This window comes from Spirillospora sp. NPDC048819 (assembly GCF_040650055.1).
Lineage (GTDB): Bacteria > Actinomycetota > Actinomycetes > Streptosporangiales > Streptosporangiaceae > Spirillospora.
This window is the reverse complement of sequence record NZ_JBEZGN010000027.1, coordinates 1-108229: the sequence shown is the minus strand read 5'-3', so window position 1 is coordinate 108229 and position 108229 is coordinate 1. Positions and strand designations below refer to the sequence as shown.

At 74.5% G+C, this 108229-nt stretch carries 114 protein-coding genes and 4 pseudogenes (1 of these 118 cut by a window edge); 57 read left to right on the top strand and 61 right to left on the bottom strand.

Annotated features, from left to right (window positions below):
* The 4 genes in view from AB0C35_RS30485 to cydC are tightly spaced (at most 28 nt apart) and all read left to right on the top strand, a layout consistent with a single transcriptional unit that may run on beyond the window.
* Positions 1 to 488 carry the end of a cytochrome ubiquinol oxidase subunit I gene (locus AB0C35_RS30485; RefSeq protein ID WP_358463325.1) on the top strand. The gene continues 766 nt to the left of window position 1, outside the view, so the window shows 488 of its 1254 coding nt (coding positions 767-1254); the start codon falls outside the window, past its left edge; the stop codon is at positions 486 to 488.
* 13 nt (positions 489 to 501) lie between these two features.
* Positions 502 to 1248, top strand: a complete 747-nt coding sequence (locus AB0C35_RS30480; protein ID WP_358463218.1) for a cytochrome d ubiquinol oxidase subunit II — start codon at positions 502 to 504, stop codon at positions 1246 to 1248.
* 28 nt (positions 1249 to 1276) lie between these two features.
* Complete coding sequence (gene cydD, locus AB0C35_RS30475) at positions 1277 to 2893, top strand: thiol reductant ABC exporter subunit CydD (RefSeq protein ID WP_358463215.1); 1617 nt, start codon at positions 1277 to 1279, stop codon at positions 2891 to 2893.
* On the top strand, positions 2890 to 4638 hold the full coding sequence (gene cydC, locus AB0C35_RS30470; protein WP_358463212.1) for a thiol reductant ABC exporter subunit CydC: 1749 nt from the start codon (positions 2890 to 2892) through the stop codon (positions 4636 to 4638). Before cydD ends, cydC begins: the two co-directional genes overlap by 4 nt.
* A 149-nt stretch (positions 4639 to 4787) precedes the next feature.
* On the opposite strand, the gene AB0C35_RS30465 is transcribed toward cydC, so the two are convergent.
* From AB0C35_RS30465 to AB0C35_RS30420, 10 genes are all read right to left on the bottom strand, one after another.
* A complete protein-coding gene (locus tag AB0C35_RS30465; protein WP_358463209.1) occupies positions 4788 to 5285 on the bottom strand; it encodes a gas vesicle protein K in 498 nt (165 codons plus the stop codon).
* Positions 5282 to 5488: a gas vesicle protein gene (locus tag AB0C35_RS30460; protein ID WP_358463206.1), complete on the bottom strand. Its 207-nt coding sequence runs from the start codon at positions 5486 to 5488 to the stop codon at positions 5282 to 5284. The genes AB0C35_RS30465 and AB0C35_RS30460 overlap by 4 nt, the downstream gene beginning before the upstream one ends.
* Complete coding sequence (locus AB0C35_RS30455; RefSeq protein ID WP_358463203.1) at positions 5485 to 6372, bottom strand: GvpL/GvpF family gas vesicle protein; 888 nt, start codon at positions 6370 to 6372, stop codon at positions 5485 to 5487. The genes AB0C35_RS30460 and AB0C35_RS30455 overlap by 4 nt, the downstream gene beginning before the upstream one ends.
* Positions 6369 to 6767 (bottom strand): gas vesicle protein, encoded by a 399-nt coding sequence (locus AB0C35_RS30450; protein ID WP_358463322.1) that lies wholly within the window; start codon positions 6765 to 6767, stop codon positions 6369 to 6371. Before AB0C35_RS30450 ends, AB0C35_RS30455 begins: the two co-directional genes overlap by 4 nt.
* A gap of 49 nt (positions 6768 to 6816) precedes the next feature.
* Positions 6817 to 7077, bottom strand: a complete 261-nt coding sequence (gvpO, locus tag AB0C35_RS30445; RefSeq protein ID WP_358463200.1) for a gas vesicle protein GvpO — start codon at positions 7075 to 7077, stop codon at positions 6817 to 6819.
* Positions 7077 to 7352, bottom strand: coding sequence for a gas vesicle protein GvpG (locus AB0C35_RS30440; RefSeq protein WP_358463197.1), 276 nt, complete (start codon positions 7350 to 7352; stop codon positions 7077 to 7079). The genes gvpO and AB0C35_RS30440 overlap by 1 nt, the downstream gene beginning before the upstream one ends.
* A gap of 4 nt (positions 7353 to 7356) precedes the next feature.
* On the bottom strand, positions 7357 to 8142 hold the full coding sequence (locus AB0C35_RS30435; protein WP_358463195.1) for a GvpL/GvpF family gas vesicle protein: 786 nt from the start codon (positions 8140 to 8142) through the stop codon (positions 7357 to 7359).
* Positions 8139 to 8579 carry a gas vesicle protein GvpJ gene (gvpJ, locus tag AB0C35_RS30430; protein WP_358463192.1) on the bottom strand — a complete coding sequence of 147 codons (441 nt, stop codon included), beginning with the start codon at positions 8577 to 8579 and terminating at the stop codon, positions 8139 to 8141. The genes AB0C35_RS30435 and gvpJ overlap by 4 nt, the downstream gene beginning before the upstream one ends.
* A 201-nt stretch (positions 8580 to 8780) precedes the next feature.
* Positions 8781 to 9140 carry a hypothetical protein gene (locus AB0C35_RS30425; protein ID WP_358463189.1) on the bottom strand — a complete coding sequence of 120 codons (360 nt, stop codon included), beginning with the start codon at positions 9138 to 9140 and terminating at the stop codon, positions 8781 to 8783.
* A 58-nt stretch (positions 9141 to 9198) separates the two neighbouring features.
* Complete coding sequence (locus AB0C35_RS30420; protein ID WP_358463186.1) at positions 9199 to 10158, bottom strand: TIGR03557 family F420-dependent LLM class oxidoreductase; 960 nt, start codon at positions 10156 to 10158, stop codon at positions 9199 to 9201.
* A 135-nt stretch (positions 10159 to 10293) separates the two neighbouring features.
* Here AB0C35_RS30420 and AB0C35_RS30415 point away from each other — a divergent pair, with 135 nt between their 5' ends.
* The 8 genes from AB0C35_RS30415 (at position 10294) to AB0C35_RS30380 (ending at position 16059) form a co-directional block, all read left to right on the top strand.
* The gene (locus tag AB0C35_RS30415) at positions 10294 to 10887 is read left to right on the top strand and encodes a hypothetical protein (RefSeq protein WP_358463183.1); all 594 of its coding nucleotides are present in this window, start codon (positions 10294 to 10296) and stop codon (positions 10885 to 10887) included.
* A complete protein-coding gene (locus tag AB0C35_RS30410; RefSeq protein ID WP_358463180.1) occupies positions 10884 to 11150 on the top strand; it encodes a monovalent cation/H+ antiporter complex subunit F in 267 nt (88 codons plus the stop codon). The genes AB0C35_RS30415 and AB0C35_RS30410 overlap by 4 nt, the downstream gene beginning before the upstream one ends.
* 47 nt (positions 11151 to 11197) lie before the next feature.
* Positions 11198 to 11491, top strand: coding sequence for a monovalent cation/H(+) antiporter subunit G (locus AB0C35_RS30405; protein WP_358463176.1), 294 nt, complete (start codon positions 11198 to 11200; stop codon positions 11489 to 11491).
* A 7-nt stretch (positions 11492 to 11498) separates the two neighbouring features.
* Complete coding sequence (locus AB0C35_RS30400) at positions 11499 to 11870, top strand: DUF4040 domain-containing protein (protein WP_358463173.1); 372 nt, start codon at positions 11499 to 11501, stop codon at positions 11868 to 11870.
* Complete coding sequence (locus tag AB0C35_RS30395; RefSeq protein WP_358463170.1) at positions 11867 to 12613, top strand: MnhB domain-containing protein; 747 nt, start codon at positions 11867 to 11869, stop codon at positions 12611 to 12613. Before AB0C35_RS30400 ends, AB0C35_RS30395 begins: the two co-directional genes overlap by 4 nt.
* Entirely contained in the window at positions 12610 to 12963 is a 354-nt protein-coding gene (locus AB0C35_RS30390) for a cation:proton antiporter subunit C (RefSeq protein ID WP_358463167.1), read from the top strand. The genes AB0C35_RS30395 and AB0C35_RS30390 overlap by 4 nt, the downstream gene beginning before the upstream one ends.
* Positions 12960 to 14735 (top strand): complex I subunit 5 family protein, encoded by a 1776-nt coding sequence (locus tag AB0C35_RS30385; RefSeq protein ID WP_358463164.1) that lies wholly within the window; start codon positions 12960 to 12962, stop codon positions 14733 to 14735. The genes AB0C35_RS30390 and AB0C35_RS30385 overlap by 4 nt, the downstream gene beginning before the upstream one ends.
* Positions 14736 to 14853: 118 nt before the next feature.
* Positions 14854 to 16059: a hypothetical protein gene (locus AB0C35_RS30380; RefSeq protein WP_358463161.1), complete on the top strand. Its 1206-nt coding sequence runs from the start codon at positions 14854 to 14856 to the stop codon at positions 16057 to 16059.
* A 41-nt stretch (positions 16060 to 16100) separates the two neighbouring features.
* On the opposite strand, the gene AB0C35_RS30375 is transcribed toward AB0C35_RS30380, so the two are convergent.
* Both AB0C35_RS30375 and AB0C35_RS30370 read right to left on the bottom strand, forming a co-directional pair.
* Positions 16101 to 16730 (bottom strand): hemerythrin domain-containing protein, encoded by a 630-nt coding sequence (locus AB0C35_RS30375; RefSeq protein WP_358463158.1) that lies wholly within the window; start codon positions 16728 to 16730, stop codon positions 16101 to 16103.
* Positions 16731 to 16815: 85 nt separating this feature from the next.
* On the bottom strand, positions 16816 to 17658 hold the full coding sequence (locus AB0C35_RS30370; protein WP_358463155.1) for a LysR family transcriptional regulator: 843 nt from the start codon (positions 17656 to 17658) through the stop codon (positions 16816 to 16818).
* Positions 17659 to 17784: 126 nt separating this feature from the next.
* Between AB0C35_RS30370 and AB0C35_RS30365 the strand changes: the two genes are divergently transcribed.
* On the top strand, positions 17785 to 18282 hold the full coding sequence (locus tag AB0C35_RS30365) for a nuclear transport factor 2 family protein (RefSeq protein ID WP_358463152.1): 498 nt from the start codon (positions 17785 to 17787) through the stop codon (positions 18280 to 18282).
* A gap of 258 nt (positions 18283 to 18540) precedes the next feature.
* Here AB0C35_RS30365 and AB0C35_RS30360 read toward each other — a convergent pair whose 3' ends face one another.
* Positions 18541 to 18996, bottom strand: coding sequence for a MarR family transcriptional regulator (locus AB0C35_RS30360; RefSeq protein WP_358463149.1), 456 nt, complete (start codon positions 18994 to 18996; stop codon positions 18541 to 18543).
* Between the two features lie 209 nt (positions 18997 to 19205).
* On the opposite strand from AB0C35_RS30360, the gene AB0C35_RS30355 reads away from it, so the two are divergent.
* Positions 19206 to 20651, top strand: a complete 1446-nt coding sequence (locus tag AB0C35_RS30355; RefSeq protein ID WP_358463146.1) for an MFS transporter — start codon at positions 19206 to 19208, stop codon at positions 20649 to 20651.
* A 54-nt stretch (positions 20652 to 20705) separates the two neighbouring features.
* Here the strand turns inward: AB0C35_RS30355 and AB0C35_RS30350 are convergent, their stop codons facing one another.
* Positions 20706 to 21134, bottom strand: coding sequence for a VOC family protein (locus AB0C35_RS30350; protein WP_358463143.1), 429 nt, complete (start codon positions 21132 to 21134; stop codon positions 20706 to 20708).
* 109 nt (positions 21135 to 21243) lie between these two features.
* On the opposite strand from AB0C35_RS30350, the gene AB0C35_RS30345 reads away from it, so the two are divergent.
* A complete protein-coding gene (locus AB0C35_RS30345) occupies positions 21244 to 22221 on the top strand; it encodes a YafY family protein (RefSeq protein WP_358463140.1) in 978 nt (325 codons plus the stop codon).
* A gap of 19 nt (positions 22222 to 22240) precedes the next feature.
* Here the strand turns inward: AB0C35_RS30345 and AB0C35_RS30340 are convergent, their stop codons facing one another.
* The 3 genes from AB0C35_RS30340 to AB0C35_RS30330 all read right to left on the bottom strand — a co-directional run bounded on the left by AB0C35_RS30340 (position 22241) and on the right by AB0C35_RS30330 (position 26017).
* Positions 22241 to 22741 (bottom strand): MarR family transcriptional regulator, encoded by a 501-nt coding sequence (locus AB0C35_RS30340; protein WP_358463137.1) that lies wholly within the window; start codon positions 22739 to 22741, stop codon positions 22241 to 22243.
* 72 nt (positions 22742 to 22813) lie between these two features.
* A complete protein-coding gene (rox, locus tag AB0C35_RS30335) occupies positions 22814 to 24241 on the bottom strand; it encodes a rifampin monooxygenase (protein WP_358463134.1) in 1428 nt (475 codons plus the stop codon).
* Positions 24242 to 24520: 279 nt separating this feature from the next.
* Entirely contained in the window at positions 24521 to 26017 is a 1497-nt protein-coding gene (locus tag AB0C35_RS30330) for an MFS transporter (protein ID WP_358463131.1), read from the bottom strand.
* A 200-nt stretch (positions 26018 to 26217) separates the two neighbouring features.
* Between AB0C35_RS30330 and AB0C35_RS30325 the strand changes: the two genes are divergently transcribed.
* From AB0C35_RS30325 to AB0C35_RS30310, 4 genes and pseudogenes are all read left to right on the top strand, one after another.
* Positions 26218 to 27147, top strand: coding sequence for an RNA polymerase sigma-70 factor (locus AB0C35_RS30325; RefSeq protein ID WP_358463128.1), 930 nt, complete (start codon positions 26218 to 26220; stop codon positions 27145 to 27147).
* A 242-nt stretch (positions 27148 to 27389) separates the two neighbouring features.
* Complete coding sequence (locus tag AB0C35_RS30320; protein WP_358463125.1) at positions 27390 to 27887, top strand: pyridoxamine 5'-phosphate oxidase family protein; 498 nt, start codon at positions 27390 to 27392, stop codon at positions 27885 to 27887.
* 7 nt (positions 27888 to 27894) lie between these two features.
* A pseudogene (locus AB0C35_RS30315) lies at positions 27895 to 28262 on the top strand (YciI family protein); the annotation flags it as partial.
* Between the two features lie 6 nt (positions 28263 to 28268).
* Positions 28269 to 28704, top strand: a pseudogene (locus AB0C35_RS30310) (sigma factor); the annotation flags it as partial.
* A 460-nt stretch (positions 28705 to 29164) separates the two neighbouring features.
* On the opposite strand, the gene AB0C35_RS30305 reads toward AB0C35_RS30310, so the two are convergent.
* Both AB0C35_RS30305 and AB0C35_RS30300 read right to left on the bottom strand, forming a co-directional pair.
* The gene (locus AB0C35_RS30305) at positions 29165 to 30037 is read right to left on the bottom strand and encodes a class I SAM-dependent methyltransferase (RefSeq protein ID WP_358463122.1); all 873 of its coding nucleotides are present in this window, start codon (positions 30035 to 30037) and stop codon (positions 29165 to 29167) included.
* A 127-nt stretch (positions 30038 to 30164) separates the two neighbouring features.
* Positions 30165 to 30755 carry a helix-turn-helix domain-containing protein gene (locus tag AB0C35_RS30300; RefSeq protein ID WP_358463119.1) on the bottom strand — a complete coding sequence of 197 codons (591 nt, stop codon included), beginning with the start codon at positions 30753 to 30755 and terminating at the stop codon, positions 30165 to 30167.
* A gap of 268 nt (positions 30756 to 31023) precedes the next feature.
* Here AB0C35_RS30300 and AB0C35_RS30295 point away from each other — a divergent pair, with 268 nt between their 5' ends.
* A complete protein-coding gene (locus AB0C35_RS30295) occupies positions 31024 to 32496 on the top strand; it encodes a serine/threonine-protein kinase (RefSeq protein WP_358463116.1) in 1473 nt (490 codons plus the stop codon).
* Between the two features lie 202 nt (positions 32497 to 32698).
* On the opposite strand, the gene AB0C35_RS30290 is transcribed toward AB0C35_RS30295, so the two are convergent.
* The 4 genes and pseudogenes from AB0C35_RS30290 to AB0C35_RS30275 all read right to left on the bottom strand — a co-directional run bounded on the left by AB0C35_RS30290 (position 32699) and on the right by AB0C35_RS30275 (position 35146).
* Positions 32699 to 32926, bottom strand: coding sequence for a PhzF family phenazine biosynthesis protein (locus AB0C35_RS30290; RefSeq protein ID WP_358463113.1), 228 nt, complete (start codon positions 32924 to 32926; stop codon positions 32699 to 32701).
* A gap of 64 nt (positions 32927 to 32990) precedes the next feature.
* Positions 32991 to 33569, bottom strand: a pseudogene (locus tag AB0C35_RS30285) (PhzF family phenazine biosynthesis protein); the annotation flags it as partial.
* 133 nt (positions 33570 to 33702) lie between these two features.
* Positions 33703 to 33951, bottom strand: a complete 249-nt coding sequence (locus AB0C35_RS30280) for an EthD family reductase (protein ID WP_358463110.1) — start codon at positions 33949 to 33951, stop codon at positions 33703 to 33705.
* A gap of 175 nt (positions 33952 to 34126) precedes the next feature.
* Positions 34127 to 35146 (bottom strand): site-specific integrase, encoded by a 1020-nt coding sequence (locus tag AB0C35_RS30275; protein WP_358463107.1) that lies wholly within the window; start codon positions 35144 to 35146, stop codon positions 34127 to 34129.
* A gap of 119 nt (positions 35147 to 35265) precedes the next feature.
* Here AB0C35_RS30275 and AB0C35_RS30270 point away from each other — a divergent pair, with 119 nt between their 5' ends.
* Positions 35266 to 36411, top strand: a complete 1146-nt coding sequence (locus AB0C35_RS30270) for a hypothetical protein (RefSeq protein WP_358463104.1) — start codon at positions 35266 to 35268, stop codon at positions 36409 to 36411.
* Between the two features lie 450 nt (positions 36412 to 36861).
* Here AB0C35_RS30270 and AB0C35_RS30265 read toward each other — a convergent pair whose 3' ends face one another.
* From AB0C35_RS30265 to AB0C35_RS30250, 4 genes are all read right to left on the bottom strand, one after another.
* A complete protein-coding gene (locus tag AB0C35_RS30265) occupies positions 36862 to 37050 on the bottom strand; it encodes a hypothetical protein (RefSeq protein ID WP_358463101.1) in 189 nt (62 codons plus the stop codon).
* The gene (locus tag AB0C35_RS30260) at positions 37047 to 37346 is read right to left on the bottom strand and encodes a hypothetical protein (RefSeq protein WP_358463099.1); all 300 of its coding nucleotides are present in this window, start codon (positions 37344 to 37346) and stop codon (positions 37047 to 37049) included. Before AB0C35_RS30260 ends, AB0C35_RS30265 begins: the two co-directional genes overlap by 4 nt.
* An 18-nt stretch (positions 37347 to 37364) precedes the next feature.
* The gene (locus tag AB0C35_RS30255; RefSeq protein ID WP_358463320.1) at positions 37365 to 38045 is read right to left on the bottom strand and encodes a DUF4158 domain-containing protein; all 681 of its coding nucleotides are present in this window, start codon (positions 38043 to 38045) and stop codon (positions 37365 to 37367) included.
* 127 nt (positions 38046 to 38172) lie between these two features.
* Entirely contained in the window at positions 38173 to 38565 is a 393-nt protein-coding gene (locus AB0C35_RS30250; protein ID WP_358463096.1) for a DUF6069 family protein, read from the bottom strand.
* A gap of 161 nt (positions 38566 to 38726) precedes the next feature.
* Between AB0C35_RS30250 and AB0C35_RS30245 the strand changes: the two genes are divergently transcribed.
* From AB0C35_RS30245 to AB0C35_RS30230, 4 genes are all read left to right on the top strand, one after another.
* A complete protein-coding gene (locus tag AB0C35_RS30245; RefSeq protein ID WP_358463093.1) occupies positions 38727 to 39908 on the top strand; it encodes a histidine kinase in 1182 nt (393 codons plus the stop codon).
* Positions 39896 to 40558, top strand: a complete 663-nt coding sequence (locus AB0C35_RS30240; RefSeq protein ID WP_358463090.1) for a response regulator transcription factor — start codon at positions 39896 to 39898, stop codon at positions 40556 to 40558. The genes AB0C35_RS30245 and AB0C35_RS30240 overlap by 13 nt, the downstream gene beginning before the upstream one ends.
* A gap of 163 nt (positions 40559 to 40721) precedes the next feature.
* A complete protein-coding gene (locus AB0C35_RS30235; protein ID WP_358463087.1) occupies positions 40722 to 41141 on the top strand; it encodes a YciI family protein in 420 nt (139 codons plus the stop codon).
* 7 nt (positions 41142 to 41148) lie between these two features.
* Positions 41149 to 42393, top strand: coding sequence for a DUF6596 domain-containing protein (locus tag AB0C35_RS30230; RefSeq protein WP_358463084.1), 1245 nt, complete (start codon positions 41149 to 41151; stop codon positions 42391 to 42393).
* A gap of 11 nt (positions 42394 to 42404) precedes the next feature.
* On the opposite strand, the gene AB0C35_RS30225 is transcribed toward AB0C35_RS30230, so the two are convergent.
* On the bottom strand, positions 42405 to 43013 hold the full coding sequence (locus AB0C35_RS30225; protein WP_358463081.1) for a TetR/AcrR family transcriptional regulator: 609 nt from the start codon (positions 43011 to 43013) through the stop codon (positions 42405 to 42407).
* 125 nt (positions 43014 to 43138) lie between these two features.
* Here AB0C35_RS30225 and AB0C35_RS30220 point away from each other — a divergent pair, with 125 nt between their 5' ends.
* The 7 genes from AB0C35_RS30220 to AB0C35_RS30190 all read left to right on the top strand — a co-directional run bounded on the left by AB0C35_RS30220 (position 43139) and on the right by AB0C35_RS30190 (position 48911).
* Positions 43139 to 44035 carry a virginiamycin B lyase gene (locus AB0C35_RS30220; protein WP_358463078.1) on the top strand — a complete coding sequence of 299 codons (897 nt, stop codon included), beginning with the start codon at positions 43139 to 43141 and terminating at the stop codon, positions 44033 to 44035.
* 107 nt (positions 44036 to 44142) lie between these two features.
* A complete protein-coding gene (locus tag AB0C35_RS30215; RefSeq protein WP_358463075.1) occupies positions 44143 to 44931 on the top strand; it encodes an RNA ligase family protein in 789 nt (262 codons plus the stop codon).
* Complete coding sequence (locus tag AB0C35_RS30210; RefSeq protein ID WP_358463072.1) at positions 44915 to 46039, top strand: AAA family ATPase; 1125 nt, start codon at positions 44915 to 44917, stop codon at positions 46037 to 46039. The genes AB0C35_RS30215 and AB0C35_RS30210 overlap by 17 nt, the downstream gene beginning before the upstream one ends.
* A gap of 139 nt (positions 46040 to 46178) precedes the next feature.
* Positions 46179 to 46691, top strand: a complete 513-nt coding sequence (locus tag AB0C35_RS30205; RefSeq protein WP_358463069.1) for a phage holin family protein — start codon at positions 46179 to 46181, stop codon at positions 46689 to 46691.
* Positions 46688 to 47116: a DUF3618 domain-containing protein gene (locus tag AB0C35_RS30200; protein ID WP_358463066.1), complete on the top strand. Its 429-nt coding sequence runs from the start codon at positions 46688 to 46690 to the stop codon at positions 47114 to 47116. The genes AB0C35_RS30205 and AB0C35_RS30200 overlap by 4 nt, the downstream gene beginning before the upstream one ends.
* A 13-nt stretch (positions 47117 to 47129) precedes the next feature.
* The gene (locus AB0C35_RS30195) at positions 47130 to 48206 is read left to right on the top strand and encodes a YihY/virulence factor BrkB family protein (RefSeq protein WP_358463063.1); all 1077 of its coding nucleotides are present in this window, start codon (positions 47130 to 47132) and stop codon (positions 48204 to 48206) included.
* 138 nt (positions 48207 to 48344) lie between these two features.
* A complete protein-coding gene (locus tag AB0C35_RS30190; RefSeq protein WP_358463060.1) occupies positions 48345 to 48911 on the top strand; it encodes a GNAT family N-acetyltransferase in 567 nt (188 codons plus the stop codon).
* Positions 48912 to 48933: 22 nt separating this feature from the next.
* Here AB0C35_RS30190 and AB0C35_RS30185 read toward each other — a convergent pair whose 3' ends face one another.
* Positions 48934 to 49896, bottom strand: coding sequence for a YafY family protein (locus tag AB0C35_RS30185; protein WP_358463057.1), 963 nt, complete (start codon positions 49894 to 49896; stop codon positions 48934 to 48936).
* An 82-nt stretch (positions 49897 to 49978) separates the two neighbouring features.
* Between AB0C35_RS30185 and AB0C35_RS30180 the strand changes: the two genes are divergently transcribed.
* Together AB0C35_RS30180 and AB0C35_RS30175 are read left to right on the top strand one after the other, a co-directional pair.
* Positions 49979 to 50740 carry an alpha/beta fold hydrolase gene (locus AB0C35_RS30180; protein WP_358463055.1) on the top strand — a complete coding sequence of 254 codons (762 nt, stop codon included), beginning with the start codon at positions 49979 to 49981 and terminating at the stop codon, positions 50738 to 50740.
* A gap of 166 nt (positions 50741 to 50906) precedes the next feature.
* A complete protein-coding gene (locus AB0C35_RS30175; protein ID WP_358463053.1) occupies positions 50907 to 51959 on the top strand; it encodes an alpha/beta hydrolase-fold protein in 1053 nt (350 codons plus the stop codon).
* A gap of 136 nt (positions 51960 to 52095) precedes the next feature.
* On the opposite strand, the gene AB0C35_RS30170 is transcribed toward AB0C35_RS30175, so the two are convergent.
* From AB0C35_RS30170 to AB0C35_RS30155, 4 genes are all read right to left on the bottom strand, one after another.
* Positions 52096 to 53949 carry a glycoside hydrolase family 3 protein gene (locus AB0C35_RS30170; protein ID WP_358463050.1) on the bottom strand — a complete coding sequence of 618 codons (1854 nt, stop codon included), beginning with the start codon at positions 53947 to 53949 and terminating at the stop codon, positions 52096 to 52098.
* A 114-nt stretch (positions 53950 to 54063) separates the two neighbouring features.
* Positions 54064 to 55269 (bottom strand): AI-2E family transporter, encoded by a 1206-nt coding sequence (locus AB0C35_RS30165; protein WP_358463047.1) that lies wholly within the window; start codon positions 55267 to 55269, stop codon positions 54064 to 54066.
* Between the two features lie 135 nt (positions 55270 to 55404).
* Positions 55405 to 56196 (bottom strand): nucleoside phosphorylase, encoded by a 792-nt coding sequence (locus AB0C35_RS30160; protein ID WP_358463044.1) that lies wholly within the window; start codon positions 56194 to 56196, stop codon positions 55405 to 55407.
* A gap of 24 nt (positions 56197 to 56220) precedes the next feature.
* On the bottom strand, positions 56221 to 56763 hold the full coding sequence (locus AB0C35_RS30155) for a YdeI/OmpD-associated family protein (protein WP_358463041.1): 543 nt from the start codon (positions 56761 to 56763) through the stop codon (positions 56221 to 56223).
* Between the two features lie 189 nt (positions 56764 to 56952).
* On the opposite strand from AB0C35_RS30155, the gene AB0C35_RS30150 reads away from it, so the two are divergent.
* Complete coding sequence (locus AB0C35_RS30150) at positions 56953 to 57732, top strand: NYN domain-containing protein (protein ID WP_358463038.1); 780 nt, start codon at positions 56953 to 56955, stop codon at positions 57730 to 57732.
* 197 nt (positions 57733 to 57929) lie between these two features.
* Positions 57930 to 58292 (top strand): nuclear transport factor 2 family protein, encoded by a 363-nt coding sequence (locus AB0C35_RS30145; protein WP_358463035.1) that lies wholly within the window; start codon positions 57930 to 57932, stop codon positions 58290 to 58292.
* 96 nt (positions 58293 to 58388) lie between these two features.
* Here the strand turns inward: AB0C35_RS30145 and AB0C35_RS30140 are convergent, their stop codons facing one another.
* The gene (locus AB0C35_RS30140; RefSeq protein WP_358463033.1) at positions 58389 to 58928 is read right to left on the bottom strand and encodes a DUF1062 domain-containing protein; all 540 of its coding nucleotides are present in this window, start codon (positions 58926 to 58928) and stop codon (positions 58389 to 58391) included.
* A gap of 360 nt (positions 58929 to 59288) precedes the next feature.
* Here AB0C35_RS30140 and AB0C35_RS30135 point away from each other — a divergent pair, with 360 nt between their 5' ends.
* On the top strand, positions 59289 to 60020 hold the full coding sequence (locus AB0C35_RS30135; RefSeq protein WP_358463030.1) for an HAD family hydrolase: 732 nt from the start codon (positions 59289 to 59291) through the stop codon (positions 60018 to 60020).
* On the opposite strand, the gene AB0C35_RS30130 is transcribed toward AB0C35_RS30135, so the two are convergent.
* Complete coding sequence (locus AB0C35_RS30130; protein ID WP_358463027.1) at positions 59980 to 60684, bottom strand: dienelactone hydrolase family protein; 705 nt, start codon at positions 60682 to 60684, stop codon at positions 59980 to 59982. The genes AB0C35_RS30135 and AB0C35_RS30130 overlap by 41 nt on opposite strands.
* Before the next feature lie 458 nt (positions 60685 to 61142).
* Between AB0C35_RS30130 and AB0C35_RS30125 the strand changes: the two genes are divergently transcribed.
* The 4 genes from AB0C35_RS30125 to AB0C35_RS30110 are packed head-to-tail and all read left to right on the top strand — an operon-like array spanning position 61143 to position 63720.
* Positions 61143 to 61526, top strand: a complete 384-nt coding sequence (locus tag AB0C35_RS30125) for a VOC family protein (protein WP_358463024.1) — start codon at positions 61143 to 61145, stop codon at positions 61524 to 61526.
* Positions 61527 to 61542: 16 nt separating this feature from the next.
* On the top strand, positions 61543 to 61938 hold the full coding sequence (locus AB0C35_RS30120) for a YciI family protein (protein ID WP_358463021.1): 396 nt from the start codon (positions 61543 to 61545) through the stop codon (positions 61936 to 61938).
* Positions 61935 to 63245, top strand: coding sequence for a DUF6596 domain-containing protein (locus AB0C35_RS30115; protein ID WP_358463018.1), 1311 nt, complete (start codon positions 61935 to 61937; stop codon positions 63243 to 63245). The genes AB0C35_RS30120 and AB0C35_RS30115 overlap by 4 nt, the downstream gene beginning before the upstream one ends.
* The gene (locus AB0C35_RS30110) at positions 63238 to 63720 is read left to right on the top strand and encodes a thioesterase family protein (protein WP_358463015.1); all 483 of its coding nucleotides are present in this window, start codon (positions 63238 to 63240) and stop codon (positions 63718 to 63720) included. Before AB0C35_RS30115 ends, AB0C35_RS30110 begins: the two co-directional genes overlap by 8 nt.
* A 136-nt stretch (positions 63721 to 63856) precedes the next feature.
* Here AB0C35_RS30110 and AB0C35_RS30105 read toward each other — a convergent pair whose 3' ends face one another.
* The 3 genes from AB0C35_RS30105 to AB0C35_RS30095 form a co-directional block, all read right to left on the bottom strand.
* The gene (locus tag AB0C35_RS30105; RefSeq protein ID WP_358463013.1) at positions 63857 to 64828 is read right to left on the bottom strand and encodes a DUF6569 family protein; all 972 of its coding nucleotides are present in this window, start codon (positions 64826 to 64828) and stop codon (positions 63857 to 63859) included.
* A 97-nt stretch (positions 64829 to 64925) separates the two neighbouring features.
* On the bottom strand, positions 64926 to 66257 hold the full coding sequence (locus AB0C35_RS30100) for a hypothetical protein (protein ID WP_358463010.1): 1332 nt from the start codon (positions 66255 to 66257) through the stop codon (positions 64926 to 64928).
* Between the two features lie 154 nt (positions 66258 to 66411).
* Positions 66412 to 67455 carry a DMT family transporter gene (locus AB0C35_RS30095; RefSeq protein WP_358463007.1) on the bottom strand — a complete coding sequence of 348 codons (1044 nt, stop codon included), beginning with the start codon at positions 67453 to 67455 and terminating at the stop codon, positions 66412 to 66414.
* 187 nt (positions 67456 to 67642) lie between these two features.
* Here AB0C35_RS30095 and AB0C35_RS30090 point away from each other — a divergent pair, with 187 nt between their 5' ends.
* Both AB0C35_RS30090 and AB0C35_RS30085 read left to right on the top strand, forming a co-directional pair.
* Positions 67643 to 70600: a hypothetical protein gene (locus AB0C35_RS30090; protein ID WP_358463004.1), complete on the top strand. Its 2958-nt coding sequence runs from the start codon at positions 67643 to 67645 to the stop codon at positions 70598 to 70600.
* 190 nt (positions 70601 to 70790) lie between these two features.
* Positions 70791 to 71906 (top strand): WYL domain-containing protein, encoded by a 1116-nt coding sequence (locus tag AB0C35_RS30085; protein WP_358463001.1) that lies wholly within the window; start codon positions 70791 to 70793, stop codon positions 71904 to 71906.
* A gap of 15 nt (positions 71907 to 71921) precedes the next feature.
* Here the strand turns inward: AB0C35_RS30085 and AB0C35_RS30080 are convergent, their stop codons facing one another.
* From AB0C35_RS30080 to AB0C35_RS30070, 3 genes are all read right to left on the bottom strand, one after another.
* The gene (locus AB0C35_RS30080) at positions 71922 to 72419 is read right to left on the bottom strand and encodes an ATP-binding protein (RefSeq protein ID WP_358462999.1); all 498 of its coding nucleotides are present in this window, start codon (positions 72417 to 72419) and stop codon (positions 71922 to 71924) included.
* Positions 72420 to 72989: 570 nt separating this feature from the next.
* On the bottom strand, positions 72990 to 73196 hold the full coding sequence (locus tag AB0C35_RS30075) for a DUF3040 domain-containing protein (protein WP_358462997.1): 207 nt from the start codon (positions 73194 to 73196) through the stop codon (positions 72990 to 72992).
* A gap of 47 nt (positions 73197 to 73243) precedes the next feature.
* Positions 73244 to 74848, bottom strand: coding sequence for a family 10 glycosylhydrolase (locus tag AB0C35_RS30070; RefSeq protein WP_358462995.1), 1605 nt, complete (start codon positions 74846 to 74848; stop codon positions 73244 to 73246).
* Between the two features lie 197 nt (positions 74849 to 75045).
* Between AB0C35_RS30070 and AB0C35_RS30065 the strand changes: the two are divergent.
* A pseudogene (locus tag AB0C35_RS30065) lies at positions 75046 to 75816 on the top strand (LAGLIDADG family homing endonuclease); the annotation flags it as partial.
* Positions 75817 to 76094: 278 nt separating this feature from the next.
* Here AB0C35_RS30065 and AB0C35_RS30060 read toward each other — a convergent pair.
* Complete coding sequence (locus AB0C35_RS30060; protein WP_358462992.1) at positions 76095 to 76922, bottom strand: NAD(P)H-dependent oxidoreductase; 828 nt, start codon at positions 76920 to 76922, stop codon at positions 76095 to 76097.
* A 170-nt stretch (positions 76923 to 77092) separates the two neighbouring features.
* Between AB0C35_RS30060 and AB0C35_RS30055 the strand changes: the two genes are divergently transcribed.
* A complete protein-coding gene (locus tag AB0C35_RS30055) occupies positions 77093 to 78037 on the top strand; it encodes a helix-turn-helix domain-containing protein (protein WP_358463317.1) in 945 nt (314 codons plus the stop codon).
* 45 nt (positions 78038 to 78082) lie between these two features.
* Here AB0C35_RS30055 and AB0C35_RS30050 read toward each other — a convergent pair whose 3' ends face one another.
* The 3 genes from AB0C35_RS30050 to AB0C35_RS30040 form a co-directional block, all read right to left on the bottom strand.
* The gene (locus AB0C35_RS30050) at positions 78083 to 79048 is read right to left on the bottom strand and encodes a trypsin-like peptidase domain-containing protein (protein ID WP_358462989.1); all 966 of its coding nucleotides are present in this window, start codon (positions 79046 to 79048) and stop codon (positions 78083 to 78085) included.
* Positions 79049 to 79120: 72 nt separating this feature from the next.
* A complete protein-coding gene (locus AB0C35_RS30045; protein WP_358462986.1) occupies positions 79121 to 79669 on the bottom strand; it encodes a GNAT family protein in 549 nt (182 codons plus the stop codon).
* A gap of 81 nt (positions 79670 to 79750) precedes the next feature.
* Positions 79751 to 80551 (bottom strand): SDR family NAD(P)-dependent oxidoreductase, encoded by an 801-nt coding sequence (locus tag AB0C35_RS30040; protein WP_358462983.1) that lies wholly within the window; start codon positions 80549 to 80551, stop codon positions 79751 to 79753.
* Positions 80552 to 80635: 84 nt separating this feature from the next.
* On the opposite strand from AB0C35_RS30040, the gene AB0C35_RS30035 reads away from it, so the two are divergent.
* From AB0C35_RS30035 to AB0C35_RS30015, 5 genes are all read left to right on the top strand, one after another.
* On the top strand, positions 80636 to 81325 hold the full coding sequence (locus tag AB0C35_RS30035; RefSeq protein ID WP_358462980.1) for a spermidine synthase: 690 nt from the start codon (positions 80636 to 80638) through the stop codon (positions 81323 to 81325).
* Between the two features lie 153 nt (positions 81326 to 81478).
* Complete coding sequence (locus tag AB0C35_RS30030; RefSeq protein WP_358462978.1) at positions 81479 to 82069, top strand: biotin transporter BioY; 591 nt, start codon at positions 81479 to 81481, stop codon at positions 82067 to 82069.
* Between the two features lie 241 nt (positions 82070 to 82310).
* Entirely contained in the window at positions 82311 to 83546 is a 1236-nt protein-coding gene (locus tag AB0C35_RS30025; RefSeq protein ID WP_358462975.1) for an isochorismate synthase, read from the top strand.
* Positions 83547 to 83656: 110 nt separating this feature from the next.
* Positions 83657 to 84139 carry a cation:proton antiporter regulatory subunit gene (locus AB0C35_RS30020; RefSeq protein WP_358462972.1) on the top strand — a complete coding sequence of 161 codons (483 nt, stop codon included), beginning with the start codon at positions 83657 to 83659 and terminating at the stop codon, positions 84137 to 84139.
* A gap of 5 nt (positions 84140 to 84144) precedes the next feature.
* Complete coding sequence (locus AB0C35_RS30015; RefSeq protein ID WP_358462969.1) at positions 84145 to 85389, top strand: cation:proton antiporter; 1245 nt, start codon at positions 84145 to 84147, stop codon at positions 85387 to 85389.
* Here AB0C35_RS30015 and AB0C35_RS30010 read toward each other — a convergent pair.
* On the bottom strand, positions 85386 to 86207 hold the full coding sequence (locus AB0C35_RS30010) for a DNA-formamidopyrimidine glycosylase family protein (RefSeq protein WP_358462967.1): 822 nt from the start codon (positions 86205 to 86207) through the stop codon (positions 85386 to 85388). The genes AB0C35_RS30015 and AB0C35_RS30010 overlap by 4 nt on opposite strands.
* A 20-nt stretch (positions 86208 to 86227) precedes the next feature.
* The gene (locus tag AB0C35_RS30005; protein WP_358462964.1) at positions 86228 to 87268 is read right to left on the bottom strand and encodes an acyl-CoA desaturase; all 1041 of its coding nucleotides are present in this window, start codon (positions 87266 to 87268) and stop codon (positions 86228 to 86230) included.
* A 206-nt stretch (positions 87269 to 87474) separates the two neighbouring features.
* On the opposite strand from AB0C35_RS30005, the gene AB0C35_RS30000 reads away from it, so the two are divergent.
* Positions 87475 to 88272 carry a tyrosine-protein phosphatase gene (locus AB0C35_RS30000; RefSeq protein WP_358462961.1) on the top strand — a complete coding sequence of 266 codons (798 nt, stop codon included), beginning with the start codon at positions 87475 to 87477 and terminating at the stop codon, positions 88270 to 88272.
* 159 nt (positions 88273 to 88431) lie between these two features.
* Here the strand turns inward: AB0C35_RS30000 and menD are convergent, their stop codons facing one another.
* The 3 genes from menD to AB0C35_RS29985 all read right to left on the bottom strand — a co-directional run bounded on the left by menD (position 88432) and on the right by AB0C35_RS29985 (position 92010).
* Positions 88432 to 90099, bottom strand: a complete 1668-nt coding sequence (menD, locus tag AB0C35_RS29995; protein ID WP_358462958.1) for a 2-succinyl-5-enolpyruvyl-6-hydroxy-3-cyclohexene-1-carboxylic-acid synthase — start codon at positions 90097 to 90099, stop codon at positions 88432 to 88434.
* A complete protein-coding gene (locus tag AB0C35_RS29990; protein ID WP_358462955.1) occupies positions 90096 to 91046 on the bottom strand; it encodes an o-succinylbenzoate synthase in 951 nt (316 codons plus the stop codon). The genes menD and AB0C35_RS29990 overlap by 4 nt, the downstream gene beginning before the upstream one ends.
* Positions 91047 to 91110: 64 nt before the next feature.
* Complete coding sequence (locus AB0C35_RS29985) at positions 91111 to 92010, bottom strand: 1,4-dihydroxy-2-naphthoyl-CoA synthase (protein ID WP_358462952.1); 900 nt, start codon at positions 92008 to 92010, stop codon at positions 91111 to 91113.
* 111 nt (positions 92011 to 92121) lie between these two features.
* Between AB0C35_RS29985 and AB0C35_RS29980 the strand changes: the two genes are divergently transcribed.
* Positions 92122 to 93291: an AMP-binding protein gene (locus AB0C35_RS29980; protein ID WP_358462949.1), complete on the top strand. Its 1170-nt coding sequence runs from the start codon at positions 92122 to 92124 to the stop codon at positions 93289 to 93291.
* Positions 93292 to 93552: 261 nt separating this feature from the next.
* Positions 93553 to 94893 carry an RNA polymerase sigma factor gene (locus AB0C35_RS29975; RefSeq protein ID WP_358462946.1) on the top strand — a complete coding sequence of 447 codons (1341 nt, stop codon included), beginning with the start codon at positions 93553 to 93555 and terminating at the stop codon, positions 94891 to 94893.
* Positions 94894 to 95000: 107 nt separating this feature from the next.
* Here the strand turns inward: AB0C35_RS29975 and AB0C35_RS29970 are convergent, their stop codons facing one another.
* On the bottom strand, positions 95001 to 95888 hold the full coding sequence (locus tag AB0C35_RS29970; RefSeq protein ID WP_358462943.1) for an ABC transporter permease: 888 nt from the start codon (positions 95886 to 95888) through the stop codon (positions 95001 to 95003).
* Positions 95889 to 95890: 2 nt separating this feature from the next.
* Positions 95891 to 96874: an ATP-binding cassette domain-containing protein gene (locus AB0C35_RS29965; RefSeq protein ID WP_358462940.1), complete on the bottom strand. Its 984-nt coding sequence runs from the start codon at positions 96872 to 96874 to the stop codon at positions 95891 to 95893.
* 115 nt (positions 96875 to 96989) lie between these two features.
* On the opposite strand from AB0C35_RS29965, the gene AB0C35_RS29960 reads away from it, so the two are divergent.
* Positions 96990 to 97439, top strand: coding sequence for a MarR family transcriptional regulator (locus tag AB0C35_RS29960; RefSeq protein ID WP_358462937.1), 450 nt, complete (start codon positions 96990 to 96992; stop codon positions 97437 to 97439).
* Positions 97440 to 97451: 12 nt separating this feature from the next.
* On the opposite strand, the gene AB0C35_RS29955 is transcribed toward AB0C35_RS29960, so the two are convergent.
* From AB0C35_RS29955 to AB0C35_RS29935, 5 genes are all read right to left on the bottom strand, one after another.
* On the bottom strand, positions 97452 to 97877 hold the full coding sequence (locus AB0C35_RS29955; protein WP_358463314.1) for a VOC family protein: 426 nt from the start codon (positions 97875 to 97877) through the stop codon (positions 97452 to 97454).
* A 62-nt stretch (positions 97878 to 97939) separates the two neighbouring features.
* Positions 97940 to 98686 (bottom strand): alpha/beta hydrolase, encoded by a 747-nt coding sequence (locus tag AB0C35_RS29950; RefSeq protein WP_358462934.1) that lies wholly within the window; start codon positions 98684 to 98686, stop codon positions 97940 to 97942.
* A gap of 329 nt (positions 98687 to 99015) precedes the next feature.
* Complete coding sequence (locus tag AB0C35_RS29945) at positions 99016 to 100233, bottom strand: uroporphyrinogen-III synthase (protein WP_358462932.1); 1218 nt, start codon at positions 100231 to 100233, stop codon at positions 99016 to 99018.
* Positions 100217 to 100624 carry a nitrite reductase small subunit NirD gene (gene nirD / locus AB0C35_RS29940; RefSeq protein WP_358462929.1) on the bottom strand — a complete coding sequence of 136 codons (408 nt, stop codon included), beginning with the start codon at positions 100622 to 100624 and terminating at the stop codon, positions 100217 to 100219. Before nirD ends, AB0C35_RS29945 begins: the two co-directional genes overlap by 17 nt.
* Before the next feature lie 142 nt (positions 100625 to 100766).
* On the bottom strand, positions 100767 to 102896 hold the full coding sequence (locus AB0C35_RS29935) for a molybdopterin-dependent oxidoreductase (protein ID WP_358462926.1): 2130 nt from the start codon (positions 102894 to 102896) through the stop codon (positions 100767 to 100769).
* 298 nt (positions 102897 to 103194) lie between these two features.
* On the opposite strand from AB0C35_RS29935, the gene AB0C35_RS29930 reads away from it, so the two are divergent.
* On the top strand, positions 103195 to 103689 hold the full coding sequence (locus AB0C35_RS29930; RefSeq protein WP_358462923.1) for an NUDIX hydrolase: 495 nt from the start codon (positions 103195 to 103197) through the stop codon (positions 103687 to 103689).
* Positions 103690 to 103743: 54 nt separating this feature from the next.
* On the opposite strand, the gene AB0C35_RS29925 is transcribed toward AB0C35_RS29930, so the two are convergent.
* Positions 103744 to 103992 (bottom strand): hypothetical protein, encoded by a 249-nt coding sequence (locus tag AB0C35_RS29925; RefSeq protein ID WP_358462920.1) that lies wholly within the window; start codon positions 103990 to 103992, stop codon positions 103744 to 103746.
* 192 nt (positions 103993 to 104184) lie between these two features.
* Between AB0C35_RS29925 and AB0C35_RS29920 the strand changes: the two genes are divergently transcribed.
* Entirely contained in the window at positions 104185 to 105552 is a 1368-nt protein-coding gene (locus AB0C35_RS29920; protein WP_358462917.1) for a nitrate/nitrite transporter, read from the top strand.
* On the opposite strand, the gene AB0C35_RS29915 is transcribed toward AB0C35_RS29920, so the two are convergent.
* Together AB0C35_RS29915 and AB0C35_RS29910 are read right to left on the bottom strand one after the other, a co-directional pair.
* Positions 105500 to 106252: a maleylpyruvate isomerase N-terminal domain-containing protein gene (locus AB0C35_RS29915; RefSeq protein WP_358462914.1), complete on the bottom strand. Its 753-nt coding sequence runs from the start codon at positions 106250 to 106252 to the stop codon at positions 105500 to 105502. The genes AB0C35_RS29920 and AB0C35_RS29915 overlap by 53 nt on opposite strands.
* 181 nt (positions 106253 to 106433) lie before the next feature.
* Entirely contained in the window at positions 106434 to 106850 is a 417-nt protein-coding gene (locus tag AB0C35_RS29910; protein WP_358462911.1) for a plectin, read from the bottom strand.
* A gap of 115 nt (positions 106851 to 106965) precedes the next feature.
* Here AB0C35_RS29910 and AB0C35_RS29905 point away from each other — a divergent pair, with 115 nt between their 5' ends.
* On the top strand, positions 106966 to 107544 hold the full coding sequence (locus AB0C35_RS29905; RefSeq protein ID WP_358462908.1) for a TetR/AcrR family transcriptional regulator C-terminal domain-containing protein: 579 nt from the start codon (positions 106966 to 106968) through the stop codon (positions 107542 to 107544).
* 13 nt (positions 107545 to 107557) lie between these two features.
* Here AB0C35_RS29905 and AB0C35_RS29900 read toward each other — a convergent pair whose 3' ends face one another.
* Entirely contained in the window at positions 107558 to 108085 is a 528-nt protein-coding gene (locus AB0C35_RS29900; RefSeq protein ID WP_358462905.1) for an LUD domain-containing protein, read from the bottom strand.
* Between the last annotated feature and the right edge of the window lie 144 nt (positions 108086 to 108229).

Sequence of the window (108229 nt, the reverse complement as noted above, 5' to 3'; positions counted from 1 at the left end):
CGCAGGCGGCGGTGGCGGATTTCACGGCGCGGTTCGGGCCGGATGAGTACATGCCGCCTGGGCTGGCGGGGGTCGGCGAGGGTCTGATGATGGGCATGTGGTCGCTGATGATCTTGGTGGCCTGTGTGGCGCTGGTGAAGTTTCCGTTCGGGAAGTGGCTGGTGCGGGGGCGGGTGTTCCACGTGCTGATGATCGTGGCGGTGCCGCTGCCGTATGTGGCGATGGTGTCGGGGTGGGTGTTCCGTGAGGTGGGGCGGCAGCCGTGGATGGTGTACGGGGTGCTGAAGACGCGGGACGCGCTGTCGCCGGGTGTGGGGGCGGGGACGATGACGGTGTCGTTCGTGGCGTTCATGGTGCTGTTCGCGGTGCTGTTCGCGGTGAACGCGTGGCTGCTGGTGCGGTTCGCGCGGCGGGGTCCGGAGGGGTCGGGTCTTGGTGCTTCTGCCCCGGTGGAGCCGGCCGCGCCGGTGATGAGCCCGACGTTCTGACTGGAGTCTGGTGATGGAATCTCTTGCGGTGGTGTTGCTGGCGGTGTTCTCCGCCGGGTATCTGGTGCTGGCCGGTGCGGACATCGGGGTGGGGATGCTGCTTCCGTGGCTGGGGCGGGATCAGCGGGAGCGGCGGTTGGTGATCGCGTCGTTCGCGCCGTTCTTCCTGGGCAACGAGGTGTGGCTGGTGGCGTCGGCGGGGCTGGTCGCGGGTGCGTTCCCGGGGTTGGAGCACGATCTGCTGGAGGGGCTGTATCCGCTGGTGGCGGTGCTGCTGATCGGGTGGGTCGTGCGGGACATGGGGTTGTGGCTGCGGGGCCGGGTGGACGCGGTGGCGTGGCGCGGCGGGTGTGATGCGGCGATCGTGGCGGGGAGTTGGGCGCTGGCTCTGGCGTGGGGTTCGGTGCTGGGTTCGGTGCTGTGGGGCGGTGGGTTGAACGCCGGGAGTGTGCTGGGTCTGCCGTTGGCCGTGGTGTTCGCGTGGCATGGTGCGGGGTTCGCGCGGTGGCGTCTGCCGGTGGGTGTTCTGGCGGCGCGTGCCGGGCGGGTGCGGTCGCGGTATGCGGTGTCGGCGGTGGTGATGGCGTCGGCGCCGGTGGTGGCGGGTGTGCGGTTGCCGTGGTCGGAGGCGGTGGCCGAGGGTGCGGGGCTGACGATGACGGCGGTGACGACGGTGGTGGTGCTGCCGTTGCTGCTGGGGTCGCAGGCGCTGGTGTGGTGGACGTTCCGGGGGCGTGTCGAGTCGCCCTCGTACTTGTAGCCGGTTCGCCCGGGGTCTGGGGGCTGGGGTGAAGGGTGTGGAGCGGCGTCTGCTGGGGTGTCTGCCCCGCCGGGTGACGGTGGTGCTGGGGGTGCTGGCGGCGGGGCAGGGTGTCCTGCTGGTGGTGCAGGCGGAGCTGCTGGTGCGGGCGGTGGCGGGGCTGGACGCGGGTCCGCTGCCGTGGCTTGCGGGTGCGGTGGCGGGGCGGGCGGTGCTGGCGTGGGCGGTGTCGCTGGTGGCGGGCCGGGCGGCGGCGCGGGTGAAGCGGGATCTGCGGGGTGCGCTGCTGGGCGCGCCGGCGGGTGATGCGGGTGCGCGGGTGACGTTGCTGACGCGGGGGCTGGACGGGGTCGATCCGTTCTTCACCGGTTATGTGCCGCAGTTGCTGGCGGCGTGTGTGATTCCGGTGGTGGTGCTGGTGCGGCTTGTGGCGGCGGATTGGGCGTCGGCGGTCGTGGTGGCGGTGACGGTTCCGCTGGTGCCGGTGTTCGGGGCTTTGGTGGGGATGCGGACGGCGGCGCTGACGGGGCGGCAGTGGGGTCTGCTGCACCGGCTGGGCGGGCATTTCCGGGATGTGCTGGCGGGGCTGTCGACGTTGCGGGCGTTCGGGCGGACGGGTCATCAGTCGGTGGTGGTGCGGGAGCTGGCGGACGGGCATCGGCGGGCGAGTGTGCGGGCTTTGCGGGTGGCGTTCTTGTCGTCGCTGGTGCTGGAGCTGGTGTGCGCGTTGTCGGTGGCTTTGGTGGCGGTGCCGGTGGGTTTGCGGCTGCTGGCCGGTGAGATGGCGTTTTCGGCGGGGTTGCTGGTGCTGGTGCTGACGCCGGAGGTGTATCTGCCGTTGCGGGCGCTGGGTCAGCGGTTCCATGCGTGTGCGGAGGGTGTGGCGGCGGCCGGGGAGGTGTTCGCGGCGCTGGAGGAGGCGCCGGCGGCGGCGCCGGGGGGCCGGGTGGTCGTCGCGGGGGGTGCGCCGGAGATCGTGTTGCGGGATGTGACGGTGCGGTATCCGGGGTCGCGGGCGCCGGCGCTGGAGGGTGTTTCGTTGCGGGTGGCGCCGGGTGAGCGGGTGGCGGTGGCGGGTCCGTCGGGTGCGGGCAAGTCGACGCTGCTGCTGGTGCTGGCGGGGCTGGTGGTGCCCGATTCGGGGCGGGTGCTGGTCGACGGCGTGGATCTGGCGGAGCTGGATGTGGCGGCGTGGCGGGCGCGGCTGGGGTGGGTGCCGCAGCGTCCGCATCTGTTCGCGGCGTCGGTGGCCGACAACATCCGGCTGGGTGATCCGGGTGCGGGTGATGAGCGGGTGGTGGAGGCGGCGCGGGCGGCGGCGGCCGCGGAGTTCGTGGAGGGGTTGCCGGAGGGGTTCGCGACGGTGCTGGGCGAGGGGGGTGCGGGGTTGTCGGCGGGGCAGCGGCAGCGGCTGGCGATCGCGCGGGCGTATCTGTCGGGGGGTCCGGTGATGTTGCTGGACGAGCCGACGGCGCGGCTGGATCTGCACAGTGAGCGGGTGCTGGTGGATGCGGCGGGGCGGCTGCTGGAGGGGCGGACGGCGGTGCTGGTGGCGCATCGTCCGGCGCTGCTGGGGGTGGCGGACCGGGTGGTGCGGCTGGACGGCGGCCGGGTCTGCGGTGGTGTGTGCGGGGAGGCGGCGTGAGCGGCGTGTGGGGTGTGCGGGGTGTGTGGGGTGCGGTGCGTCCGCATGCGGTGCGGCTGGCGGGTGCGGGGCTGGCGGGTGCGGCGGCGGAGTTGTGCGGGCTGGGGTTAATCGCGGCGGCGGCGTGGCTGGTGGCGCGGGCGGCGCAGCGGCCGGAGCTGGCGGCGTTGTCGCTGGCGATCGTGGCGGTGCGGGGGTTCGCGCTGGCGAAGGGGTCGCTGCGGTATGTGGAGCGGCTGGCGGGGCATGACGCGGTGCTGCGGGCGCTGGCGGAGTTGCGGGGCCGGGTGTTCGACGCTCTGGCGGAGGCGGGTCCGGGGTCGGCGTCGCGCGGCCGGGCGGCGGGTGCGGGACGGGGGGTGCGGGACGGTGATGCGCTGACGCGGTTGGTGTCGGATGTGGAGGCCGTCCAGGACCTTCTGCTGCGGTGCGTCCTGCCGGCGGTGGCGGCGGTGGCGTGCGGTGCGGCGGGTGTGGTGGTGTGCGCGGTGGTGCTGCCGGCGTCGGCGGTGGTGCTGGCCGGGGGTCTGCTGCTGGCGGGTGTGGTGCTGCCGGTGGCGGCGTCGGCGGCGGGCGGGCGTGCGGCGGCGCGGGTGGCGGCCGGGCGTGAGGTGCTGGCGGTGCGGGCGCTGGACGTGCTGGAGGGCGCGTCGGATCTGGCGATGTTCGGTGCGTCCGGCCGGTTCGCGGCGCGGGCGGGGGACGCGGCGGCGCGGCTGGAGCGTGCGGAGCGGTCGGGGGCGCGGGTGTCGGCGATGGTGGCGGCGGCGGGTTTCGTGGTGCAGGGCGCGGTGGTCGCGGCGGTCGTATGGGTGGGGTTGCGCGGGGGGCTGGACGAGGTCGGGGTGGCGGTGTCGGCGTTGACGGCGCTGGTCGCGGTGGAGTCGGTGCTGCCGCTGGCGTCGGCGGCGCAGCGGCTGCGGGAGGTGGTGCCGGCGGTGCGGCGGGTCGGGGTGCTGCTGGCCGCTCCCCCGGTGGTGTCGCCGCGGTGTCCGGTGCGGGTGCCGCGCGGGCCGCTGGGTGTGGAGCTGCTGGGCGTCCGCGTCGCCTATGACGGCGGGGCCGCGGCATTGGACGGGGTGGATCTGCGGGTGGAGCGGGGCCGCCGGGTCGCGGTGGTGGGGGCGAGCGGCGCGGGCAAGAGCACGCTGCTGGCCGCGGTGTCGGGCGATGTCGCGGTGGCGTCGGGCGCGGTGGTGCTGGGCGGGCATGTGCTGGGCCGGTACGCGCCCGGTGATGTGCGGGCGGCGGTGCGGGGGCTGGCGCAGGACGCGCACGTGTTCGCCGCGACGGTCCGGGCGAATCTGCTGCTGGCGCGGCCGGACGCGAGCGAGGAGCAGGTGGAGGCCGCGGCGGAGCGGGCGCGGTTCGCCGAGGTGGTGCGGGCGCTGCCGGAGGGGTGGGACACCGTGGTCGGCGCGGGCGGGCGGGGCCTGTCGGGCGGGCAGCGGCAGCGGCTGCTGCTGGCGCGGGCGCTGCTGGCCGATCCGCCGGTGCTGGTGCTGGACGAGCCGGCCGAGGCGCTGGACCCGGTGATGGCGGACGCGCTGACCCGCGATCTGCTGGAGTCGCCCGGCGGGGGGACGCTGCTGCTGGTGACGCACCGGCTGGCGGCGCTGGACGCGGCCGACGAGGTGGTGGTGCTGGACCGGGGGCGGGTGGTGCAGCGGGGCCGGCACGGTGAGCTGCTGGCGGTGCCGGGCGCGTACCGGGACTTGTGGGAGGCGGAGCTGCTGGCCGCGTGACCGCCCGGGTGCGCCGGGGGCGGGTCAGGTCAGGTCGCGCAGGGCCCGCCCGACGGCGGTGCCGCCGGGCCGGACGGGACGTTCTGCTACACGTTCTTCAAGGCGGTCGCCGTCAACCCGCCCGGGTGAGCGGCCCGCCGGCCCGCCGGTCAGTCGTGCGGGAGGAGCGGGCCGAGGGGGCCGAGGTCGAGGTTGAGGTCGTGGTCGTCGAGGCCGAAGTGGTCTTTGAGGCGGGTCATCGCCTCGTCCAGCCGCATCAGCGCCAGCCCGAGCGCCTCGATCTGGTCGTCGGACAGGTCGCCGCCCTCGGCGCGGCGCAGCGCCTGGCGTTCCATCAGCTGGCGGATCAGCTCGACCAGGGTGAGGACGAGCTTGACCAGGTCGCGTTCCACGGTCTCGGGGTCGGACCGCAGGCGCTGCATCGTCCGGGACGATCGCTCCCGCGGCCCCATCGCGCGTTCCGGTTCGCGTACGGGCGCGGCGCGGACGGGGGCGTGGGGGGACGAGCCGCCGGTGCGGCCCGCCAGGATGTCGCCGGTGACGGGATCTGCGGCGGCGGGGTCGCGCACCGACACCTCCCCGGTCACCGGCTCGCCGCCGCGGCCGGTGTTTTCACGGGCGGTGCGGTCGCGGTCCGGTCGGGTCACGGCCGGTCCTCCTCGGGCAGCAGTTCGTCGCGGACGGTGGTGACCAGCGCCCGCAGCGACACCTGCACCAGGTCGACGCCCGCGATCGAGATCACCAGGTCCCCGGCGATGACGACGCCGCCGGCCAGCAGCCGGTCGAGCAGGTCGACCAGCGCGATCCGCTCCATCGGCGCGTCGCCGGCGTGGTCCAGGACGGCCGTCACCGGTGCCCGTCCCCCGGCTCGCGGGCGGGCGTGGTGTCGGCGGTGTCGATGAAGGAGTACGGCGGCCACGGCCCCGTCACCTCCACCTCGATGCCCGCCATCCGCTCGGCGGCCACGCGCGTCACCGCCAGGAACCCCTCGACCTGCTCCTCGTCCAGCAGGTAGGCGACGTTGAGGATCTGGGTGCCGCGGCGGCCCGACAGGCCCGGGTCCTGCGGCGGGTGGTGCCGGGACGCCACGGCGTGGTCGGCGAGTTCGGCGTGCACGCCGTCGGCCTGCTCGCCGGCCCGGCGTGCCGCGTCGGCGCGGCGGCGGCGCTGGTCCTGCCGGCGTTTCAGGTACGCCGTCCCGGCCCCGCCGGAGGAACCGGCGGGCTGGGGGCCGGTGAGGGGCTCGGCCCTGGGCGCGAGCCCCCCACCGGGGTCTGCGGGGGCCGGGGCGTCCGCGTCGCGGGCGCGGAGGGCTTCGGGGTCGGCGTAGGCCTTCACGCCCCATTCCGAGCGGCCCGTGATGCGGTCGAGCGCGGCGCCGAACCGCTCGCCCTGCGCGGCCAGAACCTCGGCGACCCGGGCGTCGTCGCGGTAGAGGGTGGCGATGCGCACCGGGGCGGTGGGCGCGGTGTGGGCGGCGCGGTCGACGACGTCGTGGTGGGCGCGGGCGGTGGCCTCCAGCCACGCCAGGTCCTCGAGGTTGGCGCGCAGCGCCGCCTCGCCGTACTCCTCCAGCCGGACGGTGCTGACCAGTGCGGTCAGCCCGCCGGCGACCACGCCGCGGACCGGCGCGCCGGCCACCCCGGCGGCGTCGCCTAGCGCGGCGGGGTCCAGGTCCCGCGCGACCCCGTACAGGTAGACGGCGGTGTCGCCGGTGAACCGGGTGTCGGTCATGTTCTGGTCTCCTTCCCCCGCCCGGGACGCGCCGCGGGCGCGTCACCGGCCTTCTCGGCCGCGCCGTCGTCTCCATCGGCGGCGCCGTCACCGGCCTCCAGGGCGGCCAGCCGCTCGCGCAGCCGCCGGTTCTCCTCCCGCAGGGCGAGGTCGCCGCCGGCGCCGTCCTCCGCGGCGGGCTGCCGGGCCTTGGACGACAGCGACGGGTCGTGCTCCCACCAGTCGATGCCCATCTCCTTGGCCCGGTCCACCGACGCCACCAGCAGCCGCAGTTTGATCGTCAGGAGCTCGATGTCGAGCAGGTTGACCCGGATGTCCCCGACGATGACGATGCCCTTGTCGAGGATGCGCTCCAGCAGGTCGGCCAGGTTGGCCGACGTCTTCTCCCCGGCCATCGACCGGGTGGGAGACCGGGTCCCGGTCCAGGGGGTCTCACTCAATGCTCTAGTCCCTCTCCACTCGTCCGCGGGGATAGCGGCGGGCGCGGCGGTAGCCGACCAGCTCCCCGTCCGCGTCCACCTCGGTCTCGTAGATCGCGAGGATGTCGGCGGAGTCGGGGATGCGGCGGGTCTCCACGACCTCGACCTGGACGCGCCAGCCGTCCTCGCCGGCGCGCTCCACCCCCACCACGCATTCGGCGCCGCGGCCGGTCATCGCGGTGACGTGCTCGGCCGCCCGCTTGGCGGCCTCGGACGCGGACATCATCACGGCGCCCCCAGGCCGCCGGCCTGCTCGCGGCGGGCCTGCTCGCGGGCACGGCCCTCGTTGAGCCGGCGGATCAGCTCCTCCTCACGCTCGGCGGCCTCGTCCTCGGTGATCTCGCCGGCGGCGGCCTCGTCGGCGATCTGCTGCATCTGCGCGGCGATCCGGCCCGGGTCGTACAGCTGCGCCTCGGCCTGCTCGGTGAGCGTCTCGGCCAGCCAGATCACGCCGCGCACGGGCGCCAGCGGCAGCGTGACCAGCCCGGTGAACAGTCCCATCGCCCTACTCCTCCGGGACGAAGTCGTAGGGCGGCAGCGGCCCGATCAGCCGGATCTTGACGCGGTCGGCGTGGTCGCGGGCCAGCTTGTCGACGGCGCGTTCGAACTCGGCGCGGCGGCCGGCGCGGACCAGGAAGGAGGCGTCCAGGACGTCCTCCTCACGGACGGGCGTCTTCTCGGCGACGGCCTCGGCCGCCGGGGCGGCGCCGTCCAGCAGGGCCCGCCCGTCGGCCTCGCGGAGCCGCTCCATCGACTGGGCGATCAGCTCGCCGAGGCGGATGCGGTCGTAGTAGACGGCGTCGGCGACGTCGGGCGGGACCTCGCGCAGCCGCCGCGACAGTTCGGCGATCTCGGGTTCGGCGGCCATGATCTCGCGGAGGACCGCGTCCTGGACGTAGGTGGCCTTCAGGCGCAGCTCGATCTTGCCGTCCAACTGGTCCAGGATGTGCCCGAACCGGTCGGAGTTGCCGGCGAGCAGTTCCTTCTCCACGGCGGCGCGGTCGGCCAGCGCCGCGCCGAACCGGAACGGCAGGACCACGGTCCCGGCGTCGACCAGCGCGTTCAGGACCCGCTGGTGGGCGACCAGGTCGGCGCGTTCGCCGAGGGCACGGTCGCGGGGCAGGTCGCTGACGATCGCGGCGCACACGCCGCCGTCCTCGACGAGGGTGACCGGCAGGTCGTCCAGGCCGTTCACGTCGCCGGGCAGGGCCGCGCCCGAGCGGGTCACCCCGTACACGTACTGCGGGGCGCCTCCGGGGGCCGGGCCGCCGGGGGGCTGCGGCGTGGTCATGACTCCTCGTCCTCCTTCTTGCGGGACGAGCGGCGCCGCGCGGGCTGCCTGCCGTCGTCCTCTTCGGAGTCGTCGTCGCCGCCGAAGGTCTCCTTCAGCCGTTCCTGGGCTCCTTCCAGGGCGCCGCGGGTCTTCTTCTTGGCGCCCGACTCCTGCATGCCCTCCAGGAACTGCGGCAGCCCCTGCGAGGTGCCGTCGTGGGCGATGTCGAGGCGGTTGACGGCCTCGGCGAAGCGCAGGTAGGTGTCGACGCTGGCGACGACGATCCGCACGTCCACGGTGAGGATCTCGATTCCGACCAGCGAGACGCGGGCGTAGATGTCGATGACCAGGCCCTTTTCGAGGATCAGGTCGACGACGTCGGCGAGGCTGCTGCCGGACCCGCCGCGCTGGACGTAGTTGCTGCCCGAGGTCTGCTGGGCGATCGGCCCAGTCATGTCATCCACTCCCTGTGGGTCTAGAGGGTTTGGTGTTATTTGAGGGGTTTTGGCGGTTGTTCACGTGACCCCTGTACCCGCACCGATCTCCCTAAACTGGCCGCCCCGTTTCGGTCATCCGCCGGTCAAGGGCCACGAAGGCGCCCCCGGAGGGCCGCGGACGGCCGCTCCGGGGGCGCCTTCGTGCGCGCGCCGGGCGGGTCAGCGCCGCCTGGCGATGAGCCGCCCGACGACCACGCCCGCGACACCGGCCGCCACCACCGGGACGGCGCGCAGCAGCCGCGCCAGCGTCATCAGCCTGGCCAGCCCCGCCACCCGGCCGGGCAGCGCCGCCACCTGCCCGCCGGCCTGCGCGGCGCCCTTGCGGACGCCCTGCGCCGTGCCCTCCGCCGCTCCCGCGGCGCCCTTCGCGCCGCCCTTGGCGGCTCCCGCGGCGGTCTTCTGCGCGGTGCCCGCACCGGCCTTGCCGGCCCTGCCCGCCTTGCCGGCGGTACCGCCGGCGCCGGACGCGTTCCTGCTCGCCTTTCCAGGCCCGTCACCGGGCATCGAGGGGGTGTTCATATCCATCCTTCCTTCGGGGGGTGTACCGCCCGGGGCCTCGCCCCGGGACGGGCCGGCCTCAGCCGCCGCGCAGCCGCGGCAGCACCTCACCGGCGTAGAAGTCGAAGAAGCCGTCCTGCTCCGGGCCGATCTGCGTCACGAACACGTCGTCGAACCCGGCGTCGGCATAGGCGCGCAGCGCCGCCGCGTGCACCCGCGGGTCGGGGCCGCACGGCACCCGCTCGGCCACCATGTCCTCGGTCACCAGCCGCGACAGCTGCCGGAACTGCCGCGGCAGCGGCAGCAGCCGGTTCGCCTCGCCGGGCAGGAAGTCGCTGGCCCACAGCCGCAGCGCCGTCCGACGCGCCGCGCCCTCGTCGGGGCCCCAGCACGCCTTCAGCCCGCCCTGCACCGGACGGCCCTCGCCGCCGCCGTGCCGGAACTCCGCCATCAGCTCCTCGTCGGGCATCATGCAGATGAACCCGTCGGCGATACGCCCCGCCAGCTGCGCCGCCCTGCTCCCCAAACCCGACATGAAGATCGGCGGCGGCTCGTCCGGAAGCGTGTACAGCCGCGCGGTGTCCACCCGGAAGTGCTCGCCGCGGTGGGTGACCAGCTCGCCGGTGAACAGGCGCCGCATCAGGCCCACGGCCTCCTCCAGCATGTCCAGCCGCTCGGCGGCGACCGGCCACCGCGAATCGACGATGTGCTCGTTGAGGAACTCGCCCGTCCCGACGCCGAGGGTGAACCGGCCGCCGGTCAGCACCGCGCTGGTCGCCGCCGCCTGCGCGATCACCGCCGGATGGGTGCGCACCAGCGGGCACGTCACCGCCGTCCCGACCGGCAGCGACGTCGCCTGCGACACCGCCCCGACCACCGACCACACGAACGGCGACTGCCCCTGCTCGTCCAGCCACGGATGGAAGTGATCGGAGATCCACAGCGCCTCGAACCCCGCCCGCTCGGCCATCCGCGCCTGCCGCACCAGCTCCCGCGGCCCGTGCTCCTCGGCCGACAGGAAGTACCCGAACCTGGTCACCGGCGCCTCCCCTGCCCGTCCCCGGCTCGCTGAACGGGCCTGCAACCGGCGCCCTACCCGGCCCGGACGCGGCAAACATCCCCGCCCGCCGCCGCCGGCGGCGATTGGAAGCCTCCGTCCGGGTATGCGCAAGCCATGCCCGACCGCCGGCCCGACCCCGCCCCCCACGACACGACCGCCCGCCGCGCGGCCGAACCATTGGCCTGGTGGCCGGTGCTGCTGGCCGGATACCTCGCGCTGGCGCCGGCGATCACCCTCACCGAGATCACCGTCGGCGCGGCGGCGGCCGCCGCCGGAGCCGCCGCGGCCGTCGCCGCGCGCCGCGCCCTGCTCACCACCGGCACCGCCCACGGCCCCCCGGACCGCTCCGCCCCCGTCCCGCCCGCCCGGCTCCTGCCGCCGCTGGCGCTGCTGCCCGCCCAGATCATCGCCGACACCGCCCGCATCGCCGTGCGCGGCGCGTCCGGCGGCGGCTGGACGCCCGTGGGCGTCGCGCCCGGATGGGCCCGCCGCGGCACCGCGACCCTGCTGGTGTCGGCCTCCCCCGGCGCCTACGTCGGCGGAGTCGACCCCGAACGCGGCCTGCTGCGCGTCCACCGCCTCACCCCGCACCCGTCCCCGTTCGAACGGCGCCTGCACGACACCGGGCTCGTCCACCGCACCGGCCCCGAAACCGGGGAGGACGCCGGCGCGGCGCCGGGCGCCCCGCACGACGGGGAACCGGCATGACCGCGGACGTGCTGAACACCGCCGTGCCCGCGCTGGCCGTCATGGCCGGCGCGCTGCCGCCCGCACTGGCCTCGACCCTGCACGGCCCTCCCGCCGGACGGCTCGCCGGGCTCATCGTCACCGGCCCGCTGGTCACCCTCGTCCTGGTGCTGCTGTCCGCCGCCTACGCCCGCTCCGCCTACCTCGACGTCGCCCTGGTGCTGGCGCTGCTGTCGTTCGCCGGATCGCTGGTGTTCGCCCGGTTCCTGAGCCGGACCCTGTGAAGGAGGCCCTGTGAAGGAGGCCCTGTGAGTGTCCAGGAGGAACGCCGATGAGCCTCGGCCTGCTCGCCGACGTGCTGACCTGGGCCGGCGCCGCGGTCGCGGTGGCCGCCGCGCTGCGGCTGCCCTTCACCCGCGGCGCCGCCGCCCGGCTGCACACCGTCGCGCCCGTCACCGTGCTGGCCGCGCCGCTGCTCGTCACCGGGGTCGCGCTGCGGCCCTGGTCGTCGTGGCACGACGTCGCCAAGCTCGCCGTGATCGCGGTGCTGCTGGCCGCCACCGGGCCCGCCACGGTGGTCACCGCGGGCCAGGCCGTCGAACGCGCCGCCGGCACGACGGAGTGAACCCGCCGTGAACGCCCTGTCCTTGGACGCGCTGTCGGGGCCGCTCGCCGACGCCCTCATCGCCGCCGCCCTCGCCATGGCCGCTCTCATGGCGACCGCGGTCGTGCTGACCCGCAGCACCGTCCGGCAGGCGATCGTGCTGTCGGGGTACGGGATGGCCCTCGGACTGCTGTTCCTCATCCTGCAGGCCCCGGACGTGGCCATGTCCCAGTTCGGCGTCGGCACGGTCCTGGTGCCGCTCATCGTCGTGCTGGCCCTGCACGCCACCCGCCGGCACCGCGGCGGCGGCCGGGAGGCGGGCCGCGCCGGAGGCGGCGACGAGGGCGAACGGGACGCCGGGCCCGGCGGCGGCCGGGGCGGGCGGGGTGCGCGCCGGTGAAGGCCCCCGCCCGCACTCTGCTGTTCGCCGCCGGCGCCGCCGGCACCGCAGCGGTGTTCACCGCCGGGGCCCTCGGCCTGCCCGCGTTCGGCGGCGCCGCGCACCCCTACGCCGACCGCGCCGTCGAGCAGGCCGTGCGGCAGGGAACTCCGAACGCCGTCGCCTCGGTCACCTTCGACCAGCGCGTCTTCGACACCCTCGGCGAGGAGATCATCCTGCTGGCGGCCGCGGTCGGCGCCGTGGTGCTGCTGCGCGCCGCCGGCCGCGAGGACCGCGACGACGGCGCCTCCCTCCGGCACGGGCCCGCCGAGGTCTCCGACGCGCTGCGCATCGTCGGCCACCTGCTGCTGCCCGTCACCCTGCTGGCCGGCGTCTACATCGTCGCGCACGGCCACCAGTCCCCCGGCGGCGGATTCCAGGGCGGCGTCATCCTCGGCACCGCCGTCCACCTGCTCTACCTCGCCGGCGACTACCCCGCCCTGCAGCGGCTGCGGCCCATCCCGCTGCTGGAGTCCGCCGAGGCCGTCGCCGCCGCCGCGTTCGCCGTGCTGGCCCTGGCCGCCGCCGGGCAGGCCGCCACCGGCCGCGTCCCCGCCCTCAACACCGCGGTCGGCGTCGAGGTCGGCTGCGCCCTGGTCCTGCTCGTCGGCAAGTTCTTCGAGCAGGCACTCCTCGTCCGCGACGACGGCCCGGGCGGCCAGACCCACGCCGGACCCGGCGCCGCGACCCGGGAGCCGCCGTGAGCGTCCTGCCCTACCTGACCGCCGGCTGGATCATGCTCGTCGGCGTCTACGGCATCGTCACCAGCCGCGACCTCATCCACGCCGTGGTGTGCCTGTCGGTCACCCAGTCCGGCACCTACGTGCTGCTGCTGGCCATCGGCTACCGCTACGGCGCCACCGCGCCGGTGTTCTCCGACCGGCCGCCGCCGCCCGCCGGCGGGCCCGTCACCGACCCCGTCGTGCAGGCCATGGCCCTCACCGACATCGTCGTCGGCGCCACCGTCACCGCGCTGCTGCTGGCCCTGGCCGTCCAGGTCGCCCGACGCCGCGGCACCCTGGACCCCGGCGCACTGCGGTCCCTCGAATCGTGATCCTGCAGACCACCGTCGCGCTGCCCGTCCTGGTCGCCGCCCTGCTGGCCGCCGCCGGGCGGTGGCTGCCGCGCCTGGCCGTCGACGTCGCCGCCATCGCCACCGCCGCCGCCGTCACCGCGCTGACCGCGCTCACCCTCGCCCGCGCCCCCCACCACCCCCAGGTCGTCTGGCTCGGCGGCTGGGGCCCCGGCACCGGCGTCGGCATCCCCCTGGCCGCCGACCCCCTGGCCGCCGCGCTGGCCTGCGTCACCGCCGCGCTCACCCTGGCCGCGCTGGCGTTCTCCTGGCGCTACTTCAGCGAGATCCAGGCGATCTTCCACGCGCTCATGCTGCTGTTCCTGGCGTCGATGTGCGCGTTCGTCTACACCGGCGACCTGTTCGACGCGTTCGTGTTCTTCGAGCTGATGAGCGTCGTCGCGATCGCCCTCACCGGCTACCGGTCCGAGGAGCCCGCCACCGTCCACGGCGCCCTCAACTTCGGCGTCGTCCAGTCGATCGGCGCCTACCTCACCCTCACCGGCATCGCCCTGGTCTACGGCCGCACCGGCGAACTCGGCCTGGCCGCCGCGGGACGCCACCTGGCCGCGGCCGGCGGCGCCGGCGCGCTGGTCACCGCCGCGTTCGTGCTCATCTGCACCGGCTACCTCGTCAAGGCCGCCGCCGTCCCCTTCCACTTCTGGCTCGCCGACGCCCACGCCGTCGCCCCCACCCCCGTCTGCGTCCTGTTCTCCGGCGTCATGGTCGAACTCGGCGTGTACGGGGTCGCGCGGACCTACTGGGCCGTGTTCGCCGGGCTGGTCCCCCTCACCGCCATCGCCGTCCTGGGCGCCGCCGCCGCGCTGCTGGGCGCCGTCATGTGCGTCCTGCAGCACCACATCAAGCGGATGCTGGCCTACTCCACCATCAGCCACACCGGGCTGCTGCTGGTCGGCGTCGCCGCCGGCACCCCCGAGGCGCTCGCCGGCACCGCCTACTACCTGGCCGGGCACGCCGGGGTGAAGGGCGCGCTGTTCCTGGCCGCCGGGGCCCTGCTCAACCGGCACGAGAGCGTCGACGCCCGCGACCTGCGCGGCCGCGGCCGCGGCATGCCCGTCACCGGCGCCGTCTTCCTGGTCGGCGCGCTGTGCCTGGCCGGGGTGCCGCCGTCCGGGCTGTTCGCCGGGCACTCGGTCGCCGAACACGCCGCCCTGAAGATCGGCTGGTGGTGGTTCATGCCGCTGTCGATCGCCGCGGCCGCGCTCACCGCCGGCGCCGTCCTGCGCGTGTGGCTCGTGGTGTTCCGAGGCACCCCCGCCGGCGCCGGCGGCCGGGGAGGGCGCGAGGACCCCGAGACGTCCGGGACGCTGCGGTCCATCCCGTGGATCATGCTCACCCCCGCCGTCGCGCTGCTGGCCGCCGGGCTGGCGGCCGGGCTGATGCCCGGCGGGCCAGTCGCCGACGCCGCCCACGTCTTCGCCGGCCGCGACGCCTACGCCGGTCTGGTCCTGGACGGCCACGTCGCCCGCCCGCACGGGCCGCCGGCCGACCCGTGGACCCCGTCCGGCCTCGGCGGCGCCGCCGCCGCGCTGCTGCTCGCCCTGGCCGTCCCCGCCGCCCGCCGCGCCTCCGGACGGCCCCGCGCCGCGCACGCCGCGGGGCGCCTGGCCGGACGCGCCGCCGCCGCTGCCTCCGCCCGCCTGCACTCCCTGCACTCGGGCCACATCGGCGACTACGCCGCCTGGCTCACCGCCGGCGTCGCCGTGCTGGCCCTGCTCACCACCCGCTCCTGAGCCGCCCGCGTGGGGACGCCGCGCCCGGACCGGTCCCCGGCGCCGGTTGCCCACCGGCCCGCGGCGAGCCACTCTGTGAGACCCACCGCCGAGCCGCGCCCGGGGAGGGAGGGCACCGTTGACCCGCAGCCTTCCCCGCCCCCGCACGTGCCTCGCCGCCGCCGTCACCGTCCTGCTCGCCGCGGTCATCGCCGTCGCGGCCGGCGTCTCCTCGTCCCCGCCCCGCCCTCCCGGCGCCGCGCCGCCCGCCCGCGTCCTGTCCGCCTACGAGGCCGCCGCCCCCGGCAACACCATCGACCGCGACTGCGGCTTCAGCGCCCCGCTGCCCGGCCGGCCCGGCCGCAGCATCTGGCTGTTCTGCGACACGGTCTGGAAGGGCGCCCGCCCCGGCCTGTGGCTCGGCACCACCGCCGCCGCCGGCCCCGCCGGCCCCGGCCGCGTCCCCACCGCCCTCACCGAACTGCCCACCCCCGCCGGCGGCCCCCGCACGCCCCCCGCGCAGTCCGCCGGGACGTCCGCCGGGCCGTCGCCGTCCGGGCGGGCACGGGCCCCGCAGGGCATGCTCGGCGCCCCGCCCGGCCTCGTCCTGCCCGACGGCCGTCCCTGCCACGTCCCCGGCACCGCCTACGGCGCCTCCTGGGCCTCCGGCGCCGCCCGACCGCCCGGCACCGGCACCCTCCTGATCGCCTACACCGACGTGTGCGTGCACGGCACCGCCATCAGCACCCAGGGATTCGGCCTGGTCACCTACCGGCCCGCCCGACACGCCCTCACCGGCCGCACCCGGCTGTTCACCGCCCCCGCCGGGCTCCCGTTCCAGCACAACCTCGGCTCACCGGTGTTCGCCCGCGGCCACCTGTACCTGTTCGCCTCGGTGTGCGACGCCTCCGCCTACGGCGCCTGCCACGGCGGGCGCGTCACCCTCGCCCGCGTCACCGCCGACCCCGCCGCCTGGCGCGACCCCGCCGCCTACCGGTACTGGACGCCCGGCGGCTGGACCCCCGACGCCGCCCGCGCCCGCACCGTCGTGCACGGCGCCGCGCCCTACCTCGTCCACGTCGCCGACTACAGCGCCCTCGGCAAGGGCCTGGTCATGGTCGAGCAGCGCGGCCTGGACGGGCGGTACCGCCTCTGGCGCGCCCCCGCCCCCGAAGGCCCCTGGACCCCCGCCGCGGACGGCGCCGTCCCCTGCTCGGGCGGATCGGGCCTCGACCAGTGCCGCGCCCTCATCGGCCACCCCGCCCTCAGCACCCGCGGCGCGCTGCTGCTGTCCTACTACGACCCCGCCGACCACCACATCACCGCCCGCGCCGTCCCCTGGTGACCCCGCGTCCCGCGGGCGGTGCGGACGGTTGGGTCAGTCCCTCAGGCGCTCCACAGGCGCCGCTTGCGGTAGCGGGGCTCCCACGCCACCCGGTTGCGGTCGCGCACCGGCGCCGGCAGCGCCGTCAGGAACCGGCTCCGCTCGATCGGCGCGATCCCGTCCACGACCCACGGAACGAACAGCGGCGTGCCCGCCTCGCAGCTGCTGCCGGCCTCGGCGGCGAACTCCCGCCATTCCGCCGGGCCCAGCACCGACTCCGCCAGCGGCAGCGCGGTCATCTCCTCGTGCCGCAGATGCGCCTCCAGATCCCCGCGCAGCTCCCGCACCGCCGCCGGCAGGTCCCCGCCGCCGCGCATCACCGCGTCGACCCGCCCGATCAGCGGCCCGATCCGGGCGTGCTCGGTGCCCATCTCCTCCAGCACCGCCTGCTCCGCGCGGCGGCCCGCCAACGCCCGCTGCACCCGCGGCCACAGCAGGCGGTCCTCCGGATCGTGGTGCATGCGGATCTGGTCCTTGAGGTTCTCCCAGCCCGCGCGCACGTGCGCGGCCCCGCCCTTGCCGGCCGCCGCCGCAGCCGCGAGCCGGTCCAGGTCCCGGCGGAACGCGTCGTGGGCGGCGTACAGGAGGGTGTGGCAGGTCACGTCACGCGGCTGAATCGCGAATGTTCCCATGCATATAAGAGCCCCGTGCGGCCCCCGGATGTGACGCCGCGGCGGCCGGAGAGATGCACCTCACACCCCGGCCGGGGCCCTCGGGTCACGGGCCGCGCAGCAGGTCGCGCGCCGCGTCGGCGAACGCGCGGACACGGGCGCTGTCACCGCCGGCACGCCACACCAGCCCCCACTCCACGGGCGGCGCGTCCTCCAGCGGGACGTAGGCGACATCGGGCCGCGCGTGGTAGCGGCGGACATGCGCGCCCACGCGGACCACGCCCTCGCCCGCACCGACCATCGTGAGGGTCTCCTGCAGCGTCGCGCCCGGCTCCAGCGACCGCACCCGCGCCAGATCCGCCGCCGGCACCGACGCGCGGCGCGCGAACGGGTGGCCGGACGGCACCGCCAGCATCGCCGCCTCCCGCACCAGCACCGGCCCCGCCACGACACCCGCCTCCTCCACGGCTCCCGGCCGCGCCCCAGCCGGCCCGGCCACCGGGAACACCGCCAGGCACACCTCCACCTCGCCGTCGCGCAGCCACGCCGCGACGTCACCGGCCCGCACCTCCCGGATCAGCACCCGGCAGCCCGGCTCACGCGACCGCAGCAGCTCCGCGGCGCCGGCCACCAGCTGCCCCGCCGCCGCGCCGGTGAACCCGGCGGCCAGCGTCCCGGTGACGCCCCGGCCCTCCTCCACCGCCCGCTCCACCGCCGCGCCGATCCGCGCCCACGCCGGCCCGATCTCGGCCGCCAGCCGCCGCCCCGCCGGGGTCGGCTCCACCCGCCGCGACGTCCGGTCGAACAGCCGGACCCCCACCCGCCGCTCCAGCCTGCGGATCGTCTGGCTCACCCGGGCCGTCGACACGTGCAGCCGCTCCGCCGTCCGGCCGAAGTGCAGCTCCTCCGACAGCGTCAGGAACGCCTCGATCTCATGCCGCTCCAGCACCGCCCGCACCCCCATCGTTAAGCCGCACTTCACGATCCTTGCACCGGAGCGCGTTGATCGCCACAACGTCCACCGCGACGCTGGACATGCCCGGAGAATGCCCGCCGACCTGCCTAGGAGCACCTCATGTACGTCACCCGCCCGCACGCCCTGCCCCCCGGCGCCGACGCCGCCGGCCTGCGCGACCGCACCGAGATCATCGACGCGCTGTACCGGTTCGGGCTCGGCCAGGACCTCAAGGACCCGGCCCTGCTGGCCTCCGCCTTCGCCGCCGACGCCGAACTGGACTTCCGCCCGGCCGCCGCCGCGTGGGGCGCCGAGCCGCCGCCGATGTCGGGACGCGACACCATCGTCGCCACCATCCTCGGCGGGTTCGAGGGCCGCGTGGACACCACCCACCAGGTCACCAACCCCCGCGTCGACATCGAGCCCGGCGGTGGCACCGCGCGGCTGACCGCGCTGGTGGAGGCCCAGCACCTGCTCACCGCCGACCACCGCGTCCACGCACTGCTCAAGAACCTCTACGACACCGAACTGGTCCGCGACGGCCACCGATGGGTCCTGCGCGGCGTCGTCATCGACAACGTCTGGTTCACCGGCGACCCCGCCGCGATCTTCGGCTGACCCCGGCGGCCCGGACGGTCACGCGCGCGCGGCGGCGGCCTCGATGCCGTCCAGGACCAGGGCCAGCCCGCCCTCGAACGCCTCCCGCGCCGCCCGCTCCAGATACGGGACGCACTCAAGGCCAACGGCGTGCGGGCGGCCCTGTTCAGCGCCAACTCCGAAGGCGCCTGCCCCGTCTGCAAGGGCATCGGCCTGGTCTACACCGACCTGGCGATGATGGCCGGCGCCCGCCCCTGCGGCTCGGCGCGCCGGGCGCGGTCAGGGGCGGGGCCAGGGGCGTCCCGCCAGGCGCTCGATGTCGGTGTTGAACCGCCGCAGGAAGGCGGCGAAGGCCGCGACGTCCTCGGGCGTCCAGTCGGCCAGCACCTTCTCCAGGCCCCGGACGCTCCGCTCGCGCTCCTCGTCGAGGAGGCGCTCCCCCTCGCCGGTGATGCGGAACTTGCGGGCGATGCCGGCGCCGGGGTCGGCGATCCGCTCGACCAGGCCGCCGCGCAGCATGGCGGCGGTCTGCCGGTTCAGGGTGGAGGGATCCAGCCCGAACGCCTCGCTGAGCTCCCCGATCGACATCGGGCCCTCCAGGCGGATGCGGCTGAGCAGGATGTAGGCGCTGCGGTCCATGTGCCCGCCCTCACGGCGGCCGCGCGGGCCCGTCATGTGGCTGTGCCGGCCGAGCAGCATCGTCTCGTACTCGATCAGGTGCGTGGGCTTGTCCATGCCGATCCCTCTCCCCCCGGCCCTCTCCGGTCCGTCCCCGGTCGGTCCCGGGTGCCGCGCGCCCGGAACGGCCCCATGCCCGGACGCTCCGGACAGGCGCGACGGCAGCATCCCTACCACATGCGATGTGCGTCATACACGTTTTGTGCATCGGCCACATCATATGTATGGTGCACAAGTTCGCCGTGCCGAGAACGAGGGAGATCCGCGTGGACGACTCCGCGCCCGCCGTCCGCCCGGGCGGAATCGTCGGGGTGCTGGCGGTGGCGGGCATCGTCGCCGCCCTGATGCAGACGCTGGTGGTGCCGTTCATCGGCGAGATGCCGCGGCTGCTGCACACCACCGCCTCCAACGCATCCTGGGTGGTCACCGCCACGCTGCTGGCCGGGGCGGTCTCCATCCCGGTGACCGGGCGCCTCGGCGACCTGCTCGGCAAGCGCACCATGCTGCTGGCCTGCGCGGCGCCGCTGATCGCGGGCTCGGTGGTGTGCGCGCTGGCCGGCTCCGTCATCCCGATGATCATCGGGCGGGGGCTGCAGGGCCTCGGCATGGGCATGGTGCCGCTGGGCATCAGCGCGCTGCGGGAACTGCTGCCGCCCGAGCGGCTCGGGTCGGCGATCGCGCTGATCAGCGCGTCCATGGGCATCGGCGGGGCGCTCGGCATGCCGATCGCGGCCGCGGTCGCCGAGCACGCCAGCTGGCGGGTGCTGTTCTGGGGTTCGAGCGCGCTCAGCGTGCTGATCGCCGTGCTGATCTGGCGCCTGGTGCCCCCCACGCCCCCGCAGGCCCGCGGACGCCTCGACGTCCCCGGCGCGCTCGGCCTGGGCACCGCGCTGGTGTGCCTGCTGCTGGGGGTGTCCAAGGGCGCCGACTGGGGCTGGGCGAGCGCCACCACACTCGGCCTGCTCGCCGCCGCCGCGGTCCTCCTGCCGGCGTGGGCGTGGTGGGAGCTGCGCACCGCGGAACCTCTGGTCGACCTGCGCGTCACCGTACGGCGCCAGGTGTTGTTCACCAATCTGGCCTCGGTCCTGGTCGGATGCGCGATGTACGCGCAGGCGCTGATCGTGATGCAGCTGCTGCAGCTGCCCGGGGCCACCGGGTACGGCCTCGGGCAGTCGATGCTGGCCGCCGGCCTGTGGATGGCCCCCTCCGGCCTGACGATGATGGCGGTCTCCCCGCTGGGCGCCAAACTGTCGGCCGCAGCCGGGCCCAAGGTCACCCTGGGCGCAGGAAGCCTGGTCATCGCGCTCGGCTACGGGTCCTCGACGGTCCTGATGGGATCGACGTGGGGCCTGCTGGTCATCACCGTCATCTGCAACGCCGGCGTCGGGCTCGCCTACGGGGCGATGCCCGCCCTGATCATGAGCGCGGTGCCGGCGTCGGAGACCGCCTCGGCCAACGGCTTCAACACCCTGATGCGCTCCATCGGCACGACCGTGTCCGCCGCCGTCGTCGGGGTCGTCCTGGCCGAGATGACCACGAGCATGGGCGGGCACGTCCTGCCGTCCGAGGCCGGTTTCCGCGCCAGCATGCTGTTCGGCTGCGGCGTCGCGCTGCTGGCCGCGGCGGTCACCCTCGCCATCCCGGGACGTCCCGCCCGCCCGCCGGCCAAGCACGCCGCCCCCGCCGGGCGGCCCGCCAGAAGCGCCGCCTGACCGCCCGGCCCCCCGGGGGGCCGCAAGCGGACGAGGCGCCGCCGCGCGGTGCGGTCAGCCTCGGGGGCCGGCCGCGGCCAGGACCTCCAGGTAGTGCGGGTTGGTCATCACGCCCAGGATGTTGCCGAACGGGTCCACGACCGACGCGGTGACGAACCCCGTACCCTCGCCCCGCTCGGTGATCTTCTCGTGCGCGGTGGCGCCCATCGACAGCAGCCGCTCCACCGCCGCCTCCAGATCGTCGACGTGCCAGTACATCACCGCGCCGCCCGGGCCGGCGTCCGCGCCGCCGGGACGGAACCGGGCGTCGATCAGGCCCAGCTCGTGCTGGTAGTCCCCGACCCGGAACTCGTAGTACCCGGCGCGGCCGTCCGGCCCCGGCACGCTGAAGTACGGCTGCACGCCCAGCAACTCGGCGTACCAGTCCTTGGCGGCCTCCACGTCGTCGGCCCAGAAGCTGATGGTGGCGAATCCTCGCAGCATGTAGTGCCTCCGTTCACAGGGGCCGCAGATCCTTCTCCGGCCCGGCACTCACCACGCTAGTACCCCAATAGGTCAGCGAACGTCCTATTAGGGCGGCAGGATGGAGGACATGCGCGACCCCTCCGCACGACTGCTCCGCCTGCTGTCCCTGCTCCAGACGCCCCGGACGTGGTCGGGCGCCGAACTCGCCGGCCGCCTCGGCGTCACCCCCCGCACCGTCCGCCGCGACGTCGACCGGCTCCGCGAACTCGGATACCCCGTCCACGCCGCGCACGGCAACACCGGCGGGTACCGGCTCACCGCCGGCGCCGCCATGCCGCCGCTCCTGCTGGACGACGACGAGGCGATCGCCATCGCGATCGGGCTGCGCACCGCCGCCGCCGGCGCCGTCACCGGCATCGAGGACACCTCCCTGCGCGCCCTGGCCAAGCTGGAGCAGGTCCTGCCGCACCGGCTGCGGCACCGCGTGGCCGCGCTGACCGAGGCGGCGGTGTCCCTCCCGCCGCAGGAGGGCGCCCCGCCGCCCGCCGACCCCGGCGTCCTGGCCCTGCTCGCCGCCGCCTGCGTCACCCGCGAGAAGGTCCGCTTCGCCTACACCGCCGCCGGCGGCCGGGAGACGCGGCGGCTCGCGCAGCCGCACCGGCTGGTCACCGTGGGCCGCCGCTGGTACCTGGTCGCCTACGACGAGGACCGCGCCGACTGGCGCACCTTCCGCGCCGACCGGATCACCGGGCCGCACCGCACCGGCGTGCGCGGCCCCGAACGCGCACTGCCCGGCGGCGCCGACGCCGCCGCCTGGGCCATGGACGCCCTCGCCGGCGGGTCCGGGACGATCCGGGCGCGGCTGCTGCTGCACGTCCCGATCGAGGAGGCCGCCGAGCACGTCACCGCCTGGCAGGGCGTCCTGGAACCGGTCGACGACCGCACCTGCCGCCTGCACACCCGCTCCGACTCGCTGCGGTTCCTGGCCTACCGCATCACCCTGCTGACCGTCGACTACACCCTGCTCGACCCGCCCGAACTCGCCGCCCACCTGGCCGCCATCGCCGGCCGCGCCACCCGCGCCGTCCGGGCCTTCACCCCCTGACCGGCCGCGCGCCGCACCCTCAGCCGAGGGACGTGTCGCCCAGCGACTCCAGGAGGGTGCGCAGCGCACCGGCGAGACGCTCGCGGTCGGCCGGGCCCAGCGCCGCCAGCAGCCGCTCCTCGTTGGCGGCGTGCAGGCCCACCAGCTCGTCCACGACGGCCAGGCCCCGCGTGGTCAGCCGGATCCGGACCGACCTCCGGTCCCCCGCGTCACGGACCCGCTCGACCAGGCCCTTGGCCTCCAGCCGGTCGATCCGGTTGGTGATCGCCCCGGAGGTGACCATCGCGGCCTTCAGCAGCGCCCCCGCCGTCAGCTCGTAGGGGGCGCCGTGGCGGCGCAGCGTCGCCAGGACGTCGAACTCCCAGGTCTCCAGGCCCCGCTCGGCGAAGAACTCCTTCAGCTCCCGGCCCAGCAGCAGCTGCGCCCGCGAGATCCGCCCGACGACGCCCATCGGCGAGGCGTCCATGTCGGGACGCTCGCGCGCCCACTGCGCCAGGATCGCGTCCACCGCATCCGCCATCGCCCCTCCAGGATCATCTCAACGTTGAGATTATCAATCAGGCGCACCCGCCGGGCCGCGACCCGGGGCCGGTCAGCCGGCCGCGGCGCCGAACCATCTGGACAGCCCGCCGAGCAGATCCTGCTGATCTTCACCGGCCCACGCCACGTGGCCGTCCGGACGCAGCAGAACGGCGGGCGCGTCCAGCTCCTCGCTGACGTCGGCGACGTGGTCGACCCGGTCGGCCCAGCCCGCCACCGAGAGCCCGCCGGTCTGGTCGAGGAGCAGCCCGCGGCCGGCGCGCATCAGCTCGTAGAGGCGGCCGCGCTTCAGCGCCACGTCCCGCATCCGCCGGCCGAGCAGTTCGTGGCCCTCCCCGAAGTCGTAGCGGACGCCGATCGCCGTGATCTTCTCGACCAGGTGCCGGTTCACCTCCTCGAAGTCCATCAGTTCCGCCACCAGCCGGCGCACCGCCCGCGGACCCGGCTCGGGCGTCATCAGCTGCATCTGCGCGCGGGTGTTGTCCAGGACGTCGGCGGCCACCGGGCGCCGTTCGGCGTGGTAGCTGTCCAGCAGTCCCTCCGGCGCCCAGCCGCCGACCTCGGCGGCCAGTTTCCAGCCGAGGTTGAACGCGTCCTGGATCCCGAGGTTGAGTCCCTGCCCGCCGGTCGGCGGGTGGACGTGCGCCGCGTCGCCCGCCAGCAGCGCCCGGCCGGCCCGGTACCGGTCGGCCAGCCGGGTGGCGTCGCCGAACCGCGACAGCCAGCGCGGCGAGTGCACGCCGAAGTCGGTGCCGGCGACCCGCCGCAGCTGCCGCTTGAACTCCTCCAGGGTCGGCGGGGCCGCGCGGTCCTCGGCCACCCCCTCGGCGGGCACGACGACGCGGTACACCCCGTCCTGGAAGGGCCCGACGCCGAACCGCAGCTGGGTCTTGCGGACCTCGGCGACGACCGCGGCGACCGTCGCCGGGTCCTCGGGCACCTCCATCTCGCCCAGCAGCGTCTCGACCCTGGAGGGCTCGCCGGGGAACCCGATGCCGAGCAGCTTGCGCACCGTGCTGCGGCCGCCGTCGCAGCCGACGAGATAGCGCGAGCGCAGCCGCGCGCCGCCGGCCAGCTCAACGGTCACCCCGTCCTCGTCCTGGCTCAGCCCGGCCACTTCGCTGCCGCGCCGGATCTCGGCGCCGAGCTCGGCGGCGCGCTCGGCCAGCAGGCGATCGGTCTTGGGCTGCGGGATGCCGAGGACGTAGGAATGCGCGGTGTCCAGCCGGTCGGGCGCGGGCTTGGCGATCGCGGCGAAGAAGCCGCCGACCGGGTGCCGCTCGCCGTGCGCGAGGAACCGCTCCAGCAGACCGCGCTGGTCCATCACCTCGATGCTGCGCACGTGCAGGCCGAGCGACCGGACATACCTGGCGGGCTCCGCCTCCTTCTCCAGCACGAGCACCCGCACGCCGTGCAGCCGCAACTCGCAGGCCAGCATCATGCCGGTCGGTCCACCGCCGGCCACGATCACGTCGATCATGAGATCCCCTTCGTCCGGATGGCGCTTCGCCCCGGCCGCCCCGCGCGGTCCGGCGGCGCGCCCTCTCGCGCCTGCGCGGCGGCACGTGCGCCGCCGCGTCCCGCGTTTCCGCAGGTTCTGGCCTCGGCCGACGATTCTGCGGCACGACCGGGGTCTTGCCGCAAGCCCCCCGGTGCGCTATACGTTGAGAGTGGCAAGGAGTGGGTCTTCCTCCTTGCCTCTTCCTCTCTCTGGTCCGCTGTGGACGGACGGTCACGCCGGCTTGGATCCGCCGGAGGATCAGGTGCGGACGAGAAGCGGTTCGGCGCCGTCCGCGTCCTCTGCGGCGTCCCGCCCGGGGCGCGGGGTGTTCATCAGGACGGCGATGATCAGCGTGCCGGCCAGCAGGATCCCCCCGGCCCAGGCGCCGGCCGCCCCGAAGCCCTCCACCACCGCCTGCTTGGCGAGGGCCGGGTTCGCGCCCTGTGCGGCGTGCGAGGCCAGGTAGTCCGCGGTCGCGCTGGTGGCGATGGTGTTGAGCAGCGCGGTGCCGATCGATCCGCCGATCTGCTGCGCGGTGTTGATGGTGGCCGAGGCCACGCCCGAGTCGTCCTGGTGGACGCCGTGGGTGGCGTAGTTGAGCGCCACCGGCATGATCATGCCCGCCCCGAAGCCGAGCAGGAGCTGCGCGACGAGCACGCCGCCGGCGTAGGAGGTGCCGGTCTCCAGGGTGAGCATCCACAGCATGCCGGCCGAGCTGATGAGCATGCCGGGGACGATCAGCGCCCGCGGCGGGAGCCTGGGCAGCATCCGGGTGGAGATCGCGCCGGCCGAGATCAGGACCGCGGTGACCATCGGGAGGAAGGCCACGCCCGTCTTGATCGGCGAGTATCCCTTCACGACCTGCATGTAGTAGGTCAGGAACAGGAACGCCCCGAACATTCCGATGACGGCCAGTCCCACGGTCAGGTAGGCGCCGCCGCGGGTGCGGTCGGCGATCACGCGCAGCGGCAGCAGCGGCTGCGGCACCCGGCTCTCCACGACGATGAACGCGGCGAGCAGCACCGCGCCGGCGGCCAGCAGGCCGGTGACCGTCGCCGAACTCCAGCCGTCGGACTCGGCCCGGCTGGTGGCGTACACGATCGCGACCAGCCCGCCGGTCACCAGCAGCACGCCGGGGACGTCGAACCGGGCCCGGCCCGCGTGCCGCGACTCGGTCAGCACCATGTACCCGCCGATCGCCGCGATCAGGGCGATGGGGATGTTGATGTACAGGCACCAGCGCCAGTCCAGGTAGTCGGTCAGCGCCCCGCCGGCCAGCAGCCCGATCGCGCCGCCCGTGGCGGAGATGGCGCCCCAGATCCCGAACGCCTTGGCGCGCTCCTTGGGCCGGGTGAACGTCACCGTCAGCAGCGACAGCGCCGACGGCCCCAGCAGCGCGCCGAACGCGCCCTGCAGTGCACGGGCGGTCAGCAGCATCTCGAAGTCGGCCGCCGCGCCGCCCAGCGCCGACGCGCCGGTGAAGCCGGCCAGCGCGATCAGGAAGGTCCGCTTGCGGCCGGTGTAGTCGGCGATCCGGCCGCCGAGCAGCAGCAGGCTGCCGAACGCCAGCATGTAAGCGGTGATGATCCATTGCCGGTCACCGTCGGAGATCCCCAGGTCCCGCTGGAGCGACGGCAGCGCGATGTTTACGACCGTGGCGTCCAGAACGATCATGAGCTGGGCCAACCCGATGAACAACAGCGCGGCCCAGCGGCGCGGCGTGCCCGCCGGGTCCTGCGCCTTCGTGGTCGCCATGAGACTTCGTCCTCACTCGTGCGGTTGCGTGCCGCGCGGATCGTTCGCGCGGCCCTGACGAACACGAGATGCCGGCGGCCCGCTCCCTGTGACAGCACCGTGATATGACGTGCGCCACCCGCCGTGGATGTCACACGGAGGCGGCGGCCGGCGTCTCGTGCGTGCAGCGGAATCGAGTGCGAACAGGCGGGGAGCAGGCAATGAGCGAGCGAACGACCGACACGGCCGGGCCGGCGGCTCATGACGACCGCGCGGACGCCGCGACCGAGGTGTTCGTCGCCCACCGCAACCTGCTGTTCACCGTCGCCTACGAAATGCTCGGCTCGGCCGCCGACGCCGAAGACGTCCTGCAGGAGACCTGGCTGCGATGGGCCGACGTCGACCTGGCCACCGTGCGGGAACAGCGCGCCTACCTGGTGCGGATCGTCACCCGGCAGGCCCTCACCCGGCTGCGCGCGCTCGGCCGCCGCAAGGAGTCCTACGTCGGGACCTGGCTGCCCGAGCCACTGCTGACCGCACCCGACGTGGCCGAGGACGTCGAACTGGCCGACAGCGTCTCAATGGCGATGCTGCTGGTGATGGAGACGCTTCAGCCGACCGAGCGGGCCGTCTTCGTGCTCCGCGAAGTATTCGATCTGCCCTATGACGAGATCGCCGAGGCCGTCGGCAAGAACCCCGCGGCGGTCCGCCAGATCGCCCACCGGGCGCGGGCGCACGTCGCCGCGCGGCGGCCGCGCGACGTCGTCTCCCCGGCCGAGACCCGCGCCGCGCTCGCGGCGTTCCAGCGGGCCGTCGAGACGGGCGACCTGCAGAACCTGCTCGACATCCTCGCGCCGGACGTCGTCCTGCTCAACGACGGCGGCGGCCTCAGGCGGGCGGCGCCGAAGCCCATCGTGGGGTCGGGGAAGGTGGCCCGCCTGCTGGGCGGCGGCTTCAACAGGTTCCGCGGAAGGACCTGTGTCGAGCGCGTCCAGGTCAACGGCCACCCGGGGCTCATCGTGCGGCTCGACGGCGAGATCGCCGCCGTCGTGGCGGTGCGGGTCGGGGTCGGCCGCATCACCGGGCTGTACGTCGTGCGCAGTCCCGAGAAGCTGTCGCGTGTGGAGCGGGAGACGGCGCTGAGCCGCTGACGCCGGACCTGGACGCCCCCTCGGCACCGGGTACCTACCGGTGACCGAGCCCGGCACGTCGGGCCGTGCGGCTCAAGGACGAAGCACGTCGTGGAAATCGGCATGCCTCCGGATGTCGAGAACGCGGCGGCGGCTCCGTCCCAGGGACACCAGCGGGCCCGGGCCCGAAGATGTCCGAGTCGACGACATTCCACACACCGGCCGCCGGGCGGACCGGGAAGGCGACAGCGAAGGAGACGACCGTGCAACCGAACGAGGTCACCGAGGTTCTGAACCGGCCGATCAGCCGGGAGCTGCTGGCCCGCGACCTGACCCGCCTGGCCTACGTCGCCAGGGACGCCACACCCCGCAACGTCCCGATCGCGTTCACCTGGAACGGCTCGCAGATCGTGATGTGCACCGCCAAGAACGCCCCGAAACTCCCCGCCCTGCGCGAGAACCCGGCGGTCGCCCTGACGATCGACACCGAGGTGCACCCGCCCAAGATCCTGCTCATCCGCGGCCGGGCCGAACTCGACGTCGTCGACGGCATCCCGGACGAATACCTGGAGATGAACGGCTCCTACGAGATGACGCCCGAGCAGCGGGTCGAGTGGGAGGCGGGGGTGCGCACGCTCTACGACGGAATGGTCCGGATCGTCGTGACGCCCACGTGGGCGAAGCTGATCGACTTCGAGACGACTCTGCCGAGCGCGGTCGAGGAACTGATCCGGCGGCGGGACGAGCACCAGAACGCATGAGAACCGCCCGGCGGCGGCCAACGACGCGCCGATGGAGCAGTGGACGCCGGAGGAGCTTTCGGCCCACGTGCAGTACATGGAGGACTTCATCGGCCGGCTGGAAGGCACCGGCGAGTTCGTCGACAGTCAGGCGCTCTCCCCCGAGGCACCTACGTCCGCTACGACGGCGAGGGGCGGCCACCGGCGACCGACGGCCCGTTCACGGAGACCAAGGACCTGATCGCCGGCTGGATCGTGATCGACGTCGAGACCTACGAGCGGGCGCTCGAACTGGCCGGTGAGCTGTCCGCTGCCCCGGGCGCGGGCGGCGAGCCGATCCACGACTGGCTCGAACTGCGCCCGTTCCTGGCCGCGCCCCCGACCATCACGGAGTGACGCACAGTGGACGAGGCCCGGCTGCGGACCCTCACCCCCACGGTGATCGGCGTCCTCGTGCGCCGCGGGGCCGACTTCGCGGCGGGGCCGACTTCCCGGCGGCCGAGGACGCCGTGCAGGACGCCCTGGTCGAGGCCGTGCGGGTGTGGCCGGACGACCCGCCGCGTGACCTCAAGGGCTGGCTGACCACCGTGGCCTGGCGCAAGTTCCTCGACGCCGCCCGCGCCGACACCTCCCGGCGGCACCGCGAGGAACGCGTCGAGGTCGAGCCCGCGCCCGGCCCGGGCGAGGCGGTGGACGACACGCTCCAGATGTACTTCCTGTGCGCGCATCCGCCCTGACACCGGCCTCGGCCGTCGCGCTCACGCTGCGCGCGGTCGGCGGCCTGACCACGCGCCAGATCGCGCAGGCCTACCTCGTGCCGGAGGCGACCGCGGCGCGGCTCTACGTCGAAGCCGCCCGTTCGGCCTCCAGCCTCCCCGAACAGATCCACCTCACCCGGCAGGCCGCACGGCTCAACGCGCACCTGCGCAACTGAGCGGCGGCCCGGAGGCCCGTTAGGCGGATTCGGAGTCGAGGACACACCCGGCGGCGCCGCGGTATGCGCCCACGCGGGCCAGGAAGGTCAGCACCCGAACGGGTTTCCTTTTCCGCCGGACTCGCCCGCGAAACGCGAAGGTCGGCAGTGCCTCGCTCTCGCCGAATTAAATGTGCCGCCGCCCGAACGCGGTTGCCCCAAGAAAGCGGCGGCATGGCATGCCTCCGTCTGCTCCCGGGCGGCACGCCCGACCCGGCGTCTACGCAGTCGCCCGACGCGATGCCGAGTGCGGACCCCGGCGGACGCGACACCCCTATCGTTTGCGCGTGGTGACCCGAGTTCTCAACCGGCCCACTGTTCGGGGTCAGGTGCGGCGGGCGGCCCAGACGGTGCGCTCGGTGCGTACCGTCAGGTCGTCGCGGCGCAGGATGCTGTGCGGGCTGCTGGTGTCGAGGATTCGGTCGAGCGCGGTGAGGTCCTCGGGCGAGAGCGTGTCCGTGATGACGCTGCGGATGCGCTGCAGGACGCCGGTGGCGTAGCGGCCGATCGCTTCGTCGCTCGAGCCTTCGAGGTTCACGGCGATGGTGCGTTCGCCCTCGACGGTGAATCCGGCGGCGGTCAGCATCGGGCCCCAGTCGGCGCCGCGGTGAGGCATGTGTTGGGCCTGGCGGCGGTCGGCTGCGGCGTGGACGCGCTCTTCCAGGCCGGGCCGGTCCTCGGGGGCGTTTTCGGGCAGGAAACGGGGGTGGCCGGCCAGTTCGACGACGGCGAAAAGGCCGCCGGGCGCGAGCGTGCCGTGAACGGTGCGCAGTGCGCGGTCGGGGTGGGCCATGTGGTGCATCGAGGCCGACGCCCAGACCAGGTCGGGTGAGCCGAGTTCGGGCCAGGCCGCTTCATCGAGGTCGGCCTGCACCGTGTGGACGCGTTCTCGGACGCCGCGGGCGCCCGCCTTGGTGCGCAGGCGCTGCAGGTGTTCGGCGGAGGCGTCGACGGCGGTGACGTGCGCGTCGGGGAAGCGGTCGAGGAGGGCGAAGGTGCCCGCGCCCGTGCCGCAGCCCAGGTCCACGATGTGGTGCGGGGCGGTCTGCAGCGGCAGCCATGCGGTGATGGAGGCGGTGTGCTCGGCGAGGACCTCGGCGTCCAGGTCGAGGATCTCCGCCTGGCCGTCCATCGCGTGCCCGTGGTGGTGACCGTGTGAAGCGCCGTGGCGGGGAGCGCCGGTGTGTGCGTGGCTCATGCTCTTCACACTAAGACGACATGCGCGTGCAGCACGAAACATCCCAGTTTACGCAAGATGATGGTCCAGGGCGCTGCCTGACGCGCAAGAGGTCACCACCGGGGAAGACCGTCGCGCAGCCTCACTGTCACTCGGGAGCGCCCTGGGTGTCGTCGCCGTTGTCGCCCTGGTGGCCGCGGCGGGCGTCGCGGTCGAAGATGCCCAGGATCTCGCAGGGGCCGCCGTCGGCGCCGATCGCGTGCGGCATCATCGTCGGGAACTCGGCGGCCTGATTGGTCTCGAGGCGGAAGCGGCGGTGGCCGAGCATGAGGATCGCCGTGCCGGACAGGACGACGAGCCATTCGCGCCCCGGGTGGGCGCGCATGCGCGCCGGGTTCTCGGGTGGCGGTTCGGTCATGCGCTGGCGCAACACGCTCATCCCGGGGTCGGCCTTGATGGTCCAGCGCATCCGGCCGTGGGCGCTGTCGATCGTCGGGCTGGTGACGACGTCGTCGGCGGCGGTCTCCACGAGCCGATCGAGCGTGGTGTCCAGTGCGCGGGCGAGGGTGACCAGCTGGTCCAGTGCGAGGCGGCGCTGGCCGTTCTCGATGCGGCTCAGCGAGGACTGGCTGAGGTGCGCGCGGGAGGCCAGCTCCTCCAGGGACCAGCCCTGCGCCACCCGCAAGGCGCGGATGCGTTTGCGGACGAGGCTGTCCAGATCTCCATCTTCTTGCGTCATGGGCAATAGTATATGCCTGTACGGCAAGCACGCCGGTTGCGGCAGCTGACCCGAGGACCTGACCTTCTTCGCCCAGCGCACTGACCTGGATGAGGCCGCCCGCGCGACCGGTTCGCCGCCCGCGGCATGCCGGCCTGGCGGCGGCTGCTGGAATATCCGCTGTTCGAGCTCGCCGACCTCGGCTGACCGCCCCGGGAGATCGCGGGCCGCCGCGAGTGTAAATGATCTCTGCTCGGCGAGCCGCTCCGGCATGGTCGAATAGGCGACTATGGCTGCCTCACTGGAACCCGGCGATCCCGAGCAGATGGGCGAGTACGCGCTGACCGGCCGTCTCGGGGAGGGTGGTCAGGGCGTCGTGTACGCCGGGCGCGGGCCGGACGGCGGGGAGGTCGCCGTCAAGCTGCTGCGCACTCATGCCGCACGTGATCCGAAGGCGCGTGAGCGGTTGGTGCGCGAGCTGGGGTTCGCGGAGAGGGTCGCCGAGTTCTGTACCGCCCGGGTGCTGGAGGCCGACATCCATGGCGATCAGCCCTACATCGTCAGCGAGTTCGTGTCCGGCCCGTCCTTGTACGAACTCGTCCGCGACGAGGGGCCGCGGACAGGTGCGGCTTTGCAGCGGCTGGCCATCGGCACCGCCACCGCGCTGGCGGCGATCCATCAGGCGGGAGTCGTGCACCGCGACTTCAAGCCACCGAACGTGCTCATGGGCGAGGACGGTCCGCGGGTCATCGACTTCGGCATCGCCAAGGCTCTCGACGGCGCCTCCACCATGACGAGCCAGATCGTCGGAACTCCCGCCTACATGGCGCCCGAGCAAGTGGGCGGCCAGGAGCCCGGCACATGGACCGACATGTTCGCCTGGGGAGTCACCATCTTGTTCGCCGCGACCGGCCGTTCCCCTTTCGGGGACGACACCGTACCCGCGGTGATGCATCGCATCCTGCACGCCGACCCCGACACCAGTTCGCTTCCCGAGCCCTTGGCCGGGCTGGTCACCGCTTGCCTGGCCAAGGAGCCCGCCCGCAGGCCGACCGCACCGCACGTCCTGCTCGCCCTGCTCGGTCTCGGCACGGCACCGGGAGGCGCCGATGATCTCCTGGCGGCCGGCGCCACCGCGGTCGAGCGCGTCATGCCGCCGCTGCCGGCCGCGCCGGGCTCGCCGTTGGAGCCCAGCCCCAGCCCCTACGGTCAGCCCCCGCGCGGCCCCGGTCAGTTCGCCTGGCACCCGTCCAGCCCACCCCCGCACCCTGACATGCCGCCGCCCGCGCCGAGGGCGAACGCGGCGGCGGCGGTGATCGCCGGCGTCCTGGCGCTGCTCGCCGCCGGCATGATCGTCTGGTTCGCGCTCTACAACCTCGTCTACGCGTTCGGGCCCACCGGTCGCTGGTCCAGCATCGTGTTGGTGAACGTGCTCGGCGGCCTCATCGGCGCCGTGTTGCTGGTGGTCGCAGCAGGGTTCACGTTCGCCCGCCGGATTTTCGGCGCGTGGACACTGTGCGCGCTTTGCGGGCTTTACGTCGTGGCGTCGATCTTCGTGGGGCCGCTGCTGTGGGAAACGGCCTTCATCACTCAGCTCAAGTTCCTCTTCGGCGCCGACGGGGGCGACGGCGTCGCGATGGCGCTGGCGATCATCTTCTGCGTCCTGACGGCGATCATGGGGGCGATCGCTGGCAGCGTGAAGTCGCACGGACCCGACCGGCGATCGGCCTTGGTCCTTCCCGGCGTCCACGGGCCCGGATGATCGCCTGCCCCGGTCCCGCCGTAGTTTTCAGCGAAAACCAACGACAGACCGTTGATCTTGTCCTGGCCTGGTTCTCAGCCCCCAGCCGCGCCCTCGACACCGCGTCCCGCTGACGCCCGCCACCGGGTGCCGGCGCTAGACCGCAGCGGACAGCCCCAGCCCCATGCGCGGATCGCAGAAGGGGGACGGTCTGGTCGTCGCCTCAGTGTCCGTCGCGGACCATCGCTAACCCGCCGACCCGGGTCGTGATGCCCGCCGGCCCGCGTCGGGCCGAAGCCAGCACGCTGGCCGGTCGACCGAGGGTGTCACCCTGCTCCACCTCGATCGCGACCGTCTGCGCCCCTGTCGTGTCGAGCAGGTGGGCGGCCAGGCAGCCGGTGCTGTTGGCGTTGGCGACGTCCTCGTCGACACCGATCGCCGGCGCGAACATCCGCGCCGCACCCCGGTCGGTCGCCCACCGGCGGTACGTACACGAAACAGCCGAGGAGCCCGTACCGCCGGCACGCCGCTGTCAGCCTGCCGAGGTGTGGGCGGACTCGGAGCAGCGGCGACCGGTCGTGGACCGGTACCAGCATGCGTGGTGCGCCGGGCGCGGCGATCCGTGGCGCGTCGGCCGGATGCGGATCGTCCGCGGTGAGCCCGAGCGCGGCGACGATCGCGGCGCGCTCGTCCGGTGCCGGGTGGCGCAGCGCGACGAGGCCCTGGTCGAACCACACCTCGATGCCGGCGGGCCGGCGGATCGCGACGGTGTCGAACGTGCGCCCGCCGGTGTGTTGGCGGTCGTTCAGCTCGCCCAGCGCGGTGCGGGTCAACCGGACGGCCTGCGCGGCAACGGTGCCGTGGCCGCAGCCGGACAGTTCGGCGGTGGCGGTGAAGAACCGGACCGGCCGGCCACCGTCCGGCGTCCGCGCCGGGCCGAGGAACGCCGCGTGCGAGGTGCCGGCCGCAGCGGCGACCGCACGCCGGTCCGCGTCCGTCGCCGCCGGGTCGTCGTCGGTGACGGCCGTGGGGCTACCGCCCCGGCCGTCGCGCCGCACGCACGCATCAACCACCGTGACATCCGGCCAGGACATCGGCCCACCTTTGACGCTCAACGAACCGGCAACCGCGAACGGCGTCCGCCGATGGCCGGGCCTGGCCGCGACGGCCGGCCGAACGCGTCCCGGAGCGTACCGGCCTGCCTCAGCCGGTGCCGTCCTGCACCGGCTAGTGGATGACGACCGCACCGCCGGTGGCGTAGTTGGCGACATCGGCGGCCACCCGCCGGCCTCGCGGCGACGCCCGCGCCGCGGCCATGGCGGCGGCGTCAGCGAAGTCGCCTTCGAAGACCGCGAATACGTCGAAGCTGTAGCGCCACGCAAGCAGGCCGGGCAGATTCATGACCAGCGGAAGGTGGTTGGTCACGTAGTAGTCGCGGAAGTGGTCGGGTTCGGCGGGCTTGGAATACAGGACCACCAACTACTGCATGACGACCTCCGTCCAGAGACGAGACTGCAACACTCCGGGTGACCGGGGAGCTCCTGCGAGAACCAGGGGCGACACGGAACGTTTCGGATCGGCGGCCGGCTCCCATTCCGTCCGCGGTCGGGAAGGCCCACCGCAGGGCCGGGGCGCGTTCTGCGTGCCTGGGCTACTGACGCCCGATGTCCTCGGGGGTGGGGAAGGGGAGGCGGTCGACGGCGCCGCGGCGTCGGCGTTCGGGGCGGCGGTCGTAGCGGGCGGTGGTGGCGGGGGAGGCGTGCCCGACCAGCTGCTGGACGGTGGAGAGGTCGACGCCCTGGTCGAGGAGGTCGCCGATGAACGTCCGCCGGAAGTCGTGCGGCGTCATCGGCGGCAGGGCGGCCTGCCTGCGGCGCTTGACGACCGCGTTGCGCACCGCCGCGTCGGTCATGGGGCGGTGCTGGACCGCGCCCGAGCGGTGCACCGGCTTGAACAGCGGCCCGGCGGCGCGGCCGTCGGCCGCCAGCCACGCGCCCAGCAGCGCGGCCGCGCCCTCGTGCACGTACTCCAGCCGCTGCTTGTCGCCCTTGCCGGAGATCCGCAGCGACCGCTCGCCCGGGTCGTAGTCCTCGCGGCGCAGCGCGGCGACCTCGGCGCGGCGCGCGCCGGTCGTGTAGAGGACGGCCAGGAGCGCGGCGTCGCGCACGCCCGCCGGTGACCGGTCGGCGGCGCAGGCCCGCAGCAGCGCGGTGAACTCGGCGGCGTGGACGCTGCGCCCGGCGGGCAGCCGCGTCCCGCGGAAGTTCGGCACCGCCCTGGCCCGCTGGTAGTCGTCGGTGGACATCTCGCCCAGCCGCCACGCCGTGCGCAGCACCCCGCGCAGCGCCGACAGATGCAGGTTGCGGTAGGAGGGCGACCACGGCGCAGGCTCCCCGTCCGGGCCCTGCGTGGTCTGCCGGCCGATCAGCGCCCGCAGCCCGGCGGTGTGCTCGGCGCGCAGCCGCTCCCACGGGAACGACTCCCCCGGCGCCGGGCCCGGCTCGCGTCCCGACGCCGTGTGCAGCATCGCGGCGAGGCGGTGCAGGCACGCGCCCATGGCCCGCCGGGACCGCGCGCTCTCCAGAGAGGCGACGTAGACGTGGAAGGCGCTGCGCGCGGACGGCGCGGGGTGCGCCTCGGGGTCCGCGGCGACTGGCTGGAGATCGTCCATGGCGGCAGCCTAGCGGCTCTGGCTTCTGAGAACGTGCATTGTCGTCAGTTAGCCTCCCTGATTTTCCAGGGCTTCTTGTTTTCTGGAAATAGAAAAACAGGAAAGGGTAGGCTGGGGTCGTGACGATGAGTGAACAGACGGTGCAGGCGGGCGAGCGCGCCTGCCGGTATTGCGGGAGGTCCGTCCCGCAGCGTGAGGGGCGCGGACGTCCGCGCGAGTACTGCCTCGACGGCGACTGCCAGTCCCGCGCCAAGCGGGAACGGGAGCTGCGGCGCGCCACCCCCGGCCTGGAGGGCGCTCTGGCGCGGGCCGAGGACCTGTACGAACGGATGGAACAGGGCCTCGCCGCGGCGGTGGCGCCGCTGGCCCAGGCCCTGGACGCGGAGCTGTCCCCGCGCGGGGTGGAGGCACGCGTCAGCGCCGTCCAGGCCGAGGCGCAGCGGGCCGTGGCCGCCGCGCTCGCCGACCGGGAGGACGCCGCGGGACGGGCCGCCCGGGCCGATGAGGCCGCGGAGAAGGCGCGGGAGGCCGCCCGCACCGCCCGCGCGCACGGCCGGCAGGCCGAACGGGAACGCGACGACGCCGTCCACGCGGCGGAGCAGGCCCGCTCGGAGGCCTCCGCCGCCGTCCAGGCCGCCCAGGACGAGGCCGAGCGGACGATCGAGGCGGCGCGCGCGGAAGCGGACCAGGCCGTCCGGCAGGCCCGCGCGGACGCCGACCGCGCCACCGCCGAGTCGCACGCGCAGACCGAACAGGCCCGGCTGGACGCCCAGGACGCCCGGTCACAGGCCGACGAGGCCGGCCGCGCCGCCGAGGCCGCCCGGCAGGACGCCGAACGGGCCCGGGCGGAGGCCGCCGGCGCCCACGAGGCCCGGTCCCGCGCCGAGGGGCTGCGGGCGGCTGAGGAGGCACGCGCCCAGGCGGCCGAGCAGGCCCGCGAACGCGCAGACGCCCGCGCCGACGCGGCGCAGCGCGCCCACGCGGAGGCGGTCACCGCGCTGGAGGCCGCCCGCGGCGAGATCGGGCGCCACCGGCGGAGCGCCGACGCGGCGGACGCGCGGGCCGAGGCCGCCCGCGCGGAGGCGTCGGAAGCGCGTGCGCTGGCCGAGCGGCTGCGTGAGGAACTCGCCGAGGCCCGCCTCGACCTGCGCGCCGAGCAGGCCCGATCCGCCGAGCTGGCCCGCGAGCGCGACGCCGCCCGCACCGAGGCCGGCGCCCAGCGCGAACGCGCCATCACCGCCGAACTCGCCGCCCGAGACTCCTGACCACCCCCTCAGCGGAGCCCGTGCACGGGGTGCACGCGGCTGCGGGGCGGTCTCCGCGCGCGGGTAGGACGGTCGGCCCCGGCCAGTGGCCGGGCAGATGTCGGCGGCCGCGGGGGCGCGTCGGCCGGAGGCGGGGGCGCGGCGGCCGGCCAGGAACACCGGCCCGGTCGTGCGACTCTTGAACAGGCGGGGCAGCAGCCGGGCGGTGCTGGTGGCCCAGTGCACGTACTCGATCGCGCCGCCCTTGGACACGACCCGTGCCCGGCGCAACTCGAGGTCCAGATCCTCGATGTTAAGGCTGAGGATCTCTTCGGCGCGGGCGGCGGGCGGTCTCGTACAGCATCCACCACAGCACCCGCTCGCGCAGTCCGTGCGCATTGTCGGCCAGCAGCTTGTCCAGGCGAGCGCGGGGGATGGTGCGGTCACCGCGCCGGGCGGGTTTACGGCGGGTCAGCCGGGGTGACGTCCCACTGGCGACCTCAGTCGGACAGATCGTCGTCCCCATCGGGGGGCGGAGCCGACGCATACCGCCTTCTCCCAGGTCGGGTTCAGCAGCCCCGGCAGCGTCCGCATCGCCGCCAGCACCGCCTCGGCCTCGGGCGTGGCCCCGAACGCGATGACCTCGGTCAAGATCCTCATGAACGGGCGACCGTGGCGATCCGCTCGCTCAGCCGGGCCCGCATCTCAGCGTCGGCGTCCGCGTCCGGCGGCGGCACCAAGTCCGACACCGCCTCCAGCAACTGTTGGCGCGGCACGATCGTCTCGATCGACTCCCACACCTGCTCCAGGTTCAGCCCTTCACCGAACGCGGTGACCTCGAACAGCACCTCCACCGCCACGGCCAGCCGCGCCGAGTGCTTGGCCAGCCGCGGGTGCCGGCGGGCCCGCTCCTTGTCGGTGGTGCTCTCGGCCTTGCCGATCAGTTCGGTCACCATCAGCAGGTCCAGCAGCGCCTACAGCAGGTCGGCGAGTTTCTCGTGCGGTTCCTCCACGGCCTGGTCCCGGACCCGCGCCACCGTTCGCGCCAGCGTGGACACCCCCGGCAGCAGCACCGCGTTGGTCAGCAGCCACCGCACCCCATCGGTGAAGATGGTCTTGGGCCCCTGGCCGGTGTTCCACGCCCGCGACCGCACCCACTCGGCGAACTCGGCCTCGGCCTCGGAGAACTCCCGCAACCCGTGAGCGACCTTGATGTCGTCACGGTGCTCGAACGGCGTGTTGCGCCGCTCGGTGTATCGCTTGACGCACGACGGATCGGCGATCTGTAGTTGGCCGGCGAGCCGGTCCAGCACCACCGTCGGCACCTCCAACAGGTCCTGCGGGGTGATCGGGCGGTGCGGGGGGACAATGTCGTCCACGGGCGCGTCGGGGCGGTCTAGGACCCGGCGGACGGACGGCTCGGGCAGCAGGTCGTCGACGGGGTCGTCGAGCCGAAGGCGGCACTCCTCCACCGGCGTCATCGTCGCCGCGGCCGTGATCTGCCTGGTGACCGACGCGATCCGGTAGATCGCGTCGGGGCGCATCGGCAGGCCGCCGGCCTCGGCGGTGCCGGGGACCTCGGCGTGCGCCGCGCCTCGCCGCGCCGCCAGGGCGATCAGGCCCGGGACGGCGCCGTCGTCGACGTACCCGGGCAGCGCCGCGCATCCGCCCGAGCCGCTTCACTGACGGGTTCATCGTTTCCTCCTCGTCCGTGGGTAGACGGGCGCGGCCGCGAGGGGTCATCGCCGCGCCGCGCACCGGCCCGGGGCCGCGGGGCGAGGGTCAGCGGCCTCGTGCCGACAGGCCGAGGCCGGGGATGAGGACCGCGGCGACGAGCAGGTGCATCGCCGCCAGGATCGCCGTGCTCGCGGTGTCGGCGGCGCTGCCGAGCGGCCCGGTCATCGACAGGGCGAGCACCGTGACGGCGGTGATCGTCCAGACTCGTCCGGGCCGGCTGACGGTCCGTTCCAGCAGCGCGAGCAGCGCCCAGGCCGCCAGGCCCGCGAGCAGGCCGCCGACGGCGACCGTGACCGCCCCGACGGGGTGGACGTCGCCGCCGGTCGCGGCGGACGGCCCGTGCCCGGCCACCGGGCCGGTCAGCGTCCACAGGACCAGCGCGGCGGCCGCGGCGCCGGCGACGGTCAGCGTCCTGCGGGTGAGGTTGCCGTTCGGCATGTGCTTCTCCTTCGTTCGGGGGCCGGTTCGGGGTTCAGCGTCGCCGCCGCGGCGCGGCGGCCGCATCGGGCGCGGGGCGGGACCGGGTCCGACCGCCGTGGGGGCGGGCACCGACTTTGGTCGGTGTCGGCGCCGTGACGTGCGGAGCTAGCCTTTGGCCGATGAACGAGCCGGTGCACGAGGAGACCGACGGGCGGGCGGGCGCCGACCCGTGGGGGCGGCGCCGCAGGGCCGGCGCGGCGACGGTGTTCGCCGTGGCGGGGGTTCTGATCGCGGTGACGATCTGGGCCCGCCACGACGCGGGCGCGGCGGGCGGGACGCTCGCCGTGGACATCGCGGCCGGCGCGGCGGCCTGGCTGCTGTCGCCGGTCCTGCTGTGGCGTCCGGTCCCGGTGGCGCTGGTGCTCACCGCTCTGGCGGCGGTGTCGGCGGCCGCGACGCCGGCGGCGACGATCGCCGCGCTGCAGGTGGCGCAGCGGCGGCCGTTCCCCGTCGCGGCGGGGGTCGGCGCGGCGGGGATCGCCGCGCACGTCGTCCAGGGGCTGTGGCAGCCGCCCGGCGGGATCTCCTTCGGCTGGTGGCTGCTGCTGATCGCGGCCGGCTACGGCGCGCTGGTCGGCTGGGGCGCGCTGGCCCGGGCCCGCCGCGCGCTGCTGATCTCGCTGAGCGAACGCGCCCGCCGCGCGGAGGCCGAGCAGGGCCGCCGGGTCGCCGAGGCCCGCATGGCGGAGCGGACGCGGATCGCCCGGGAGATGCACGACGTGCTGGCGCACCGGCTGTCGCTGCTGGCCACCTACGCGGGGGCGCTGGAGTACCGGCCCGACGCGCCGCCCGAGAAGCTGTCGCAGGCCGCCGGGGTGGTCCGCGCCGGGGTGCACCAGGCCCTCGACGAGCTGCGGGAGGTGATCATGCTGCTGCGCGGCGAGGATACGGCCGAGGAGGGCCGCCCGCAGCCCGTCCTGGCCGATGTGCCGCACCTGGTGCGGGAGTCGCGCGATGCCGGCGGGACGGTGGAGCTGCGCGACGAGGTGGCCGAGCCGGACGCCCTGCCCGCGGCGGCCGGGCGGACCGCGTACCGGGTCGTCCAGGAGGGCCTGACCAATGCCCGCAAGCACGCCGCGGGCCTTCCCGTCACGGTGGCGCTGGAGGGCCGGCCCGGCACCCGGCTGGTGATCGACATCCGCAACCCGCTGCCCCCCGCCGGCGCCGGGCCGGCGGCGCCCGGCAGCGGGACGGGGCTGGTCGGGCTGACCGAGCGGGTGCGGCTGGCCGGCGGGCGGCTCGACCACCAGGCCACCGCGGGCGAGTTCCGGCTGCGCGCCTGGCTACCATGGCCGGCGTGACCCGTCCCCTGCGCGTGCTGATCGTCGACGACGACGCGCTCGTCCGCGCGGGGCTGTCGATGATGCTGGACGGGACGGGCGGCATCGCCGTGGCCGGAGAGGCCGCCGACGGCGACGAGGTGCCCGCGGCCGCCGACCTGCACGCCCCCGACGTCGTGCTCATGGATCTGCGGATGCCGCGGGTGGACGGCATCACCGCGACCCGCAGGCTGCGAGCCCGGGCGAACCCGCCCGAGGTGATCGTGCTGACGACGTTCGACTCCGACGACGACATCCTGCGGGCGCTGCGCGCCGGCGCCGGCGGGTTCCTGCTCAAGGACACCCCGCCGGACCAGATCGTCCGGGCGGTCCGGCAGGTCGCGGCCGGGGACCCGATCCTGTCCCCGCGGATCACCCGGCGGCTCATGGACCGCGCGGCCGTCGAGGCCGGCGCCTACCAGCGGGCCCGCGCGGCACTGGAGGGCCTCAGCCCGCGCGAGCGCGAGGTGGTCCTGGCGGTCGCCCGGGGGTGCTCCAACGCCGAGATCGCCGCTGAGCTGTTCATGAGCGTGGCCACCGTCAAGGCGCACGTGTCCAGCGTCCTGACCAAGCTCGACATGGGCAACCGCACCCAGATCGCCCTGCTGGCCCACGACGCCGGCCTCGTCTAGGGGCCGGCCGCGGAGTGCGTCGGCCGGTTCACCGGACCCGGTCCCGGCTCGGGCGCGCTCGATGCCCGGAATGCGATCCTGGGAAGGTGTCGAACGGAGGGCGGCGGCTCCGACGTCTCCGGTGAGAGGCGCCGCGGGGGCGCCGGCACGAGAGGGAACGGCCATGAAGTACATGATCATGCTGTACGCGTCGCAGCGGGAGTACGACGAGATGGCGGGCAAGGTGCCGGAGGGCGAGGCGGTCTGGACGGCCGCCGACCTGGCCGCGATGCACGCGTTCATGGAGAAGTGGAACCGTGAGCTCGTCGAGTCCGGGGAGTTCGTGGACGCCAACGGGCTGGCCGCGCCCGTCCACACCCGCAGGTTCCACTCCGAGGGCGGGGTGCCCGTCGTCACCGACGGCCCCTACCCCGAGACCGCCGAGGTCCTCGCCGGGTACACCATCGTCGAGTGCGACAGCTTCGACCGGGCCTCGGAGATCACCGCGCGGCTGGCGGGGTGCCCGGCGCCGGCGGGCGCGGAGGGCACCGCCATCGCCGACCTGCGGCCGATCGTCGACGGCCGCGCCGACCTGGAGGCGTGACGGCCCGGTGACCGCCGGCGGATTCGAGGACCTGCTGCGCCCGCTGGCGCCGCAGGTCCTCGGCGCGCTGGTCCGCCGGTACGGGCATTTCGACGCCGCGGAGGACGCCGTCCAGGAGGCGCTGATCGCCGCGGTGGCGCAGTGGCCGGACGGCGGCGTCCCCGACGACCCGCGCGCCTGGCTGATCAGGGTCGCGTCGCGGCGGCTGACCGACCTGCTGCGCGCCGAGCAGGCGCGCCGCCGCCGCGAGGACGCCGCCGCCGCAGCGTGGGCGCCGCCGGGCGAGTGGGCGCCGCCCGCCGCCGGCGGGCCGCCGGGCGACGCCGACGACACGCTGATCCTGCTGTTCCTGTGCTGCCACCCGGTGCTGCCGCCGGACCTGCAGATCGCGCTGACCCTGCGCTCGGTCGGCGGGCTGACCACCGGGGAGATCGCCCGCGCGTTCTTCGTCCCGGAGAAGACCATGGGGCAGCGGATCAGCCGGGCCAAGCGCCGCATCAGGGACAGCCGCGTGCCGTTCCGGATGCCGGCCGCGGCCGAGCGCGCGGACCGGCTCGCCGCGGTCCTGCACGTCCTCTACCTGGTCTTCAGCGAGGGCTATGCGAGCACGGCGGGGACGAGCCTGGTCCGCGGGGAGCTGTCGGCGGAGGCGATCCGGCTCGCCCGGATCGTGCACCGGCTGCTGCCCGGCGAGGGCGAGGCGGCCGGGCTGCTGGCGCTGATGCTGCTCACCGACGCGCGCCGGCCGGCGCGGACGGCCCCGGACGGCGGGCTGGTCCCGCTCGCCGAGCAGGACCGCGCGCTGTGGAGGGCCGATCTCATCGCCGAGGGCGTGGCGCTGATCTCCGCGGTGCTCCCCCATGGTCCCGCCGGCCCCTACCAGCTGCAGGCGGCGATCGCCGCGCTGCACGACGAGGCGGCGACGCCGCAGGAGACGGACTGGCCGCAGATCGCCGCACTGTACGAGGTGCTGCTGGGCATGTCCGACAATCCGATGGCGGCGCTGAACCACGCCGTCGCCGTCGCCATGCACCGCGGCCCGGCCGTCGGGCTCGCCCTGCTGGAGAAGCTGGAAGGCGACCGGCGGATCTCGGGGCATCACCGCCTGCACGCGGTCCGCGCCCATCTGCTGGAGATGTCGGGCGACACCGCCGGTGCGCGCGAGTCGTACCTGGCGGCGGCAGGGCGCACGCACAGCGTCCCCGAGCAGCGCTACCTCCACGGCAAGGCGGCCCGGCTGGGCGGCGGGTGACCCGCCGCAGGTCAGGGGGTGACGAACGCGCCGGCGCGGGCGGCGGCCGCGGCGGCCGCGGCCGCCCGGTCGGCGGCGGCCTCGTCGACCGCCTCGCCGGTGACGAACAGCCGGTAGTACAGCGGCGCGACCGCGACCCGGACGACGTCGGCGGCGTCGGTCCCGGCGGGCGCCTCGCCGCGCCCGATCGCGCGCTCGACGACGGCGGCGGACTGCTCGTGCCGCCGCGCGAAGAAGGCGTGCAGGGCGCGGGCGGCGCCGGTGCTCTGCGCGGCGGCGAGCACGAACGCGCGGGCGACGGGCCCCTGCCCGGGGTCGGTAAAGCCGGTCAGGACGAGCCGGGCGATCGCGCGCAGGTCACCGGCGAGGGTGCCGGTGTCGGGCACCGGCCACGGTTCGCCGGCGGCGAGTTCCAGCGCGTCGGCGACGAGTCCCTCGGCGTTGCCCCAGCGCCGGTAGACGGTGGTCTTGTGGACGCCGGAGCGGGCGGCGACGCCGTCGACGGTGAGCCCCGGGTAGCCGTGCTCGGCCAGTTCGGCGAGGGTGGCCTCCCGGACGGCGTCGCGCACCCGCGCGGTGCGGCCGCCGGGGCGGACGGTCCCGGGCCCGGGGGCGGTCAAGCGCCGTCCCGGGGAGACCGGCGGGACGGGCGGCGGGTTTCCACACCCCCATCGTAACGCAACAGCCGTTGCGTTAACCTCGCCTCGTTGCGGAAACAGCACTTGAGGGACGAGGGGGGCACTTCATGACGCAAGGTTCGTACGCCACGATCAGGGAGTTCACGGTCTGCGGACCGGACTCGGGCCCGTACGGCATCACCGCCGGGCCGGACGGCGCCCTGTGGTTCACGCTGGTCCACGAGGGCCGCGTGGGCCGGATGGAACCGGACGGGCGCCTCACCCTGCATCCCCCCGATCCCCTCCCCGGCGGGCCGATGGTCATCACGGCGGGCCCGGACGGCGCGCTGTGGTTCACCGCCTTCCGCGGCGACGCGATCGGCCGGATCACCACCGGCGGCGACGTCGCGCGGTTCGCCGTCCCGCAGGGCTGCGGCCCGTGCGGGATCGCGGCCGGGCCCGACGGCGCCCTGTGGTTCACCCAGATGCACACCGGCCGCATCGGCCGGATCACCACCGGCGGGCACCTCACCGAGCACCCGCTGCCCGACCCGGACGCCATGCCCTCGATGATCACGGCGGGCCCGGACGAGGCGATGTGGTTCACCCTCAACCAGGGCAACGCCGTCGGCAGGATCGCCCCGGACGGGGACCTGGCCGTCCACCCGCTGCCCACCGAGGGGTCGGCGCCGGTCGGCATCACCGCCGGGCCCGACGGCGCCCTGTGGTTCACCGAGATCGGCACCGGGCACATCGGCCGGATCACCACCGACGGGAAGGTCGCCGAGTACCCGCTGCCCGACCCCGCCGCCCGCCCGCACGCCATCGTCACCGGCCCCGGCGGGGACCTGTGGTTCACCGAGTGGGGCACCGCGCACGTCGGCCGCATCACGCCCGGCGGCCGCGTCGACGAGCACCCGCTGCCGACGCCGGGATGCGAGCCGCACAGCATCGCGCTCGGCCCGGACGGCGCGCTGTGGGTGGCGCTGGAGACCGGCGCGCTCGCCCGCGTCACCGCCGCCTGACCCACCCCCCCGGCCACCGCCCCGACCGCCGGGCGCCTCCGTTCGCGCGGGGCCCGGGGACGGAAAACCGGTTGGCATGATCGGCGGCGTTCACTACAACGGTCGGCATGCTCCGCAAATACCCCCGGACCCGGCACATCGAGGGATCCCGGCTCCAGCCGGGCGACCACGACCTCGCCTCGGTGCCGTTCACCGCGATCGCCGGCCGGCATCTGGTGGTGGAGGAGAAACTCGACGGCGCCAACGCCGGCATCAGCTTCACCCCCGCCGGCGAGCTGCGGCTGCAGAGCCGCGGCCACTACCTGACGGGCGGGCCCCGCGAACGCCAGTTCGGGCCGCTGAAGGCGTGGGCCGCGTCCGTCCAGCACCTCCTGCGGGAACGGCTGCGGGACCGGTACGTCCTGTACGGGGAGTGGCTGTACGCCAAGCACACCGTCTTCTACGACGCGCTGCCGCACTACTTCTGCGAGTTCGACGTCCTCGACCGGTCCGACGGGACGTTCCTGTCGACCGGGCGGCGCCGCGAGCTGCTGGCCGGCACGCCGGTGGTGACGGTGCCCGTCCTGCACGAGGGCCCGCTGCGGGACCTGGCGGCGCTGACCGCGTTCGCCGGGCCGTCCACGTGCCGCACCCCGCGGTGGCGGGACGCGCTGCGCGCCGCGGCGGAGGCGGGCGGCGCCGACCCCGGCCGCGTCGCCGAGGAGACCGACGCCTCCGACGACATGGAGGGCCTCTACATCAAGGTGGAGGAGGGCGGCAAGACCGTCGACCGCTACAAGTGGGTCAGGCCGAGCTTCCTGACCGCGATCCTGGACTCGGGCACCCACTGGCAGGAGCGCCCGATCGTCGCCAACGGCCTGGCCGACCCGGAGGTGCTGTATGCGGGTGTTCGATGAGCTGTGCCCGGCGCCGCCGCACTGGAGCGTCCCGTGGGAGCGGATCCGGGACGCGTTCGGCTGGGTCCGCGACATGGCGGGCGTCCCGCAGGACGCGGTGTTCCACGGCGAGGGCGACGTCGAGGTCCACACCCGGATGGCATGCGAGGCGCTGGCGTCGCTGCCGCAGTGGCGTGCGCGGCCGCCGGCCGAGCGGGTGCGGCTGTTCACGGCCGTCCTGATGCACGACATCGCCAAGCCGCACTGCACGAGCGTCGGCGACGACGGCCGCATCACCGCGCGCGGGCATTCGCGGCGCGGTGACCTGATGGTGCGGCGGATCCTGTGGGAGATGGGCGCGCCGCCCGGCTGGCGCGAGCACGTCGCCGCGCTGATCCGCCACCACCAGGTGCCGTTCTGGGCGCTGGAACGCCCCGACCTGCAGCAGATCGCGTTCCGCGTCAGCCTGCTGGCCCGCAACGACGACCTGGTGCTGCTGGCGTCGGCCGACATCCTCGGCCGGATCTGCCCCGACACCGGCGAGCTGCTCGACAACGTCGCCCTGTACGGGGAGTACTGCGCCGAGCAGCGGTGCCTGGACGTCCCGCGCGCGTTCCCGTCCGACCACGCCCGGTTCTGGTACTTCCGCAAGCCCGGCCGCGACCCCGACTACGCCGCCTACGACGACACGCGCCTGACCGCGACCGTCCTGTCGGGCCTGCCGGGCGCCGGCAAGGACCACTGGATCGCCGCCAACCGCCCGGACGTCCCCGTCGTCAGCCTCGACCGGCTGCGCGCGGAGATGGGCGTGTCCCCCGCCGGCGACCAGCGCGCCGTGGCCGCCGCCGCGCACGAGGAGGCCCGCGGGCACCTGCGCGCCGGGCGGCCGTTCGTGTGGAACGCCACCAACGTGTCGCGGACGCAGCGCGATCTGTGCACCGGCCTCATCGCCCGCTACCGGGGCCGGGTCGAGGTCGTGGCGCTGGAGGCCCCGCCCGGCGTGCTCCGCGACCGCAACCGCGGCCGCCGCTCCCCCGTCCCGGACGCGGTCATCGACCGTCTCGTCCGCCGCTGGGAGCTCCCCGACCCGACCGAGGCCCACCGGGTCGACTGGCTGACCAGCGGCTGACGGCCGGCCGGCCCGCGGTCGCGCCGTCCCGGCGGGCGGGCCGGTCACCCGCGGTCGGGGCTCCGCCACGTTTAGCCGACGACCTGGGGGAACGGCTGTACCCAGGCTTCGTAACGAGGACGTGGAGGAGGCCGGAGCCATGAGCATCGTGCGGCCGGCACATGACGGCAGAACCGAGGCCGGGACCCGGACCGAAACGGGGACCGGGACCGCGGGCGTGCACCGGCAGGACTACGGGCGCGCCCCCGAGTTCCACGGCGGAGATCACGAAGCGGGAATGGGCGAGCTGGTCAGGCAGGCGACGCGGCAGGTGTCGGAGCTGATGCGCGCCGAGCTGCGCCTCGCGGTGGCCGAGCTGAAGGACAAGGGCCGCCACGCCGGGACCGGCGCCGGGATGTTCGGCGGCGCGGCCCTGGTGGCGCTGTACGGGCTGGCCGTGCTGCTGGCGGCGGCGGTCGCCGCGATCGCGCTGGTCCTGCCGGTGTGGGCGGCCGCCCTCATCATCGGCGGGTTCCTCATGCTGGTCGCGTGCGTGCTGGCCGTGGTCGGCCGCGCGCAGACCAGACGCGCCACGCCGGCCAAGCCCGAGATGGCCATGGACGGGGCGAAGCAGACCGTGGCGGAGCTGAAGGAGAGGGCGACGCACCGATGACCACGCAGGGCAAGCAGGGCGCCGAGGCCGGGACCGAGGAGCTGCGCCAGGAGGTCGACCGGGCGCGCCACGATCTGGGCGAGACGGTGGAGCAGCTCGCCGCCAAGGCCGATGTGAAGGCCATGGCCAGGCAGAAGGCCGCCGAGGCCAGGACCCGGATGCGGGAGTCGGCCGCGTCGGCGCGGGAGGTCACCGCGTGGGCCAAGGGCGCCGGCGCCTCGCAGCAGGCCAAGCGGGGCGGCGTCGCCGTCGCGGCGGCGGGCGGGGTCGCGCTCGCGGCGGTGTGGATGCGCTGGCGCCGCTCCCCCAGGGCGCGGCTGCGCCCGGGGCGCGGGCGGGGCCGCAACGCCCCGGTGCGTGTGGTGTTCCGCACCGGGCAGAAGCGGGCCGTCCGCGTGCGGCGCCGCCGCCGCAGGATCCTGTGAGGGGTGTCCGGTCATGCCCGAGCCAGGCGGACCGGCCGCCCTGCCGGCCGGCTCATGGATACAGGCGCTCAAACGCGCGGTCGGGGAGTTCAAGAACGATGACCTGACGACCTGGGCCGCCGCGCTGACCTACTACGCCGTCCTGTCGATCTTCCCCGCGATCCTGGTGGTGGTGTCGCTGGTCGGCCTGGCCGGCGAGTCGGCGACCGACGACCTGATCGGCAGCGTCAGCGACCTGGCCCCGGGCGCGGTCGGCGACCTGCTCGTCAGCTCGATCAGCGAGCTTCAGGGCAGCGGCGGCGCCGGCCTGATCGCCCTCCTGGGCCTGGCCGGGGCGGTCTGGTCGGCGTCGGGGTACGTCGGGGGGTTCATGAAGGCCTCCAACATCGTCTACGACGTCCCCGAGGGGCGGCCGATCTGGAAGACGATCCCGACCCGGATCGCGGTGACGGTGGCGGCCCTGGTGGGGCTGGCGGTCTCGGCGGTCGCGGTGGTGGTGTCGGGGCCGCTGGCCCGCGAGATCGGCGACGCGCTGGGGCTGGGCTCCCAGGCGGTCACCATCTGGAACATCGCCAAGTGGCCGGTGCTGCTGCTGGTGGTCAGCATGCTGTTCTCGCTGCTGTACTGGGCTTCGCCCAACGCCAGGCGCCGCTTCCGGTGGGTCACGCCGGGCGGTCTGCTGGCGGTCGCGCTGTGGCTGGTGGCCTCGGGCCTTTTCGCGCTGTACGTGGCGAACTTCGCCTCCTACAACAAGACCTACGGCAGCATCGCCGGGATCATCATCTTCCTGGTGTGGCTGTGGATCACCAACCTGGCGATCCTGCTGGGCGCCGAGCTGAACGCCGAGCTGGAACGCGGCCGCCACATCGCCGGCGGGCACGCCGCCGAGGAGGAGCCGTACGTGGAGTTCCGCGACACCCGCGCCTTCGACGAGGACGAACGCCGCGAGACCGGCGTCGGCCGGCGCCCGGACGGCGAGGGCGCACATCCGGGCGGCGAGGGCGGGCACCCGGACGGCGGCGCCAGGCGCGCCGAACCCGAGGCGGCGCCGGGCCCCGGCCGGGGGCGGCCGGGCGGCGGCCGCTCCTAGAAGCCGATCCCGGAGGAAGCCGAATCCCGGAAATCCCTCCCGAAATCCCTCCCGGAAACCGCTCCTGAGGCGGCGCGGTGCGCCTTTCCGGGTAATCACGGGTCGCATAAGGCCGAACACGGTGAATAGGATCATGGCATGCTCCGTCCGGCCTACCCGATCGACACCGAGCGGCTGACCCTGCGGCCGTTCTGCGAGGACGACCTCGAGGGGCTGTACGCGTACCAGTCCCTGCCCGAGGTGGCGCGCTTCCTGTACTGGGAACCCCGGAACATGCAGGAGTCGCGGGCGTTCCTGAAGCAGAAGATGACCGCCTCCACCGTGGAGAAGGAGGGCGACTGGCTCGTCCTCGCGGTGGTGTGGCGCCAGACCGGCGACCTGATCGGCGAGGTGAACCTGCAGTGGCGCAGCCGGGAGCACCGGCAGGGCGAGATCGGGTACATCTTCAATCCCGCCTACCACGGCAAGGGGTTCGCGACCGAGGCCGCCGAGGTCGTCCTGCGGCTGGGTTTCGAGGGCCTCGACCTGCACCGTGTGGTGGGGCGGCTGGACGGCCGCAACACCGCGTCCGCGCGGGTGCTGGAGCGGCTCGGGATGCGCCGCGAGGCGCACCTGGTGCAGAACGAGATCGTCAAGGGCGAGTGGTCCGACGAGGTCGTCTACGCGATGCTGCGGCACGAGTGGGACGCCCGCGCCCAAGCCTGACGCGTCCCGGGGTGGGGCGCGGTCAGCGGCCGGCCTGCTCGTCCAGGGACCGGGCCAGGTCGCGGACGTGGCCGCGCAGCTCGGCGGGGCGGCGGATGACGAACGGGAAGCCGAGCCCGGCCAGCATCCGCGCCATCCCGTCCAGCCGCTCCGCCCGGGTGGTCATGACCACTCCCCCGCCGGTCTCGGCGAGGGTGGCGGTGGAGGCGGGGATGCGGCGCCGCGCCTCGGCGAGATCGGTCTCCAGCAGCACCTCGACCTCGTGCGCGTACGGGACGCGCGCCAGCGACCGGGTGACGTGCTGGACGGGGTCGACGCCGGCGGGGATCTCGTACCCGGCGGCGCCGGGCTCGGCGGACACGACGCGGTCGACGCGGAAGGTGCGGATCTCGCCGCTGCGGTGGTCGTGGCCGGTGACGTACCAGCGGCCGGAGTGGAACACCAGCCCGTAGGCGTCCAGGTCCCGCTCGGTCTCCTCGCCCTGCCAGGAGCGGTAGCGCAGCCGGACGCGGCGCCGCTCGCGGGCGGCGGCGGCCAGGGTGAGGACGGCGCCGGTGTCGGGCGCAGCGGCGTCGCGGGCGGCGAGGGTGAACCCGAGGGTGTCGCGCAGCGCCTGGACGCGTTCGCGCAGCGCGGCGGGCAGGACGCGCTGCACCTTGGCCAGTGCGCTCTCGGTGGCCTGGCCGGGCAGCCCGAGGCGGCGTCCGGCCAGCAGGCCCAGGACCACGGCGGTGGCCTCGTCGTCGGTGAGCATGAGCGGCGGCAGCTTGTAGCCGGGCATGAGGCGGTAGCCGCCGTGGCGGCCGCGTTCGGCGACGACGGGGACGCCGAGGTCGCCCAGCCGCGCGGCGTAGCGGCGGACGGTGCGCTCGTCCACCCCGAGCCGCCGCGCCAGTTCCGCCCCGCCGATGCGGTGGTTGGCCTGGAGCAGCTCCAGCATCGCCAGTACGCGGGTCGTCGGATGGGACGGCGCGGGGTAGGACACAGGTCACTCAATCAATCCGGGCGGTTTCTGTCCGGTATCGACCATAGCGTGAGGTCGTACCCACTGAGGAAGGACGGCTGACATGGCTACGTTCGTACTGGTCCCCGGCTACTGGCTCGGCGCGTGGGCGTGGGACGAGGTGGCGGCCGAGCTGCGCGCCGCGGGCCACGACGTCCGCGCGGTGACTCCGGCGGGGCTGGCCGAGCGGGCGGGCGAGGCCGCCCCCGGCGTCGACGTCGACACCCACATCGCCGACATCGTGCGGGTCATCGAGGACGGCGGCCTGGACCGGGTCGTGCTCGTCGCGCACAGCGGCGCGAACATGGCCGCGACGGGGGCGTCCGACCGGATCCCCGGGCGGATCGCGCGGCTCGTGTACGTCGACACCGGGCCGATGCCGTCGGGCATGGCGGGCATCGACTTCCACGACCCGCAGGCGCGCGCGGAGCTGGAGGCTCAGGTGGCCGAGCAGGGCGAGGGGTGGAAGATCCCGGTGCCGCCGTTCGACCCGGAGGCCGACCCGGACAACCTCGCCGGCCTCACCGCCGAGCAGCTCGCCGTGATGCGCGAGCGCGGCACCCCGCAGCCGTTCGGCACGGCGACGCAGGCGCTGACGCGTCCCGACCCGCTGCCGGCGATACCGCGCACGCTGATCGCGACGACGATCCCGCTCGCGGCGGTGAAGGCGATGGGCGAGCAGGGCCACCCGGTCTTCTCGATGATGGTCGGGCCCGGCTGGACCTACCGGGAGCTGCCGACCGGCCACTGGCCGATGTTCTCCCGGCCGCGCGAGCTCGCCGCGATGCTCGGCGAGGCGTCCGCACTGGACGCCGCCGAGCGGTGACCGTGCGCGGTGACCGCATTGCCGGGAAGGTCCAGATGACTCACTTCTCCACAGCCCGCCGCGCTTTTCTTGTTACCCGTCCCCGTAGATCGATCCGGCGGAGACGAGGACACTCGGCGAAGTCGCGCGGCCACGGGGGTCGGGCCTGATTCCGCGAGGAGAGCAGATGACACCCTCCGTCCGCCGTCGGCCACTCCAGGTCCAGTGGAGGCGCTCGCTGGCGGCCGGCTCGGTCGCCGTCGTCCTCGTCGCCGGGATCGGCGCGGTGAGCGCGGGCGCCGCGCAGGCGGCTCCCGCGCGGACGCTGTCGGCCGCGCCCGTCGCGGCGGACACCGGGGCCCGCATCACCGCCGAGACGAAGGTCGGCGCCAACGCGGTCGACATCACGATCGCCTCCCCCTCGCTCGGCAAGTCGGTGAAGGCCCGGATCCTGCTGCCGAAGAACTGGACGCGCGGCGCGCAGGCGACGTGGCCGGTCCTGTACGCCTTCCACGGCGGCCAGGACGACTACACCTCCTGGGCCAGGAACACCGACATCGAGGCGTGGGCGCTCAAGTACAACGTCATCGTCGTCATGCCCGAAGGCGACGACGGCTCGTACACCGACTGGTACAACTACGGCAAGGGCGGGACGCCCAAGTGGGAGACCTTCCACACCGCCGAGGTGCGCCAGCTGCTGGAGCGCAACTACGGCGCGGGCGCGCTGCGCGCGGCCATCGGCAACTCCTCGGGCGGCGCGGGCGCGATCAGCTACGCGGCGCGGCACCCGGGGCTGTTCAAGTACGCGGCGTCGCTGAGCGGCATCCTGTCGATGCGGTCGATCGGCATGCCGGCGATGCTGATGTTCACCAACGCCAGCAACGGGCAGGACCCGTTCGCGATCTGGGGCATCCCGTGGGCCGACGACGCCAACTGGGCGGCGCACGACCCGTACTCGCTGGCGCCCAAGCTGCGCGGCACCGGCATCTTCTTCTCCTCCGGCACGACGGGCCGTCCGGGTCCCGGTGACCCCGACGTGGCGCCGTGGGACATCGGCCTGCTCAGCGAGATCGCGATCGGCGCGAACACCCGGGAGTTCAAGAAGCGGATGGACGCGCTGAACATCCCCCACACCGCGCACATCTACGGCGACGGCCGGCACAACTGGCCGGCGTGGATCCGTGAGGCGGGCTTCATCTGGCCGACGCTGATGCAGTCGATCGGCGCCCGGAAGGTGTGACGCCCGCCGCGCCGCCCGCGACCGGCCCGTGCGAACTGCTCGTTCGACCGTCCCGTGTCCCTGGCCCGTGCGATGATCTCGGCCCGGCCCGGTTCCGGGGCGGCTGCGGCTGCCGTCCCGGAACCGGGCCGCCGCGTCAGCGGCCGTAGCCGAGGCCGTGGCCGAAGGGGTACAGGGCGGTGCCGGGCTCGTCCCGGACGGGGATGGCGACCGGGAGCCGCCCGCGCGGGTTCAGCTCGCCGAACAGGGCCCTGGCGGCCGACCGCAGCGCCTCGGCGGTGTAGGAGTAGGTGGCCAGGTAGGTGGCGGCCTCGGGGAACCAGGCGATGTCGTAGGGGTCGCGGACGGCGATGACGACGACGGGTGTGCCGGTGGCGACGAGGGCCTTGACGAGGTTCATCTGGCCGGGCCCGTTGTGTCCGGGCTCGTCCTTGACATCCCATGCGCGGTTGGTGACGGCGACGACGAGGTCCTGGCCGCGCGCGGCGGCGACGGCCTCGTCGATCTGCGCCTGGGTGGGCCTGATGCCGGTCTGCCTGATGGTGGTGGTGGCGCCGCGCCGGGCGATCTCGGTGCCGAGGGTCGCGGTGGTGGACACGCCCCATCCGGTGACCAGGACGTCGCGGGCGCCGGGCCGCAGCGGCAGGACGCCGGCGTCGTTCTTGACCAGGGTGGTGGTGCGGTCGGTGACGCGCTGGGCTGCGGCCAGGTGCTCGGGCGTCCCGACCACCTCGTCGATCTTCGACAGGTCGGCGTAGGGGTCGCGGAACAGGCCGCGTTCGTGCTTGAGCTTCAGGATCCGGTAGACCGACGCGTCGATGCGCTCCTCGGTCAGCTCGCCGGACTCGACGGCGGCGACGACGGCGGCGAGCTGCCGGGGGAACACGCCGGTGCCGTCGGCGTCCGCGGGCGGCTTGAGCAGCACGTCGGCGCCGGCCTTGAGGGCGAGGACGGGGACGCGCTCGTCGCCGTACTTGTCGCGGACGCCCTGCATGTCGAGGGCGTCGGTGACGACGACGCCGCGGTACCCGAGCCGGTCGCGCAGGATGCCGGTGAGGATGGGCCGCGACAGGGTGGCGGGGTCGCCGGACGGGTCCAGCGACGGCACGACGATGTGCGCGGTCATGATCGAGTCGACGCCGGCGGCGATGGCGGCGCGGAACGGCGGCAGGTCGAGCCGCTCCCATTCCTCGCGGGTGTGGTCGATCTCGGGGACGCCGCTGTGGCTGTCGGTGGTGGTGTCGCCGTGGCCGGGGAAGTGCTTGGCGGTCGCGGTGACGCCGCCGGACCGGTATCCGCGGATCTGCGCGGTGACCATGTCCGACACCAGGCCGGGGTCGGAGCCGAAGGACCGGACGCCGATGACGGGGTTGGCGGGGTTGACGTTGACGTCGGCGTCCGGGGCGTAGTCCTGGTTGACGCCGATGGCGCGCAGTTCCCGGCCGGTGATGCGGGCCAGGGCGCGGGCGTCGCCGGTGCGGCGCCCGGCGGCCAGGGCCATCGCGCCGGGCGACTGGGTCGCGGGCGGCTGGATGCGGGCGACGATGCCGCCCTCCTGGTCGGTGGCGATCGTCGCGGGGATCCGGTGGGGCTGCGCCGTCGCGGCGCGCTGGATGCCGTTGGAGAACGCGGCGACCTGGTGCGGGTCGTCGATGTTGTCGCCGTAGTAGATGAACCCGCCGGGCTGGTAGCGGGCCATGACCTGCGCGGCGTTGTCCACCCCGTACAGCTTCCGGTTGGCGGCGACGGCCGCGGGGTCGGTGGTGTCGGCGCTCTTGCCGTAGATCTGCAGGACGAACAGCTGGGCGGCCTTCTCCTCCAGCGTCATCGACCGCAGGATGCGCATCAGCTCCGGGTTCGCGCCGTGCTCGCCGCCGGGCGGCGCGGCCTGCGCCGCGCTCGTCGTCATCGCGGTGAGGCCGGTGACGGCGAGCGCGCCGGCGGTGAGGCCGGCGAGCCACCGGCGGCGGCGCGTGCGGGGACGGTACATGACGGCTCCCTCCGGCCCCCCGAACTACGGATGATCAAGGTTTCTCCTGGCACGCTAACCCCGGACGGCGGCGCCGTCCACGGCAACGTTCGACGACGCCGCGGCCGGGTCGGGTCAGTTCCGGCGCAGCCACCGCCACCAGTGGCCGCCGGGCGGGTCCGGTTCGGTCAGCGGATGCTCCTCGACGTCGTAGCGGCGGACGAAGGCGCCGGCGAACGCCTGCAGGCTGGCGCCGAACGGCACCGCCAGCAGCACCCCGGCGGGCCCGGCGACGGCGGCGCCGGCCAGGATGAGCCCGAACGCGACGGCGGGGTGGACGTCGACGGTGCGGGCGGTGATGCGGGGCTGCAGCAGGTAGTTCTCCAGCTGCTGGTAGGCGAGGACGAACAGCAGCATCCACAGCGCGGTCGAGGGCGCCACGGTCAGCGCGATCAGGATGGGCACGGCGCCTGCCAGGTAGGTGCCGACGGCGGGGATGAACTGCGACACCACCCCCACCCACAGCGCCAGGACCGCGGCGTAGGGGATCCCGAAGGCGGCCATGAAGATGTAGTGCGCGACGCCGGAGATCAGGGCCAGCAGCCCGCGCGAGTAGATGTAGCCGCCGGTCTTGTCGACGGCGATCTCCCAGGCCCGCAGCGCCTGCCGCTGGTGGCGGGGCGTCAGCAGCGAGCAGACCGTCCGGCGGAACCGCGGGCCGTCGGCCGACAGGTAGAAGGTGAACAGCAGCACGCCGAGGGCCTTGAAGACGACGCCGAACGCGGTGGCGCCGATCCCCCACACGTTGGTCGCCAGGGACGACAGGTGCCGCGACAGGGCGCCGGTGACGGTGGGGAGCCGCTGGAACAGGGTGTCCTGCGACAGGCTGGTCCCGAAGGTGTCGTTGACCCATCCGATGACCTGCCGGACGTATCCGGGGAACCCCTCGATGAGGTTGGCGGCCTGGGTGGCCAGCAGCGATCCGATGCCGCTGAGGAACCCGCCGGTGAGCGCGCCGACGACCAGGAACATCGCGGCGGTCGCGGGCCCGCGCCGCCACCCGTGCCGGGCCAGGAAGTTGACGGCCGGTTCGATCGCGAACGCCAGGAACAGCGAGATCAGCAGGAGCAGCAGCAGGTCCCGCAGCCGCTGCAGCAGCCACAGCGCCGCCATGAACGCCAGGACGACGGCGCCGGCGAGCGCGAACGCCTTCGGCAGCCACGGCGGCATCGCGTGCGCGTCGCCGTCCGCCGGCACGGCGGCGTCGGGCGGTTCGGCGGGGGCGTCGGGCGGGACGTCGGCGGGCGCGTAGGCGGGCCTCCCGCCGGGCGTCTGCGACATGTCCGCACGCTAACCACGTCCGACCGCCCATGGCGGGCGTCCCGCCCGGCGGCTGGGCCGATCTTTGCCGGGATTTCAGCCGGGGGTCGGTGAAGTCATCGCAGATCCCCACCAAGAGCCGGTCGTGGCCCCCGCCTAAAGCCTCGTTGCTGCGGCGATGGCGAGATGGACGAGTTCGGCGCGCACCGTGGCCGTGGTCCAGCCTCGGTGGTCCCAGGCCGAGCCGGACAGGTCGTCTCCGGCGTAGAGGTATTGACAGAACTTCACGTCGCGGAACTGAGCGGCGGCGAGGAAGGCGGCGGCTTCCATCTCAACGGTGATGCAGCCTTCTTGCCTGCGGGCTCGAACCCGGTCCGGGGTTTCTCGGAAAGGGGCATCGGTGGTCCAGGTCAAACCAGTCGCCTGAGGGATGCCATGCTCGGCGAGGACCGCCACGGCCGTATCCACCAGAGCCGGGTCGACCTGGACGACTCGCGCAGGCGCGGCGTAGTGAAATGAGGTGCCCTCATCGCGTACAGCGGCGTCCGGCACGACGATGTGGCCGAAGGCCAGACCAGGCCGGATGGCTCCCGCGCCGCCACAGGCGACGAACGAGCGGCCACCGGCGGCGATGGCCTTCTCGAAATGCTGAACGGCCAACGGAGCGCCCACGCCCGGATGGAAGACGGCTACCGGGACCTCATCGTGCATTACCCGGTAGATCTTGTGGCCGCCCAGTTCGCGGGGGAACTCCCCGATCTGCCGCGCTCCGTGGCTGTCCGGCAGGTCCCTGATGACCTCATGGAAGAAACACATCACGGCCCGCTCGGGCAGCGGCTCGGTCAACGCCGGCGGAGTCGGCGTGATCATCGCGTCACGGTTGGCGTCGAACTTCATCAACGGAAGATCCACTCGGGAATCCTGCCGCCGCAGCACCGGTTCGTCCATGGCCGGGAACGGTACCGGCGGGGCTCAGCGGCTCAGCAGGTCGGCGATCGCCTTGTTGAGTCGGGCTTCGCGTCCGGCCGGGGTCCTGGCCTTCAGCAGCGGCAGGATGACCTGGTAGCGGGCGGTCTTGCCGAGCGCCTCGAACCGGTCGGCGGCAGCGGGGTGGGAGGCCAGCGCCGCGGCCAGGTCGGGCGGGACGGTGGCGTTGCGCTGGGCGGTGTAGGCGGCGTCCCACCGGCCGTCGGCCCTGGCGGCGGCGACCTCCGCGAGGCCGGGCGGGCGCATCCGCCCGGCGGCGGTCAGCGCCTCGACCTTCTCGACGTTCACCCGCGACCAGAGGCTGCCCTTGCGGCGGCGCGAGTACCGCTGAAGGTAGAAGTGCTCGTCACAGGACTTGCGCTGGCCGTCGATCCAGCCGTAGCACAGCGCGACGTCCAGCGCCTCCGCGATGGTGACCGAGGTGGCGTCCGACCCCTTCTTGGCGATCTTCAGCCAGGCGCCGCCTTCGCCGTCATGGTTGTCGGCCAGCCACGCCTCCCACTGGGCGGCGTCCGCGAAGTGCATCATGACCCCAGAATGACACCCCGCACCGACATCCCGTGCCCACCCGGCCCGGCCGCCTCGGCGAGCAGCGCGCCATGCCGCGCGGGCGGCCGCCCACCGGCGCGGGGACCCCATAGGCTACGGCCGGACGGGACTCCCGTCAGGGCATGCGATGCCGACGCGGCCCCGGGCGGCGCGCGGAGGAGGAGTGAGATGGTCAGCGAGAACGCCGACAGGCTGGCGGTGCTCATCGACGCCGACAACGCCCAGCCCTCGATCACCGAAGGGCTGCTGGCGGAGGTCGCCAAGTACGGCACCGCCCACGTCAAGCGCGCCTACGGCGACTGGACCGGGACGAGCCTGCGGGGCTGGAAGGAGCAGCTGCTCGCCCAGTCGATCCAGCCGATCCAGCAGTTCGCCTACACGACGGGCAAGAACGCCACGGACGCGGCGATGGTCATCGACGCGATGGACCTGCTGTATTCGGAGCGGTTCGACGGGTTCTGCCTGGTCTCCAGCGACAGCGACTTCACCCGCCTGGCCGCGCGGATCCGCGAGTCGGGCCTGACCGTCTACGGATTCGGGGAGCGCAAGACGCCCAAGCCGTTCGTGGCGGCGTGCGACAAGTTCATCTACATCGAGAACCTGGCCTACGACCAGGTCTCGGCCGCGCCGGCCGCCGAGACGCTCAAGCCGGCGCCGCCGTCGTCGGCCGCGGCGCTCAAGCAGGACACGGCGCTGGTGAACCTTCTCCGCAACGCCGTGGAGGCGGCGTCCGACGAGGACGGGTGGGCGGCGCTGGCGTCGGTCGGCCACATCATCACCAAGCAGCGTCCCGAGTTCGACTCCCGCAACTACGGCTACGCCAAGCTCAGCGAGCTGATCGCGGCGACGACGCTGTTCGTGCTGGACCGCCGCAGCCCGGGTGACGGCAAGCCGGGCATCATCTACGTCCGCGACAGGCGGCGCCAGGACAAGAGGCCGGGTTCCTGACGGCGCCCGCAGCGATCACCGGACCGGCGCCCCCGCGCAGCCGCCTGCGCTCGGGCCTCGTCCGGCGGCGCAGACGCCGTGCCCGTTCCGCCGACGCCCATAACGTCTTCTTCTGGTACCGAGCAGAGACATGTCTTTGACTTCTGGATGGTGGGTGCCGACGATGGGGGTGACAGTGTCCGGTACAGGGGGAACTCATGACGGAGTACGAGAAGGCCATGCGGCCGGAGGACATCACGCGGCTGTTCGTCGAGCGGTCCAACGCCGGTGACGCGGAGGGCGTCGCGGCCCTCTACGAGAAGGACGCGGTGATGGCCTACCCGCCCGGTTCGCAGACGGTGGGGCGGGACGCGATCCGCGAGCTGTGGGGGAAGGTGCTGGCCGGCCGCCCGCGTTTCGAGCCGGAGGAGCCGCTGCCGACCCTGGTCAGCGGTGACGTCGCGCTCACTTCGACGCCGCCGAAGGACGGGGCCGGCGCCCGCGCGCAGGTCGCGCGGCGCCAGCCCGACGGGAGCTGGCTGCGGGTCCTGGACCAGCCCGAGTTCGTCGCACCGCGGTAGGGCGGTCGAGGCCGCATGCGGGCTTGCCCGCATGCGGCCTCTTGGACGAGGCGTGGTCCGCGCGGAGGGGAACGCGCGCGCCGCGGCCGCATTCCGCTAGTCCCCGGCCATCACGGTGAAGGTGAAGCCGGCGCTCGTGGGGCGGTGCAGCGGGATGCCGCACTTGATCCGGCGCCGTACCTGGTTGCGGCTGAGGCCGAGCCCGTGCGCGATGAGCCGTTCGGGGCGCACCGGGACCGGATCGTCGAAGGCGACCTCGACCTGGACCGGCCACGCCTCGCCGAGCCGGGCCGGCGGGGTTTCCAGCCGCCAGGCGCCCGTCCAGTCCAGGGCGAAGCGGTTGCGGCGGGCGAGCAGCGGGTCCAGCAGCGTGGACGCCATCAGTTCCGGATCGTTGACGCGGTAGCCGTGGAGCTCGGCCGGACCGATGGATCTGACCGGCGCCCGCTCGTGCACGGTGAGCTTGCTCGTCCGATCGCAGGACACGCAGGCGACCAGCAGCCACACGTCCAGCCGCCTGCCGTTGGCGTTGACGCGGAACCGTCCCCGGCCGGTGGTGGCCGACTCGGCGCGGCAGTGCGCGCACCGCAGCGACAGCAGGGGCAGCCTGGTCCGGCGGACGACCCAGGGCAGCACGATATGAGGTTGTGAAGACATGAGCTCTCTAGACCTGACACGAGGCCGATTACGCGCGGCCTCGAACGCTGTATGACCGGGCGCGCCAGGGCAGCCCGGCAGAGCCGGCGGGAGCGCCGGCTACAGGTGAGCGGAAGAAGGTGTCAGGTCTGAGGAGCAGGCGGGGTCACGCGGTCTCGTCCTTTTGTCTTCACTGCGATCGGCCGCAGGCAACCTACGGGAACGCGGAGGGAGGCTTCAAACGGTTTTCCGGCCGAGGCTCCGTCAGTGCTCCCGGGGACCCCTCGGCGGCGCAGGCGGCGGCCTTCGGCCTCGGCGGCCACCTGGCGGTCCGCGGGGCGCGCCTGAGACGATCGCCCTGTGGCGGATGTGGTCTTCTTCGATCTGGACGGCACCCTGGTCGATCACCGGAGCGCGGTCTGGGAGGCGATCGGCCGGATCGTCCGGGCCGCGCCGAACGCGACGGCTCCGCCGGAGGAGCTGGCGGCGTTGTGGTGGACGCTGGAGGGGCGCCACATGCGCGAATACCTGGCAGGTCAGTGCTCCTTCACCGAGCACCACCGGCGCAGGCTGCGTTCCTTCCTGCCCGCGCTCGGCGAGCCGGTTCCCGAAGATCCCCGCCTGCTGGACGCCTGGATGGCCGAGCGCTACCTCACCGCGTTCGAGGAGTCGTGGCGGTGCTATCCCGATGTCCGGCCCTGCCTGGAGAACCTGAAACGGCTTCCCCGGGGGCCGCGTCTGGCCGTTCTCACCAACGGGGACCCCGGGCAGCAGCGCGCGAAGCTCGCCCGCTTCGGCCTCCTGGAGTATTTCGAAGCGGTCCTGACCCCGTCCGAGCTCGGCGCGGCCAAGCCCGGCGCCTACGCCGCGGCCTGCCGGTGGATGCGGACGGACCCCGGGCAGGCGGTGAACGTGGGCGACATGCTGGACGGCGACGTGCACGCGGCCGCCCTCGCGGGGCTCACCGGCGTCTGGCTGGACCGCGGCATCGACTTCGTCACCGGCGGGCCGTCGCCGGCGGCGGACCGGGCGGTGCGCCGCATCGAACGGCTCACCGACCTGCCCGGCCACCTGCCACGCATGATCGCCTGACCGGCGCTCGCGAACCTCGGCGCGGTCGAGGACGCCGGTTCGGGCTTCTCTCCGACGGCCTTGCGGATCGGGCCTTGCGGATCCCCGGCCGGGGGCGGGTCAGGGCAGGGCGGTGAGGAACGCGGTGAACCGCCGGAGGAGCAGCGCGCACGCCCGCCCGTCGTAGGAGGGCGAACAGGTGCTGGTCGCCGGGGTAGAGGAACAGTTCGGCGCCGTCGGTTTCGGCGACGAGGGCGCGGGCCGCGTCGATGTCGCCGTCGCCGGTGAAGACGGGGTCGGCGTCCATGCCGTGCACCTGGACCGGGACGCCGGCCGGCCACGTCCCGCCGAACTCGGAGACGGGGACGCAGGCGTGCAGCAGCTGCGCGCCGCGTGCGCCGGGGCGTGTCTGGGCGAGCATCTGCGCGGGCAGCGCGCCCAGCGACATGCCCGCGTAGACCAGGCCCGCGGGCAGGGCGCCGGCGGCGCGCCGGCCGCGTTCGGCGATCTCCGCGAAGCCGGTCCGGCCGGCGTAGGCGACGCCCTCCTCGACGGTGCCGAAGGTCCGGCCTTCGAACAGGTCGGGGGCGTGGACGGTGTGCCCGGCCCGCCGCAGCGCGCCGGCGAAGTCGCGCACACCGGGCGTCAGCCCCTGCACGTGGTGGAACAGCAGCACCTCGGCCATGCCGCGATCGTGCCACGGAGCGGGCGCGCCGATGCGGCGACGGGACAATTCACACAGACGCGCCGCGGTTCCGCCCCGGTCCCCTCCAGATGGATGATGAAACCTCCGTCGCCCGGGAGAAGCGTCGCCTCATGGACGGGGAACCCGTCCCGCAGGGGTGGACGCTGCGCCCGGATACCACGGGCCGGTGGCGCATCGCGCGTCCGCTGGCGTGAACGGCCGGTCGACACCGTGATGCATGTGCTGGACGAGTTCGCCCACCATGCCGCCGAGGTCGGGGTCCTGCGCGACCTGTACTCCCACCGCCCGGCCCGCCGAGAAGGCTGATCGGCCGCCGGCCGCGCCGCCTCTCGTCTCCGCCAGAAAAAGTTCGCGGGGGATGTCGAGGAGGCCGTTGCGGGTCCGTCCTCTGATGTGAGGCGCCCGAGGTGGGGCGCGCCAAGAGGAGGGAGGCCGCCATGGGACGGCCTGTGGTGCATTTCGAGGTCATCGGGAAGGACCCGGCGGCGCTGCGCGGCTTCTACGGCGGGCTGTTCGGCTGGGAGTTCGGCGTCGGCGACGCCGTCAGCGAGAAGGTGTCGCGGCCGGGCGGCTACGGGTTCGTGCGGCAGGGCCCGGCGGAGATCGCCGGTGGTGTCGGCGGCGGCGACGGGTTCGAGCCGCGTGTGCTGTTCTACGTGGGGGTCGACGACGTGGAGGCGGCGCTGGCCAGGGCGGAGAGCCTGGGCGGTGAGCGGCGGATGGGCCCGGAGCCGCAGTCGGGCGCGGATTTCTCCGTCGGGTGGTTCGCCGACCCCGAGGGCAACGTGGTCGGGGTCGCCGGCCCGCCGGTCGTAGGGTGAGCGGAAGGGGGACGTGATGAGGTACCTGCTGCTGATCTACACCAACGCCGAGAACTGGGAGCATCCGATCTTCCTGCGCGATCCGGCGTTCCTGGCGTTGCCGCAGGAGGAGCGGGACGCGCTGTCCGCGCAGGCCGAGGAGCTGTTCGCCGAGATCGCCGAGTCGGGTGAGCTGGTGGTCGGGACGGCGCTGGCCGATCCGGCGACCGCCCGCACGATGCGGGTCCGCGACGGTGTGCCGGCCGCGACCGACGGCCCGTACGTGGAGGCCAAGGAGCAGCTGGCGGGGTATTTCGTGGTCGACTGCGACTCCCCGGAGCGGGCGGCGGAGATCGCGGCGCGGTTCCCCGACGCCCGGTTCGCCGGGGTGGAGGTGCGCCCGATCATGGGCATGTCCGGTCAGGAGATGTGAGCGTCCCGGGCGGTGGCGCGGCCGCGGGCGGCCCCGGGCCGCCGGGCGTGCGGGTCGAGGCGGTGCTGCGGGAGGCGGCGCCGCGGGCGCTGGCGGCGCTGGTGCGGCGGTTCGGCAACTTCGAGACGGCCGAGGACGCGGTGCAGGAGGCGCTGCTGGCGGCTGCGGCGCACTGGCCGCGCGAGGGCCTGCCCGACCGGCCCGACGCGTGGCTGGTGCGCGCCGCGTCGCGGCGGATGACCGATCTGCTGCGCGGGGAGGCCGCGGCGCGGCGGCGGGAGGAGCGGGCGGCGGCGCGGACTCCGCCGGACGAGCTGGTCGCGCCGTCCGCCGACGCCGACGCGGCCGTGCCGGCGGGCGACGACACGCTGGCGGTGCTGCTGCTGTGCTGCCATCCGGCGCTGACGCCGCCGTCGCAGGTCGCGCTGACGCTGCGGGCGGCCGGGGGGCTGACCACGGCGGAGATCGCGCGGGCGTTCCTGGTGCCGGAGGCGACGATGGCGCAGCGCATCAGCCGCGCCAAGCAGCGGATCAGGGCGGCGGGCGGCCGGTTCCGGATGCCGCCCGAGGGTGAGCGGGACGCGCGGATGCGCGCCGTCCTGCACGTGCTGTACCTGATCTTCAACGAGGGTTACACGGCCAGTTCGGGCCCGGATCTGCAGCGCGCCGAGCTGACCGGGGAGGCGATCCGGCTGACGCGGGCGGTGCACGGGCTGCTGCCGGGGGACGGGGAGGTCGCGGGGCTGCTGGCGCTGATGCTGCTCACCGACGCGCGCCGCCCGGCCCGCACCGCGCCGGACGGGAGCCTGGTCCCGCTCGCCGAGCAGGACCGCGCCAGGTGGGACCGCGCGTCCATCGAGGAGGGCACCCGGCTGATCACCGGGGCGCTGGCGCGGGCCCGGCTGGGGCCGTATCAGGCGCAGGCGGCGATCGCGGCGGTCCACGCGGAGGCGGCCCGCGCGCGCGACACCGACTGGCCGCAGATCGTCGCGCTGTACGAGCTGCTGGAGCGCCTGGATCCGGGCCCGGTGGTGACGCTCAACCACGCCGTCGCGGCCGCGATGGCGCGGGGGCCGCGGGAGGGGCTGGCGCTGCTGGCGCCGCTGGCCGGCGACGAGCGGATGGCGCGGCATCACCGGCTGCACGCGGTGCGGGCGCATCTGCTGGAGATGGACGGTGACGCCGCGGGGGCGCTGGCGGAGTTCCGGGCGGCGGCGCGGCTGACCACGAGCGTGCCGGAGCAGCGGTATCTGCGTGGCCGCGCCGACCGCCTCGCCGCGATGAGGCAGGATGCCCGGTATGGGTGAGGTTTTCACGCATCGGCTGCGGGTGCGGTACAGCGAGTGCGATCAGCAGGGCGTGGTGTTCAACGGCCACTATCTGTTCTTCTACGACGTGGCGCTGACGGAGATGTGGCGGGCGCTGATCGGCGAGTACGGGCAGATGGTGCAGGACGGCTACGACCTGGTGGTGGCCGAGTCCCGGATCCGGTTCCGTGAGGGCGCCCGGTTCGACGAGCTGGTGGACGTGTCGATGCCGGTGGCGCACCTGGGCGTGACGAGCATGGTGGTGCGTCCGGTGTTCCGGGTGGGTGAGCGGCTCATCGCCGACGGGGAGGTGCGGCATGTGTTCATCGACCCGGCGTCCAAGGCCAAGCGGGAGATGCCGCCGCAGGTCCGGGCGGCCCTGGAGCCCTGCCTGGAAGCAACGGCCCCGGGCGGGGCGGGCCCGGGCGGGGCGGGACAGGCGGCCGGCGCGGCGTCAGGCTCTCAATCGCCTTGACGACGTCCCGAACATCGCGCGAATCCCGGATCTGGAATCGGGGTTCCGCCTGACGTGCCCGGCACAGTTCCCGCACATGTGATTCAACTGGGTGCCCCGCCCCCGGGGCAACCCTTTTTCGGGCGGCCCCGGGGGGTCAGCGGGCGAACAGGGACGCGTAGACGGTGCGGTCGCCGTCGGTGACGATCTGCCCGGCCAGGTGCGGGGCGGTGACGGTGGACAGCCGCAGCCCGAGGTAGCGGTCCTCCTCGTGCAGTTCGGCGGGCCCGGCGGGGACGGCGGCGAGCCGGTCGCCGATCTCGGCGAGGCGGGCGGCGCGGTCGCGTTCCAGGGCGCCGCGCAGCCCGGCGAGGCCGCCGCGCGGCCCGCAGGTCTCCAGCGGCTCGGCGGCGGGCGGTCCGGGCTCGGCGTGCCAGGCGGCGACGCCGTAGGCGAAGCACACCAGAGCGGTCCACATCTCGGCGAAGTAGCCGGGGTCGGGCGCGATCTCCAGGCCGGCGAAGCCCCCGCCGATGAGGAACAGCGCGCCGACCTGCCCGGGCTGCGGTTCCAGCCGCGACTGGAACTGGGTGAGGACGGGCCGCTTGCGCGACAGGATCTGCTCCAGGTGCCCGCGCCGCGCGAGGCCGTAGCGGGCGTTGAGGCCGGAGATGTCGTCCCACAGCTTGCTGTAGCCGTGGACGCCGCGCAGTTCCAGGGCGCGGGCGCGCAGTTCCAGCGGCAGGACGAAGAACCACTGGTCGGCTCCGGCGAGGTAGCCGCCCTGGCTTTCCTGGACGCAGCAGGCGTCCTCGAACATCAGGCTCTGCCCGGGGGCCAGGAACGCCGACCGGCACAGGGCGTGGTTCTGGGCGCGGTCCTGGATGTAGCCGATGTGCAGCGGGACGATCGCCACGCCGGCGCCGGCGGCGTTGGCGAGCTCGACCCGCCCGTACCCGGCGACCCTGGACAGCTTCAGCCCGGTGCGGGGCGGGGCGAAGCCGGGGTGGGCGGGTCCCGCGATCGGCACCATGGTCAGCGCCCCGGCCTGCTGCGGGGTGCCGAGGCGGTGCCCGGCCAGGCTGAGCGGGCCGGGGACGAGGGTGTCGAGCGCCGTCATCTGGGTCATGCGGTGCTCCTTTCCGTTCATGCGGCGCGGGCGGGCGGCCCGGCTCGGCGGGCCGCCCGCGCGCACCGGCGGTCAGGGCGGCGGGTCGCGCGGCGGGTCAGGCGGCCAGGCCGGCGGTCAGGCCGTCGGCCCGCCGGTCCAGGACGTCCAGGCGGGCGTGCAGGGCCGCGCGCAGCCAGGGCGCGCCGGCGTCGCAGTGCCCGAACATCCAGGGGAGGAGTTCGGCGAAGTCGTCCTGGTGCCAGAACCCGCGCTCGGGCAGGGACGGGGCGGGGCGCCGCAGCGCCAGGTCGTCGCTGCCGGTGAACAGGGCGTGGCAGAACACCACCGGGGTGGTGATGCCGGCGTGCGGCAGGGTCGCCACGACGCGGGCCAGGTCGCCGGGGAAGACGTTCTCGTAGCCGTCGGAGACGACGGCGATCAGGTCGGGGTCGGCGCCGAGGGCGTCCAGGACGCCGGTGGCCAGGTCGGTCGCGCCGCGCGGGGCGCGTTCGTCGCCGCCGACCTCGACGACCTCCAGCCGCGCGCACACCTGCGACAGCACCATCCGCAGCGCGGCGGCCTGCGACAGCACCGCCCATTCGCGGTCGCCGTAGCCGCGCATGGACGCCGAGGCGTCCTGGACGAGTGCGACGGTCCCCTCGAAGCGGGGGAACTCCGCCGCGGCGGCGTCGACGTAGCGGCCGAGCGCGGCGTACAGGTCCTCGGCGGGGCCGCCCCGGTACAGGTGGACGAGGGTCGCGGCGATGTCGCCGCGGTTGGTGGCGGTGATGGTGGGGGGACGCTCGCGCGCGGCGTCGACGCGCAGTACCGGCTCGTCCGGCACCGCCCGCTCGCCCGCCCGTGGCGCCTCGCGGTAGAGGGCGCGGACGCGGGCGGGCGCGGCGGCGGGGTCGGTGAGGAACCGCAGCAGGCGCCGCCGCAGGTAGTCCGAGGCGGTGTCGCCGCCGGCGATGCGGCGGGCGCAGCCGCGGGCGGCGGCCTTGCCCAGGGCGTGCTCGAAGCAGTCGACCAGGGCGGGGCGGCGCGCGGCGATGAGCGCGTCGGCGTCGGGGTGCTCCAGCACGAACCGCAGCGCGGTGCGGGTGGTGTGCTTGTGGTTGGCGCGCAGCCGCCGCAGCGCGAGCAGGACGGTGATGACGTGCGCGGGCGGCAGGGCGAGGGTCAGGACGCGCGCGACGCGGGCCTGCACGGCGCGGGTGCGCTCGTCCAGCCCGGCCTGGGTGGCGGCGAGGATCTGCAGCAGCACGCGGGCGCGCTGCCAGGGCCGCACGCCGGGCGCGAGGCCGAGCAGCGCGTAGCCCTCGGCGTCGAGGGTGTGGGCGGCGCGGTGCAGGGCGGCGTCGTCCCAGCGCAGGGTGCCGCCCCTGGGCAGGGTGAGGGGGGTGTCGTGGTCGTTCAGGTGGGCAAGGAGCGTGGGGGTGTCCATGATTGTTCGCCTCCGCAATCATGGAGTGTAGGAATGATCGGGAGCGCCCCGACACTCATTTTCCGGCGCCCCGGCCCCGCCCCGCCGCCTTCCGCCCGGCGGCACCCCGTGTCCGGCTCGATCCGTGTTCGCCCAACCTCCGTGTTCGGCGCCGCTACGCCTCGGCCCCGGTCACGGCGGTGGTGCCGGGTTCGTGTCCGCTCCGCGGCGGGAACCCCTGCCCCGCGTCCGGCCCGGCGCCGCCGCGCACACCGGCGGGCAGGTCGGCGGGGCGGGCGGCGGCGGCGCGCTGGGCGAGGTAGGCGCCGGTCAGGACGATGACGCCGCCGAGCATCTGCGCGGGGGTGAGGCGCTCGCCGAGCACGGCCCAGGCGATGAGGGCGGCGGCGACGGCCTCGGTGTAGCAGATCGCGCCGCCGACCTGCGCCGGGAGCCGCTGCAGCCCGGCGACGCCGGTGAGGTAGGCCACGACGGTGCTGACGACGCCGATCCAGGCGACGAGCGTCCAGCCGGGCGCGGCGAACCCGGCGACGGGGACCGGCGCGGGCAGCACCTCCCACGGCAGCGCCCACGGCGCGGCGAGGGCGGTGAGCGCGGCGGCGGCGACGGCGGTGCCGGACGCGGTGATGACCAGGGGGTCGACCTGCCCGGCGAGGCGGTCGACGATGAGGAAGTAGGCGGCCTGGCACGCGGCGGCGCCGAACCCGGCGGCCAGGCCGAGCGGGTCCAGCGACAGGCCCGCCCACACCTGCACGACCATCGCCAGCCCGGTCATCGCGACCGCGACGCCGGCGGCGGCGGTGCGGTGCACCGGGACGCGGCGCACCAGCCGCAGCCACGCCAGCACGATCACCGGGCCGCTGAACTCCAGCAGGATCGCCACGCCGACCGGCAGCCGCGACGCGGCCACGAAGTACAGCGCCTGGCAGCCCGCCACGCCCGTCAGCCCGTAGAGGACCAGGCGGCCCGCGTGGGGGCGCAGGCCGCGCGCGGCCGACCGTCCCCGCAGGACCACCGTGACCGGGACCAGGACCAGCGCGGCCGTCGCGATCCGCAGCCACACCGCCTGCAGGGGCCCGAGCCCGGCCTCGATGAGGGCCTTGCCGAACGGGCCGGACGCGCCGAAGCACACCGACGACACCAGCACCAGGCCCACGCCCCAGGCGCGGGTCCGCGCCGCCCCGTCCGCCGCACCCACCGCTCACCCCCGCGCGCGCACGCGCCGCACCGTCCGCCGATCCGTTCACCCGCCCGCGCAGGCTAATGAGCATGGTGCCATAACACTCCTTACACGTCGATGGCGGGGAACCCGCCCGCCGGGGGGTTGCGGGGCCGTGACTGCGGCGATGCCGGACGCGGCGCCCGGTGGGACTACTATTCGCCGAATGAGCTGGCAGGCGGCCGGGGCGGGGCCCGGCGGAACCGGAGGCGGGCCGAGCGGGGACCTGTTCGCGTCGGTCGAGGGCAACGTGCGCGAGCTGGTGGCGTCCCCCTGGTGGCAGACCGCCCAGCCCGCCGACCGCGCCGGCCAGATCGCCGCGCGGATGCTGTGGGGCGCGGGCGAATGGTGGCTGTACGGGGCGTGGGGCCGCTGGTACCGGTGCGGCCTGGACGGCGCCTGGCATCCCTGCCCTCCCCCCGCCGCGTTCGAGGACCGCCGCGTCGCGGTGCCCGCACCGCCCGGCGCCGGGACCCCGCCCGTCCCGCCGCAGCTGTTCCCCACCGGCCCGGACCTGTCCGCCGGACGCGTCGCGCCGCTGGGGTTCCTGGGCCCCGTGCCCGACACCGCGGTCGTGGCGCGCATCTCCCAGGCCCTCACCACCGCGCTCGCGGTCAACCCGCAGCAGTTCGCCCAGCGCGACCCCATGTTCCAGCCCGGGACGCCCAGCACCGTCGCCGCCGCGTGGGGCGCGCTGCTGTGGTGCGCCGGGTCCCCGGTGGTGCTGACCGAGCATCCGCTGATCGAGTCGTTCATCCCGTTCCTGACCACCTCGGCCGACCAGCTGCACTGGATGATGCCGCCCGACTTCGCCACCCTGGCCGGCTACTACATCCACCGCCTGGGCGCCGGCGACGGCGGCGGCGCCGCCCACATCGCCCGCGTCATGTACGAGGTCGCCGCCGGGCTGCAGGCCGATCCCCGGTTCCGTCCCGGCGCCGACGCCCTGGCCGCGGTGACGGCGGCGTCGCTGCGGATGGTCAACCAGGACATGGCCACCGTCCGGTACGGGCCCGAGGCGATCCTGCAGGAATGGCGGCGCCGCTGCCCCGCCGAGTTCGCCACGCCGATGGTCCGCGACACCGCGCCCGGCGAGTACCTGCGCCTGGCCCTGTACGACCTGCAGCAGATCGTCGCCGGGCTGACCGGCCCGCGCCCCGCGGCGCCGGGCCGCGGCCACGACGAGGTGCGCCGCGCCGGGATCGCGGTGCTGGCCGCCGACCTGCAGGCCGCGCCGGGCGCGCTGCCGGCGCTGCAGCGCTGGCTGGACACCGACAGCGCCCGCACCCTGCAGGCGGTGCTGGGCGACCCGGCCAACCCGCTGCGGTCGCTGTGGCCGCGCGACGGGCGGCTGCCGGACGCGCTGCGCACCGACGACGCCGACGCGCTGGCCGCGCTGCTGTCCACCACCTACACGCTGGGGCTGACGTGGTGCCGGCTGGCGCAGGTTCCGCCGCCGGCGACCGGTTTCGCGGTGCCGCAGGCGGCCGCGGCGGAGCTGACGTCCCCGGCGATGCACACCCCGCCGTCGACCGACGAGCTGTCGGCGTGGGACATCATCAAGGCCGCCCGCGCCCACATGGCCGCCGAACGCGCCGACCGCCCGGTGGCGCCGGTGCCCGAGCCGGCGCAGGACGCGCCGGGCCCGCCGCCCGCGGTGGCGCCGGCCCCGCCCCCCGCCGCTCCGGTGCCGCCCCCGGCCGCGCCGGAACCGCCCGCATCCGCACAGCCCCCGCCGGAGCGGCCCGCACCGCCGGTGCCGGCACCGGCGCCGCCGGTGTCCCCGCCGGTGTCGCCGCCCCCCTTCCCGGGGCCGCCGCAGGCGCATCACGAGCAGCCCGCACCGCCGGTGTCGCCGCCCCCCTTCCCGGGGCCGCCGCAGGCGCATCACGAGCGGCCGGCGCCGCAGGCCCCCTCTCCCCCTTCTTCCGCGCCGGATCCGTTCGAGCCGGGAGCCCCGCCTGCCGCGCCGCCCGCCGCGCCCGCTCCCGAGCCGCCGGCGGCGGGGTGGCCGCCGCCGGACGCGACGACCGCCGACGGCGCCTTCGCGTCCCCGCCGCCCATGCCGCCGCCCCCGCCTGCGCCGCCCGCGGAGTCCGGGTCATCGGCGGAGCCGGTGTGGCCGCCGGAGCCGCAGCACACGCAGCTGGACACCGACGCGTTCCGCACCCAGCTCGATCCCGGTCCCGCGTGGCCCGGCGCCGACGCCCCCGCGGCGCCGCCCGCCGCACCGCCGCCGGGTCCCGCTCCGCAGGCGGACCTGCCTCCGCCGCCGGCGCCGGTGCCCGAGCCGCCGCCGCCGATGCCTCCGGCGCCCGTCCCCGAGCACAGCCCGCAGATCGCCGAGGCGTACGGGATCCGGTTCCTGTGCGGCGCCGACGACATCGAGCGGGTGGTGACCGAGGTGCGGCGGCGCGGCAAGTGGGCGCGTCGGCTGCGCGGGCAGGAGGTGTCCAGCGCGTCGGCGCCGGCGCTGCTGCTGATCGGGGCGCCGTCCAGCGGGCAGCGGCGACTGGCGCGGATGGTCGCGGCGGCGCTGGCGGAGGTGGAGGCCTCCAGCGGCGAGGTCCGCGGCGCCCACGCCGAGGACCTGCGCGAGCACGGCCCCGACGGGCTGCGCGCGGTCCTGGACGAGCACGCGGGCCACGTCCTGCTCCTGGACGGCCTGGACGGCCTGATCCTCGACGAGGCGCAGGGCCCGGCGTACGCGTCGGTGCTGTACCGGGCGAGGCTGGAGGGCGTCAACGACACCGCGCTGCTGGCGACGTGCGAGCCGGACCGGGTCGGGGAGCTGTCGGCGGCGTCGCCGGAGCTGGTGACCGACCTGCGGGCCGTGCGGCTGCCGGACCTGGACGCCCCCGAGGCGCGTTCGGCGCTGGTGGGGCTGCTGGCCGAGGAACGCCGCCTGCGGCTGGGCTCGGACGCCTGGGCGGTGGTGAACCGCGACGTGGGGACGCTGCGCGCGCGGGGCCGCCTGACCGGCGCGCGGCTGGTGGAGGCCTACCTGGACCGGGCCGCGACGCGGCATCTGGGCAGCGCGGAGGCCACGCAGGCGATCGGGAGCGCCCTGTCGCTGACGGCCGCCGATTTCGAGGGCCTGGCCGCGGAACTGTCGGGCCGCTGACCACCCCCTCCCGGACCACGCGCGCCCGCTCAGCCGGCGCCCGGCCGTGTTTCTGCCTGGTCATGTTTCTGCTCGGCCGCGGCCCCGGGCGGGGCCGGGGTGGGCGCGGGGGGTCGATTCGCCTTGCCTGCGGGCGATCTGGGGCCCTGCGCGGCGGCGGAATGTCGGTGGGCGGGGTCACGATGGGGGTGTGGATCGCGTTGACCGGCTGCTGGCGCTCGTCGCGGAGTTGCGCGCGGCCTCCCCCGAGCCGCTGGACCCGGCCGCGCTCGCGGCGCGGCTGCGGGTCAGCGAGCGGACCGTCCGCCGCGACCTGGAGCTGCTGGCGCACGGCGGGCTGCCGGTGCGGGCGCAGAAGGGCCGCGGGTTCGTGCTGGCCGGCGAGCCGGAGCCGGCCGCGCTGAGCGAGGCGGGGTCGCTGACGGGCCCGGTGCACGACACGCTGGCCGAGGCCGTTAGGACCCGCCGCGTCGTCCGGCTCGCCTACACCGACCAGGCGGGGTCGCGCAGCTTCCGCGACGTGGAGGCGCACGGCCTGGTCCTGGCCCCCTACGGGGAGTACCTGGTGGGGTGGTGCCGGATGCGGGACGGGCCGCGGATGTTCCGGCTGGACCGGATCGGCGCGGCGTTCCTGTCGGGGCGGGGCGCGGAGGTCCGCGACCTGGACGCGCTTCTGGCGGCGCTGCGGGTGCCGATGCCGCGTCCCCCGGCCGAGCCGGGGCCGCGCGGCCCGGCGGGCGCGGCGCGGGCGCGGGCGTGGACGCTGGACCGGCTGGAGTTCGTGCGGTCCCGGCTGCGCGACGCCGCGGCGGAGGTCCGCGGCGGGACGGGCGGCGCCGCGCTGCGGGGCGTGCTGGGGCATCTGGCGGAGTGGACGCGGTGGCAGGCGGCGGCGGTCCGCGCGGCGGCGACGGGTGAAGAGCCGGTCCTGGAGGGCCGCCCGCCGCGCTTCCCGGAGGGTTTCGGCCGGGAGATGCCCTTCGACGCGCGGGAACGGATGATCCAGGACGCGATGGCGTTGCGGTCCCTGGGCGACCTGGCCCGTGATCTGCAGGAGGTGCTGGAGGCGGTGGGGCACTGGGCGGCGGGCTGCGACGACGCGCTGTGGGAGGCCGAGCTGCCCGATCCGCGCCCCTACGGCCCGCCGGGGCCGCCGCGTCCGCTGGCGGACCTGCTGGCGGGGTGGCGCGGCCCGCTCGCCCACATCGAGTGGCATCTGGACCGCCTGAGCGATGAGCCGCCGCCGGCGCCGGGGGGCGGCGACGAGGAGGTCTGGATCGTCGACCGCTGCCCCCTGCAGGCGTGACCGGGCGGGTGCGCGTCAGGGCGCGGCGGACCGTTGGCCGCCGGGCGGGTTCAGCAGGCGGGTGAACCAGACGGTCTTGCCGCCCGCGTCCGGGCGGGTGCCGTGTTCGGCGGCCAGCGCGGCGACCAGCAGGAGCCCGCGCCCGGCCTCGGACCAGTCCAGGACGGCCGGCTCGGCGGGCGCGGCGGGCGGGGCCGGGTTCGCGTCGCCGACTTCGGCGAGCAGGCGGCGGCCGTCCAGGCGCAGGGCGAGCCGGACGGGCCCGGCGCCGTGCACGACGGCGTTGGTGACCAGTTCGTCGACCATGAGGACGACGTCGCCGGGGTCGGTGACGCGCCATTCGCTCAGCGTCCGGGCGGTGAGGGCGCGGGCGCGGGACGCGGCCCGCGATTCGGCGGCCAGTTCCCATTCGGCTCCGGTCGCCGCCGCGTCCGCCGCGTCCTCCGTGTCCTCCGCGCCGGGCTCGGTCGTCGTCGCCGCCGCCTGTGCGGTGGTGGTCCCCGTGGTGGTCACTGCCCCGTCTCCTCACCTGTGCCGGGTCGCGCGGGCCGGCCGTCCCGGCTCGGCCGGGGGCGGTGGTGCGCCCGGGCCGGCTTGTCCCCGTGCCGGCGCGGCCGCGGTCCCCCGGCGTTTCCCGCGTTCGCTCATGTTCAGGGACGCGCCGCCGGCGGGGGTGGTGCACGGGTTCAGGGAACCCTCACCCGCGGGTGAGGTGATCGGCACATGGGGGTGCGGTGGAGGAGGCAGTCGCGTGGAGCCGTTACAGTGGACGGGTCGGTGTGGCATGTGTCCCCCGGGCTCTACCTGACGCCTTCGGGGAATACCGCCGGTCCCATGCGGTCCGGGCTGGAGCTTCGTTGTGCCTTTCGCCGTGAGGCGACCACCACACCGGCATGAACGCCGAGGCCCCGGCGAGGTTCTTCTCGCCGGGGCCTCGGCGTTCGCGCGTCGGCGGGGCCGTGGTGTCCGGGGCGGGGCGGGGCGTCCGGCCGCGGTCAGGGGCCGCCGCCGGGTGCGCGGGGGCGGTGTGTGCGGCGGGGTGCCGGGGCCGGTGTCACGGTGGGGTGGTCACGGGTGGGGTGGTCATAGTGCGGCCGCCGCGATCGCGGCGCCGATCGCGGCGAGGACGATGATGACGGCGGCCGCGGCGAGGACGACGACGCGGGCGCGGCGGCGGCGGGGTGTGCCGAGCCGTGCGAGGCGATGGGCCAGCCTCGGGTCGTCCTCGCTCAGGCGGACCTCGATCTGCGTGAGGATCCGCTGCTCCTCCATCGACAGCGCCATGCTCATACCTCCGGGGGGTCAGGTGTCTGGTTCTTCCCCACGGAGCATGATCATTATCCCTTCGGGGCGGTGACCGTCACGCCGCGTGCGGGGGCGCTCTGGTGGTGGAGGCGGTCCAGGGCGGTGACGTAGTAGGTGTAGGTGCGGCCGGGTTCGGCGGACGGGTCGATGATGCCGCCGCCGCGGACGGCGGCGATGAGGTGGGCGGGGTCGACGGGCGCGCAGGCGGCGCGTTCGCCGTCCACGCGGTAGACGGCGTAGGCGGCGGCGCCCTCGGAGGGCCGCCAGGTGACCTTCACGTCGCCGTCGCCGTGCGGCCGGGCGGCGGTGTCCTGGACGGGCGGCGGCGCCTTGCCGCCGGCCGCGGCGGGCCGCAGGGCGGGGCGGGCGTAGTGGTCGTCGCGGAGCCGCTGGGCGAATCCGCGGCGGTTTTCGGCGATGTCGGAGGCGCTGAAGAACACGTCGCCGTTCACCTGCGGGTATTTGGCGTTGAGGGTGAGGTGCCGCGACAGTTCGGCGGGGTCCTTCCAGGCGGAGTCGGCGCCGACGCGGTAGGCGCCCTGCCCGATGGTCAGGTGCACGTCGGTGCCCTTGACCTGCTCGGCCCACCAGGCGACGAGTTCGGCGTAGTCGGCGCGGGAGTCGCCGATGGGCCAGTACAGCTGGGGGGTGACGTAGTCGAGCCACCCCTTCTTGATCCATTTGCGGGTGTCGGCGTAGACGTCGTCGTAGCTCTGCAGGGCGCGGGTGTCGGATCCGGCGGGGTCGCTGGACTTGTTGCGCCACACCCCGAACGGGCTGATGCCGAACCGCACCCAGGGCTTGGCCTCGTGGATGCGGCGGGACAGGTCCTCGACGAGGAGGTCGACGTTGCGGCGCCGCCAGTCGTCCTTGTCCATCCCGGCACCGCGGGCCTTGTAGGTGGCCTGGTCGGGGAACTCGCCGCCCTCGGGGTAGGGGTAGAAGTAGTCGTCGAAGTGGACGGCGTCGATGTCGTACTTGCCGACGACGTCCATGACGGCCTTGGTGGCCAGTTCCCGCACCTGCGGGATGCCCGGGTCGTACCACAGGCCGTCGCCGTACTTGCGGACCCATTCGGGGTGCCGCCGGGCCGGGCTCTTGTCCGACAGTTTCTTCAGGTCGTCGTCGCGGGAGACGCGGTAGGGGTTGAACCAGGCGTGGAACTCCAGGTTGCGGGCGTGCGCCTCCTTGAGCATGAACGCCAGGACGTCGTAGCCGGGGTCCTTGCCCTGCGTGCCGGTGATCCACTGCGACCACGGCTCGAGGGGCGAGTCGTAGAACGCGTCGGAGTTGGGGCGGATCTGCACGAACACCGCGTTCATGTTCATCTGCCGGGCGGTGTCCAGGAGCCGGGTGAACTCCTTCTTCTGCTCGGCGGCGGAGCGGCCGGCGCCCTTGGGCCAGTCGATGCCGCCGACGGTGGCGATCCACATGCCGCGCAGCTGCCGCGCCTTGGCGCCGTCCGGCGCGGGCACGCCGGCGCATTCGGCGTCCGCGCCGGGCGGGACGGGCGCGCGTGCGGCGGCGCCGCGTTCGTCGGTGCCGCCGAGGGCGGGGATGCCGCAGCCGGCCAGCGCCCCCGCCGACATCGCCGCCGTGAGTGCCGCCGCCGCAAGTCTGATCTTGGATCGCCACATAGCGCGCCCATTGTCGCCCACGCGGCGGGATGCTGCGTACGAAACGACGACGCCCGCGTCATGCCCGCCCGGCCCCTTTGTCCCCCGCCGGTTGCGATCTTCGAACACATGTTCAAGACTCTCTGTGACGAAGAGACTCGCAACCGTGTTCAAAGGAGTTGCCTGTGCGCGAGAACCGCCAGCGGCGCGAGGCGGGTATGGGCGGGCAGACGCCGGTACTCATGACCGACGGCCGCACCCGCCCCGTTCACGCGTTGCGCGCCGCCGACCGCGTCTACGGTTCCCGCATGGACGGCCGCTACCGCCGGTACGTGATCACGGAGGTCGTGGAGCACCGGCGGGTCCACGGCCCCGCGCATCTGATCGTTCTGCAGGACGGCACCCGCCTCATCGCCGGCGAGGATCAGAGCCTGCTCAGCGAGCGCGGCTGGAAGTACGTCACCGGAACCGAGCAGGGCGCCGGCAGGCGGCCGCATCTCACACCGAACAACAGCTTGATGGGAGTGGGCCGGTTCGCTGCCGGCCCCCAGGACGACCTCGATTACCGCCGGGGCTACCTGTGCGGAATGATACGAGGAGATGGGCAGATCGGTCATTATCCTCAGGGCCCGTCGAACGCGCCCAGTACCGTCCTGCACCGCTTCCGGCTGGCCTTGGCCGACTTTGAGGCGCTGGAGCGAAGTCGCCGGTATCTCACCGGCTTCGGCGTCGTCACCCAGGAGTTCCTCTTCTCCGAGGCGACGGCTGCGCGAAGGGAGGTGAAGGCCATACGCGCACAGAGCGCGGCCGCCGTCGCACGGGTCGAGGACCTGATCCGGTGGCCTTCACCGGTCCCGCCCGAGTGGCGCAAGGGTTTCCTGGCCGGGGTGTTCGACGCAGAAGGATCATGCAGCAGGGGGATCTTGAGGATCACCAATTCCGATCCGCGGATCCTCCACATGATCACTGATTGCCTGTCCCATTTCGGCTTCCGGGCGGTGCGCGAAGGTCCGCGCACTCCCGCCAATCTGCCGGTGACGGTGGTCCGGCTCACGGGCGGCCTGCGGGAGCGATTGCGGCTGTTCCACATCGCCGGCCCGGCCATCACCCGGAAGACGTCCATCGAGGGGATCGCGCTGAAGAGCGACGCACCGCTGGGCATCGCGTCCCTCACCGCACTGGGGTCGAGGGTTCCGCTGCACATCGTCACCACCGGGACCGGGGACATCATCGCCGACGGGATCATCTCGAGTGCCCGCCCCGCAGGTCAGGCGGCTGCATCGGGCCGGGCGGCGCCGGAATCGGCCGCCTGGGTCCCCGACGCGGGGGTGTCGGTGCGGTGGACGGTGAGGCCGGTGCGGGCGGGGGCCAGGTGGGGGCGCAGGACCAGGTCGGCGTCGTAGTCGCCGCCGAGTTCGGCGCGGTACGGCAGGGGCGCGGCGGTGGGCAGGGCGCGCAGGCGCTCGTCGAGGGCGGCCTCGGCGGCGGCGTGGGCGGCGGGCCCGGCGCGGTCGGCGCCGGGGACGACCAGGGGCGGCAGGACGTCCATGCCGGTGTAGAACAGGGTGCCGTGCAGGAGGGGGAACAGGACGTCGTCGGCGTGGCCGTGGACGCCGCGGGGGCCCAGGCCGGTGGCGCGGGCGCCGGCGGTGGTGACGACCAGGGCGCGGCGGCCGGCCAGGCCGCCGTCGCCGTAGCGCAGGGTGCGGCCGTCGCCGTCGGTGACGCCGAACGCGAACCCCTGGACGAAGACGCGGTCGAACCAGCCCTTGAGGATGGCGGGCATCCCGAACCACCACAGCGGGAACTGCACGACGACGGCGTCCGCCCAGGTGATCTTCTCCTGTTCGGCGCGGATGTCGGGGGCCAGGCCGCCGGCGGCCCGGGCGCGTTCGGACGCGGCGCCGACGATGAGGCGGCCGCCGGGGTCGTGGCCGAAGTCGGCGGGCCCGACGACCGGGTTCCAGCCCATGGCGTACAGGTCGGAGTGGCGGACGCGGTGGCCCAGGCGCCGCAGGGTGGCGGCGCCGTGGTCGCGGAGGGCGCCGTTGAGCGAGCGCGGCTCGGGGTGCGCGAAGACCCACAGGACGTTCATGCCGGTTTTCTCCTTTCGGTGTGCCGCGGGCCTTCGATGCTGCCGGGGCGGGCGGGCCGGCCGCGAGTGGCCGGTCGGCCATGGTGTGCAAGGATCGGGCCATGACGGCGGGCCGGGTCTTCGCGGGCGGGGTGTCCGGGGGCGGGGTGTTCGCGGGCGGCGGGCACCGGGTGGCGGTGCTGGTGCGCGAGGGTGTGCTGCCGATGGAGCTGGGGATCGTCCACCAGCTGTTCGGGAACGCGCGGTCGGCGGGCGGCGCGCCGCTGTACGAGGTGGTGTCGTGCGCGGTGCGGCCCGGGGCGGTGGCCACCGACGCCGATTTCGCGGTGGCGGTGCCGCACGGGCTGGCGGCGGTGGCCGAGGCGGACACGGTGATCGTGCCGGCGTCGCACGTGCTGGACGAGGCGTGCCCGGGCGGCGGGCCGGTCCCGGCGGCGCTGGTGGCGGCGCGGGCGCGGGGCGCGCGGGTCGCCTCGATCTGCACGGGCGCGTTCGTGCTGGCGGCGGCGGGGCTGCTGGAGGGGCGGCGGGCGACGACGCACTGGCTGTCGTGCGACCGGTTCGCCGCGCGGTTCCCGGGGGTGCGGGTGGACGCGGCGGTCCTGTACGCCGACGAGGGCGACGTGCTCACCTCGGCCGGGGAGGCGGCGGGCATCGACCTGTGCCTGCACATGATCCGCCGTGATCACGGCGCGGCGGTGGCGGGGGACGTGGCGCGCCGCACGGTGGTGCCGCCGCACCGCGACGGCGGGCAGGCGCAGTTCATCGCGCGGCCGGTGCCCGCGCCGCGCGACTCCTCGACGGCGGCGGCGCGGGCGTGGGCGCTGGAGCATCTGGACCGGCCGGTGACGCTGGCGCGGCTGGCGGCGCGCGAGTCGATGAGCGTGCGGACGTTCACGCGCCGGTTCCGGCAGGAGACGGGCGTGTCGCCGCAGGTGTGGCTGGCCGCGCAGCGGGTCGAGCGGGCGCGGCGGCTGCTGGAGGAGACCGACCTGCCGGTCGACGCGGTCGCGGCGCGCGCGGGGTTCGGGACGGCGGCGTCGCTGCGGTCGCATCTGCAGGCGGCGGCCGGGGTGTCCCCCACCGCCTACCGCGCCACGTTCCGCGGCCGCTGACCCCGCCCGCCGGCCCCGCCCGCCGGCCGGCGCCCGGGCGCGCGGTTAGGCGTGCTCGGCGTCGAGTTCGAGGGGTTCGGCGATGACGTCGACCATGGCGCCGTTGCGCAGCACGGTGATGGGCAGGGGACGCCCGATCGCCTCGGCGAACATGAGCTTCTGCAGGGACTGGGCGTGCGAGACCGGGTTCCCGCCCGCGGTCAGGACCAGGTCGCCGCGGCGCAGCCCGGCCCGGTCGGCGGGGCTGGCGGGCACGACCTCGGCGACGCGCAGCGCCTCGTCCTGCCCGGTGCGGGCGCGCAGCGTCGACGGGACGGGGACGGGCGCGGCGGCCAGGCCGAGGAACGCGCGGCGGACGCGGCCGTCGCGGATGAGGGCGCCGATGATGCGGCGGGTGGTGGCGTTGATGGGGACGGCCAGGCCGAGCCCGATCCCGGCGACGGCGGTGCTGACGCCGACGACGCGGCCGTGGGCGTCGGCGAGCGCGCCGCCGGAGTTGCCGGGGTTGAGGGCGGCGTCGGTCTGGATGACGTCCTCGATGACGCGGACGGCGGTTCCGTTGCGGGTGGGCTGCGAGGCGGGCAGGGACCGGCCCAGGGCCGACACCACCCCGGCGGTGACCGATCCGGTGAGGCCGAGGGGGTTGCCGACGGCGACGACGAGCTGCCCGACGACCAGGGCGTCGCTGTCGCCGAGGGTGACCGGGTCGGGGACGGGGCCGTCGGCGCGGACGACGGCCAGGTCCGACAGGGGGTCGGTGCCGACGACGGTGAACGCGCCGGCCGCGCCGCCGGAGAACGCGGCCTGCCCGCCGGACGCGGCGCCGACGACGTGGGCGTTGGTGAGCAGGAACCCGTCGCCGGTGAACGCCACCGCCGATCCGGTGCCCTCGCCCCGCCGGTGCCGCACGCGCAGCGCGGCCACGCGCGGGGTCAGCTCGCGGGCGACGGCGGACACGACACGGGAGTAGGCGTCCAGCGGCGGGCCGCCGTCCTGGGGATCGGGGATCATCGCACCTCCCGGATGATTACATGGTTACACGGTAACCGCCGGACGGGAAGAGGTGTTCCCGGCCGCGCCCGGCTAGGCGCCGCCGCCGGACCCGCCGCCGGACACGCCGTCGAACTCCCCGCGCAGCACGCTGTACAGCACCTCGTCGTGGTACCGGCCGCCGAGGAAGCTGTAGCCGCGCATGACGCCCTCGCGGGTGAACCCGGCCTTCTCCAGGGCGCGCTGCTCGGCGACGTTGGCGACGTCGGTCTCGGCCTGGATCCGGTGGACGGGACTGTGCGCGAACAGGTACTCGGCCAGGAGCCGCTGCGCGCGGGTCCCGGCGCCGCGCCCGCGCGCCTCGGGCATCAGCGAGATCCCGATGCTCCAGCACCACACCGCCCCGGCGGTGGGAACGCGCCGGTAGGACACCATGCCCAGCCGGTCGCCGCCGGCGACGACCAGCAGGTTGCCGGTGTCCTCGCCCAGCCAGCCGTCCTGCTCCCACCGCCGCCGGAACCGCCGCGGATCGCGCCACCCCTCCCACAGGAACGGGCCGCACAGATCCGGATCGGTGCGCAGGCGCTCGAAGAACTCCAGGTCGTCCTCGGCGATCGGCCGCAGCCGCACGTGATCGTCCACGACCGTCCACGGTAGGGCCGCCGCGCCCCGCCCGTCACCCGCTCTCGGGGTCCCGGCGCCAGGCCCCCGGCGCCGGGGGCCTCAGCGCAGCGTCGACAGGCCGCCGTCGACGTGGACGACCTGACCGGTCACATACGACGCGCGGTCCGACATCAGGAACACCGCCACGTCGGCGACCTCCCACGCGGTCCCCTGCCGCCGCATCGGGATCAGCCCGGCGGCGCGGTCACGGCCCTCGTTGCCCGCCGACGCGGCACGCCCCATCACGGTGTCGATGAGGCCGGGCGCCACGACGTTCGCGCGGACGCCCCGCGGCGCGCCCTCCGCGGCGATGTGCCTCACCAGCCCCGTCAGGCCCGCCTTGGACGCGTCATAGGACGGCGACCGCGACCCCGGCTTGGTCCCCGCCAGCGACCCGATGAACACCATCGCCGCACCGGCCTCCAGCGCCGGCATCGCGGCCTTGCCGACCAGGAACGGAGCGCGCAGGTTGACGTGCAGGACATGGTCCCAGTCGGCCAGCGCCGTGCCCGCCAGCCCGTACCCGACGCCGATCCCGGCGTTGAACACCACCCCGTCCAGCCCGCCGAGCCGCTCGGCCGCCTGCGTGACCACCCGGTCGCACGACACCGGGTCGGTGACGTCGGCGACCGCGACGCACGCGTCCCCGCCCTCGGCGGCGATCATCGCGGCGGTCCGCCCGGCGGCGTCCTCGTCCACGTCGGCGCACGCCACCCGGGCGCCCTCCCGCGCCGCCGTGATCGCGATGGCGCGGCCGTTGCCGACCGGCGCCGCCGGATCGTCGCTGGGACGCGTCCCCGCGCCGACGACCAGGATGCGGCGCCCCGGCAGCAGGCCGCCGGAGGAGGGAAGATCGGGCATGACCGGCACCGTAGCCGACACCGGCCGCACCCGCCCAGACCCAAGATCGCCGCACCCGCCCGCCGCGGCGGCTAGGGTGCGGGCATGGGCAGCGCCGCGGGGACGTCCGGTGAACCGGTGGTGGTCGAACGCGCCGACGGCGCCGGCGGCGAACTGGTGCTGCGCCGCGCGGGCGACCACTACGAGATCATCAGCAACGGCGTGTTCCTGATGGACACCCGCGGCGGCGCGTCCGAACGGCTCCTGGTCCGCGCCGCGGCCGCCGGCCTGGACGGCCCGGCGCGGCTGCTGATCGGCGGCCTGGGCGTCGGGTTCTCCCTCGCCGAGGCCCTCACCCTCCCGAGCGTCGCGCACGTCACCGTCGTCGAACGCGAACCCAAGGTCATCGGCTGGCACGCCGCCGAACTGCGGCCCTGGTCGCGCGGCGCGCTGGACGACCCCCGCGTCACCGTCGAGCACGCCGACCTGCTCGACTACCTCGCCTCACCCCGCGGCGGCCGGTTCGACGCACTGTGCCTGGACATCGACAACGGCCCCCAATGGACGGTCACGCCCGGCAACGCCCGCCTGTACGCCGCCGCCGGCCTGGACCTGCTCGCCCGGCGCCTCACCCCGCGCGGCACGCTCGCGGTGTGGAGCGCGAACGCGGCACCGGCGTTCGAGACGCTGCTGCGCGGCCGGTTCAGCCGCGTCCACGCCCGGCCCGTGCCGGTCCCGCGCGGCGAACCCGACGTCGTCTACCTCGCGGCCGGCCCCCGCCCCGCCTCCCCCTGACCCGCCGCGCCCGACCCGCCGCGCCCGGCTCCGAGAGCCGCCGCCCGCCGCCGCGCCGCCGCACGTTCCGGACCGTTGCGGTGACCCGCGTGAACCGACCCGGAAACCCCATTCGCTAGGTTTCGGGCTGACAACACCTTTTTGGGAGGATCTGTGGCTACTGCCCACGCAGCCCAGCGGCGCCCCGCCGTCCTGGGCGACCTGCTGCCCGGTTCCCTGGCCCGCGACGCCGCCCTCGTCGCCGGCGCCGCCGCGTTCGTCGGCGCCGCCGCGCAGCTCGCGGTGCCGCTGCCCGGCACACCGGTCCCGGTCACCGGGCAGACCTTCGCGGTGCTGCTGGCCGGCGCCGCGCTCGGCTTCGGCCGCGCCGGCCTCGGCATGATCGTCTACCTGCTGGCCGGGATGGCGGGCGTGCCCTGGTTCACCGACGCCGGATCCGGCACCGGCGCACCGACCCTCGGATACGTCATCGGGTTCGTCGCCGCCGCGGCCGCCGTCGGCGCCCTCGCACAGCGCGGCGGCGACCGCACCCCCCTGCGCACCATCGCCACGATGCTCGCCGGAACCGCCATCATGTACGCCGCCGGCGTCCCCTACCTCATGGCGTCCCTGCACATCGACCTCGGCCGCGCCCTCGACCTGGGCGTCACCCCCTTCCTGGCCGGCGACGCGCTGAAGGTCCTCCTGGCGGCGGGCCTGCTGCCCGCGGCGTGGAAGCTCACCGGAGCCGCCCGCGGCCGCTGACCCCCGTCAGCCCCGCCCATGCCCGCCCGACCCGGACCCGCGCCCCGCGCATGCCCCCGGGACGGGCGGGCATGTGCACACCGGGCACCCGGCACAGGGGCAGGCACCCCGCAACGCCAGACGCCACCGGCCCGGACGCCACCGGCCGGGCACCACCGGGCACGGCCCGTGTGGCGCACACCTCACGCACACCCCGCCCCCACCGTTTGAACAGGTTCAAATCTGTCGTACAGTGGCATGCGTGAAGCTCGCCGTGACAGCACCGGACCGCCTCTCCGTCCGCACCGTCCCGATCCCCGACCCGGGCGACCTCATCACACGGCTCCCCCACCCCGCCGCACTGGCCTGGATCCGCCACGGCGAAGGAATCGTCGGCTGGGGCGAAGCGGCCCGCCTCACCCTCCCCGGCGGCACCGACCGCTTCACCGCCGCCGAACACCTCCTCCGCGAACTGTTCGGCGCCGCAGCCGTCGACGACCCCATCGCCGTCCCCGGCACCGGCCCCGTCGCCTTCGGCTCCTTCGGATTCGACCCCAAATCCCCCGACTCCACCCTCATCATCCCCCGCCGCGTCCTCGGCCGCCGCGACGGCACAGCATGGCTCACCACCATCGGCGGCGACACCGACCCCCACACCCACACCAACCCCCCGCACACCCCACGCCACCTCCAATGGAGCGGCGGCGCACTCCCCGAACACGCCTGGAAGGACACCGTCGCCGCCGCCGTCCACCGCATCAGGCAAGGCCACCTCGGCAAAGTCGTCCTCGCCCGCGACCTCAACGTCCGCGCCGACACCCCCATCGACGCCCGCGCCCTCCTGCGCCGCCTCGCCGACCGGTTCCCCGGCTGTTACACCTTCTCCTGCGCCGGCCTCGTCGGCGCCACCCCCGAACTCCTCATCCGCCGCACCGGCGACCACATCGAATCCCTCGTCCTGGCCGGCACCACCGCCCGAGGCACCGGCCCCGCCGACGACCACGCCCGCGCCCGGCACCTGTTCACCTCCGCCAAAGACCGCGAAGAACACCGCTACGCCGCCGACATGGTCCGCGACGCCCTCACCCCCCTCTGCGCCGACCTCACCGTCCCCGCCGAACCCGAACTGCTCACCCTGCCCAACCTCACCCACCTCGCCTCACCCGTCCACGGACGCCTCACCGCCGACCGCTCCGTCCTCGACGTCGTCGCCGCCCTGCACCCCACCCCCGCCGTCTGCGGCACCCCCACCGACATCGCCATGGACCTCATCCGCGAACTCGAAGGCATGGACCGCGGCCGCTACGCCGGCCCCGTCGGCTGGGTCGACGCCCGCGGCGACGGCGAATGGGGCATCGCCCTGCGCTGCGCCGAAATCGACGGCACCCGCGCACGCCTGTTCGCCGGCTGCGGCATCGTCGCCGACTCCGACCCCGACGCCGAACTCGCCGAAGCACGCACCAAATTCCGCGCCATGCAATACGCCCTCCACGGCTGACCCGCCCCCCAACAGCGACGATCACACACAACACCCGACGTCACAGACCCGGCACCCCCCATGTACGGTCATGGACGACCACGCCACGCACAGACGGAGGACGAAGCACCGTGGACGTCGAACGGACCGCTTTGCCCGGCATCGGCCTGCAGCACATCATGACCACCGCACGCGGCCGCCAACTCGGCGTCATCTCCCACCGCACCGGCCGCCGCGACCTGGTCGTCTACGACAAAGAAGACCCCGACAGCTCCATCGTCACCGTCGCCCTGTCCGCCGACGAGGCCAGCGCCATCGCCGAACTCCTCGGCACCGGCCGCGTCGTCGAACACCTCGCCGAACTCCACCGCCAGGTCGAAGGCCTCGTCACCCAGAAGATCCCCATCACCCCCGGCTCCCCCTACGACGGCCACGCCCTCGCCGAAACACGCTGCCGCACCCGCACCGGCGCCTCCATCGTCGCCGTCGTGCGCGAAGGGCAGGTCATCGCCAGCCCACGCCCCGACTTCGTGTTCAACGCCGGCGACGTCGTCGTCGCCGTCGGCACCGGCGAAGGCACCGTCGCCGTCACCCAGATACTGTCCAACGGCTGAACCACATGCACTCCGCCGTACAACTCATCGAACTCGGCGCGATCATCCTGGCCCTCGGACTCCTCGGCGCCGTGTCCGTCCGCTTCTCCATCTCCCCCATCCCCCTCTACCTCATCGCCGGCCTCGCCTTCGGATCCGGCGGCATCCTCCCCCTCACCGACAGCGAGGAATTCGTCTCCATCGGCGCCGAAGTCGGCGTCATCCTCCTCCTGTTCACCCTCGGCCTGGAATACACCGCCCCCGAACTCGTCGGAACACTGCGCACCTCCGCACCCGTCGGACTCGCCGACCTCGTCCTCAACGCCGCCCCCGGCGTCGCCGTCGCACTCATCCTCGGCTGGGGACCCGTCGCCGCCGTCGCGATGGGCGGCATCACCTACGTCACCTCCTCCGGCATCACCGCCAAAGTCATCGGCGACCTCGGCTGGCTCGGCAACAAAGAAACACCCGCGATCCTGTCCATCCTGGTCTTCGAAGACCTCGTCATGGCCGCCTACCTCCCCATCCTCACCGCCCTGCTCGCCGGCGCAGGACTCCTCGGCGGCGCCGCCGCACTCGGCATCGCCGCCGCCACCATCACCGTCATCCTCTTCATCGCACTCAGACACGGCACCCTCGTCGAACGATTCGTGTCCTCCCCCAGCGAAGAAGTCCTCCTCCTCAAAGTCCTCGGCCTCACACTCCTGGTCGCCGGCATCGCCCAGCAACTCCAGGTCTCCGCCGCCGTCGGAGCCTTCCTCGTCGGAATCGCCCTGTCCGGCCCCCTCGCCCACACCGCCCAGAAACTCCTCGCACCGCTCCGCGACCTCTTCGCAGCCGTGTTCTTCGTCTTCTTCGGCCTGCACACCGACCCCGCCGACCTGCCCCCCGTCCTCGGCATCGCCGCACTCCTGGCCGTCACGGGCGTCATCACCAAAATGGGCAGCGGCTGGATCGCCGCCCGCCGCGCCGGCGTCGCCACCACCGGACGCCTGCGCGCAGGCGCCGCACTCGTCCCCCGCGGCGAGTTCAACATCGTCATCGCCGGCCTGGCCGTCAGCGCAGGCATCAGCGCCAGCCTCGGCCCCCTCGCCGCCGCCTACGTCCTCATGCTCGCGGTCACCGGCCCCGTCCTCGCACGCGGGATCGTGCCGCTCGCCGAGCGCCTGCGCCTCAAGCGCGCACGCCACCGCGGACCGCAGACCGACGACGCCCCGCTCCCCGCCACCCTCACCGACAACACCGCACAGGACGCGACGACCGGACCCTAAACCCCCACCGCGGACGGCTGACAACCCGGACACCAGAACAGATTCCGCCCCGCCAGCTCCACCGTCCGCACCTCCACCCCGCACACCAGGCACGGCTGCCCCGCCCGCCGGTACACGTACACCTCACCACCATGACCGTCCACCCGCGGCGGCCGCCCCATCGCCTCCGGCGTATGCTCCGGACGCACCGTGTCGATCCGGCCGTCCCGCACCCCATCGGCCATCAACACCACCAGATCCGCCCAGATCCCCACCCACTGCTCCCACGTCACCCGGCGCCCCGGCAACCGCGGATCGATCCCCTGCCGGAACAGCACCTCGGCCCGGTAGATGTTCCCCGGCCCCGCCACCACCGACTGATCCATCAACAGCACCGCGATCGGCGTCCGCGCACGGCTCACCCGCCGCCACGCCGAACCCGGATCGGCGTCCCCGCGCAGCGGATCAGGACCCAGCCGGTCACGCAGCAGCTTCACCTCACCCGGATCCAGCAGCTCACACGTGTTCGGCCCCCGCAGATCCGCATACCCGCCCGCCCCCGCCAGCCGCAGCCGCACCGCCCCGACCGGCTCCGGCGCCGGCCCGGACCCGAACACGAACCGCCCATAGATGCCGAGATGAACATGCAGCGTCCGCTCATCATCGAACCCCAGCAGCAAATGCTTACCGTGCGCATCCGCCGCCACCAGAACACGCCCGTCCAGCCACGCCGCCCCATCGGCGAAACGACCCTGCGGACTGGACGCGGCAACACGACGGCCGCCGAACATCAGCTGATGCTCGGCGGCCAGACGATGAACGGTATGACCCTCCGGCATGGCCGGAGCATAGCCCGCCCCTACCGCAGCGGCTCCCCCACCTCACGCATGTGCCCCAGCGCCTGCCGGTACGACGCCACCAGACCCGTCTCCACGTAAGGGACGCCCACCTCCGCGCAATGCTCGCGCACCAGCGGCCGCACACGCCGCAGACTGCACCGCGGCATGCTCGGGAACAGATGATGCTCGATCTGGTAGTTCAACCCGCCCATGAACCAGTCGGTGAACAGCCCACCGCGCACATTCCGCGACGTGAGCACCTGCCTCCGCAGATGATCCCACCGCTCCCCCGGCTCCGGCATCGCCATGCCCTTGTGGTTCGGCGCGAACACCGCCCCCAGATGCACACCGAACAACGCGTGCTGCACCGCCACCAGCACCAGCGCCTGCGCCGGGGGCAGCAACGTGAACGCCAGCGCCAGATACCCCACCGCATGGGCGACCAGCAGCCCGCCCTCGACCAGCTGATCACGCCGCCGCCGGCCCCGCAGGAACAGCAGGCTGCCGACCTTCAGGTTCAGACCCTCCAGCGTCAGCAGCGGGAAGAACAGCACCGCCTGATGCCGCGCCACCCACCGCAGCACACCGCGCTGCCGCCCGGCCTGCTCACCCGTCCACGCCAGGATCCCCTCGCCCACGTCGGGGTCCTTCCCGACGTGATTGGGGTTGGCGTGATGCCGGTTGTGCTTGTCGCTCCACCAGCCGTGCCCCATGCCGAGCAGCAGATTGCCCAGCAGCAGCCCCAGCCACCGGTTCCCCCGTGCACTGCGGGCGATCTGCCGGTGCCCCGCGTCATGGCCGAGGAACCCGGTCCGCGCCGCCAGGACGGCCAGCGGGACACCGAGCAGTACCGTCCACCAGCTGTCCCCCGCCCAGGCCACCGCACCCCAGACCGCGGCAGTGGCGGCCAGGTTCAGCCCGATCGCCCGCACGTAGTAGCCGGGACGCCGGTCCAGCAGCCCGCTCTCGCGGACGCGCCGCGCCAGCGGCGCGAAGTCGCTGCCGGCCGACCGGCCCGGCGGGGCGGGCGGAACGATCGGGGCGTGCAGGGTTGAGGGCATGAAGCCTCCATTCGCTGAACAGGGGGAACGACTGATTTCAAGGCTACGGAGTGTGACACCGATCGGTCGCCCCGCTACGGAGCCATCCGCGAACTGGCTCCCAGGTCCCGGTTACGCCCCCGGCCGCATCCCGGCCTGCCCCTCCCGGCCTAGAGCAGGACCCTGAGCAGAAGACGGGACACAGCAGCCATATAGGCTCACAATCCATGGACGACGGTACGCGGTGGATCGAACTGGACGGCGCGGTCAACGCCCGTGACCTGGGCGGGCTCCCCACCGCCGACGGGCGCACGACACGCCGGGCGCGGGTGCTGCGCTCGGACAACCTCCAGGACCTCTCGGTCGCCGACGTGCGGCTCCTCCTCGACGACTACGGCCTCAAAAACGTCATCGACCTGCGCAGCGACGCCGAGGTCCACCTCGAAGGCGCGGGCCCGCTGACACGGGTGTCGGCGGTCACCGTCCACCAGCTGTCGCTGTTCCCCGAGGGCGGACGCCACACCGACGTCGCCGCCGACACCGTGGACGTCGACCGGGTACTGCCCTGGCAGGAACGCCCCGCGCGCGGCCCCGAGACCGACCGGCCGGCCGGGCACTACCTCGGCTACCTCAACGACCGCGGCGACTCCATCGTCGCCGCCCTCCGCGTCATGACGCGCACCGACGGCGCGTCCCTGGTGCACTGCGCCGCGGGCAAGGACCGCACCGGCGTCGTGTGCGCCCTCGCCCTGGACGTCGCCGGCGTCACCCGCGAGGCGATCGTCGCCGACTACGCCCAGACCGGCGAACGACTGGAGGCCGTCCTGCGCCGCCTGCGCGCCAGCGACACCTACGCCGCCGATCTCGACTCCCGGCCCGCCGACTCCCACCGCCCCCACGCGGCGATCATGGAGAAGCTGCTCGCCCGGGTCGACGAGCAGTTCGGCGGGACGATCGGCTGGTTGTCCGGCCACGGCTGGACCGCCGACGACACCGACGCACTCCGCACCCGCTTCCTCAGCTGACCACTCCCCCTCGACCACCACCCAGTCGGTGTTCTCGTTGCTGGGGTTTGTGTGTTTGGAATGAGCGGAGACCGCTTCAGCCCAGTGCCTTTACATTGTAAGTTGAAGGGTGAAGCGTTAGAGGAGCAGCCGGCGGACGGCCGGTCCCTGGGGCACCGGTCAGGTGAGGGCCTCGCGGACGGCGGCGTGGGCGGCCTTGCGCATCTCGGCGTGCAGCGCGGCGTTCGCGTTCCGGTCCGTCCGGGCCTCCACGATCCGCAGCCCCTCCCCCGCCAGCGCCTTCGGCACCTCCGCGGCGGCCTCCAGGCGCCGGTACGGGACGCCGTGCGCGGCGGCGAGCGCCTCCAGGTCCACCTGGTGGGGGGTGCCGAAGACCCGCTCGAACGGGTCGGCCAGCGCCGCCTGCGGCAGCAGCGAGAAGATCCCGCCGCCCCGGTTGTTCACCACGATGATCGTCAGGTCCGGGCGCCGGTCCTGCGGGCCGAGGATCAGCCCGTTCTGGTCGTGCAGGAACGCCAGGTCGCCGAGCAGCGCGAACGAGCGGCCGCTGTGCGCCAGCGCCGCGCCGATCGCCGTCGACACCAGCCCGTCGATGCCGCTCGCGCCCCGGTTCGCCATGATCCGGATACCGCGCCTCGGCCGCATCACCTGGTCCAGGTCCCGGATCGGCATGCTCGCCGCCGCCAGCAGCAGCGACCCGCCCGGCAGCGCCGCGACCAGGTCCCGCGCCAGCCGCGGCTCGCTCACCTCCGGCACCGAGTCCAGCACCCCGTCCACCGCCGCGGCGGCGGCCAGATCCGCGGTGCGCCACGACTTCAGCCACGCGTCGTCGCCCGACACCACCGGGATCTCGACCTCCGGCGCCACCTGCGTCGCCGACCGGACCGGGTCGGGCCAGTGCGCCAGATCCGGCGCCAGCACGATGTGCTCCTCGGCGCGGCGCAGCAGGGACAGCAGCGGACGCGACAGCCCCGGCTTGCCCAGCGTCACCACCACCTCCGGGCGGTGCCGCTCCACGAACTCCGGGACGCCCAGCAGGAAATGATGCGACGACAGCGCGTGGTCGCCGTAGCGGGCGTTGCCGTGCGGCTCGGCCAGCACGGGCCAGCCGGCCATCGACGCCGCCGCCACGTACCGCTTGACGTTGGACGCGCCGTCCCCCACCACGAGGACGCCGCGGCGCGTCGGCGGGACGTGCAGCACCGACCCGGGCGTCGCCGGACGTACCTTCGTCCACGCGCCCGTCGCGTCACCGTCGAGGGGCTCGCACCACGACTCGTCGCCGTCGGGGATCAGCGGCTCCCGGAACGCGGCGTTCAGATGCACCGGACCCGGCACCGGCGCGCGCGCCAGCCCCCACGCGCGGCTCACCAGCGACCGCCAGTACGCCACCATGCCCGGGCGGTTCTCCGGGACGCCGATCTCGGTGCACCACCGCACCGCCGTCCCGTAAAGCTTCACCTGGTCGATCGTCTGGTTCGCGCCGGTGTCGCGCAGCTCCGGCGGACGATCCGCGGTGATCACGACCAGCGGAACGCCCGACTCGTGCGCCTCGATCACCGCCGGATGGAAGTTCGCCGCCGCCGTCCCCGACGTGCACACCAGCGCCACCGGCCGCCCCGACCGCTTCGCCAGCCCGAGCCCGAGGAACGACGCCGACCGCTCGTCGATCCGCACATGCAGCCGCACCCGGTCCGCCACGGCGGCGGCGTGCAGCGCCAGCGCCAGCGGCGCCGAACGCGACCCCGGCGCGACGACCGCGTCGGTCATCCCGCAGCGCAGCAGCTCGTCGACCAGGACGGTCGCCAGCGCCGTCGCCGGGTTCACCGCCCCGCCCCGATCACCGCGGGACCGCCCAGGTGCGCCTGCGCCCCGGCCGCACGGTCCCGCCAGCCCGGACCGGGGACCTCCCAGCGGCGCAGCGCCTCCTCGTCCACCACGGGCCGCCGCACCTCGATCTCCCCCGCGACCGGCCACAGCGGATCGTCGACGACGTCGCCCTCCAGCAGCGACAGCGTCCCCAGCCCGCACGCGTACGGCAGATCCGGCAGCGCGGCGGCCAGCGCCACCCCCGCCGCCAGCCCCACCGACGTCTCCACCGCGCTCGACACCACAACCGGCAGCCCGCACGCCTCCGCGACCCGCAGCGCCGCCGCGACCCCGCCCAGCGGCTGCACCTTCAGCACCGCCACGTCGGCGGCGCCCGCCGCCCGCACCTTCAAAGGGTCCTCCGCGCGGCGGATCGACTCGTCCGCCGCGACCGGCACGTCCACGCGGCGCCGCACCAGCGCCAGATCCTCCAGCCTCGCGCAGGGCTGCTCGACGTACTCCAGCTCCCACCGGTCCAGCGACCGGATCATCCGCGCGGCGTGATCGACGTCCCAGCCGCCGTTGACGTCCACCCGCACCCGGCCGTCCGGGCCGATCGCGTCGCGGACGGCCTCCACCCGCGCCAGGTCGTCGGCGTCGGACTGGCCGCGCTCGGCGACCTTGACCTTCGCGGTGCGGCACCCGGACGCCTTCGTCATCTCGAACGCCCGCTCCGGGCCCACCGCCGGGATCGTCACGTTCACCGGGATCCGGTCGCGGACCGGCGCCGGCCAGCCCTCATGGGCCGCCTCGCGGGCGGCGGCGAGCCAGCGCGCGCACTCGGCCGGGCCGTACTCGGGGAACGGCGAGAACTCCGCCCATCCGGCGGGGCCCTGGATCAGGACGCCCTCGCGCCGCGTGACACCGCGGAACCGCGTCCGCATCGGGATGGAGTAGACCCGCACCCACCGACCCCCTGACCTGCCCGTCCAATCACGGTATTCCGGATCACACCGCGCGTTGGGACATTTAGTAGTACCACGGGTAGCGCGACCAGTCGGGGTCCCGCTTCTCCAGGAACGAGTCCCGCCCCTCGGCGGCCTCGTCGGTGCCGTAGGCCAGCCGCGTCGCCTCCCCGGCGAACACCTGCTGCCCCACGAGGCCGTCGTCGATCATGTTGAACGCGTACTTCAGCATCCGCTGCGCCGTCGGGCTCTTGCCGTTGACCTTCCGCGCCCATTCCAGCGCCGTCGCCTCCAGCTCCGCATGGGGGACGACCGCGTTGACCATGCCCATCCGGTGCGCGGCCTCGGCGTCGTAGGCGTCGCCGAGGAAGAAGATCTCACGGGCGAACTTCTGCCCGACCTGCCGCGCCAGGTACGCCGACCCGAAACCGCCGTCGAAGCTCGCCACGTCGGCGTCGGTCTGCTTGAACCTGCCGTGCTCGCGGCTCGCGATGGTCAGGTCGCACACCACGTGCAGGCTGTGCCCCCCGCCCGCCGCCCAGCCGGGCACCACGCAGATGACGACCTTGCCCATGAACCGGATCAGCCGCTGCACCTCCAGGATGTGCAGCCGCCCCGCCCGCGCCGGGTCGATCGTCTCCGAGGTCTCCCCTTCGGCGTACCGGTAGCCGTCCTTGCCGCGGATCCGCTGGTCGCCGCCCGAGCAGAACGACCATCCGCCGTCCTTCGGGGACGGCCCGTTGCCCGTCAGCAGCACGCATCCGACGTCACTGGACATCCGGGCGTGGTCCAGCGCCCGGTACAGCTCGTCCACCGTGTGGGGACGGAACGCGTTGCGCACCTCGGGACGGTTGAACGCCACCCGGACCGTGCCGTGGGCGACGGCACGGTGGTAGGTGATGTCGGTGAAGCCGAACCCCTCGACCTCTTTCCACGCGTCCGCGTCGAACAGCTCCGAGACCATGTCTTCCTCTCCGCTAGGGCGATCGCGCCGGCCGGGGTCGCGGCGGTCGTCCCCATTCAACCCGCTATGGATTCGAACACGTTCAGCGGGGTCGTCTACCCTGATGGGATCATGGACCGCCCTCTGCACGCCGCCCTCCTGCCGCCCGGCCCCCGCCTGCTGCGGGCCCTGGCCGAAGCACTCGACGGCGGCCCGGCGATCTGCCCCGTGTCCCCCGATCTGCCCCGGCCCGCACTGCGCCACCTCCTGGACGCCCTGGCCCCCGACGCGGTGGAGACGCCGGACGGGCTCGCCCCGCACACCCCGCGCACCGGCCACACCCCCGTCGCCGACGGCACCGCCGTGCTGATCGCCACGTCCGGCTCCACCGGCGCCCCCAAGTTCGTCGAGCTGGGGGCCGCCGCGCTGCACCACTCCGCCGCCGGGACCCTCGACCGCATCGGCGCCGCGCCGGGCGACCGGTGGCTGTGCTGCGTGCCCACCAGCCACATCTCCGGCGTCCAGGTCCTGGTCCGCTCCCTCGCCGCCGGCACCGACCCGATCATCACGCCCCGGTTCGACCCCGCCGCCGTGGCCGCGGCGGAGGGCGCGCACGTCTCGCTCGTGCCGACCCAGCTGCGCCGCCTGCTGGACGCCGGCACCGACCTGTCGCGGCTCGGCGCGATCGTCCTCGGCGGCGCCGCCGCCGCGCCCGGCCTGCTCGCCGAGGCCCGCGGCCGCGGCGCCCGCGTCTTCACCACCTACGGGATGAGCGAGACCTGCGGCGGCTGCGTCTACGACGGGACGCCCCTGCCCGGCATGCGCGCCGCCGTCGGGGACGACGGGCGGATCCGGCTCGCGGGCCCGTCCCTGTTCACCGGCTACCGGCTGCGGCCCCGCGACACCGCCGAGGTCAGGGACGGCGAATGGTTCGTCACCCAGGACCTCGGCGCCATGGAGGACGGCCTGCTCCGCGTCCGCGGCCGGCTCGACGACGTGATCAACACCGGCGGCGAGAAGGTCGTCGCCGGCGAGGTCGCCGCCGCGCTGTCGCACCACCCCAAGATCCGCGACGTCGTGGTGGTCGGGCGTCCCGATCCCGAGTGGGGCGAGCGGGTCACCGCCGTCGTCGTCCCCGCTCCGGGCGCTCCCGGCGCACCGGAGCTGACGGAACTGCGCGCCTTCCTGCGCGAGACGATGCCCGGATACGCGGCGCCGCGCGAGCTGGAGCTGGTCGAGGCCATCCCGTTGCTGGCGTCCGGGAAACCCGACCGGGCGCGCCTCCGCTCGCCCGCGTCCTGATGCCCGGTGGCCTTAGTCACGTTGCCACGGCCCACGACCTTTACATAGTAAGGTAGGTTTAGATCGCGTTCGCCCGTGTGAAACGCCCCTTTCCCGGGCACCACGACCCTCTGGATCGCCCCTCCACGATCCCCCGCGGACCGCCGGGGGCTGGGCTCCGGGAACAATGGCCCGCCCGTGCGACGTTCCGTTAAGTGCGTGCGCCACCAGCGAACAAAAGATCCGCGCCGCGCTCACACACCGAAGGGAGAGGGGTTCCCCATGCCGCGAAGCGCCGTCGAGACCCCGCTCACGGAGTCGGCGGGCCCCGCGCTCGACGACCTCCTCCAGCGTGGCCGCGCCCAAGGGCGCCTCTCGCTCGACGAGGTGAGGGGGGCCTTCGAGACCGCCGGCATCAGCCCGGCCCAGGGCCGTTCCATCCTGCGCGAGCTCTCCGAGGCCGGCATCAGCCTGGCCGGTGAGTCCGACGCGGTCCGCAAGATGGCCGCGGTCGCCGACCACCACGGAGCGGACGCCGCACAGGCGACGTCCGGCACCGCGAAGCGCGCCCCCCGCAAGAAGGCCGCCGGCGCGTCCGCCAAGACCGCCGGGAAGGGCCCCGGCAAGGACGCCGCCACGGAGGCCGCCCCCGACGAGGGGTTCGAGGTCACCGAGGTCGAGGCCGACGAGCCCGCCGACCTGGACGACCAGTCGACCACCATGGGCGACTCGGTCCACACCTACCTCAAGGCCATCGGCCGCCGCCAGCTGCTCACCGCCGAGCAGGAGGTCGACCTCGCCAAGCGCATCGAGGCCGGCCTGTACGCCGAGCACAAGCTGGAGACCGAGGACCTCGCCCCCCGGCTGCGCGCCGACCTGGAATGGGTCGCCGCCGACGGCCGCCGCGCCAAGGCCCACATGCTGGAGGCCAACCTCCGGCTCGTGGTGTCGGTCGCCAAGAAGTACTCCGACCGCGGCCTGTCGCTGCTGGACGTCGTCCAGGAGGGCAACCTCGGCCTGATCCGCGCGGTCGAGAAGTTCGACTACTCCAAGGGCTACAAGTTCTCCACGTACGCGATGTGGTGGATCCGGCAGGCCATTCAGCGCGGCTTCGCCGACTCGGCCCGCACGATCCGGCTGCCCGTCCACGTCCTGGAGATGCTGAGCAAGCTCAGCCGCATCGAGCGCGACATGCACCAGCGGCTGGGCCGCGAGCCCACCCCGGAGGAACTGGCCGTCGAGCTGGACAAGAGCCCCGAGCAGATCCGCGAGCTGCTGCGCACCAGCCGCCAGCCGATCAGCCTGGACTCCACCATCGGCGAGGACGGCGAGACCCGCATCGGCGACCTCATCGAGGACACCGACAGCCCCGAGGCGTCCGAGCTGGTCGACCGGCAGCTGATGGCCGACCAGCTGCGCCGCACCCTCGACATCCTGTCCCCCCGCGAGGCCAAGATCATGGCGATGCGGTTCGGGCTGTACGACGGGACGCCCCGCACCCTCGACGAGATCGGCAAGGCCCTCGGGCTGACCCGCGAGCGGATCCGCCAGCTGGAGAAGGAGTCGCTGTCGAAGCTGCGGCACCCTAGCAACGCCCGCCCGCTGCTGGACTTCGCCGTCTGACCTGAAGGCCGCCTGTCCCGCCGCAGGCACACCGGGGCCCGCCGGACCGACCATGGTCCGGCGGGCCCCGGTGTTTCGGGTGTTCAGGCGTTCGGGAGTTCACGAGTTCAGTCGGAGTGGCGGAACTCCAGGATCGCCACGCCCATCAGGCCGACGCCCATGCCCACGACGATGACGAGCTCCAGCCAGACCGGGACGACCCAGCCGTTCCAGGTGACGCCCGGGTTGAACGTCCGCTGGAGCGCGGGCGACAGGTCCAGGCGGGAGAACACCGCCTGGCGCATCGGGTCGACGGCGTAGGTGAGCGGGTTCAGCCGGGTGAGGACGCTCAGCCACGTCGGCAAGCCGTTCAGCGGGTACAGGGCGCCCGACAGGAACATCATCGGCATCATCGCCATCTGCATGAGGGCGAAGAACGACTGCATCTGCTTGATCCGGGCGGCCATCATCACGCCGAAGCCGGTCAGCGCGAACGCCCCGAGGAACATCAGGCCCATCAGCTCGGCCAGCAGCAGCGGGTCGTAGGGGACCCCGGCCAGGCCCGCCAGCGCCACGATCACCGCGCCCTGCAGCGTCGCCACAAGCGCGCCGCCGATGCACTTGCCGATCACGATGGCGCTGCGGCTGACGGGGGCGACGAGCATCTCGCGCAGGAACCCGAACTCGCGGTCCCACACGATCGACCCGGCGGAGAACATCGCCGTGAACATCACCGACATCGCGCACACGCCCGGGAACAGGAACGTCTTCAGGTCGATGTCGCCGTCGGCTCCCCCGCTGGCCATCAGGTTGGACAGGCCGGTGCCCATGACCAGCAGCCACAGCACCGGCTGCACCAGGCCCGAGACCATCCGCAGCTTGTCGCGCCAGAACCGCAGCAGCTCCCGGTGCAGGACGATCTTCACCGCGCGCACGTCCTGCCGGAGGCCCGGCTCGGGCACCCGGACGCGGACGACGTCGGCGACCGGGCCGGCCGCCCTGGTGGAACCCGCCATCGTCATCTCCTCATCGCGCGCATCGTCATCCGGTTGCGGTCGCTCGCCCCGGCCTCGGCGTCGCGGATCGTCGATCCGGTGAAGGACATGAACACATCGTCCAGGGACGGCCGGGACACGCTCACCGACCGGATCGGCACGCCCAGCCCGGCGAACAGCCGCGGCACGAACGCCTCGCCGGCGGCCACCCGGAACGTCACGGCGCCCTCGGACATGACCGCCTCAAGGTCGAACCGCTCCTTGATCGCGGCGATCGCGGCCTCGTCGTCGGCGGTCTGGATGCGGACCCGGTCCTCGCCGACGCCGGCCTTGAGCGCCTCGGGGGTGTCCAGCGCGACGATCGTCCCCGAGTCCATGATCGCGATGCGGTCGCAGTACTCCGCCTCGTCCATGTAGTGCGTCGTCATGAAGATCGTGATCTCCTCGGCCTCCTTGAGCTGCCGGATGTAGTCCCAGATCGACGACCGGGTCTGCGGGTCGAGGCCGACGGTCGGCTCGTCCAGGAACAGCACCCGCGGCGAGTGCAGCAGCCCCCGGGCGATCTCCAGGCGGCGCTTCATGCCGCCGGAGTAGGTCTGCACCAGGTCGCCGCGCCGGTCCCACAGCCCGACCATCTCCAGCACCTGCCGCATGCGCTCGCCCACGACCGACCGCGGCACCCCGTACAGCTCGGCGTGGAAACGCAGGTTCTGCTCCCCCGACAGGTAGCCGTCGAGCGTCGGGTCCTGGAACACCAGCCCGATGTTGCGGCGCACGCTGTCACGCTCGCGCACCACGTCGTGGCCGGCCACCAGGGCGCGGCCGCCGCTGGGCTTCAGCAGCGTGCAGAGCATGTTGATCGTGGTGGACTTGCCCGCGCCGTTCGGGCCGAGGAACCCGAAGATCTCCCCCGGCCGCACCGTGAACTCGATCCCCCGCACCGCCTCCACGTCGCCGAACCGTCTGGTCAGGCCGTCGACCTCGACGGCCGGGTCCCCGTCCGGCATCGGGCCTCCTTCCGCATCGGAACAGACCCATATTTTGGGCTATCCAACGGTAGGAGTACCCTATCTCTCACGTCAAGAGAGATTGGCTCCGCCAAGCAAGCCCAGGGAGTGGGACGTGGAGGATCGGCCCGACCCGCTGTACGACTCGCCCAGCTACCTGATGTTCGAGATGGTGCGGCTCGTCCGCCGCACCGCGGCGCGCAAGTTCCCCGGCCAGCCGCGGTGGCCGCACCTGCTCGTCCTGTGGTGCGTCGGCCGGTTCGGGCCGCTGTCGCAGCGGGAGGTCGCCGGGCGCCTCAGCATGGACGCCGGCGACCTGGTCGGCATCGTGGACGCGCTGGAGGAGGCCGGCCACGTCGAGCGGCGCCGCGACCCCGGGGACCGGCGCCGGTACGCACTGGAGATCACCGAGGACGGCCGGGTGTTCCTCAGCGAGTGCCTGGACGCCCGCCTGCGCCTCAACGAGATGCTGTTCGAGCCCCTGTCACCGGACGAGCGGCGGCTGTTCAAGGAGATGATCCTGCGGATCCTCGCCCACCACGACGACCGCTTCGCCGGACGCTGATCCACTGTGCCGTCAGCCGAGTTCCTCGGCCAGTCCGATGATGATCCCCTCGGGGCCGCGGACGAAGCAGAGCCGGTAGGCGTCCCCGTACCGCGCGACCTCGCCGACGAGTTCGGCGCCGTGAGCGCGCAGGCGGGCGATGACGTCGTCGATGCCTTCGACGGCGAACATGATGCGGCGTATGCCCAGCGTGTTCGCCGGTGCGTTCTGCGGCTCGCTGCTGATCGCCGGCGGCGCGTGGTACCTCGTCAGCTCGACCCGCCCGTGGCCGTCCGGGGTCCGCATCATGACGATGTCCGCGCGGACGCCGTCGAGCCCGACGACGCGGTCGACATCGCCTCCCTCGACCTGCGTCCTGCCCTCCACCTCCATACCGAGTTCGGCGAAGAACGCGACGGCCGCCTCAAGATCGGCGACGACGATCAGGATGTTGTCCATCCGCCGAATCGTCATGGTGATCCCCTCCTCGCCGGGCGGCCCGTCCGCGGCTCGCCATGCCTTCAAGAGTCGCAGACCGGCGGCCGGCTCAGGTGCCGGGCGAAGAACCGGGCCCCGGCGTCGATCTCGAACGACGGGACGCCGGTGTGGCCGCCGAGGTTGGCGTGCAGCGTCTTCTCCTTGGAGCCGAAGGCGTCGTACAGGTCCAGGGCCCGCTGCCGGTCGATCCCCTCGTCGTCCCACTGCAGCAGGACCTGCAGCGGAATGGTGACTCGGCGGGCCTCCTCGAACAGGGCGCCGGGCACGAAGGTCCCGGCGAACAGCAGGGCGGCCGAGATGCGCGGCTCGACCAGCGCCAGCCGGACGCCGATGGCGGTCACCCCGCCCTCGTACCCGACCGGCCCGCCGATCCCGGGCAGCGGAAGGAGGGCGTCCAGGGTCGCCCGCCATTCCGGGACCGCCCGTTCGACCAGCGGGAGGACGAGCCGGTCGACGATCTCGTCGACCGGCTCGCCGGCCTCCACCGCCCGGCGGAGGTCGGCGCGGGCCTGCTCGGCGGCGGCGATACGGGGCCGGTCGCCGCTCCCGGGCAGCTCGACGGCGGCCGCGGCGAAGCCGTACTCCGCCGCGTAGTGCCGGGCCCGGGCCGCCAGTCGCGGGTGCATTCTGCGCAGTCCGCCGGGGTGGCCGACCAGGATGAGCGGCGCCGACGCGGATGCGGGCGTCCACAGGGTGCCGGGGATCTCGCCGAGGGTGAATTCGCGTTCGAGGACGCCGTCGTCGAGGCGCCGTTCAGAAGTGAATCGCATGGTCGTGCCTTTCGGGAGTGCCTTTGAACGGCGCTCCCGGACGACCTATCGCCCGACCGTGACCCCAGAGGGGAGCACCCATGTCGATACTGCGTTCACGGGTACCACCTCCTCCTCGTTCTCTGGCACGGCCTCCGGAAAGTAGCAGTGGTCGCCGTGGTCCGCCAACAGGTTTTCGCGGAGGCTCCACGGCCGGACGCCAGGGAGGGAGCCGCCCGCCTCCGATGGGCCGCCGCCGGCACGTCGGCGGACCCCGCCGCGCCGGGACCACGGTGTCCGGACGGCGCGGCGGGAGAACGGTGTCCAGCCGGTCGGGCGGCCAGCCGGTGTCAGCCGCCCGCGCCCGCCCGGAGCCGGTCGGTGAGCCGCGGGTCGCACGCCAGCCGGTAGCCGCGTTTCACGACGGTCTCCACGATTCCGGGGCGGCCGAGACCGCGCCGCAGCCGCGCGACCGCCATCTCCACCGCGTGCTCGTCGGCCTGCGGCCGCGCCTCCCGCGGCCGTGCCTCCCGCGTCCACCCTTCCCTGGCCCCGGCGCCTCCCGCGACGAGACGGCTCGGCAGGACGCCGGACAGCTCCGCCCTCGACACCACGTGCCCGGGGCGCCGGGCGAGCGCCCGCAGGATCGCCATCGGCGCCGGCGCGATCGGACGCAGCTGCCCGTCCAGGACGACGGCGTGCCCGCGCAGCTCCAGTGAGAAGCCGTGCACCGACAGCCGCCGCGACCGGCGCCTCGGCAGGTCCGTCACCAGGGCCCGCACGAGCGCGCCGAGCCTGGCCCGCTCCGGCTGGACGGTCGGGACGCCGCGTCCGGTGAGCGCCCGCGCGGTGACCGGCCCGACGCACGCCGCCACCACCTGGCCGCGCATGGCCTCCAGCAGCGCCTCCTCCAGCCCGTCCTCGGCGGCGACGGCCAGCGTCGCGGCCACCGCCGGCGCGCTGGTGAACGTGACCGCGTCGACCGTGCCGGCGACGGCCTGGCCGACGAGCCGGCGCAGCGGCGTGGAGTCCTCGGTCCGCGACCACCGGTACACCGGGATCTCGATCACCTCGGCGCCCGCGGCGCGCAGCGCCCCGGTCAGCTCCGGCTGCCGCTCCCCGTACAGCTGGACGGCCACCCGCGCCCCGGCGAGGTCCTCCGCCAGCAGATGCCGGGTCACCTCCGCGCACTCCTCCGACTCCGGCGACCAGCGCTCCCGCAGGCCCGCCGAACGGATCGCGCCGCGCGCCTTCGGGCCGCGCGCCACGATGGCGCTAGCGGCCAGCCGGGCGATGAGGGCGTCCCGCATCCCCCAGCCGTCGGCGGCCTCCAGCCAGGCCCGGAACCCGATCCCGGTGGTGACGACGACGTGGTCGACGCGGCCCCCGGCGCACGCCCGGGTGGCCTCCAGCAGCTCGGCGTCGTCGGCGAGCGGGACCAGCCGGATGGCCGGGGCGAGAACGACCCGGGCCCCGCGCCGTTCCAGGAGCGTCGCGAGCTCCTCGTGGCGGCGGGCCGCGGTCACGCCGACGGCGAACCCGGCCAGCGGCTCACTGCCGTCGCTCATCGGGGAGGGCCACCTCCACCCGGTCGCCGGCGCGGCGGACCGGGAACGCCGGCAGCGCCACCCGGGGATCGTCCAGGCACGCCCCGGTCCGCAGGTCGAACACCTGCTTGTACATGGGGGACGCCACCGTCGGGGTGCCGTCCCGGGTGCCGAGGATCCCCCGCGACAGCACGTAGGCGCCGCTGAACGGGTCGAGGTTCGACAGCGCGTACAGGGCGCCGTCGAAGACCCGGAAGACGGCCACCTGCGTCCCGTCGAGCATGGCGCAGGCGCCGCGCTCGGGAGTCAGGTCGGCGTAGGAGCAGATGTCGAACCAGCGGGCCGCGCCGGGCCGTGCCGCGGGCCGTGCCGCCGGGCCTCTGGTGATCGTCGCTTCGGGTGTCGTGGTCATGCGCGGCAACCTCCTGGCGGGAACGTGTCGCCGGGGTCGCTGCCGTCCGCGCGTGACATCCGCGTCCACGCGGCCCCGACGTTCATGCACCGATCCTCGGCAGGGGCCGTTTCGCGGTTGGGTCCCCTTTGTCACCGGCGTGTTAAAAGGCGCTCACGCCCTCGGGCGGCGCGGCCGGTTCGAGGCGGACGGCGCAGACCTTGAACTCCGGCATCCGCGACACCGGGTCGAGGGCCGGGTTGGTGAGCAGGTTCGCGCGGCCCTCCCCGGCCCAGTGGAACGGGACGAAGACGGTGTCGGGGCGGATGGCGTCGGTGAGCCGCGCCCGGACGGTCGCCTCGCCGCGGCGGCTGCGCACCCGCACCTCGCAGCCGTCCTCGATGCCGAGCCGTTCCGCGAGGTCGGGATGCAGCTCGACGAACGGCCCGGGCGCGGCCTCGGCCAGCGCCGCGACCCGCCTGGTCTGGGCACCCGACTGGTACTGCGCGAGGACGCGGCCCGTGATCAGGTAGACGGGGTAGCCGCCGTCCACGTCCTCGTCGGGACCGTGATGCTCGGACGGGACGAACCGGGCCCGCCCGTCGGGGGTCGGGAACCGGTCGAGGTAGGGCCTCGGGGTGCCGGGGTGGTCCCGCGACGGGCAGGGCCAGAACACCCCGCCCTCCGCCTCGATCCGCTCGTAGGTGATGCCGGAGTAGTCGGCGATCCCGCCCGCCCCGGCGCGGCGCAGCTCCCCGAACACCTCCTCCGGGTCGGTGCTCCACTCCCCCGGCGCCTTGAGCCGCCCGGCGAGCGCGCCGATGATCTCCAGGTCGGTGCGGACGCCGTCCGGCGGCGCGACGGCCCGGCGCCGGCGCAGCACCCGGCCCTCCAGGTTCGTCATCGTCCCGGACTCCTCGGCCCACTGCGCCGCGGGCAGCAGCACGTCGGCGCGCCGCCCGGTCTCCGAGGGCACGAAGTCGGCCACCACCAGCAGGTCGAGGGCACCGAGCCGCTCCTCCACGGCCGAGGCGCGGGGCGCCGACACCACCGGGTTCGACCCGAACACCAGCAGCGCCTTCGGCCCGCCGGGGGTGCCGAGCGCCGACAGCAGCTCGTACGCCGAACGTCCGGGCCCCGGCAGCGTCTCCGGGTCCACGCCCCACACCCCGGCGACGTGCGCGCGGGCCGCCGGGTCGTCGATCCTGCGGTAGCCGGGGAGCTGGTCGGCCTTCTGCCCGTGCTCGCGTCCGCCCTGCCCGTTGCCCTGCCCGGTCAGGCACCCGTAGCCCGAGCCCGCGCGGCCCGGCAGCCCGAGCGCGAGCGCCAGGTTGATGAACGCGCTCACCATGTCGGTGCCGCGGGCGTGCTGCTCGGCGCCCCGCCCGGTGAGGACGTGCGCGCGCCCGGCGCGGGCCAGCAGCCGGACGGCCTCCCGCATCCGCGGGACGGGCACGCCGGTGATCCGCTCCACCCGGTCCGGCCAGTAGGCGTTCACGACCGTCCGGACGGCGCCGAACCCGGCGGTCCGGGCGGCGATGTAGTCCTCGTCGGCCAGTCCCTCGGCGATCAGCAGGTGCAGCAGCCCGTTGGCGAGGGCGATGTCGGTCCCGGGCGTCGGCTGAAGGTGCAGGTCCGCCTGGCGGGCCGTGGCGGTGCGGCGCGGGTCCACGACGATGAGGGCGCCGCCGCCGTCGCGCATCTCGGTCAGGTGCCGCATGAACGGCGGCATCGTCTCGGCCGGGTTCCCGCCGGCGAGCAGCACGGCCCCGGACGCCGCCAGGTCCGTGACCGGGCCGGGCAGCCCGCGGTCCATCCCGAACGCCCGGCCGGACGCCGCCGCGGCCGAGGCCATGCAGAACCGCCCGTTGTAGTCGATCTGCGACGTGCCGAGCGCGACCCGGGCGAACTTGCCGAGCTGGTACGCCTTCTCGTTCGTCAGCCCGCCGCCGCCGAACACCGCGACGGCGTCCGGCCCGTGCAGCGCCCGGAGCCGCCCCGCCTCCGCGGCGACGCGGTCGAGCGCCTCGTCCCAGGTGCAGGGCTCCAGCGGCGCGCCCCGGTCGCGGCGCATCATCGGCGTGGTCAGGCGGTCCGGAACGGTGAGCAGCTCCGCGGCCGTCCAGCCCTTCTGGCACAGCCCGCCGCGGTTGGCGGGCACGTCGTCGCGCGGCGTCACCCGCACCGCGCCGCCGCCCGCCCCCGTGCCGGGGCCCGCGGCCGCGCCGTCCCGGCTGAGGGTCATGCCGCATTGCAGGGCGCAGTACGGACAGTGCGCAGGAGTCCCGATCATGCACCGAGAATCGGCGGGCGCCGTTTCGGCGGCGATTCCCCGGTGTGACTCCGGCGTTAAATGGCGTTCACTCCCCGCGTTCGCGCAGGCAGGACGGCCCGCGGGTCCCGCGGCCGCCCCGCGCCGGCGGCCTTGACGATCGCGGGTCAAGCGTTGTTGATCCCAGTCATGGCCCTTTCGTCATCAATTACCCGGTTATCGAACGGATTCATGGCGGCACGGCGGTCGCGCGGACGGATGCGGCCCCGCCGCCGTACGGCCCGGACCACCGCGCGATGATCACACCTAACCTCGGTACATGCCCGACCTTGCTTACTACGCCTCACTGCCGCGCTCCCGCGGCGCCGCGGCGGCGCTCCTCCTGGACGATCTCGGGCGGGTCCTGCTGGTCAAGCCCACCTACAGCGAGGGCTGGTACCTGCCCGGCGGGGTCATCGAGACCGACGAGTCCCCCCTGTCGGCCTGCGTGCGCGAATGCGAGGAGGAACTCGGCCTCGTCCCCCGCCTGCACGGCCTCGCCTGCGTCGACTGGGGTTCACCCCGCGACGACGGCGTCGACTCCGTCAACGTGTTCGTCTTCGGAGGCGCCATCACCGGCGCGGAGATCGCCGCGATCCGGCTGCCCCCCGAGGAACTGTCCGACCACATCCTCGTGGCGCCGGAGAAGATCCCCGAACTGGCGCCGCCGCACGTGGCACGCCGGATGGACCCCAGCCTGCGGGCCATGGCCGCGGGCCGCGCCGTCTACCTCGAAGACGGCCGCGAGCAGCAGTTCGGCACCCCGCCCGCCTGAGCCGCCCGGCTGAGCCGCCGCGCGGTCCGGGTCGCCCCGCCCGCCGGGCCGTGCCTAGGCGAGCACGGCGTCCTTGGCCTGCCGACCGCGCTCGGGGTCGGCGGAGCGGGCGCAGTGCGCGCAGCAGTAGAAGTGGCCGTCCACGTCGATGCCGTGCCCCATGATGCGGCACTGGCAGTTCTCGCACACCGGCGCCATCCGGGTGATCGCGCACTCGAACGAGTCGAACGTGTGCACCGCGCCCTGCGCGTGCACTTCGAACGCCATGTCGTAGTCGTTGCCGCAGACCTCGCAGGTCGCCATCGTTCCGTCTCCGTTTCCCCCGCCGCCTCGCCTTTCACTGCCTACCCCGGGCCGGCCCGGGTCACCCCTGCCTCACGGCCGGCGGAGACACGCGGTGAGGCGGAGTTTTCACCGACGTATGACCGCTCACACGGCGGCGAAACCCGGCGCTCCTACGGTCGTGCCGCCGAGCCGACCCAGGGAGAGAGCCCGATGACCGTCACCACCCGAGCCGCCCGCCGCGACGGCGGCCGCCCGCCGAAGGGCCGCAGGATCGACGACTGGCGGCCCGAGGACCCCGCGTTCTGGGCGGCGGGCGGCGCGCGGATCGCCCGCCGCAACCTCGTCCTGTCGATCCTCACCGAGCACATCGGCTTCTCGGTGTGGACGCTGTGGTCGGTGCTCGTGCTGTTCCTCGGCCCCGCCTACGGCGTCGACGCGGCCGGCAAGTTCACCCTCACCGCCGTCCCGGCGCTGGCCGGGGCCGCGCTGCGGATCCCCTACACCCTCGCCGTCGCCCGGTTCGGCGGCCGCAACTGGACGATCTTCAGCACCGCCCTGCTGCTCGTCCCGGCGGTCCTCGCGGCGTTCCTCATCGAGCCCGGCGTCTCGTTCACCACGCTGCTGATCCTGTCGGCCGTCGCCGGCGTCGGCGGCGGAAACTTCGCGTCCTCGATGGCCAACATCAACGCGTTCTACCCCCAGCGGCTCAAGGGCCGGGCCCTCGGCGTCAACGCCGGCGGCGGCAACCTCGGCGTCGCCGTCGTCCAGCTCGCCGGGCTCCTCGTCCTCGCCACCGCCGGCAAGGACCGCCCCGGGCTCGTCGCCGGCGTCTACATCCCGCTGATCGTCCTCGCCGCCCTCGGCTCCGCCCGCTACATGGACAACCTCACCCAGGCCCGCAACGACCGGCACGCCATGCGGGACGTCTGCAAGGACGCCCACACCTGGATCATGTCCGTGCTCTACATCGGCACCTTCGGGTCGTTCATCGGGTTCGGGTTCGCGTTCGGGCAGGTCCTGCAGGTGCAGTTCGCGGCCGACTTCGACACCCCGGTCAAGGCCGCGTACCTGACGTTCCTCGGCCCCACGCTCGGCTCACTCCTGCGTCCCGCCGGCGGGTGGCTCGCCGACCGGCTCGGCGGCGCCGCCGTCACCTTCTGGACGTTCGCCGCGATGGCCGCCTCGGCGGGCCTGGTGCTGGCCGCCTCGCTGCGCGGGTCGCTGCCGCTGTTCCTCGCCGGGTTCGTCCTGCTGTTCGCGTTCAGCGGCGTGGGCAACGGCTCCACCTACAAGATGATCCCGGCGATCTTCCGGGCGAAGGCGGAGCGCCGCGCCGGCGGCGACCCGGCCGCCGCCGAGCACGAGGCCCGCAGGCTCGCCGGCGCGCTCATCGGCATCGCGGGCGCCGTCGGCGCGTTCGGCGGCGTCCTGGTCAACATCGCCTTCCGGCAGTCGTTCCTGGCCTCCGGCACCGGCGACGGCGCCTACCTCGCGTTCATCGCCTTCTACGCCGTGTGCGGCGCCCTCACCTGGCTGGTCTACCTGCGGACCCGCCCGGGGAGGCCGGCGGGCGTCTGACGCCCCGCACCGGCTGCGCCGGCCGGCCCGCGCGCCGTCCCCGCGTCCGGCCGGGCCCCCCGGCGGGGTCCGGCCCGGCGGGGTCCGGCCACCGCGGCGACCGGCCCGAGGAACGCAGCACCGACTCCCACGCGTCCCCCGACGCCAGCGGCAGGTGCGGGACGCCCCAGTGCCACGCCGAGACCAGCAGATCGGGGTCGCGCGGCTGGTACCGCTCCCCCACCGCGCGCGCCATGTCCCAGGCGTGCAGATGCCATTCCACGCAGGCCGCGCCCGCGTGGTCGCCGACGGTGTACTTCGTGCCCCGGTAGATCAGATGCGTCCGGTCCCACATGTCCGGCATCAGGTCGGCGTAGGCCCCGGCCGACACCCCGAACCCCATGATCCGGTCCGGTCCCGTCTCGGGCGGCAGCACCGCCAGTTCCGCCGCGTTCTGCCGCGCCTGCTGCCTGATCAGCACCGCCGCCGCCGTGTCCCGCGCGAACAGCGTGGCCAGCCGGCTGTCGGGCGCGTCCTGGAGGTACTCCAGGAAGTTCTCCGCGACGCACCGCAGGTGCCCGGCCAGATCGATCAGCCGCCAGTCGGCGCAGGGCGTCGGGACATCCCAGTCGCCGGCCTTCTCCGCCAGCGCCCGGATCGCCCGCACCCCGTCCTGATAGGACTCGAGTACGCGGTGCCGGTCCGGCGGCGTGCGCTCCACGTGACTTTCCCCCCGCGTCCAGAGCACCGTGTGCCCTCTCCGCCGGGACGCGGCCACGCGCCCGTCGCGGCCGGCGACGTGCGGCGCGGGCCTCCCCCGGCGTTCCCCCGAGAGGGCAGACTCTCAAAGTTCGGTGGCCGGTGCCACCCGGTGACGCTGTGTCGTCACCGTCGGGAACGGCTCAGACGATCACGGTGGGCCGGGTCCGGAAGCTGAGCCGGTGCGCCTCGCGCGCCGTGCGCAGCCGGTCGACCTCGTCGGTCCACGGCCGCACCGCCGGGCGCGCCTTGGCCTTGCGGTAGGCGATCTCCGCGGCGCGGCGCGTCTTGGCGTCCTGCGACTCGGCCGAGTAGACCTTGGGCCCCATCGCGGCCCGCTCGGACGCCTCGGCGGCGGCGAGCACGGACGTCATCGCCTTGTCGAACGCGACCGTCAACTCCCGCAGGCGCGGTTCGGGCGCGTCATCGCCCTGCGCGTCCCGCAGCACCCGCTCCGCCTCGCCGGCCGCCGCAAGCCGTGCCTCGTACTCGGCGGCCAGCCGCTGGTCGGCCTCGTACAGTTCGGCTACGTCCTTGCTCACCCGGCGGCCCAGCGGCATGGTGGTACTCCCTCAACGGTCTTCGAATCCGGTCGAGGTCAGCGTACGCGGACCTGCGGCGTGTCGTGGCGGCGGACACCCGGCTTCGGCCCTTTACACAGTAAGGTCGGTGCTCATGGTCAGGCAGCCCAGCATCAACGCCCAGCACCGCGCGCCCCTGTCCACCGAGCGGATCATCGAGGCGGCGCTGCGCATCGTCGACGGCCAGGGCCTCAGCCGGCTCACCATGCGCCGGCTCGGCGACGCGCTGGAGGTCGAGGCGATGGCGATCTACCACCACCTCCCCCGCGGCAAGGAACAGCTCCTGGACGGCCTCGTCGCGCACGTCGCGTCCGCCCCCCTGCAGCCGGACGGCGCGGCGCAGGCCGCCGGGACATGGCGGGACGTCCTGCGCGCATGGGCCGCCGACTACCGGGCCCGGCTGCTCGCGCACGCCGGTGTGCTGCCCCTCGTCGTCACCCGCCGCAACCCCGCCGCGCTCACCGCCACGGTCGCGTCGCTGCGCGAGGTCCTGCGCCGCGGCGGCGTCGCGGAGGACACGGCGGCGGTCGCCGCGCACACCCTGCTCGGCTACGTGATCGGCCACGCCGCGCTGGAGGTGCGGGACACCGCGGAGGACGGCGCGGACCGCGCGGTCGACTGGGACGCCCGCTTCACCGCCGGCCTCGACCTCGTCATCGGCGGCGCGGGCTGACCCGCCCGCGCGTTCAGTCCTCGACGACGAGGACCTCCAGGTGGCAGGGGCCGTGGACGCCCTCCACCCGGACCATCTCGATGCCGTGGGTGGCGGACGGGCCGCTGATCCACGTCAGCGGGCGGGCCGGGTCGAGCCGCCCGACCGCCTCCGGGACCGTTCCCGCGATCTGGTCGGCGTGCACCACGCACAGGTGGTAGGCGGGCACGAGGGAGAGCGCCCGCCTGCCCTGCGCACGGCCGCCGTCCAGGACGACGGTGCCGGTCTGCGCGACGGCCACCGCGCAGCCGGTGACCACGCCGTCCACGGCGGCGAGGGTGCCGAGGTCCACCGCCGGGGTGTCGGCCAGCGCCCGGACGCCGTCCAGCTCCGCGAGCCACCCGAACGGCACGTCCGCCGGGACGACGATCTCCTTGGCCTCACGCCCCCACAGCGCGGCGGCCACCGCGGTGCCCAGCTCGTCCGCGCTCACATGCCGCACCGCCGCCCGGTTGTCGGCGACCCGCTCGGTGAACAGCCCGATGACGTCCGCCCGGCTCATCGGGTGGGTCGCGGCCTCAAGCCCGGGCAGCCTGCGCGCGTAGCCGCGCGGCACCGGCGGGCGGGCCGATCCCCTTGTTCGCCCCGGTGACCAGTGCGATCTTCTGCTGTGCGGTCCGCTCGCTCATGATCGGCTCCTCGCCGT

What these genes read in the sequence shown, in the direction of transcription:
- AB0C35_RS30010 (WP_358462967.1), bottom strand. Translation starts at nt 86,207, where the DNA reads ATGCCGGAGGGTCATACCGTTCATCGTCTGGCCGCCGAGCATCAGCTG.
- AB0C35_RS30305 (WP_358463122.1), bottom strand. Translation starts at nt 30,037, where the DNA reads ATGAGCCACGCACACACCGGCGCTCCCCGCCACGGCGCTTCACACGGT.
- rox (WP_358463134.1), bottom strand. Translation starts at nt 24,241, where the DNA reads ATGATCGACGTGATCGTGGCCGGCGGTGGACCGACCGGCATGATGCTG.
- AB0C35_RS29905 (WP_358462908.1), top strand. Translation starts at nt 106,966, where the DNA reads ATGGTCAGGCAGCCCAGCATCAACGCCCAGCACCGCGCGCCCCTGTCC.
- AB0C35_RS29945 (WP_358462932.1), bottom strand. Translation starts at nt 100,233, where the DNA reads ATGAGCGACGGCAGTGAGCCGCTGGCCGGGTTCGCCGTCGGCGTGACC.
- AB0C35_RS30175 (WP_358463053.1), top strand. Translation starts at nt 50,907, where the DNA reads ATGACACCCTCCGTCCGCCGTCGGCCACTCCAGGTCCAGTGGAGGCGC.
- AB0C35_RS30210 (WP_358463072.1), top strand. Translation starts at nt 44,915, where the DNA reads ATGCGGGTGTTCGATGAGCTGTGCCCGGCGCCGCCGCACTGGAGCGTC.
- AB0C35_RS30235 (WP_358463087.1), top strand. Translation starts at nt 40,722, where the DNA reads ATGAAGTACATGATCATGCTGTACGCGTCGCAGCGGGAGTACGACGAG.
- AB0C35_RS30375 (WP_358463158.1), bottom strand. Translation starts at nt 16,730, where the DNA reads ATGGGAACATTCGCGATTCAGCCGCGTGACGTGACCTGCCACACCCTC.
- AB0C35_RS29925 (WP_358462920.1), bottom strand. Translation starts at nt 103,992, where the DNA reads ATGGCGACCTGCGAGGTCTGCGGCAACGACTACGACATGGCGTTCGAA.
- AB0C35_RS30265 (WP_358463101.1), bottom strand. Translation starts at nt 37,050, where the DNA reads ATGAGGATCTTGACCGAGGTCATCGCGTTCGGGGCCACGCCCGAGGCC.
- AB0C35_RS30425 (WP_358463189.1), bottom strand. Translation starts at nt 9,140, where the DNA reads ATGAACACCCCCTCGATGCCCGGTGACGGGCCTGGAAAGGCGAGCAGG.
- AB0C35_RS30040 (WP_358462983.1), bottom strand. Translation starts at nt 80,551, where the DNA reads ATGCCCGATCTTCCCTCCTCCGGCGGCCTGCTGCCGGGGCGCCGCATC.
- AB0C35_RS29930 (WP_358462923.1), top strand. Translation starts at nt 103,195, where the DNA reads ATGCCCGACCTTGCTTACTACGCCTCACTGCCGCGCTCCCGCGGCGCC.
- AB0C35_RS30125 (WP_358463024.1), top strand. Translation starts at nt 61,143, where the DNA reads ATGGGACGGCCTGTGGTGCATTTCGAGGTCATCGGGAAGGACCCGGCG.
- AB0C35_RS30345 (WP_358463140.1), top strand. Translation starts at nt 21,244, where the DNA reads ATGCGCGACCCCTCCGCACGACTGCTCCGCCTGCTGTCCCTGCTCCAG.
- AB0C35_RS30005 (WP_358462964.1), bottom strand. Translation starts at nt 87,268, where the DNA reads ATGCCCTCAACCCTGCACGCCCCGATCGTTCCGCCCGCCCCGCCGGGC.
- AB0C35_RS30195 (WP_358463063.1), top strand. Translation starts at nt 47,130, where the DNA reads ATGCCCGAGCCAGGCGGACCGGCCGCCCTGCCGGCCGGCTCATGGATA.
- AB0C35_RS30250 (WP_358463096.1), bottom strand. Translation starts at nt 38,565, where the DNA reads ATGCCGAACGGCAACCTCACCCGCAGGACGCTGACCGTCGCCGGCGCC.
- AB0C35_RS30070 (WP_358462995.1), bottom strand. Translation starts at nt 74,848, where the DNA reads ATGTGGCGATCCAAGATCAGACTTGCGGCGGCGGCACTCACGGCGGCG.
- AB0C35_RS30170 (WP_358463050.1), bottom strand. Translation starts at nt 53,949, where the DNA reads ATGTACCGTCCCCGCACGCGCCGCCGCCGGTGGCTCGCCGGCCTCACC.
- AB0C35_RS29975 (WP_358462946.1), top strand. Translation starts at nt 93,553, where the DNA reads ATGCCGCGAAGCGCCGTCGAGACCCCGCTCACGGAGTCGGCGGGCCCC.
- AB0C35_RS30245 (WP_358463093.1), top strand. Translation starts at nt 38,727, where the DNA reads ATGAACGAGCCGGTGCACGAGGAGACCGACGGGCGGGCGGGCGCCGAC.
- AB0C35_RS30275 (WP_358463107.1), bottom strand. Translation starts at nt 35,146, where the DNA reads ATGGACGATCTCCAGCCAGTCGCCGCGGACCCCGAGGCGCACCCCGCG.
- AB0C35_RS30455 (WP_358463203.1), bottom strand. Translation starts at nt 6,372, where the DNA reads ATGACCGACACCCGGTTCACCGGCGACACCGCCGTCTACCTGTACGGG.
- AB0C35_RS30160 (WP_358463044.1), bottom strand. Translation starts at nt 56,196, where the DNA reads ATGGACGAACCGGTGCTGCGGCGGCAGGATTCCCGAGTGGATCTTCCG.
- AB0C35_RS29950 (WP_358462934.1), bottom strand. Translation starts at nt 98,686, where the DNA reads ATGCGATTCACTTCTGAACGGCGCCTCGACGACGGCGTCCTCGAACGC.
- AB0C35_RS30480 (WP_358463218.1), top strand. Translation starts at nt 502, where the DNA reads ATGGAATCTCTTGCGGTGGTGTTGCTGGCGGTGTTCTCCGCCGGGTAT.
- AB0C35_RS30190 (WP_358463060.1), top strand. Translation starts at nt 48,345, where the DNA reads ATGCTCCGTCCGGCCTACCCGATCGACACCGAGCGGCTGACCCTGCGG.
- gvpO (WP_358463200.1), bottom strand. Translation starts at nt 7,077, where the DNA reads ATGATGTCCGCGTCCGAGGCCGCCAAGCGGGCGGCCGAGCACGTCACC.
- AB0C35_RS30180 (WP_358463055.1), top strand. Translation starts at nt 49,979, where the DNA reads ATGGCTACGTTCGTACTGGTCCCCGGCTACTGGCTCGGCGCGTGGGCG.
- AB0C35_RS30060 (WP_358462992.1), bottom strand. Translation starts at nt 76,922, where the DNA reads ATGAACGTCCTGTGGGTCTTCGCGCACCCCGAGCCGCGCTCGCTCAAC.
- AB0C35_RS30415 (WP_358463183.1), top strand. Translation starts at nt 10,294, where the DNA reads ATGCCCGACCGCCGGCCCGACCCCGCCCCCCACGACACGACCGCCCGC.
- AB0C35_RS30410 (WP_358463180.1), top strand. Translation starts at nt 10,884, where the DNA reads ATGACCGCGGACGTGCTGAACACCGCCGTGCCCGCGCTGGCCGTCATG.
- AB0C35_RS29910 (WP_358462911.1), bottom strand. Translation starts at nt 106,850, where the DNA reads ATGCCGCTGGGCCGCCGGGTGAGCAAGGACGTAGCCGAACTGTACGAG.
- AB0C35_RS29980 (WP_358462949.1), top strand. Translation starts at nt 92,122, where the DNA reads ATGGACCGCCCTCTGCACGCCGCCCTCCTGCCGCCCGGCCCCCGCCTG.
- AB0C35_RS30300 (WP_358463119.1), bottom strand. Translation starts at nt 30,755, where the DNA reads ATGACGCAAGAAGATGGAGATCTGGACAGCCTCGTCCGCAAACGCATC.
- AB0C35_RS30350 (WP_358463143.1), bottom strand. Translation starts at nt 21,134, where the DNA reads ATGCTGCGAGGATTCGCCACCATCAGCTTCTGGGCCGACGACGTGGAG.
- AB0C35_RS30330 (WP_358463131.1), bottom strand. Translation starts at nt 26,017, where the DNA reads ATGGCGACCACGAAGGCGCAGGACCCGGCGGGCACGCCGCGCCGCTGG.
- AB0C35_RS30290 (WP_358463113.1), bottom strand. Translation starts at nt 32,926, where the DNA reads ATGTTCGCGCCGGCGATCGGTGTCGACGAGGACGTCGCCAACGCCAAC.
- gvpJ (WP_358463192.1), bottom strand. Translation starts at nt 8,579, where the DNA reads ATGACTGGGCCGATCGCCCAGCAGACCTCGGGCAGCAACTACGTCCAG.
- AB0C35_RS30105 (WP_358463013.1), bottom strand. Translation starts at nt 64,828, where the DNA reads ATGACCCAGATGACGGCGCTCGACACCCTCGTCCCCGGCCCGCTCAGC.
- AB0C35_RS30090 (WP_358463004.1), top strand. Translation starts at nt 67,643, where the DNA reads ATGAGCTGGCAGGCGGCCGGGGCGGGGCCCGGCGGAACCGGAGGCGGG.
- AB0C35_RS29970 (WP_358462943.1), bottom strand. Translation starts at nt 95,888, where the DNA reads ATGGCGGGTTCCACCAGGGCGGCCGGCCCGGTCGCCGACGTCGTCCGC.
- AB0C35_RS30340 (WP_358463137.1), bottom strand. Translation starts at nt 22,741, where the DNA reads ATGGCGGATGCGGTGGACGCGATCCTGGCGCAGTGGGCGCGCGAGCGT.
- AB0C35_RS30205 (WP_358463069.1), top strand. Translation starts at nt 46,179, where the DNA reads ATGAGCATCGTGCGGCCGGCACATGACGGCAGAACCGAGGCCGGGACC.
- AB0C35_RS29965 (WP_358462940.1), bottom strand. Translation starts at nt 96,874, where the DNA reads ATGCCGGACGGGGACCCGGCCGTCGAGGTCGACGGCCTGACCAGACGG.
- AB0C35_RS29920 (WP_358462917.1), top strand. Translation starts at nt 104,185, where the DNA reads ATGACCGTCACCACCCGAGCCGCCCGCCGCGACGGCGGCCGCCCGCCG.
- AB0C35_RS30110 (WP_358463015.1), top strand. Translation starts at nt 63,238, where the DNA reads ATGGGTGAGGTTTTCACGCATCGGCTGCGGGTGCGGTACAGCGAGTGC.
- AB0C35_RS30000 (WP_358462961.1), top strand. Translation starts at nt 87,475, where the DNA reads ATGGACGACGGTACGCGGTGGATCGAACTGGACGGCGCGGTCAACGCC.
- AB0C35_RS30075 (WP_358462997.1), bottom strand. Translation starts at nt 73,196, where the DNA reads ATGAGCATGGCGCTGTCGATGGAGGAGCAGCGGATCCTCACGCAGATC.
- AB0C35_RS30240 (WP_358463090.1), top strand. Translation starts at nt 39,896, where the DNA reads ATGGCCGGCGTGACCCGTCCCCTGCGCGTGCTGATCGTCGACGACGAC.
- AB0C35_RS30100 (WP_358463010.1), bottom strand. Translation starts at nt 66,257, where the DNA reads ATGGACACCCCCACGCTCCTTGCCCACCTGAACGACCACGACACCCCC.
- AB0C35_RS30440 (WP_358463197.1), bottom strand. Translation starts at nt 7,352, where the DNA reads ATGGGACTGTTCACCGGGCTGGTCACGCTGCCGCTGGCGCCCGTGCGC.
- AB0C35_RS30435 (WP_358463195.1), bottom strand. Translation starts at nt 8,142, where the DNA reads ATGACCACGCCGCAGCCCCCCGGCGGCCCGGCCCCCGGAGGCGCCCCG.
- AB0C35_RS30450 (WP_358463322.1), bottom strand. Translation starts at nt 6,767, where the DNA reads ATGGCCGGGGAGAAGACGTCGGCCAACCTGGCCGACCTGCTGGAGCGC.
- AB0C35_RS29935 (WP_358462926.1), bottom strand. Translation starts at nt 102,896, where the DNA reads ATGATCGGGACTCCTGCGCACTGTCCGTACTGCGCCCTGCAATGCGGC.
- AB0C35_RS30360 (WP_358463149.1), bottom strand. Translation starts at nt 18,996, where the DNA reads ATGGACAAGCCCACGCACCTGATCGAGTACGAGACGATGCTGCTCGGC.
- AB0C35_RS30050 (WP_358462989.1), bottom strand. Translation starts at nt 79,048, where the DNA reads ATGATCCCCGATCCCCAGGACGGCGGCCCGCCGCTGGACGCCTACTCC.
- AB0C35_RS30325 (WP_358463128.1), top strand. Translation starts at nt 26,218, where the DNA reads ATGAGCGAGCGAACGACCGACACGGCCGGGCCGGCGGCTCATGACGAC.
- AB0C35_RS30015 (WP_358462969.1), top strand. Translation starts at nt 84,145, where the DNA reads ATGCACTCCGCCGTACAACTCATCGAACTCGGCGCGATCATCCTGGCC.
- nirD (WP_358462929.1), bottom strand. Translation starts at nt 100,624, where the DNA reads ATGACCACGACACCCGAAGCGACGATCACCAGAGGCCCGGCGGCACGG.
- AB0C35_RS30200 (WP_358463066.1), top strand. Translation starts at nt 46,688, where the DNA reads ATGACCACGCAGGGCAAGCAGGGCGCCGAGGCCGGGACCGAGGAGCTG.
- AB0C35_RS29985 (WP_358462952.1), bottom strand. Translation starts at nt 92,010, where the DNA reads ATGGTCTCGGAGCTGTTCGACGCGGACGCGTGGAAAGAGGTCGAGGGG.
- AB0C35_RS30150 (WP_358463038.1), top strand. Translation starts at nt 56,953, where the DNA reads ATGGTCAGCGAGAACGCCGACAGGCTGGCGGTGCTCATCGACGCCGAC.
- AB0C35_RS30365 (WP_358463152.1), top strand. Translation starts at nt 17,785, where the DNA reads ATGTACGTCACCCGCCCGCACGCCCTGCCCCCCGGCGCCGACGCCGCC.
- AB0C35_RS30215 (WP_358463075.1), top strand. Translation starts at nt 44,143, where the DNA reads ATGCTCCGCAAATACCCCCGGACCCGGCACATCGAGGGATCCCGGCTC.
- AB0C35_RS30405 (WP_358463176.1), top strand. Translation starts at nt 11,198, where the DNA reads ATGAGCCTCGGCCTGCTCGCCGACGTGCTGACCTGGGCCGGCGCCGCG.
- AB0C35_RS30260 (WP_358463099.1), bottom strand. Translation starts at nt 37,346, where the DNA reads ATGGTGACCGAACTGATCGGCAAGGCCGAGAGCACCACCGACAAGGAG.
- AB0C35_RS30165 (WP_358463047.1), bottom strand. Translation starts at nt 55,269, where the DNA reads ATGTCGCAGACGCCCGGCGGGAGGCCCGCCTACGCGCCCGCCGACGTC.
- AB0C35_RS30145 (WP_358463035.1), top strand. Translation starts at nt 57,930, where the DNA reads ATGACGGAGTACGAGAAGGCCATGCGGCCGGAGGACATCACGCGGCTG.
- AB0C35_RS30120 (WP_358463021.1), top strand. Translation starts at nt 61,543, where the DNA reads ATGAGGTACCTGCTGCTGATCTACACCAACGCCGAGAACTGGGAGCAT.
- AB0C35_RS29900 (WP_358462905.1), bottom strand. Translation starts at nt 108,085, where the DNA reads ATGAGCCGGGCGGACGTCATCGGGCTGTTCACCGAGCGGGTCGCCGAC.
- AB0C35_RS30155 (WP_358463041.1), bottom strand. Translation starts at nt 56,763, where the DNA reads ATGATGCACTTCGCGGACGCCGCCCAGTGGGAGGCGTGGCTGGCCGAC.
- AB0C35_RS30220 (WP_358463078.1), top strand. Translation starts at nt 43,139, where the DNA reads ATGACGCAAGGTTCGTACGCCACGATCAGGGAGTTCACGGTCTGCGGA.
- AB0C35_RS30295 (WP_358463116.1), top strand. Translation starts at nt 31,024, where the DNA reads ATGGCTGCCTCACTGGAACCCGGCGATCCCGAGCAGATGGGCGAGTAC.
- AB0C35_RS29955 (WP_358463314.1), bottom strand. Translation starts at nt 97,877, where the DNA reads ATGGACAACATCCTGATCGTCGTCGCCGATCTTGAGGCGGCCGTCGCG.
- AB0C35_RS30035 (WP_358462980.1), top strand. Translation starts at nt 80,636, where the DNA reads ATGGGCAGCGCCGCGGGGACGTCCGGTGAACCGGTGGTGGTCGAACGC.
- AB0C35_RS30130 (WP_358463027.1), bottom strand. Translation starts at nt 60,684, where the DNA reads ATGGCCGAGGTGCTGCTGTTCCACCACGTGCAGGGGCTGACGCCCGGT.